The following is a 111,787-nucleotide window of genomic DNA, read 5'->3' as shown; positions in this document are numbered from 1 at the left end:
TGCCCGACGAAACCGATGACTGACGAGGACGCGACCAGCGAAGACGCGACTCCCGCGGGCGAGCCCGACCCGGCGACCATGGACGACGACCTCGAGCGGACGGTCGACGAGGTCCTCGAGCCGGCGGTGGCGGACGCGCCGCTCGCGGCGATCGTCGAGAAACAGCGCGCGGAGACGGCTATCGAATCGCTGCGCGCCGAGGGCGTCTACGACGATTCGCGTCGCGTACGCGAGGCGCGGGAGCGACGCGACGCGGACCCCTCGGACGATGCGACCGGCCCGGACGGGATCGCGCTGCCGGTCACGGAGCCGCCGACCGAGACCGCGGTACTCGAGGTCGTCAAGCAACTCGAGCCCGAGCCCCGACGCACCGATCTCGAGGATCTGCTGGCCGACCGCGGCTGGAGCAACGCGGCCCTCGAGTCGGTGCCGGGGTCGTGGGCAGTGATCGGGTCGGTGATCCTCGTGACGGTCCCCGAGGACTGTCCGGACGAAGCCGAGCTGGGCGCGGCCTTGCTCGACCTCCACGGCGAGGCCGACAGCGTGCTGGCCGACGAGGGGATCGCCAACGACGGCACGGCTGGGACCTTCCGCGAGCCCCGCACGCGGCTGATCGCGGGCGACGAGGACACGGAGACGATCCACACGGAACACGGAACGCGGTACGGGCTCGACCCCGCGACGGTGATGTTCTCGCCCGGGAATCAGGCCGAGCGCGCCCGCATGGGCGAGGTCGGAAGCGCCGACGAGCGCGTGTTCGACATGTTCGCCGGCATCGGGTACTTCACCCTCCCGATGGCCCGGGCCGGCGCGCGGGTGACGGCGACCGAGATCAACCCGACGGCCTTCCGCTACCTGCTCGAGAACGCCGTTCTCAACGACGTCGCCGATCGGGTCGACGCCTACATGACGGACTGTCGCGACCTCGCCGACGAACTCGAGGCCGATCGGGTCGTGATGGGGTACTACGGGAGCGCGGACGGGGCCGACGAGACCGCCGCGGGCGGCGCGGAGACGGCGCACGGAACGCGAACGGACGAAGCACACGACTTCCTCGACGACGCGCTCGCGGCGCTGTCCCCCGGCGGCGTCGTCCACTACCACGAGGCGACCCCCGAAGCGCGGCTGTGGGAGCGGCCCCGCGAGCGCCTTGAGGCGGCCGCCGACGCGGCGGACCGAACGCTCGAGATTCTCGATAAGCGGCGGGTGAAGAGCCACAGCGCGGGCGTCGCACACGTCGTCGTCGACGCGCGCTTCGAGTGAAGTCACAGCCTGCGATCGGGCGTGTCCGCCGCCGCTGGAGCGGCTCGAAACCGGCTCACGTCGGGCCGTTGGGGACGGCGACGCGAAGCGGTCGTGACATTGATACTCGCGGAGTGAATCCGTTCCGATATGAACCGGAGTCAACTCATCGCCCTCGCCTTCGCGCTCCTCATGATGACCTCGATGGTCGCCGGGAGCGCGATAGCGATGTTCTAACGCGACGCCGTGACGCGAGCGGCGGCTCGTCACGGATTTGGGCTAGGAAGACGTCCCGAGTCGCCGACCGCACTAGTTCTCCGTATCCCAGACGTCCGCCACCGGGCTCGATCGGGCGGACCCGCTCGACCGTCGCGATCGGGACGACGACCGGTCGCCGTGGCCGCCGTCTGAGTCCGTCCCGCCCGCTCGGCTCCGTCGTGTCGACCCGCGTTTCGAACGGGTGTTGGATCGACCGGCCGACTCGGCGTGCCGCCCGCCGAGCGCGGCCCGCGGGTCGAAGGCTGGGAGGTCGGGTCGTGATAGCCGATCGACCTGTGCTTCGAACCAGTCCGGCATGTCCGTCCGGGCGCGATCGAAACAGTCCAGCAGACTCGAGTCCGCCAAGTACGTCGCGCCGTAGTCGTCTGGCGCGCGGACGACGCGCCCGCAGGCTTGCATGACGGTTCGGAGCGTCGTCCGGTAATACCACGCCCACTGTCCCTCCTCGAGTCGGTGGGCCACCCGCGAGTCGCTCGTGTTGAGGAAGGGCGCTTTACAGATGACCTGCCAGCGACAGAGATCGCCTTTGAGGTCCAGCGCTTCCTCCATCTTCACGGAGAGGAACACGTCGGGGTCGTCGCTCGCCTTCCAGGCCTCGAGCGCGGCGTCGCGGCCGTCTCGGTCGTGCGTTCGCACCCGGTCACCGACGCCGAAGTCCGCGAGGAGATCGGCGAGTCGCTCCTGAATGTCGTAGGAGTGGGCGTGGATCAGGCCCTTCTCGTCGGGGTGGTGTTGCATCAGCCGGACGATCGTCCGGGCGATCTTCGGCGTGGTTTCGTCGCGCTCGTCGTAGGTCATCTTCCCCTGGGTGACGTCGTACAGCGGTCGGTTTTCGACGGGGAAGGTATGTTCGACGTCGACCAGGGCGACGTCGTCGGGGTCGAGCCCGACCTGCCGGCAGAACGCCGCCTTGTTGAGGATCGTCGCCGAGAGGAGTGCGAACTTGTTGCCCCGGTCCCAGACGGTGTGCTGGAGGTACTTCTCGGGGTTCATCGGCTTGATCGTCAGCGGCCCGCCCTGTGGTTCGTCGTCGGCTCCAGCGCTGCCGGCGTCGCGGGACTGGCGTTCGGACTGATCGATCAGCCACGTCGTCGGGCTCTGCGGGTCGCGGTAGTCGGAGACGAACCACTCGAGTTCGCCGATGAGTTCCTGCAAGCGGTCACGTTCGCGCACGTCGGCGGGCGAGAGCGAGTCCTGTGCGAGCAGGTCGTCCTTGCGGCGCGTACACGTCCCCGCGAGGCTCTCGGCGTAGCGCACGGCCCGCTCGACGTCGTCGACCTCGGGAACGCGCAACTCGTCCCAGAACGGGACGGTTCGCGGTCCCAGTTGGATGGTCGCGTACATCTCGGCCCACTCGGCGAGGCCGTGGGCTTCGTCGACGACGACGACATCGCGCTTGCGGAAGACCTCGCTGCCGGCAGTCTGCATGAAGTAGGCCAGCGTCATCGCCGCGATCTCGCGGTTCGACGCGATCGCACGGTCCGAGAAGTACGGACACCGGTGTTTGACGGAGCAGTCGTACCCCCGTTCGCGCACACACGGTGCCTGATTGACCGGCGTATCGCGTTCGTCCGGCAGGATGCAGGTATAGTTCGACTTCCCGCGGATGACGTTGAGGTCCGCCAGCAGATCGTCGGCGGCCACGTCGTCCAGTTGGGAGACCTGCGGTGTCGTGTAGTACGCACCCGTCGCGTCGCTGGGGGCCCCCTCACCCGCGCGGCGGGCACAGCCGGCGACGGCGCGGGCCAGCAGGGACTTGCCGCTCCCCGTCGGCGCGCGCACGAGCACGACATCGTTGCCGGCCGCGAAGGCATCGCGAACGTCCCGGAGGGCCTGCTCCTGGGTCCCGCGATAGCTCGGTGCGGGGAACGCCTCGAAGATCCGCTCGGTATTCACCGTTCGATCCAGGGCGCGGCCGCGTCCTAAAGGCTGCGGACCGTCGCGCTCGTTGTGAATCGGCCGAGCCGTGACGGCCGGCACCCGAAGTCGAAAGCGGCAGCTACCGACCGGTATCAACCACCTACGGATCGATGACGACCGGCGGGCCGGCGGGTAGCCGCCCGATTACAAAGACGACCGCCGCCGTCGGATCGACCTGCGGAAGGGTCGCTCAGCGGTAGAGCACCGCGGTGCCACCTGGTTCCGCGGCGGCATTTCGCCTCGTGGCGTTCGACTCCCACCCCTTCCGCTCGCGGCTGCGATCGGCCCGCGGTTGTGGTTGTGGACCGCGGTTGTGGTTGTGGACCGCGGTCGTGTGTGTTCGGCGAGGGCGGTACGCCAGTACCGTCACGTTCGCTTCCATTCCCCACTCCCCGCCATTTTCCGGATTCGACACACCAGTCACGACTCCCGCCAGGAGGTTACAGCGCGCCGAGCCGCGAGGTCTCATTATCGACCTGCTCTAGCCGTTCGATGTCCTCAGTAGTCGGATAGTCGGGAACGGCCTCGAGGCACGGGTAACACAGCAGATGGGAGGTCCCGTCCTCGAGTTCCAGGGTTATCGCGGTCCCGACGGTGCCGGCATCGGTGCCGAACGACCAGAGGTTGGCGATCCCGCCCGAAACGGTGACCGTTCGGCCGCAGCCGTCACAGGAAGCCTTCGACATACGCGACCGTGGGTTCCCGACGGGCAAAGACGTTCTCCCGGGCGACCGGCCGTCCGAGTCGCACCGTTCGGGTGGCGAGATCCCGCATAGCGGTTATGGGAGACAGCACCGTAGCGCCGCATATGGAGGTGAACTGTGCGGGCTGTGCCGGGTGCTGTCTGGACTGGCGACCGCTCCTCGAGAGCGATCCGGCGGCGGCCGCCGCTCGAGACGACGCCGAAGGTGGCACCGGGTCCGACGCCGACCGCGGACGAAAGCGACTGCACGTCCCGGTCGACCGGACCGACACCGAGCAGGGAGCCTCGCGAGAGCCCCTCGACGACGGTGCCACCGTCGTCCCGCTGACCCGCGACGAGGGGAGGGCGTTCCTCGAGTGCGGCATGGCCGCCGCCCTGCGGCCGCGGTTCTGGCGCGCCCGTAACGACGAGGACGGCGTCGAGATCGACGGCCACACCCTCGCAGCCGTCGCCGGCCGGCCGGTCTTCGTCATCGGGCTCCGACGGCCGCCGAAGCCGGTCGCCCCGTTCGGTCGCGAGGAGGCGACGTGGCTGCCGGCCTGCGTCTTTCTCGATCCGACGACGCTGCAGTGTCGCATCCACGAACGCGAACTCTATCCCGACGAATGCGGCGCGTATCCGAACCGCAACCTCGCGCTCGAGCAGGAGACCGAGTGCGAGCGCGTCGAAGCGACCTTCGGCGGCGAGCGTCTGCTCGAGGCGGCACACGACGATCCGGACGGCCTGCTGCTCGGGCCGCGGGCGATCGGCGCGAAGCTCTTCTGTCATCCCCGCCCGGGCGATCTCACTGGGCTCGTCGACCGGGCCGCGACGGGGGACCTCACCCGACGGGATCGCGCCGAACTCATCGCGGTCGCCGCCGCCTCGAGTCCTGGCACGCTGGCGATCTCCGACCACCACTACGAGTGGGCGAAAGCGCGGGTGCTCGAGGCGGCTGGCGACGGCTCGTGGGTCGGACCGGCGATCCGCGACTGGCACCGGCACCGCCGGGCGACCGGCGAGACGGAACCGTCGCCGGCGATCGCCGACGCCATCGAAGTCGACCGGGGGGCACCCGAGACGCCGGGCTGGGGAGCCCGCGAGTGACGTTAAGCCCCTGCAGTCCAAATGCGAGGTATGCGCGTGCTGGTAACGGGTGCGACCGGGTTCGTCGGGCAGCGGCTCGTCGCCGCGCTCCGTGCGGAGACGACACATGACGTGACGGTCCTCGTCAGGGACGCCGAGAGCTACGAGCCGCCCGACGGGATCACCGTCGTCGAAGGGGACGTCCTTGAGCCGGGCAGCTTCGAGGACGCGCTGTCGGATGTCGACGTCGCCTACTATCTGATCCACGCGATGGGAGCAAGCGGCGACTTCGCCGACCGGGACCGGCGGGGCGCACGGAACTTCGAACGGGCCGCGAGCGACGCGGGCACGGGGCGCGTGATCTATCTGAGCGGGCTCGGCAACGATGCCGACACCCTCTCGAGTCATCTCGCCTCCCGCCGGGAGGTCGAGTCGATACTCCGGGAAGGGACCGCCGACGTGACCGTCCTCAGGGCGGCGGTCATCATCGGCGACGGCAGCGCGAGCTTTCGATTAGTGCGCCAACTCGCGACGCGGCTCCCGGTGATGATAACGCCACGATGGGTCGATACCGACTGTCAACCGATCGCGATCGACGACGTGATCGCGTACTGTCTGGCGGTCCTCGAGCGCCCGGCGACGGCCGGCGAAACGTACGAAATCGGCGGGCCGGACGTGCTCACCTACCGCGAGATGCTGCTCGAGACCGCCGAGATCGAGACCGGTCGCCCCCCGCTTATCGTTCCCGTCCCGGTGTTGAGTCCGCGACTCTCGGCACACTGGGTCGGGCTCGTCACTGACGTTCCCCGGGAGGTCGCCTCCCCGTTGATCGAAGGCGTTCGCAACCGCGTCGTCGTCACGGACGACCGCCTCGAAGGACTCGTCGATTTCGAGCCGATCCCGTTCGATGTCGCGGTTCGACGAGCCGTCGGCCTCGCATCGGACGATCCCGACGCGGTCGACCGCGCCGGGGCGACGGTCCCGCCGAAGCGAGGCGAGAAATGACGCGGTCGCTCGAGTACGGCGAGACGTGGGTCTACGAGAGCCTCCTCGGGACGATTCCCGGCGTTCGCGTCTCGAGTCGGACGGCGATCGGGATACAGTTTCTCGGCTTCGAAGCGGCAATCGTCGCCGTCGCGGCGGCCTACAACCTCTGGGGGGCGGTGGTCCCCGGGACGGTCGCCGTCGTCGTCGCGACGATCGGGAGCTGGCTTATGCTCCGGTTCAGCCGGAGCGTCCGTGAACTGCCCACCCCGACGGCCTACCGGCGGTTGCTGTTCGGCTCGAGTATCGACGTCGTCCTCGGTGTGCTCGCGTTCGTGGCGCTCGTCACCTACCTGTTCGTCGTCGATCCGAGGGGGAGCAACGCGGCGTCGTCGCTGTTGACCGAGCTGTTCGGGGCCGAGCCGCCCGCGCTTGCCGTCGGACTTGCGTTGCTCGTCCTCTGGGACGTGGTGTATCGGATCGGGACCTGCTGGTGGGCGAGCGTCGTCGGGCTGTGGCGGGCGATTTCCTACGGGTTCGGACCGGAGCCGACACGAGCGTACCAGCGTATCGACGCGATCAACGTCGGCTTCGCGGCGGTGCAGTTGCTGTTAGTGCCACTCGTCGCGGGGCACACGGTGTTGCTCGTCGCGGTCGTGGGCCACGTCGTCGCGGTCCTGATCGTCGCGACGCTCTCGATCGTGGGGCAGGGACGGCGAAAAACGAGCCGGACGGGGCCTGTCGATCACCGCTAGTTCGACTTGATCTCCTCGAACGTATCGAGCAAGTCCTCGGCGGAGTCACCGGAATCGTATTCGACCTCGCCGTGGTAGATCGTCCGCTCGTCGTCGAAATCGGCGTCGACCCTCGAGGCCTGTTGTTCGCGGCGCTCGTGCTCGTCTTCGTCATAGGCACCCATTGACATGGCTAGTATAGACACAGTACGGCGCTGCCGATTATTAATGTAACGGTCCATCACACCAATTGGCCGTCTGAAACGTGTTCCGGCCCGTGTGGTGATTGATTCGGTCGTCGAGCGAGCGACTGTCCGCTGGTACAGCGAACGATATATGGCTCCCCGCGGCGTAGTATCGAACGTGGCACGGCCGCTTCGCTTTCGTTACTCGCCCCAGTCCTGGAGCGACGGGCGAGTCAAACGCGATATCCTCCAGCCGCTCCGTTCGAATATCGGCGCTCGGGAAGTCTCGCCGTGGTTCAAGTGCGGTGGCGACTGGCGGACACACCGCTTCGAGATGGAAAACGGCGACGTCGCGCTCTTCGCACGGAACGACGCTGACGCCTACTGGATGGGGAACACGGAGACGCCCTCCGCGCTCTGGAAAACCGATAAGTTCGGCTGGCGAAACGTCCCCTATCACGTCGCGCGGTGGACCCAACGGGAACTGCTCGCGACGCTGCACGAGGCTGACCCCTGGCTCGCCGACTACCCACACCTCTCGTGGTTCTTCCTGCCGGTGTTCATGTCGAAGGACGGTCGCGATTCGACCCGCTCGTTCTTCCGCGACCACGCCGGCGGCTTTCCCGACGCCGGCCGCCGGGAGACAACCTGCTTCTTCGAGGACGTCCTCCGGACCGGCGTCTTAGACGAGTATCGACACGTCATGTCGGGCAAACTCGGCACCAGTGACCACGTCGACCGCGTCCGAATGAGCGCCGCGATGGCCGAGTTCATCGCCGCGAAGATCCTCACCGACGCGGGCTACGACCTGGTCCCGGAGATCGAAGTGACGACCGGACACTCGCTGGACTTCCGAGCCGAGAACGCCGACACCACCGCCCTCGTGGAAGTCACGCGCCCGCAACCGCCGGGGAACCGCGCCGCCGCCGGCCCCGTTGCGGCCGTCCGCGACACCGCCGAGACCAAGACCAACGGCCAACTGGCCGAACACGGCGGCGGTGCCGTCCTCTTCGTCGACTGCTCGAGTTTCCGGGACGACGCCTGGGCTGCGGTTCGGGGCGAACAGCCTGACGTACGCCACCGCCCCGCCGTCGTCTACCGCGTCCGGCCCAGCGGTCACGTCGAGGGGTATCGGAAAGGTGCAGTTCCCCTCGAGTTAGGCGATGCGATGACGCTGCTGGACTGACCCGGGCGACGCAAAACGACCGTTCCGCACGCCGTCAGCCACTGCAACGAAGTGTATTCTATTTATAGTATGCGACAGATAGCCACATGCATGCGTGCAGCAGTCCTCGAGGAACACGGTGAACCGCTGTCGATCGAAGACGTCGACGCGCCCGACCCCACGCCGGAAGGCGCGATCGTCGAGGTCGAAGCCTGCGGCGTCTGCCGGAGCGACTGGCACGGCTGGCAGGGTGACTGGGGGTGGCTCGGCCTCGAGACCGAGCCCGGACAGATTCTAGGCCACGAACCCGCCGGACGCGTCGTCGCCGTCGGCGAGGACGTCGAGGGGATCGCCGAAGGCGACCACGTCGCAGTCCCGTTCAATCTCGGTGACGGGGTCTGCCCGCAGTGCCAGCGGGGCCACTCCAACACCTGCGAGAACGTCATGCCGCTTGGCTTTATCGAGGAGGCACAGGGCGCGTTCGCCGAACAGCTCCACGTCCCCGTCGCCGACCACAACCTCGTCACCCTCCCCGACGGTGTCTCCTCGGTCGACATGGCCGGCCTCGGCTGTCGCTTCATGACTTCGTTTCACGCACTCGCCCACCGGGCCGACATCGGCGCGGGCGACTGGGTGGCGATCCACGGCTGCGGCGGCGTCGGCCTCTCGGCGGTCCACATCGCCGACGCGCTGGGCGGCAACGTCGTCGCGGTCGACCTAAAAGACGAGAAACTCGAGAAGGCCCGCGAACTCGGGGCCGTCGAGACGATCAACGCCGAGGAGACGGAGAACGTCCCCGGCGAGGTGAAAGCGATCACCGACGGCGGGGCCGGCGTCGCGATGGATGCCCTCGGAATCGAGACGACCAGCCAGAACTCCGTCATGAGCCTCGAGACGCGCGGCCAGCACATCCAGGTCGGGCTCACGACCCAGGACGAACAGGGCATGGTTCACCTCCCGACCGACGCGATGGTCATGGGCGAAATCGAGTTCATCGGCTCGCTCGGGATGCCGCCGACTCGCTACGACGAGATCTTCCGGATGGTCGCGACGGGCAAACTCGAGCCCGAACGCGTGGTCTCCGAGACCATCGGACTCGAGGACGTCAGCGACAAACTCGACGCGATGACCGACTTCGAGACGGTCGGCATCCCGGTCATCGACGAGTTCTAAGAAGCGTTTCCCGCGGGGTTCGAGCGATCGAAACGCCCGTGGAAAGCGTTCGACTAGAAGGAAACCGCGTCGGGCGAGTACGGGCTACCGACTGGGGTCGGATCGCGGTCGCTGTAGCCGACGCGGCCGACGGCCTTGTCACTGACCGCTAAATAGACCGCAAAGCGCGCATCCTCCGAATTTTCGAAGGTTTCGGGCTCGAGGCGGGCGAGTACATCGCTGACCGTCTCGGTCCCGTTCGGGAGTTCGAGGGTCCGATCGCCGTACTCCTCGATCAGTTCCTCGGTTGTCGCTGGGTACTCGTGGTCGTCGATGACCTCGCCGGTGCCATTGAGCAGCATTACACGCTATCTCACGTGAACGATAATTATAAACATTGTCCATCCATGTTTCCTAGTAGCACTGGATACCTAATACACCTAGTAGGTCTCTAGAGATCGGGCCGATCGGGGCCGAGAGTGAAGAAATGCCTTTAGGAGCGGGGCCGTTCGGATACCGTATGCCATACGCGGATTTACACGTCCACACGACCCGCTCGGACGGCAGCCTCGCGCTCGAGGCGGTCCCCGAGGCCGCTCGCCGCGGCGGCGTCGAGGTCGTCGCGGTGACGGATCACGATCGGGTCCAGCCCTTCGACGGGCCGGTCGTCGAGCGCGACGGCGTGACGCTCGTCCACGGAATCGAGTTGCGGGTCGAGACGCCGGGGGGACAGCGGATCGACCTGCTGGGGTACGGGCTCGAGCCGAGCGCGGCGCTCGCGGCAATTCTCACCGACATTCAGGACAACCGGATCGAACGCGGGCGGGCGATCGTCGACTGCGTGGAGTCGCGACTGGGGATCGATCTCGACGTGACCGTTGACGGCGGGTTCGGGCGACCACACATCGCGCGAGCGATCGACGCTCACCCCGAAACCGAGTACGACTATCAGGGCGCGTTCGATCACCTCATCGGCTCCGACTGTCCGTGTTACGTGCCCCGAGAGGTCCCGTCGTTCGAGACGGGGCGGGACGCACTGGCCGAGTCGTGTCGGCTCGTCTCGCTTGCGCATCCGCTGCGATACCGGGACCCGGAACGCGCGCTCGCGCTGGCGGCCGACCTCGATGCCGTCGAACTCCAGTATCCCTACGGCCGGGACGTCGACCGCGAGCCGGTCGAGCGGGCCATCGATCGCCACGGCCTGCTCGCGACCGGCGGCAGCGACGCCCACGACGACCGCCTGGGAATCGACGGCCTCTCCCGGCGCGCGTACGACCGACTCGAGTTGGTAGACGACTAACCCAAATCCTGGCCGCTAGCGGAGGGTTCAATGTGACGTGGTCCCAACAGCGGGATATGAACTGCCACTACTGTGACCGCGAGGCTGCCTTTGCGGCTGAGTCCGACGGACTCAAAGTCGGCCTCTGCGAGGAACACTTCCGCGAGCGGTTACAGGAGCTCGCCGAAGCCGATGGGCTCGAGAGCCTGAAGGAGAAAGTCGACGTCGATCGCGCCGAATAAGCGTCGCCGCGTCGGTTCAGGCCGTTCGTCCGGCGTCGACGTCGATGGCGTCGACCGGACAGACGTCGACACAGAGCATACAATCGATACACTGTGCTTCGTTCGCCGGATCGGCTTTCTCTTCGCTCTCGGGGTGACCCGGCGTGTCGATCCACTCGAAGACGTCGACGGGACAGTCCTCGACGCAGGCACCGTCGGCGAGACAGATGTCGAAGTCGACGGCGACGTGTGTCCCGTGAATACCGAGTTCTTCGGGTTCATCGACGGGACCCCAGACCGAGTGTCCCTCGTGTTCGTCGACCTGGTCGCGGTTCTCGTGGAACTGTGGGTCTATGGCCATTGCTAGCAGCTTAAATGTGAGACGCGTACTTAAAAGTGCGTACTCGCTGCAACGCGCGTTGCGACGGGTCCGGCGGAACGCGACAGCGGCCGTCGTGGGCCGTGGGACGACCGAGTGGGTCGCCGAGCGACACCGCAGCCGGTCGGGATGGCGGCTCCGGACCGACAGCGACGAGGAGCGATCCGCGAGCGAGGCGCTTTTGCGACTCCTCTCGAAAACACGAATATGGATCTCACCCATCGCCCCCGGCGGCTCCGACAGGATCGCGTTCGCGACCTCGTCAGCGAGACGCGCCTCGAGCCCGCCGATCTCATCGCGCCGGTGTTCGTCGATGCGACGACCGACGAGCGCGTCCCCATCGAGTCGATGCCCGGCCATGATCGCGTGCCGATCGACGGGATCGTCGCCCGCGTCGAGGAGGTCCTCGAGACCGGCGTCGAGGCGATCATGCTCTTTGGTATCCCGGAATCGAAGGACCCCGAGGGGAGCCGCGCCTGGGCCGAGGACGGCGTCGTGCAGGAGGCGGTGCGACGGATCACCAGCGAGACGGACGCCTACGTCATTACCGACGTGTGCCTCTGTGAGTACACCGATCACGGTCACTGCGGCCCGCTCGAAGAGGAGCTACGCAGCGAGGACGGGGTCGCTGCGGACGGACCGGCCTGCGAACCGACGACGACCGTGGACAACGACGCGACGCTCGCGGCACTCGAGAAGATCAGTATCTCACACGCTCGTGCGGGCGCTGATATGGTCGCCCCGAGCGGGATGATGGACGGGATGGTCGGCACCATCCGGTCGGCGCTTGACGACGCGGGATTCGACCACGTCCCGATCATGAGCTACGCAGCCAAGTACGAGAGCGCGTTCTACGGCCCGTTCCGGGACGCCGCCGACGGCGCGCCCGCGTTCGGGAACCGCCGGCACTACCAGATGGATCCCGCGAATTCGCGAGAAGCCATGCGGGAGGTTCAACTGGACGCCGAACAGGGTGCGGACGTGATGCTGGTCAAACCCGCACTCCCGTATCTCGACATCATCAGCACTGTCCGCCGCGAGTTCGACCACCCCGTCGCCGCCTACAACGTCTCCGGCGAGTACGCCATGCTTCACGCCGCCGCCGAGAAGGGCTGGCTCGACCTCGAGGCAGTCGCCACGGAATCGCTGCTGTCGATCAAGCGGGCAGGTGCGGATGTAATCGTGACGTACTTCGCCGAAGACGTTGCACAGCAGCTGTAGGGACGGTATCGACCGCTGCTGATTCGCTCGTGTGAGTCACCGAAGCGAAACCGACCACTTTCTGCCGCTGGGAACGGCCGATTAGACGAACGTCAATATCATTCTCGGATCGCGTGACGGGGCGGCAATATCTGCCGCGCGCGAGCGCAGTCGCGTCGGGACGGCCCGTTCAGGCGACGATCCAGGGGAAGCCATTCGATTTCAAGCTGTTCGACACCCGGTCCCGGTTGACAAACTGGTAAAATATAACTGCCGCTCGAAAAAGTCGTGAGTTTCAATGCCCTTATACACATTAAACCTGCTTTAGCATTGGACGGACAAACCTATTACAGCAAATATTTCGCCCATTCATCAACGCTAATGCTTAAATAGAGTAGAGACAATCGACTTGAACGTGATTAAGAGGACGATCATGAACGGAGCTGCACTAAAAGAGAACGATCGTATGGTGAATGAGGGCAGCAGTGACCGGGAGAGAGGGGTGGGCGTCTGATGGAGCCGACGCTCCTGCAGACCGACGTGGACCCACAGGTTATCGCCGACGGAGTCAATCTCCTGTGGGTGCTGGTCGCGACCTTCCTGATCTTCTTCATGCACGCCGGCTTCGCCATGCTCGAGGCGGGGCAGGTGCGCTCGAAGAACGTCGCCAACCAGCTGACGAAGAACCTGTTGACCTGGAGCGTCGGGGTCGCCGTGTTCTTCCTGATCGGGGCGGCGATCTCCGGCGTCGTCGGCGGCGATGGGTTCTCGCTGACGTTGGCCGCCGAAAACCCGAACGCGTGGGTCGACTGGCTGTTCGGTGCCGTCTTCGCGATGACGGCGGCGACCATCGTGTCGGGAGCCGTCGCCGGCCGTGCGAAACTTCGCGCGTACGTCGGCTACACCTTCGTGCTGGCCGCGGTCATCTACCCGGTCGTCGCCGGGATGGGGTGGGGCACGGCAGGACCGCTCACTGCGGCTGGCGTGCTCGGTGACGTTATCGGAACCGGGTTCCACGACTTCGCCGGCGGGATGATCGTCCACGGGATGGGCGGCATCGCCGGTCTCACTGCTGCCTGGGTGCTCGGTCCGCGCATGGACCGGTACAACGACGACGGCAGTGCGAACGTCATTCCCGGCCACTCGCTGACCTTCGCCGTGCTCGGAACGCTCATCCTCGCGTTCGGCTGGTACGGCTTCAACGTCGGGACCGCAGCGACCGTCTTCGAGGTCACCGAGTCCGGAGACCTCGCGCTCGCTTCCTTCGCGACCGTCGGCCGCGTCGCCCTGACCACGACGCTCGCGATGGCGTGTGGTGCGATCGGAGCCGGCCTCGTCGCGTGGCTCAAGACCGGCAAGGTCGATACGCTCTACGTCGCGAACGGCCTGCTCGCCGGTCTGGTCGGCATCACCGCGATCCCCGACACCACTGCGTGGTGGGGCGCGTTCGTCGTCGGCGGCATCGCCGGCGCGCAGCTGCCGATCGTCTTCGAGTTCGTCGAGGACTCCCTGAAGATCGACGACGTCTGTGCGGTCTTCCCCGTCCACGGCTCTGCGGGTATCATCGGAACGCTCCTGTTCCCGTTCGTGGCGGCACCGGGCGTCGTCGATAGCGTCGGGGCCGCGTTCGCGGCGCAGCTCGCTGGCGTCGCCGTGATCACCGTCTGGACGGTCGCTGCGACCGCAATCGTCTTCGGCGCGTTCAAGATCGTCGGACAGGCCCGCGTCTCCGAGGAACACGAACGCGACGGCCTCGACGTCTCCGAACACGGCGTCGACACCTACCCCGAGTTCGGCCAGCCCGACATCGCCACCGATGGCGGCCACACGGAGGGGAGCATCCGTTCCGACGGCGGCGAGCCGAACGACGGGCGGATCAAGATGGTCACCGCGATCGTCCGTCCCGACCGCCTCGGCGCGATCAAGCAGTCACTGGCCGAAGCCGGCGCACCGTCGCTGACCGTCACCAACGTCTCCGGTCGCGGCTCCCAGCCCGCGAAGAAAGGCCAATGGCGCGGCGAGGAGTACACGGTCGATCTCCACCAGAAGGTCAAAATCGAATGCGTCGTCGCCGACATCCCCGCCCAGGAAGTCGTCGATGCCATCCGCGAGGGTGCCGAAACCGGCGAACCCGGCGACGGCAAGATCTTCGTCATGCCCGTCGAGGGCGCGACGCAGATCCGCACCGGCAAGACCGGACCCGACGCCGTCTGAATTCGGGCCGCGGCCGACCGTGCGGTCCCCGTCGATTCGATCGGGGACGCCGGAAATCGATGCGGTCCCGTCCGGTTCTCGCGGTTTCTCGAGCGACCACGAGCGGCGGGTGATCGGCCGCGGGAACGACCCCACGCGCACACGTTCGGCAGCTCCGCCGGCGGGTCGGCGTCGAACCTCGGTACTACTTTGCCCCACGACTGCGAAAGACCGCGCATGACCGAGGATAATTCACGCGAGCTGTACGACCGGGCGCTATCGGTGATGCCCGGCGGCGTCAACTCCGCGGTCCGCGCGGCGATCGAGCCCTATCCGTTCTTCGTCCGGAAGGGTGAAGGCGGTCACGTCATCGACGCCGACGGGAACCGCTACATCGACTGGGTGATGGGACTCGGCCCGCTGCTGTTGGGTCACGACCTCCCCGAGCCGGTCCAGGCCGCCATCCAGCAGAAGGCCAGCGAGGGACCGATGTACGGCACGCCCACGCCGGTCGAAGTCGACCTCGCGGAGTTCGTCGTCCGCCACGTCCCCAGCGTCGAGAAGATCCGGTTCGTCAACTCCGGGACCGAAGCCACCACCTCCGCCGTGCGACTCGCACGGGGGTACACCGGCCGGAACAAGATCGTCGTCATGCAGGGCGGCTACCACGGTGCCCAGGAGTCGACGCTAGTCGAGGGCGACGCCNCCTCCGCCGTGCGACTCGCACGGGGGTACACCGGCCGGAACAAGATCGTCGTCATGCAGGGCGGCTACCACGGTGCCCAGGAGTCGACGCTAGTCGAGGGCGACGCCGCCGATCCGAAACCGTCCTCCGCGGGGATTCCGCAGTCGTTCTCCGAGCACACCCTTCCCGTCCCGTTCAACGACGAGGACGCCATGCGCGAGGTCTTCGAAGAACACGGCGACGACATCGCGGCAGTCCTCACCGAACCCATTCTGGGTAACTACGGGATCGTCTACCCCGAATCGGGCTACCACGAGTTCCTCCGCGAGATCACCGACGACCACGGCTCCCTGCTGATTTTCGACGAGGTCATCACCGGCTTCCGCGTCGGCGGGCTGGGCTGTGCACAAAGCGAGTTCGGCGTCACGCCGGACCTGACGACGTTCGGCAAAATCATCGGCGGCGGCTTCCCCGTCGGCGCGATCGGCGGTCGCGCCGAAATCGTCGAGCAGTTCACGCCCTCCGGCAACGTCTTCCAGGCCGGCACCTTCTCGGGGCACCCCGTCACGATGGCCGCCGGCCTCGAGACGCTGAAGTTCGCCGCCGCGAACGACGTCTACGACCACGTCAACGGGCTCGGCGACCGACTCCGGCACGGGCTGACCGACATCGTAGCCGATCAGGCCCCCAGCTATACCGTCACCGGAACCGATAGCATGTTCAAGGTAATCTTCACGCGGGACGGGCCAGGTCCGGACTCGCTCGAGGAACAGTGCGAGGCCGGCTGTCGGCAAGACCCGACCTGTCCGCGCTACGATTTCTGTCCGAAAAACGCCGCGGACGTCAAAAACGCCGAGACGGAGCGCTGGCGGCGCATCTTCTGGGGCGAAATGAAAGACCGGGACGTCTTCCTCTCGCAGAACCAGTTCGAGTGTCAGTTCGTCAGTTACGGCCACACCGTCGCGGACGTCGAGGAGACACTCGAGGCGTACAAGGAAGCGCTCTGACCGCGTCCCGGTCGACTCCTCCTCGACGCGTTTCGCGGGCCTGCTGCCGACACCGGCCTCAATCCGACCCGTCGCGACAACGCGGCTCATGGGGCCGCTCGAGCGTCGAACGGCGACAACGGAACGGAAGCGACGACATCAGTCGTCGTCGCTGACCGGATCGGCCGGGCTGCGGTCGCCGAAGATTCGGTCGGCGATGACGTGACCGCTCGTCTCCTCGGCGGTCGCCTTCCGCTGGAAGAGGAGTTTCGCAACGACGTCCCAGGCGAACAGGATCGCTCCGAGGATCAACAGCGTATCACCGGGCATACGCAGCCAGAACAGCGTCTGGATGAGCCCGCCGTTGTAGAACTCGAGGCTCCGCGAGGCGGCATACCCCTGTGTGAACGCGGTCTCGAGTTGGAGGAGGCCGACGGGGAGCAACGACAGGACCAACATCACCGCGAGGCCGAGGTTGCACAGCCAAAACGACCAGCGTAGCCGGCGTTCGGACCAGTGGGTGTTACGGGTAGTCACCCGGAGGATGTAGACGGCCATCCCCATCGCGAGGAAGCCGAACGCGCCGAACATCGCGCCGTGGGCGTGGGCGACCGTCAGGTAGGTCCCGCTCTCGAAGTAGCTGATCACCGGCAGGTTGATGAAGAAGCCGATCACGCCGGCTCCGAAGAAGTTCCAGACGGACGAGGCGACGATGAAGTAGAAGGCCATCCGGTAGGGGAAGTCCGTTCCGGCGGAGTCCATCGCACGGTACTGTCCCAGCGCCTCGTAGAGGATAAAGAGCAGCGGGATGAACTCGAGAGTCGAGAAGACGCTCCCGATCGGCAGCCAGACCTCGGGGAGGCCGGCCCACCAGTAGTGGTGAGAGACGCCGATGATGCCGCTGCCCATGACCAGCGCGGCCTGGAAGATGACGGCCTTCTCGGCGGATTTCTTGGTGAGGAGGTTCATCGAGACCAGCGTCAGCGCGATCACGACGATGATGAAGAACTCGAAGACGCCTTCGACCCACATGTGGACGACCCACCAGCGCCAGAACTCCGTCATGACGAAGTTCGTCTCGGGCGTGTAGAGGAAGCCGGCCATGAACAGCAGGCCGATCGACCCGCCCGCGTAGACGATCATATGGGCCAGCCCGTAGTGGGGTTCGCGGTCGAGTAACGGTTTGAACCCGCGTGCGACGAGGGCGGTCCAACCGAGGAAGCCGACCAGCAGGCCAGCCTGCCAGATACGGCCGATCTCGACGTACTCAAGTCCCTCGTTGCCCAGGAGCCACCAGAGTTGCCCGTCGAAGACGTTGTTGATACCGAGCCAGATACCGGCCAGGCCGCCGACGGCGACGACGAGCAACGCACCGATCAGGCCCTTAACGTAGAGGGCCTGCTTGCGCGGTTCGTGGCCCGTCAACAGCGGCGCGAGGAACAGTCCGGCACCGAGCCACATCGTGGCGATCCAGAGCACGCCGAGGTCGACGTGCCAGGTCCGGGCGATCGACCACGGGAGCCACTGGAGGATATCGAACCCGATCAGTTCGCGGAGGCCGAAGAAGCCGTCGCGCTCGATGTAATAGTGGGCGAGCAGACCGCCGAGGAACGTCTGGAGAACGAACAGCACCGCCCCGATGAGGATGAATCTGGTACTCAGTAGCTGACTCGGGGTCAGATCGATCTCCTTTGGATGGGGGATCGAGACGCCCCCGGCCTCCGGCTCGGGGAGTTCGACGGCCTGGTAGAGCCAGATCGCGATCCCGGCACCGGCGACCAGCAACACCATCGCGATGACGCTCCAGGTCATCACGGCCCCGCCGGCGTCGTTACCCGCGGCCGGCGAGTACGGGAAGTCGTTCGTAAACGAGACGTCGGTTCCCGGACGGTCGGTGTGGGAAATCCAGGCGGTCCACAGCGCGAAGTCGGCGAACTGCTCGGCCTCTTCTTCGGTCGGAATCAGTCCCTCCTGAATCCCCCGTTCGCGGTCGCCCTCGTGGTACGTCTCGACGTAGTCCTGACGCACCTGCTCGTGGGCGTACGTCTCCGCCGCGGAGTACTCGACGTGCTCGCCGTGGGTACTCGACTGGAGTTCCTGGCGAACCGTCTCGTCGATCGCGGCCTGTTCGGGCGTCTCGAGGTCCTCGTAGGCCGTCTCGTACGTTTCTTGCGCGTAGTAGTCGCGCATGTAGTCGGTCTTCAACTCGAGGGTATCGGCCGTGTAGTCGACGTCGTAGTAACTACCGCGGCCCAGCATCGATCCCTGGTTCATCAAGCCGTTCTCCTGGAAGACCGCCTTCCCGGACTGAACGTCGTCGCTCGTCGCGACCGTTTCGCCGTCCGGACCGACGATCGTATGAGGGATCTCCGGTTCGTTCTCGTAGGAGAGCCACGCCCCGCCGCCCATGACGACGAGGTTCACGACGAAAATCGTCGCGAGAAACATGGCGAGTTGTTTTCTGGATATCTGCATGACAATCGTAGCTCGAACCTGAACCCCCCTCAAATAAGCCAGTAGTTCCTACAATATGGAAGAAGGTCCGAACACGTTCGCAGGCGCTATTAGGGGACGTGAGTTCGTAGCGATCCCCGCAACTGTCCGCCGATCGACGGCGGTCGAGGGCTCCGACCCGCTCCCGGAAGCGGGACGAACAGAACCAGTCAGTCCGCAGCCGTGACGATCGCGTTCTGATAGCTCGCGATTTCCTCGAGAACCGACTCGCGGTCGGCTTCGTCGACGTCGAAGTCGGCGAGCGCGTCGTCGAGGTGCGTCGCGATGGCCTGGAAGTCCGCCGGCGTGATGCCCATGTCCGCATGCACGGCTTCCATCTCGCCGCCGTCGTACTCGACCGGACCGCCGGTGACCGAACTGATGAACTGGGCCTGGTGTGCGCGCTGTTTCTGCATATCGACATCGTCGAAGTAGCCGGCGACCTGGTCGTCCGCCATGATGCGGTCGTAGAATTCGTCGACGACAGCCGTAATCGCGTCTTCACCGCCGAGTCGCTCGTAGAGGGTGTCTGCCATTCGGTCGAACCATCGGCCGTCAAATACTATAAATAGCACCCCGAACGTGTTTCGCGAAAATGCTGTGTGACAATCCCAACCAAGTGAGTTTGGAGCCAACGCAGCCGTTCCATCGCGCAACTCGATTCCGCGCCGGTGGAAATAGCGCGCGCGTTCCCGCGTCGGACAAGCGTACGCTTTTCATACTCGAGGCACCGACTGCACCCTATGAGAACGCGTGGGACATTGCGACTGGCGACGAGGGGGTCGACACTCGCCCGGCGACAGGCCACCCTGGTACAGGAGGCCCTCGAGGACCGGCGGTACGAGGTCGAACTCGTTACCGTGGAGACGACGGGGGACCAGATCAGAGACGAATTGATCCATCAACTCGGGAAGACCGGCGCGTTCGTCCGCGAACTGGACGAACGCGTCCTCGAAGGGGAACTCGACGCCGCGATCCACTCGATGAAGGACATGCCGACCGAGCAGCCCGCGGACCTCGTGACCGCCGCGGTCCCCGAACGGGGACGGCCCGGCGACGTCCTCGTCACGCCCGACGGGACGACGCTCGAGGAACTGTCATCGGGCGCGACCGTCGGGACCTCGAGTCTTCGCCGGCGCGCACAACTGCTCTCCGAGCGGCCGGACCTCGAGGTCGAGCCGCTGCGCGGGAACGTCGACACGCGCCTCGAGAAGTTGCTCGCGCCCGCGTTGCAAGCGGAACACCAGGAGCGCTCGGAGGCGGACAAAGAGCGCAAGGGCAACACTGGCAACGAGGACTTCGAGCCCGAGTACGACCGTACGGTCGACGAGTGGTTCGACGATCTCTCGGAACTCGAGAAGGGCGCGCTCGGCCGCGAGGTCGAGACCGAGTACGACGCCATCGTCCTCGCGGGCGCGGGCCTCGAGCGCAGCGGACTCGCCCACTACGTCGACTATCAGGAGTTATCGACGTCGACGTTCGTTCCCGCACCGGGACAGGGGGCGCTCGCGGTGACCGCGCCCGACGGGGAGACGGCTCGGGACATTCAGACGCACATCGATCACCCGCGAAGCCGCGTCGAGACGACCGTCGAGCGGACGATTCTGTCGGAACTCGGCGGCGGCTGTATCGCGCCGGTCGGCATCTACGCGATCGTGCAGGGCGAGTACGTCCACACGAACGTCAGCGTCTTCGACCGCGACGGCGAGGAGTCGGTGACCGCCAGCCGGGACCTGCCGGTCGAGACGCACGCCGACGCCGCACGCGAGTTCGCACGGGACCTCGCGGACCGCGGCGCGGCGGAACTGATCGAGCAGGCTCGCGAGGCGGCCGGCGGCGACGACGGGACCGCCTCCGAGGAAGATAAGCCCGCGGGGAAATAGCTAGCGAGTACCGAATGTCAGACAACGCTAGCGACGTCGACTCGGGCACCGTCTACCTCGTCGGCAGCGGCCCCGGTGATCCCGACCTCCTGACCGTCAAGGCGAAGCGGCTGCTCGAGGCCGCGGACGTCGTCCTCCACGACAAACTTCCCGGCCCCGAAATCATCGACATGCTCCCCGAGGACCGCCGCGAGGATGTCGGCAAGCGTGCCGGCGGCGAGCGGACGCCCCAGTCGGAGATCAACGAGCGGCTGGTCGAACTCGCCCGCGAAGGCAACGCCGTCGTCCGGCTCAAGGGTGGGGACTCCTTCGTCTTCGGTCGGGGCGGCGAGGAAGCGGAGTACCTCGCGGCCCACGACGTGCCGTTCGAGGTCGTCCCAGCGGTCACGTCGGCGATCGGCGCACCCGCGGTAGCCGGGATTCCAGTCACGCACCGCGATCACGCCTCCTCAGTTTCCTTCGTGACGGGCCACGAGGACCCCACGAAGGAAGAATCGGCAGTCGACTGGGACGCCCTGGCCGCGACCGGCGGCACCATCGTCGTCTTGATGGGCGTCGGCCGGCTGCCGGACTACACGAAAGCGCTGCTCGAGGCCGGCATGGCTCCCGAGACGCCGGTCGCACTGGTCGAACGGGGCACCTGGCCCGGCCAGCAAGTCGCGACGGGAACCCTCGAGACCATCGTCGACGCCCGTGACGAGGCGGGTATCTCCCCGCCCGCGATAACGGTGATCGGCGATGTCGCCGGCACGCGCGAGTCGATCGTCGACTGCTTACGAACCGACTACGGGACAGCCGAGGACGAGGCGTAACCGATGAGCACCTCACCCACAGTGGCCGTCTTCCGCCCCGACGACGAGCGCCTCGAGCGGGCCGCCGACGTGCTCGAGACCCTCGGAGCCGAGCCGGTTCCGGATCCGATGCTGTCCGTCGACGCCACCGATGCGACGCCGCGATCCGATGCCGACTACGTCGTCTTCACCAGCAAAACCGGCGCGGAACTCGTCTCCGAGGCGGGCTGGAAGCCCGGCGACGAAACCGTCTGTGCCATCGGCCCCGCAACGGCCGACGCGCTCCGCGAAGAAGGGTACGCGGTCGATCTCGTCCCCGACGAGTTCACCTCGAGCGGGCTCGTGACAGCGCTCGAGAGTCGGGTCGACGGCGCGCGCGTCGAGGTCGCGCGCAGCGACCACGGCAGTGCGGTGTTGCTCGAGGGCCTCGACGACGCGGGCGCGTACGTCCACGAAACGATCCTGTATCGGCTCGTTCGGCCCGCGGAAAGCGGCCGCTCGGCCGAACTGGCCGCCGAGGGCGGGCTCGAGGCCGCCTGTTTCACCTCGTCGCTGACCGTCGAGCACTTCCTCGACGCCGCCGCCGAACGAGGGATCCGCGAGGACGCACTCGAGGGACTCGCGGGCGCGACCGTCGGCGTGATCGGCGAGCCGACAGCCGAGACCGCCGCATCGCACGGAATCGATGTCGACGTGGTGCCCGAGGAAGCCACGTTCGATGCGCTCGCTCACGAGACGGTCGCAGCGATCCCGAGTCGGAGCGAGTGACCACCAGTCCCCCGGGGTTACCCGTCCCGGGGAAGAATCGGCGATCGGGACGATTTTATTTATCGCCGACAGATGCGGTGTTATTCGTGACCGGTCGTCGGACCGTCCTCGGAAGATCGCCATCGGTTTGAGCGGCGCAGCCGGGTGTCTCGGTACTACCGGCGGCGACGACGTCGAACGACTGGAACCCGAACGGGAGTTGTGGTCGTTCGAAGCCGACGGTCGACTCCCCACGACTCCAGCCGTGGCGAGCGGCCGTATCCACGTCGCCAGCCTCGATCGGAACGTCTACGCGCTCGATCCGGAGACGGGCGAGGCTCACTGGCGGTTCGAAACCGACAACGCCGTCATCGCCGCACCAGCCGTCACCGACGACGCTGCCTACGTCGCGAGCAACGACGGCCGCGTCTATGCCCTCGACGTAACCTGACACGAGGCGTCCCGTCGCGATGACCTGATCGTACGCGAGGGCGTCGGCGACCTCGTCGTCCGTTCGACGAGCGACGGCCGGAATCGGTACCGTCACGAACCGCTCGCGAATATCGCGACTCACGCCTCGAGCAGCCGGAACGCGAGCAGGGCGGGCAGTGCGAATCCGAACGCGTTGACGCTTCCATGCCAGCGGATCATCTCGGGAATCGTGACGAGCGACGGCGTCCCGGGAAGGGAGGAGTATGCGAACGCGAGCGCCAGCGCCATCGTCCAGCACAGCGACAGCGCGGCGACGGCGAGCAACAGTCCCGGGAGTCGCGCCACCGTGGGGACGACGTCACGGAGCGTTCGCAGGGCGAACCCCACGACGCCGGCGGTGAAGGCGACGACGGCGACGACCTCGACCAGCGGCGAGAACGTGATTCCGATCGCGATCAAGAGGATGCCGGCGACGACGACGACCGTCGTCGCGGCCGTCGCTCGACCCGTGATCGTCGCCGAGAATCGTCCGTCCGATCCCGCCAAATGCCGCCCCGTCAGGCCGACGACGAGCGGCAACGCGAATCCGGCGTAGTGGAAGTGCACTCCCGTCAGGAGGACGATAGTCGGGGCGAACCGGAGGCTGACGCCCGCGGCGTGCAGACAGAGGAACGTCGCGGCGACCGGCACGTACAGCAGGCCGGCGTCGACCGCGAGTTCGGGCAGCGGACCGCCGCCGCGGTCGAGGAGCCGGCCGACTCCACACAGCGCGATCGCGCCGGTGACGCCGAGCCACGGGATGGTGAGTGCGACCGCGGCGAGCGACCCCTGTGGCGCGACGAGGGCAGCGACGAGCGCCAGGGCGGCCGGAAACTGTCCGACGGCGGCACTCCGATAGGCTGCTCGCAGGGGAGTCGCGTCTCGAGGCGACTCGAGGACGCCGAGGCCGAGGGGAACGACGACGAGCGCGGCAAGCCCCACGTACAGCGCCGGCGAGGAAAGGGGGAGTACGTCGCCGACCGTGCCGGCGACGACTCCCAGCCAGACGACGCCGCCCGCTGCCGCGCTCAGATCGGTCACGCGCCGCCCGGCGACGCAGGGTGGGGAACTCGCCGGTTGGCCGCCGGCTCGAGGGATCGCCGGCTCGAGGTCGGTCACGCGGTCTCACCCGGCAGGTCGATACCGCCGAGAGACCGTCGCGGCGTCGCGTCGCCGTCGGACGGTCGAAGCTCGTTTTCGAACGCGCCGACGTACCCGAAGACCGTCCCGAGGTGCGGGTTCGTGATCGACGCCGCGACGCGGAAGCGGTCGGCCTCGTCGTCGTACCAGTCACGGAGACGGCCATCGACCGACAGCGGGGACGGGAGCGCGAGGTATCGACCCCCAACCCGAAGCCACTGGGTGCCGATCGAGAGCGCCAGCGCCCCGTCTTCGGCATCGACGTGAACGTCGGCGGCGACGCGTCCGCGGTGGCCAAGCAGGTCGGTGAGACACCCTCGAGCAGGGTTCCACCGCAGCGTGTCCACGAACGTCCGGGGCGGCGACGTCTCGAAGCGCCGGCGGAGGGTGAGCGCCTCGTTGCCGTCCTCGTCGAGGAACGGCTCCGTGACGATCGTAAACGGGACGTCGGTCCCGCCTTCGGGAAAGAGAACATCGTCGAACGTCCCGAGCCAGAGCGCCGGCACCGCGAGGGGGTGTCGAGCGAGGTCGGTCATCCGTCCGACACCCACCGCTTCGCGTCCCGCGCCGGCCGTGAGACCGTATCGCTCCCGGATGCGGGGGTGAAGCGTCCGCCACGCCGGTCCGACCTCGCGCTCGAATAGTCCGGTCATGGGTCAGTCCCCGTCTTTCGCCAGGGACGCCGACAGCGTTCGGAGCGACGCCGGATCAGCGCCAAACGCCGTGACGTCGTTGTTCGCCGTCGTGTTGTCCAACTCGAGGACGCGATACTGGTCGCGACCGAACGGGATCCAGGGGAGCGGATCGATCACCGCCGCGAGAAGGGCTGCCAGCGCCATCGGAATCGGAACGACGACGCCGCCGCCCCGTATCAGCGTGACCGTCTCCGCGAGCGTGAGCCGTTCGGGACCGCCGATCTCGTAGCAGTGCCCGACGTGGCGATCGTCCTCGAGTCCGTCCGCAAGCATCGGTGCGAGATCCTCGACCCAGATCGGCTGGAGTCGCATCCGGCCGCTCCCCGGGAGCGGCGTGAACAGCGGCGGTGCCATCCGTTCGACGAACGGAACGAATGCACAGCCGTCGCCGAACACGACCGACGGTCGGTAAATGACCCACTCGAGGTCGGCGTCGCGAACGACTCGCTCGGCCCGGCGTTTCGCCCGGAAGTAGGCCGTCTCGACGCCCGACTCGACGCCAAGACCGCTCAACTGGACGAATCGCTCGACCCCGGCCCGCTCGCTGGCCGCCACGAGGTGCCGGGTGCCGTCGACGTGAACCGCCTCGTGGCTCCGTCCTCGCGGCTGCACGTGCGAGGGAAGCGCCACGAGGTTCACGACCGCGTCGTGCCCGTCGACGATCGCCTCAAGATCGGGATCGGTCACGTCGGCAGCGACCGTCTCGACGGCCGCTGGGAGGCCGTCCGTGTCGGGGGTTCGGGACGCCGCGGTGACCCCGTGCCCGCGATCGATCAGGACGCGACACAGCGCCTGGCCGACGAACCCGGTGCCACCCGCGACCAGAAGCTCCATACTGAATCTCGCCGGCATGAGATCTTAATTGTACTGACCCGTCGACAAGTCACTCGATCAACCACACGCTGGAACGAAGGGCAGTTCGATTCCCGTCGAGCAAACAACGCGACCGCAGTGTCTCCTCGCGACCCACAGGACCGCACCTTTATCCCCGAAGCCGCCCCAGGATTCCTCGATGGCAGGGCCGGTTCCCGAACTCGAGGATCGCGCGGCAGCGTGCGCAGAGCGGCTGTGCGAGGCCGATCGCGTGTTGCTCGCTTCCCACATCGACGCCGACGGACTCACGAGCGCCGCGATCGCCGCGCAAGCGCTCGAACGAGCCGAGATTCCCTTCGAGACGGTCTTCGAGAAGCAACTGGACGAGGACGCGATCGCCGCGATCGCGGCGGCCGACTACGAGACCGTTCTCTTTACCGACTTCGGGAGCGGCCAGCTCGACAGCATCGGCGACCACGAGGATGCGGGCGAGTTCACACCCGTCATCGCCGACCACCACCAGCCCGCCGATCGGGACACCGAGTTCCACCTCAACCCGCTCCTGTTCGGCATCAACGGCGCGTCCGAACTCTCGGGTGCCGGCGCGAGTTACGTCCTCGCGCGGGCGCTGGCCGACGTGTCCGACGCCGATCCGGAGCCGTCGGTTGCGGCCGATGGAGGGGCCGCTACCGCGTCGGGGACCGCGAACGCCCACGCAGACAACCGCGACCTCGCCGCGCTCGCCGTCGTCGGTGCCGTCGGCGACATGCAGGCTGCCGGCGGCGAACTCCACGGCGCGAACGAGGGCATCGTCGAGGAGGGCGTCGCGGCCGGCGTCCTCGAGACGGGGAAGGACCTCGCACTGTACGGCAAACAGACTCGGCCGCTCCCGAAACTGCTCGAGTACGCCACCGACGTCCACATCCCCGGCATCTCGAACGATGAGAACGGCGCGCTTCGCTTTCTCGACGGACTCGACCTCGAGTTGAAACGCGACGGCGAGTGGCGGCGCTGGGCCGATCTTTCGAACGACGAGAAACGGACGGTCGCCAGCGCGCTCGTCCGGCGGGCCGTCTCGAGCGGCGTGCCCGCGACGAAGATCGACGGACTCGTTAGCACGGCCTACGTCCTGAGCGAGGAACCCGTCGGGACCGAACTCCGTGATGCAAGCGAGTTCTCGACCCTGTTGAACGCGACCGCCCGCTACGAGCGGGCCGATGTCGGGCTGGGCGTCTGTCTCGGCGACCGAGACGGCGCGCTCGAGCGGGCGCGTCAACTGCTGCGCGAGCACCGGCGAAACCTCTCGGCGGGTATTGATCTCGTCACGAGCGAGGGGGCGACCCAGGAGGAGCACGTCCAGTGGTTCCACGCGAGCGACGAGATCCGCGAGACCATCGTCGGTATCGTCGCCGGGATGGCGATGGGGAATGCAGGGATCAGCCGCTCGAAGCCAATCATCGCGTTCGCCGAGAAAAACGACGAGGAGGTCAAAGTCTCCTCGCGGGGGACCCACTCCCTCGTTCGGCAGGGGCTTGACCTTTCGGTCGTGATGGGCGAAGCTTCCCGGGCCGTCGGCGGCGATGGGGGTGGCCACGATGTCGCGGCGGGGGCCACGGTTCCGAAAGGGAAAGAAGACGCGTTCGTCGACCGCGCCGACGAACTCGTCGGCGAGCAACTCTCCTAATCCCGACAGGCGACCGTGTCTCGAACCGGCTCCGAGAACCAAGTCCTGCAAGGTGGCAGCCGACCCGAGACGCGACTCAGGTCGATCTGTCCATCGAGGCCGGGACCGTCGGCAAGAGCGGCGCGCGCGAGGTGAACATATAGGCCGTTTTCCGCACCGCACCCTTCCCGTACTGGACGGCGCTCTTGCGGATCGGCGTCCGTTTCCCGCGGATCTGGGTCCGCCCCTCGAGGATGGCCTCGACAAGATGGGCACCGTCGATGTCGGCTTTCGTCGGGGTCGCCGTGTCGGGTGTCACGACGACCTCGGTATAGGCTTTGCCGACGTTCGGCAGGTAGTGGGCGTCGCTGGCACCGATCTGTGGATAGTCGCGGCGCTCGGCGAACGTCCGGGCGCGGCGGTTGCGGTAGCCGGTAAAGACCATCGAGTTGTAGGTCTCGATCGCGTCGGCGTCCTCGATGGTACCTTTGCGGACACCGTGTCGGCTGCGCTGGAACGGATGGGGGACGATCGCAACCCCGCCGCGTTCGCGGACGGTTTCGACGGTCTCCATGAACGGTTGCCCGGGGTCGGGCCGCGTCTCGACGCCGATCGCCAGCAGATGGCCGTGTTGCGTCGAGACCTCGACACCGGGGATGCCGACCAGCCCGTAGTCGGGCGCGAGATCGGCGGCGCGCCGTGATTCCTCGATCTCGTCGTGGTCGGTGATAACGACACCGTCGAGTCCGATATCGGCGGCGTGCTCGAGGATGAGTTCGATCGGTTCGTGCCCGTCGTAGGAGTCGTCGGAGTGGACGTGAAAGTCGATCGCGAACGTGATCTGAGTTGTCATAGGGGCCAGCGGTGCAGCGGGAGCGCTACCATCAATAATTCGTTATCCCGCATAAACACTGTGCTGCCACCGGCAGTAACGACTCGGTCGAAATTCAATATAGCATTACTTGGTTTATGTCCCACATCGCCCGTCCCCAAGGTCGGACGCTCGAGGGCCCGAGACGGGGCCACGCGGTCGAAACCGATCGAACGACCGTCGTACCGGTACCGACGACGGGTCTCGGCCGAAAACCGGTTCGACGCCGCACTTCGATGGCGGCACGGGTTCGAGTGCCCATCGCAGTTCGATATTCGTCCGTCACACCCTGGGTTCGATGACCGTGGATGGCACGAGAGCGGCCCGCTCGAGAGCAGTTGCTTGCGGGTGAGTTCGAGCGTCTCGATAGAACCGTGGGACACCTCATCGGGGAACTCGTCGATCCGGGCCGGAGCGGAGCCGGCCCGATGTGGCCGACCCGCGTGCCGGCCGAAATCAGGGGGCAGTAGCCGGCCGCCGGTCACCCGAACCAACCGCGTCGCCGCCGACGGCTTCGGAGTCGCGTGATGATGACATCGGTCGCGCCGCTTCGCGAGGCGCTGGTGGTGTGGCCGCGTTCAAGGCGGTCCTGGGGGTTCGTTCGTCCGCACCGAAGCGACGATCGGTTAGCCGTGGGTTGGTTCGGTGGACGAACCGCTCGCGTCCGGTCGCATCACCGGCGACGCCGCGAGTAGTCCCAGAAGCCGTGCGGAACTCCGTCAGCGGCGCACGTGCTCGAATTCCGGAGCTGGAACGGCGGAGCGGATCAGCTTCTCACCCGGTAGTAAACTAAATGACGCTATATAGAATTGCGGCCAGCGTGCCAGGAGTCGTCGCGGGGAGGGATTAGGTAGACCTAAAATCCGATGGACTTATCATGGTTTAGGTTAGCCTAAAGAATGAACGAGCGGTCCCCGATGGTTACCGGTGGAGCACGATTGTGGCAAGGGCCACAATCCAGCTCTCGTCGGCGCGAGCGGTCGGGACGGCCGCGACGAAACCCGAATACGACTGGAGGAAACCCATGGTCGGAACGACACTTCGCGACATTCGAACCCACATCGAACGACTGGCCAGCGACGACGGGGAGTACTACGTCGTCTGTGCGCGCTCCGGCGAACGACCCGTCCCGGTCGCCGGGCAGCGGTTCGCGACTCGGGCCGACGCGGCCGACGCCGCGCAAGCGACCGAACAGTACCGCGCCGCGCTCCGGCGGTACGATCCGCAGTTGCCGTTTTACGATCCGGTCGTCTGTCAGGAACGGCCGGCGGCCACGGACACAGACGGGCGGGCGGCCGAAGCGCCCCAGGATACCACACAAGGGGTCGCAAACGACGAGACCCACACCACCCCGCCGTCGGTCGATCGGGACCCCTGGGACGACAGCCCGCTGATCAGTTTCTGCCACGACGTCTCGGGTGCCGTCTTCGAATCGCTCTCGGCCCGCGACCACGAGGCCGCCGAGCGGGCGATCATGGAGACGTATCTGGCCGCCGCCGAAGCGACGACCGACCGGAACACGCTCTGTCTGGTCTTGCTCGAGACCATGGCATCCGAGCTCGAAGCACACCTCGAGACGGCCGAACGGATGCAGGTGCTGCGGGCGGCGGCGACGAACCTCTCGCCGGTCGAACCGGCGGCCGATCCGGTGGCAGCGAGCCTCGCCTTTCTGGACTCGTTATCGCTGATCCGGGAGTACGGCGTGACACGGAATTCGACGAGCGGGACCGACGACGACATCTGGACCGTCTCCCTGCGGGGCTACGCGATCGAGTGTGGCGAGTCCCGGTTTCCGACGCTGCCGATCGGGATCGATATTCTGCGACGGTCGGGCACGCCGAGCGAACCGCTGGGCGTGACCGACGTCACCGCGCTCGGTGAGGGCGACTGGCAGTTCGTCCTGCGAAGCGATGCGACGGCGAGCGGCCTCGTCTGTACGTGGGGTGAGAGTCGATGACCGGATCGACCGCCGTGCATCGGGCACTCGACTGTGTCGACGAGGAACTGGCAGCCGTCGAGCAACGGGACGCAGCGTTCGAGGCGTTCGCACGGCGCGTACGAGAAATCCCGGCGGAGAGTCTCGCAACCGCCCGAACCCAGCAAGCGGTCGCAGCGACGCCGGCGATGGCGACGACGGTTCAGACCGGGCGATCGACCGCGACGGGCGAGCGCTGTGTCACCGTTCGGGAGACGTTCGCCGAAACCGTCCGTCCCTACAGTATCGCCGACTGCGAGACGGACGAGTCGCTCACCGAGACGATCGCCGCGGAACTGAGCGAAGACATCGCCGTCGCACTCGCATCGGAAACGGGCTGGACGCCGCCGCTCAAACGGGCCGTCCTCGAGAAGATCGAGACCAGGCGAACGGAAGCAGACGTCGTCCAGCAGACGCTCCGGAACGAGCGGGAGACGCTCGTGGACGCCCTCGACGAGATCGACGAAATCCTCGCGTGGCTCCAGTCGATGGCCGACGAGTCACTCCTCCAGTGTGACTTCGAGACGTTACGGGAGCACCACGATCGACTCGCGACCTATCGGGATCGACTCGAGACGCTCACGACGGACCGACAGGCGCAGTTTACCCGCTCGACGAACCGCTACGGACCGGGCGGGACCCGGTATCGAACGCTAGTCGAATCCGTCTACTCGGACTGTTCGGCCCGCTACCCGCTGCTCTCGAGCGCGACGCGGCTGTACGGGATCTGCGGTGACTGTCAGCGGACGGTTCGAGCGCACCTGTCGCGGCGCGTGTAAGCCACCGGGACGCGACCACAGACCTCGCGGCTACTTCGAGGACGCGGGCATCCCGCTCGGCACGAGAGCGGAGAGCGAGACGCTATGGAGGACCTCACGGACCGCGAACGGGTCGTCCGCCGTCGAGACCGTGTCGTGAATGCGGTGCATACACTCGAGCAGTCCGTCGATGGCGGCTCGCTGTGTCGAGACGCGGCCGATCGACTCCGAGACCGCGCGGTCGGCAAGGAAATACCGATAGCGAAGCTCCCAACACCGACAGAGACCGAGCCCCGGATGCGACCGGTCGGCAGTGGTGGCCTCCGCGATCAGTTCGATCGGGGGACGGCTGTGCCGATAGGTGAACCGTTCGTCACGGCAGTCGGCGAGTCCCCATCTCGGCGGAAGCGCTTCCGGCGGGATGGGGTCCTGTGTAGCAGCCATGTACGTTCGGTATCGCCCAGACTGGGGGTGTCCGTTCCGCTTGCAAACGCGTGGTCCTATATACCGTTCCGCTACTACGGCAGCAACCTGTCACGTTTTCGGGTCGGCACGGTCGGTCCGCGATGCGAACGTGATTCTGTGCGGCCGATCCGGACCGCGGCATGCCCGCGAGGCGAGGGGGATCGTCCGACTTTTGTCTCCGCCAGCGCTGGACTCGAGTATGGCCGACTTCGATCCCGAGAAGTTCGAGGACAAGTACGCCAACTACTTCCCCGAACTCCAGCAGGCGTACAAGAACGCGTTCAACCGGATGAACGACCGCTACGACTCCCAGCTCGTCCACGCGATCGACCAGGAGGTGTTAAACGAGAGCGAACCGTTCTACGAGGGCGACGGCGAGTTCCGCATCGAACTCCCCGACGAACCATACGAACGGCTCTCGGGCGTACTCGTGGAAGAGGAGCGATTCGACGACGTCTTGGAGACACACGTCGAGGAGATCGAGACCGAACTCCGGCGAGTATTCGGGTTCAACTAAGCGATTACCCGTCGCCGACGCCGGCAGGCGAACATGGAGGACGGAAGGTTTAGGGGGGCTGATACCCAAGGGATTTCCATGAGCACCGAGACCCAGAACGACGGGGACGACCTCGAGGACCGCGTGACGAACTTCCTGCGGCGGAACTTCCCGCAGATCCAGATGCACGGCGGCAGCGCAGCGATTCAGGACATCGACCGCGAGAGCGGCGAAGTCAGCATCGCCCTCGGTGGTGCCTGCAGCGGCTGTGGGATCTCGCCGATGACGATCCAGGCGATCAAGAGCCGGATGGTCAAGGAAATCCCCGAAATTGAGAAAGTCAACGCGTCCACCGGCATGGACGGCGACGACGAGGAGATGGGCGGCATGAGCCCCTCGTTCCCCGGCGAGACCGTCGACGACGACGGCGGCAACGCCGACGAAGGACCGGAAGCACCGTTCTAACTCGTCCTCGTCCAGCGACGGTCGAACGCCGGTTTGATTGGGTTTCTATCGTGACCACGGAGCTTCGGCTCCATGAGCCGTCGGCATAGTCGGGGATCCCCGAGAAGAGCGAGCGGGGACGGCTCATCGCACGTCGCGGCCGCGCTCCCAGGTCTGGACCAGTGTTGTGAGCAGCCGGTTCGTCGGCACCTCGAGTCCCAACTCGGCCGCTCGATCGACGACGTGGCCGTTGATCGCATCGATCTCGGTGCGGCGTTCGGCGAGAACGTCCTGGCGCATCGAGGACGTGTTCGTGGCCGTCGCTTCGGCGACGGCGTCCATCGCGGACCGCGCCTCGCGGTTCGAGAGGGGGACATCACAGGCACGGGCGACGCGGGCCGTCTCCCGGACGGCCGCCCGCGAGAGGCCATCGGCCGGGTCCTCGAGCACGGCTCCGTTTTCCGTCGCGGTCAGGGCTGTCACCGGGTTGATGCCGGCGTTGACCGCGAGTTTCTCCCACAGTCGTCGGGGCATATCCTCGGCGACGGTCGTCTCGAGACCGGCCGCCGCGAACGCCTCGCCGATGCGGACCGCAAGCGTCGACGGGCCGCCCGCTCGCGCACCGAGAACGACCTCGCCGACGCCGGTACAGTCGACGACGCCCGGCTCTCGCAGGACCGCCCCGTAGGTCGCCGTCCCGGCGAGGACCGGGCCCTCGAGTCGCGCCGCAAGCGTCGCTTCGTTTCCCATGCCGTTCTGGAGCGAGAGAACGCCGTCGAACGTTCCCATCGCGAGCCGTTCGGCGGCCGCTGCGGTATCGAACGACTTGACCGTCACGACGGCTAGATCCGCCTCGAGTCCGGTTCCGTCGGTCGTCGCCGACGGAAACACGCGATCAGGGGCATCCGCTACCGCCCCTTCGAGCCGCAGTCCCGAGTCGCCGACGGCGCGGGCATGGGCCTCGCGAGCGACGAGCGTGACGTCGTGCTCGCGGGCGAGCAGCCCGCCGACGAGACTGCCGAGACTTCCGGCACCGAAAACGACGATGTCCATGGCTCGAGGTGGTGCGAGCGCGATGATAACGGTTACTGTCGGCGGCCGTGTGCTCGAGACGCCAAAAGAGCCGCCCGTGGATATGACGGCGGAGCACAACCGACCGCGACCGTCCGTCGAGTCCGAACGGACTGTCCGAGCGAGTTGCGGGCAGTGCGCACAGCACCGACCGGGGCCGTTCACGTGTGGATGGACGGCTGCCGTGCGATCGACTGTGGAGCGACGATCAGTGGTGTCGATCGTCGCGACGAAGTGCCAGCACGGCTGCGAGCAGCGCGCCGATCGTCACGGTGATGCCAAAGCCTGGCATCCCGTCGTCGCTGCTGATCTCATTCGACGCTTCGTCACTGGTATCGCTGGGCGTATCGTCACCGCTCTCGGACATGTCGTCACTGCTCTCGTCGGACATGCCGTCACCGCTCTCATCGGACGTGTCCTCGTCGGTTTGCCCACTGCTCAAGCTCTCGTCGTCCGTCCCACCGGCAGCAACGTCTTCGGGTTCCTCGATGATCCGGATGTCCGCTTTATCCGTACTATCACCGTCGTTGGTTTCGATGGTATAGGTACCGGGTTCGATTCCCTCGGTGTCCAGTGTAACGTTCCACCGACCGTCAGCACCCCACTGTTCGGTCGACGCGAGATCGAACTGAGAGACCGACGGACCGTCAGTGACCTCGACCGTGATGGTGTTATCGTCGGGCTGGCGGTTCGTGGCGCCAGAGACGGTCATGGCTTCCCCGGCGACGACCGTGCCCTCCCCAGCGCTGGCGCTCGAGACGTTCTCGATCGTGGTCTGTGGGTCGGTGTATCGGAACTGGAACAAACGGGAGATGTCGTCGCTCCCCGAGTCTCGCGTCGTTTCGCTCGCGATTCGCTCCATGACCTGCTGTTGGGACGTGGCCCCGGCGTTGAGCTGCTTGTACATGCTCACGAACTGTTGTTCGACGGTACCGCCATCGACGCTGTCGACCGATCCGTCCCCGGGGATGTTGTCACGGCCCTTCGAGTAGACGCTCATATAGACCGTCCCCTGGCTGATGCTGGTATCAGTGCCAAGCTGTGGCCCGAGGTTATTTCCGACCTGAATGTCCTCTTCCTCGAACACGTACTCCGAGTCGGTCGAGATCGGTATCCGATCGTACGTCCCGCGCGGACCGTAGAAGGACACGTATACCGAATCCTGGCCGGGAGCGGTCCCGCGGATCGAAAGTGTCTCTCCGTCGGCGACTTGGCCGTCGATAATACTCACGTGGTCGACGGTTAACCCGCCCTTGACCACACGCAACGACGAAGTGGCACTGGTCCCCTGGTTGAACTCCGACGTGGAAATGGTGTTCTCGTCGTCCATCACCTCGTCAGCATCCGACTGGTCAATGACACCGAAGCGGTACGTGCCGGACAGACTGAGGCTGTCGGAACCGGCCCCGCCGTCCCTGGAGAGCACGTAGTCCTCCTTTTCGAATGTCCCGTCGGAGTCGACGGCGATCCCCTGCTCGACGAGTTTCCAGTCGGCAGTATCGCGGACGAAGACCGCGACTTCGTCGGACCCGTCCGCGGTACCGTTGATATCGATTTCGGACCCGATGATGTAGGAACTGTCGGGGTTCTCGATCGCGATATCGCCTTCCGAAACCTCGAGCGAGACGTCATCGGTGGAGTCTGCATCGTCATCGACATCGGCAGCATCGACGCCAGTATCGTAGACATCTACGTCAACGGAACTGTCGTCGAGGTACTGCGTTTCGATCTGGCCGACGGCCGTCGTGCCGGCGATCCCGACTTCGGCCCATACGAAGTCGACGTTCTCAGTGTCGGCGCTATCGGGATAGACGCCGACCGCTTCCGTATCGTCGACGTTCCGAAAGACACTCTCGGCATTGTCGGCAGTGACGCCCTCGCGGAATTCGGAGCGGTCGATCGCGACGAGATGGGTGTCGCCATCGCTCCCCCCGCTGACGGTGTACTCCACGTTGTCGCCACGAACGGCACTGTCGGTGCCGAGTTCGAGACCGAGATCGGCATCGGTCCGCAACTCGACCGTTGCGGTTTCGACCGCATCGCCGGCGTCGAGGTTCCCGGCACCCTGTGCGGTGACCGTGTATTCGCCGGCGTCCTCGGTGGAGAGGTCCAACCCGACGCTACCGCCGGTTTCCTCGATCGTAGTGTCATCGAGGACCTGGTTCGTGATGTCAGTACCGCTCTCGTCTTCGACGGAGATGTCGATGTATTCCACGTCGTCGAAGGTGTACTCCACGGCAACGTTCATGTTGTCGGCGTCTTCGGTCGAGATACTCGAGCCGTCGACGGCGTTGACGCTGCCGTCGTCGTACACGTTGTTGATCGTGAGACCCGTCACGCGCGGGGTAGTGACAGTCACGGTGTTCCCGTCACCGTCTCCGTACGTGCCGGTGAGCTGCGTATCCGGAACAGGGGGATTGAGTTGCTTACCCTCGGCACCGCCGTTTTCCACACCGGTCAGCGTGTCTCGAGCGAACTCATCGGAGAACTCGAAGTCGTCTTCGCCCTGGTAGACGATGTCTCCGGGGTAAACCGTCTGATGATCGTGATATCTCGCGTTCTGTGCAGCCGTTGCCCCGCCGACAAACGCCGCGGACATCGCAACGACGGAGAGCACCATCATCGCAGTGAGGAGCACTGCCCGACCCTTCTCGCGGACAGGTACCGCGTCAGTTTCGTTCATCGTTAGATTCCAGTGCTGGGTTTCCTGGCCGTACGTCGCCTCGTCTTGAATGGCCTCGAGCGGGGTCGTTGCGATCCGGACTCCCTGCCCTCGGCAAGCACGAACGTGCGCTCCCGATCGGTTTCACTCGGTGCCTCGGCAATAATTGCGTCTTTGATTGATAATAGTTCACTCATGGCGAACCGTTTCGCGGTGCGTAACGATTGTTAATAATACTATCGATTTACACAACCAATATTCATGAAGGAAATGCACGCGGACGATGCGCACTCGAGGAAACCGATCGTCCGGTCACTCGGTCAACGTCAGGTACTCTGTTCGAGTAATGATCACAAGCGGCAGAAGAGGACTCAATATCGTCCAATTGGTAACGGGCGTATTCGTCGCGTTGCTACTGGAGTTCCCGCCTCTCGACGGTGACCGACGGAACGACGACGCTCACTACTCACTCGAAACACGACTCGAGTCACTGAGGGGGAGAGTTCAGTGTCATCGGGAGAGTCCGGTCGCTGAAACGGGTCGGTTGTCCCTTAATCTTCAGTCCAGTAGTACAATTCCTCCCGGTCGGCACCGCAGGAGGGACACGCATCGGGGATGTCCTGATCGAGGCGGCCCAGTTCGCCACACTCCCAGCAGCGCCACATCAGTTCGGCCTCGCCGAACGCCTGCCCAGATCTGACGTGTTCGACGCTCATCCCTTCGATGCCGTCCCGGAGCGTGATGTAGAAGCCGTTCTCATCGATCCCCCGAACTCGCCCGATTGCCGTGCCGTCCTCGGCGTAGACCGTCGTTCCGAACGCCAGTCGCGGCTGTTCGTTACCCATGGGAACCACTGTCGTATATCTACGCCACGGGCAGGGATAAATCCCAACGTGCTATATAGAATTGTCCAATGTCGCCAGCGACCACTCGAGTGCTAGCATCGGGTCAGTCCTCGGTCCAGTACATCAGATCCTCCCGTTCGGTGTTGCAGTTCGGACACTCGTCGGGCAGTCCCTCGTCGATTTCGCCCATCTCGCCACACTCCATACATCGCCACATCAAGTACGCCTCACCGAACTCGTGGCCCGAACGGGCGTGTTCGACGCTCATCGCTTCGGCACCGTCGCGGGTCGTGACGAAGAATCCGCTCCGGTCGAACCCCCGAATGCGACCGAGTCGGTTGCCGTCCTCGTCGTAGACCGATTGCCCGAAATTGAGGTCCGCTATCTCCTCGACGGCCGCGTCGTCCCTTTCCGTCCCCGGCGTCTCGCCAGTGTTGACCATGACCGGGCTACATCCGCGACGGGGATAAAGTCACAGCGCGCATTATGCGGGTCGCTCGAGACCGTGTCCGTCCGTTGGGGCCCGAAAGCCGCAGTAGCACGGCACAAAGCTATGTTAGAAGCCAGTATGGTAATAGAAAGCAATATACCGTTCTGGAAGAGAGGTGCGTGATATGATACACAGACACATATATGGGTCTTCTACCAATGACTGTTCGCTCGAGGAACAAGTCATCGAGTTACGGGGGCCGAGAAAGCCCTCGTTCGATACCACCGGGGCGAAACACCGAACGGTGGGTCGATCGGGGGACCGGAATTGCTCATTGTGGCCACTAGACACGGCCATGAGGCGAAATCCGACTGCTAATACGGCCTCGGTCCGTCCCCTCTGTGACGTGATGCGATCATGAGCGGCACCGGTGTCGCCACCATCGGCGACTGTCGGATCGCCTACCGGCGTGCGGGAACGAGCGGGCCGCCGATCGTCCTCTGTCACGGCGCGGGGATCGACGACGCGACCGTCTCGTGGCGACACGCGATCGACGCACTCGCGGCCGACTACCGCGTCTACGCGCTCGATTGGCCCGGATACGGGAACAGTACGGGCGACATCGATCACACCGTCGAGACCTACGTCGACGTTCTCGAGGGCTTCCTCGAGACGCTTCCCTTCGAGCGCGTCTCGCTGGCTGGCATTTCGATGGGTGGCGGCGTCGCACTCGGCTACGCACTGGACAACCCCGACCGCGTCGAGCAGTTGGCGCTCGTCGACAGCTACGGTCTCGGGGGCAAACTGCCGAGTGCGCTCCAGTGGAAAGTGTTGTCACAGGTACCCGGCGCGACCGAGTTCGGAAAGATCGCAGCCGGCACCTCCACGCGGAGCGTTCGCATGGTCCTCGACAGCCTCGTCGCGGACGCCGGTTCGTTGCCCAACCGCTTCGTCGAGGACACGCGCGAAAAGCTGATGGAACCCGGTTCGATACAGGCGTTCCAGGAGTTCCAGAACAACGAACTCTCGTTCAGCGGCCGCGTCCGGACGAACTTCGTCGGCGACCTCGAGTCCCTGTCCGTCCCGACGCTGCTGATCCACGGCCGGGACGATCCGCTGGTTCCCGTCGAGTGGTCGAAGCGAGCAGCGACCCTGATCCCGGACGCCGAACTGACCCTCGTCGACGACTGCGGCCACTGGACGCCTCGAGAGCGCCCCGACCGATTCAATGCGTGCCTCCGGGAGTGGCTGCCGGACCCGCAGGCTGCACCGGAGCCGGAGTACACCAAAGCAGGGATTCCCGGCGTCACTCGAGCCACGAGCGATTAGGCCCGCGTCGCTCGTTCTTCGATGATTTGGCCGGGAGCGCGTGTTCGACGCAACTGCGGCGAACCGCACGACCCGGGGAAGGGCAAGCCGTTCCCAGGTATCGACCGCGAGCGAAGCCGTGCGCGGCGCGTAGCGCCGCGAACAGTCGAACGACCGTCGGCCGTGAGACGGGGTTGGCGAGCGGGCCGACGACTGATGTGAACTAGCATGGAGCGTCACGGAACGGAAGGACGAACGCTTTTGCTGGAGCGTTTGCCGAAGGACGCCACGACGACGTCCACCGTCGCGACAGCTCGCAGGGCAACCGGACCTACATGAAATCCTCGATCCCGCTCTGCTTGTTCTTGTCGTTCTCGAAGATACTCTCGAGCGATCGCTCCAAGACCTCTAAGCGTTGTTTCGTGTAGTCGCGGCAGTCGTACTCCTCGGCGACCTGGATGGCCGTCTGCATGTACTTGTTGACCGAGCCCTTGTGGACGGTGAGGTTGACGCGGCCGCCACACTCCCGACAGTCGCCGGTCAGGGGCATCCGCCGGAACTTCTCGCCGCAGTCGAGACAGCGCGTTTCCTGTCGGGAGAAGGCCCGCAGGTTCCCGATGAGGTCGGGCAGGAAATGGTACTCGATGACCCGCTCGGCCACGTCCGTCTCGTCGACGGCTTCGAGTTTGCGCGACAACTCGAGTTGGGCGTCCATCTTGTCCATCATCGAGCCCAGCGTCTTGTACGCCGAGAGGTCCGGCCCCATCGCGATGTTGGTAGTATCGTGGGTGTGGTCGAAGCCGGTGTACTCCAGGTCGGTACCGAGGTTCGCCTCGGCGATTTCGATGTCGACATCCTCGGGATCGGCCTGCTCGCGGGTCGCGAGGTAGAAGTCACGAGGATACTGCGTGACGACGTCCATGTTGTGGGCCTCGTCGTCGATCTCGGCGGGATCGATCCGGGAAGACATGACCAGCGGGGCGTCCATCTTCCCGCCACGCTGGTCGGGCAGGAAGGTCTTACTAAAGTTCAGAAGGCCGTCAAGAAGGAGCATGACGCAGTCTTCGTCACCATCGCAGTTCCGCCGCTTAGCGGCGTGAAAGTACGGATGCGCGTATCCGACGGCCGCGCTCGTGAATCCGATCACTCTCCCGACAGTTGCCGCGCTCGTGTGTGGTGCCATCCCGAAGACGAGTTCGCCGACTAGATCCTGGCGGTCCTCGAACTCGTAGAAGGGCTCGAGACCGTAATACTGCTCGAGCAGGTCGTCGATGAAGTCGGCGGTCCGCAGCATGTGTTCGGCCGCGCCGTCCGAGAGCACGATGTCCTGTACTTTGAGTTCGACCAGTTGGTCCTCGTGAGTCAGGGGGTCGCCGTGGATGTCTTCCTCGTAGCCGAGCGCCTGGAGTTGGCCGACATCGATGTCGAGTTCGCTGGCCCGAACCGACGTGACCGGGAGGTCGGTCATGTCGTATCGGACGGTCCCGTCCTTGAACGAAGAGACGTCGTGTTTGGCTCGCAGGATGCCCTTCTCGATCGGTTCGGGGACCTTGATTTGCGACGAGAGTCCCTTGACGCCTTTGAGGATCTCGAAGGCGTTCTCGCGTTCCCCGACCGACTCGAGCGCGCTCCGGAACTCCTCGTTGACGTCGATCTCGCGGGTCTCGACGCAGGTGCCCTCGCGCTCGCAGTGGTCGCACTCGACGCGGCCGGCCTCGTCGGGCTCGAGCCGCTGGTCGCAGTCCGGACAGCGATAGTCCGGCGTGGTGCGTTCGTCGCAGTCCGGACAGCGATTCTTGAACGTCTCGGTGCCGCAGCTGTCACAGCGCTGGCGACCGACCTCGAGTTCGACGACGCCGGGGGTGTCGGACATCGTCTCGGCGTGTTTGGCGGCGTCAGCGACGTTGCGCTGCGTGCCGCCGGCTTCGCCGATCGGGAACAGCGTGTGGACCGCCGGGCTCAGATCGCGGCTCTCGGATTTCTCCGGCCGGCCCATTCGGTTGCCGATTCGCGTGGGCGCGCGCTCGCGAACCCGGAACGGCGCGACCTCGTTGACCGCCTCGATGGCGTTGTCGCCCTCGGTCTCGTGGCCCCAGGTTCGGGCACGCTCGGAGAGGTCGTCGTCCGACCACGGACGCTCGAGTTCGATACCGGGCTGCTGGTCGGGCTCGAGCGCTGCGCCGTCGGCGACGGCCTGTCGAGGTTCGCAGCCGACCGAGCGGACGAACGGCCGCCAGTCGTCGATTTCGATGCGGTCCGCGTCGGGGCGCTGGCGGTGTTCGATGACGATCGTCTCGAGGGCGTCGGCGACGACGTCGTCGGACGCGAGGACGAGGATGCTGTCGTCCCCGTTGCCGTCGACGCTGCCGTCGCCGTCGCGCTCGATCCGCCCCTCGGCGACCGCCGCCGCGAGGTCGCAAAAGGCGTCGACGGAGATGTCGTGCCAGAGGTAGGTGTACTCGGGATGGAGGGGAGCGTCGTACTCCGTAGCCCACTCGACTGCCTCCTCGGGATCAGGAAACTCGAGATCGATCCGGGGATCGTCCTCGAGCGCCTGTACGTCGACGCCTGCGGCGGCGAGGTCCTGGACCCACCACTCGGAGGTATAGGAAGCGGGCGCGAGGGGATGGTTGTTCTCGACGAACTCGCCGTAGTTGACCAGGTACTCGCCGAGGTCTAAGATCTTCTCGACGCCGTTTCTGATCTCGAGGGCGTCTTCAGGGTCGTCGATCCGGCGGACGTCGCCGTTGGCCAGTTTGACCGTCGGCCCCTCGATGGAGTCGACGGGGACGACGCCGGCGGCCTTGCCGGGCCGTTCGGTCTTGATCTGGGTTCCCGTCGCGAGGAAGTCGTCGACCAGGTGCATCGCGGCGGGGTGGACGCCGGCGGTCGCGAAGCCGTGATTGCGTGCGCGGCCGTAGCGCAACCGGAACCCGCCCTCCGCGCAGGGATGGGAGAACACCGGTCGGCCGGCGATCAGATCCCGGAGGAACTTCTCGGAGGTGTCGACGCGAGGCGGTCCCTCGGGTTCGTCGGCGGTGTCGTCGTCACCATCGGCACTGTCGTCCATGTCCGCGGCGGCGGCATCCGACGCCGCGTCGTCGGTATCGTCATCGTCGGCAGCGTCGTCCTCGTCGCCGTCGTCGTAGTTGCCGTCGATGAGGTCCTGCAGCCACGGCCAGTCGATCTCGTCGAGGTTCCGGGTGTAGCGCTGGATCTTCGGGGCCTTCAGCGCGATTCCCTCCCCGAGGACGAGACACATCCCGCCGCGGGCGCTGTTGGTATCGACCCGCTCGAGGTCACGGAAGCCCGAAACCTCCTCGTCGCCGGTGGCCTCTCCGTCTAACATGATCGGGAGATGTTTCGCGATGAATTTGGCCTCCTTCGCCTTCGGGCAGTACTGGAGTCCCGTCTCCTTGTCGTAGAGGGCGATTTCCTCGGCGTAGCGTTCGACCTCCTCCTGGCGGGCGTTGAACTGCTCGATGCCGACGAGTGCGCGCGTGTAGTCGGCCACGAGCACAGATAGCGCCTGTGCGGTCCCCCCGGCGGAGCGGATCGGGCCAGCGTAGTAGACGTTGACGAACTCCGTCCCGTCGTCGTTCTCGAGGATTTCGACCTTGTCGATCCCCTCGATGGGTGCGGCGACGACACCCTCCGTCAGCAGGGCGACCGCGGTCCGGACCGCACCCTCGACCTTGCCCGCCCTCGTCTCGTAGTCACCGACGCGTCCCTCGGCGAAGTCCGCGGCGAGTTCGAGGGCCGCCTCCTCCCGTGACATCTGGCCCTCGAGTTCGCGGACCCGCTCGGCGACGCCGTCGATCCCGAGGATGTTCTCGACGCGGTCGGCCATGTCCTTGGCGACCGGAATCTCGACCGCCGGTTTCGGATCCCCGCCCCGCTCTTTGGCCCGTTCGGCGACATCGAAGGCGTCGTCGAGTTGGTCCTCGAGCCGTCGGAAGTACCGTTCGTCTTCCGGGCGCATGTTAGAGCCAGAGGTTGAGGTCGGTGGATTCGTCGTACTCGCGCTCGAGGGGGGCCTCGAAGGTGCGCAGGTAAACCTCGCCGGCCCAGACCGTCGCCTCGTTCAGGTGGCCCGCGTAGGCGGTCCCGTCGTCGTCCGAGAGGACGGCATGGGTGTGGGCGAACCGTTCGTCATCCAGCCACGAGACGTTCCCGACGCAACTGGCGACCTCGAGCGGGTCGTCGAACGCGACCGGCTCGTACTCGCAGGCGTCCTGATCGTAGAACCACAGTTCGGCGTCCTGGACCGCACCGAGCGCTGTAAACCAGGCGGCGTCGGCCTCGACCGCGTCGGCGAGCGACTCGATCTGGGCCCGCCAGTCGGCACCCGTCTCGAGGCGGGCGACGTACTCACCCGTGGTCTCGACGGCTCGATAGTTCATATCCAGCTACTGGATCGGCCGATAGAAAAAGCTCATCGTTTGTTTGGGCGGATGGATACGAACGCGACTGTGGTAGTAGCAAACATCGATGGCTATTAATAATGCGAACAACTTCCAACACAGATATGGGAGACCATCACCATCGAACATGCATGACGACTCGACAACTAGTCACGTTCCAGTATAGAACTTTCCGGCATATATCGCGTTAACACCAAAAATTATATATTCCATCTCATAGGAGTTGTCATTGGTATGTCAAACCACACGTCAGAACTGTCCCGACGGCGACTACTCGCTTCGGGCACTGCCGTCTCCGCGGCAGCGATCGCAGGGTGTATCGGTGGGAGCAGTAGCGACGGTGAAGCGTTCCATTTCACGCAGGAACAGTCTCGAGAGGATCAGTACGATCCGATCGTCTCGAACGACACCTACAGCTTTCAGGTAATCGAGCGGGTCTTCGACGGACTCTACGAGTACAACGAGGGACTCGAATTACAGCCCAGAATCGCGGCGGGCGAACCGACGGTCGAGCGCGACGGGACCCGGTATATCTTCGAGATCAAGGAGGCCGCAACGTTCCATAACGGTGACGACGTAACCGCCGAGGACGTGGCCCACTCGTTTACTGCGCCGGTCGAAGAGACAACGGAGAACGCCGCCGAATACAACATGATCGAGAGCACCGAGGTCATCGACGACTACCAGCTACAGGTCGACCTCGGTGACGATCCGTACGGCCCGTTCGAACTCACGACGATGGCCGTCCTAGTTGTCCCCAAGGATGTCCGGACCGATGATCGCGACGAGTTCAACAGGAACCCGATCGGTGCGGGGCCGTTCAAGTTCGCCGAACTCGGGGACACCTACGTCGAGGTCGAGCGGTGGGACGACTACTGGGGCGATCTGGAACCGAACGTCGAGCGAGTCCGCTTCGAAGCCCACGACGACAACGCAGGTCGCGTCTCCAGCATCCGCTCCGGTGACACCGACGTGATCTCAGAGGTTCCTAACAAGGACTGGGACGTTCTCGATAACGAAGAGAACATCAACCTCCATTCCTCGGAGAGTTCGACGTACATGTACATGGCCTTCAACTGTAACGAAGGACCGACGGCAAATCCCGAGGTACGGCGAGCGATCGCCCACTCGTTCTCGATGCAGAGCTTCATCGAGAGCAACGCCGGGAACGTGACGACGCCGATGTACAGTCCGATTCCGCCGGTCGTCAACGATATTTGGGAGTTCCCGGAAGAGGAGTACAAGAATATGCTGCCGGAGTACGACCCCGACCGAGCGAAGTCGTTGCTCGACGAACATGCACCGGACGACTTCGAGCCGACGATCCTCACGCCGTCGGGACTTCGGGCACAGCTCGCGGAACGAATCGCCACCCGACTCGACTCGATCGGCTACGGTGCCGACGTCCAACAACTCAACTTCGCGGCGCTGCTCGACAAGTACCACACGGGTAACGCCGACGATTACCAGATGTACCTGCTGGGCTGGTCCGGCGGTGGCGACCCGGACGACTACCTCTATGCACTGTTCCACGAGAGTCAGGCCGGTGCAACCGGCAACCAGGGCCACTACTACGAAGGGAGCGATTCCTTCCACGACGACCTCGTTCGGGCGCGGAACATGTCCGACCGAGATGAGCGCTACAAGATTTACGACCCAATTATTCGGGAAATTGTCGAGCAGCTTCCGGTCCTGTCGGCGTTCACGCTGGACAACACGATGGCGTCACGCGACTACGTGAAGGATCTCCAGGCCCATCCGGACTCCGCGACGAACCCGGTTTTCGTCTCCGATTATGCTAATGTCTCAATAGAATGATGGATGTGGTCGGACGAGGTTTGCCGGGAGTGTCAACGGTTTCCCGAGCATAGCGGGTTGAACGACCGCGAACGAAGATGACCGCGACGAATCAACAGACAGATTCACGGATTCATGAAATTACTCAAATACGCGACATACAGGCTCTTGCAGTCGATCCCCGTCCTCATCGGGATCTCCGTTATTACGTTTCTGCTTGCGAACCTGGGACCTGGCGACCCGGTCAGTCTCATGCTGCAAGGGCAGGAACAAAACGAGCAGTTAGTACGGGCGATCGAACAACGATACGGACTCAACCAACCGCTCCACGAGCGGTACCTCACGTACATGGGCGGCCTGCTAGAGGGAGACCTCGGGCAGAGCATCCATTATCGACGGCCGGTCGCCGATCTGATACTGGAACGGGTCGGCCCGACGCTTCTATTGGTCCTGTCGGCATATGCGTTCGCCCTCATCACGGCGATCCCGCTCGGAGTCGTCGCCGCCGACAAACGGAACGAACCGAGCGATCACGCTTCCCGGGTTGCCGCGCTCATCGGCGTCAGCACCCCATCGTTCTGGATCGGGATCGTGCTGATATTGATCTTTGCCGTCAAACTCGAGTGGCTCCCATCGAGCGGACTCGTCTATCCGTGGCGGCCTCCCAGTACCTATCGGTCGATAGACGGCCACCTCGAGTTGTACTATCAGTCGCTCAGACACTTGCTGTTGCCGATGATCGCACTGGGGACGCTGCAGATGGCGACGATCATGCGCGTCGAACGGACGCAGATGATCGAATCACTGCAAGGCGAGTACGTCAAACTCGCCCGCGCGTACGGCGTTCCCGAGCGGACGATCCTGCGAAAGCACGCGTTTCAGGTCGCCCAGTTACCGATCGTCACCATCGTCGGGGCCAACCTGTCGACGGCGATCGGCGGTGCCGTCATCGTCGAGACGGTGTTCAACATCAACGGCATGGGACAGCTATTCGTCGACGCGATCCAGCAAAACGACTATCAACTCATGATGGGGGTGACGATGATGCTCGGCGTGTTGTTCGTTCTCGGCGTCATCGTTACCGACATCTCGTATGCGTACATCGATCCACGGGTTACCTACGGTGAGAGTGAATAACTATGGCAGTCGGTGAATCACAACTCGACAGCGAGACGGAATCGGGAGCCGAAGACGAAGTCGAGGCACGCGTCGGGTGGCGGTACACCGTTGCACGGATCAAACAGGACACGACGGCCCGGTTGGGGTTGTACATCGTGTCGTTCACGTTGTTCGTCGCGATGTACACCTTGATCGACAGCAACCTGTCACGGCTCACGTTCGGACAGGTATCCGATTACACGTTCGCACAACTGCTGCCGTTCTTCGATCACCCCACGCACATTCCGCCGCCGGGTGAGGGAACCCAGCACATGCCGCCGTACTTCCCGCTGGCGGAGCAGTCGTGGAACCCACTGCCGGCGGGCGGCACGCTCGATCATCCGCTGGGAACCGACCACACCGGACGGGACTACTTCACCAGAGTCGTCTACGGCACGCAGGTGTCGGTGTTCGTCGGGCTCATCTCGACGTTCATCGGCCTCAGCGGTGGAACGATCATCGGTGCCGTCGCGGGCTACTACGGCGGAAAAGTCGACGACATCCTGATGCGGATCGTCGAGACGGTGTACGCCATCCCGCCGCTGATCCTCATCATCGTCTTCACCGTCTTCATCGGCGGAGCCAGCATCTGGTATGCGGTACTCGGCGTCGGGATCGCCTTTATTCCGATCTTCGCCCGCATCATCCGGAGTCAGGTCTTGAGCGTCCGCGAAATGGACTACATCGAAGCCGCACAGGCGGCCGGGGTGAAAGACCGCAACATCATCATGCGACACGTCGTCCCCAACAGCTTCGCCCCGATGCTCGTGTACGCGACGCTCCAGATCGGCGTGACCATCCTCATCGTTGCGGGACTCTCCTTCCTCGGGTACGGGGCGCAGCCACCGACCCCGGACTGGGGGCAGATGCTCAACATCGCACATCGCAACTACATGCATTCGAATATCTGGCTCTCGATCTGGCCCGGTATCGCGATCATGATCACCATCATGGGCTTCAACCTGTTCGGCGACGGCCTGCAGGACGCCCTCGACCCACAGATTGACGACTAATTATGAGCTCCGAACCACTACTTCGCGTCGAGAACCTCAAGACGCAGTTCTTCACCGAGGAAGGTACAGTACGCGCAGTCGACGGCATCTCGTTCGAGGTCCGCGAGGGCGAGATCGTCGGCCTCGTCGGCGAGAGCGGCGCCGGGAAATCGGTCGCCTCGATGAGCATCATGGGACTCGTCGAGAGTCCCGGCGAAATCGTCGGGGGCGAGATCACGTACAAAGGCGAGACCCTCTTCGGCCTCGAGGAGGGGCCGGACGGCGACCTCCAGGAGCGCGACGACATGCTCTCGAGCGAGGAGATTCGCACCCGAATCCGGGGCAACGAGATCGCGGTGATCTTCCAGGACCCGATGGAGTCGCTCAACCCCGTCTTCACCGTCGGCGGCCAACTGCGCGAGTTCATCGAACTTAACCGCGGGCTGTCGGAGGACGAGGCGCGAGCGGAAGCGATCGACATGCTCCGCGAAGTGGGCATTCCGGACCCCGAAGAGCGCTACGACGAGTACCCCCACCAGTTCTCCGGAGGGATGCGCCAGCGCGTCCTCATCGCGATGGCGCTGGCCTGTGAGCCCAGCCTCATTATCGCCGACGAGCCGACGACGGCCTTAGATGTCACTGTCGAGGGACAGATCCTCGATCTCGTCGACGACCTCCAGGAAAAGTACGGGACGAGTTTCATCTGGGTCACCCACGACTTGGGCGTCGTCGCGGAGATCTGCGACCGGGTGAACGTCATGTACCTCGGCGAGATCGTCGAGAAAGCGACGGTTGACGACCTGTTCTACGACACCAAACATCCCTACACGAACGCCCTATTGAATTCGATTCCCCGCCCCGACCGGACCGTCACGGAACTCGAGGCGATCGAGGGTGTGATGCCCGAAGCGATCAGCCCGCCGTCGGGCTGTCGGTTCCATCCGCGCTGTCCGGACGCGCGGGAGGTCTGTAAACGCGCCCATCCCGACGTGAAGGTGGTCGCCGACGGCGACGGGGAACCACATCAAGCGGCCTGTGTGAAACACGACGCGTTCGACGCGGGCTACGACCAGAGCCCGTCGCTCGAGGGAGTCGCGGTCGACGCCGGACCGGCGGCGGCCCAGGAGCCGGAGTCGGAGCTCACGGCAAATCCGGCCGGCGACGACAGCGGAGGTGAGAACCGTGAGTAGCGGCATTCGAATGGACGAGGACAGCGGCTACGACAGCGACGACGCCCTGCTCGAACTCGATGGCGTGACGAAGTACTTCGGGCAGGACTCGGGGCTGTTGGCCGGACTGGAGTTTGAGCCAGATCAGTTCCCGCCGGTCAACGTCAACCGAGAGACGGTGAAAGCGGTCGACGACGTCTCCCTCGAGATCCAGCCCGGCGAGACGCTCGGGCTCGTCGGCGAGTCCGGCTGTGGCAAGAGCACGCTCGGGCGGACGATCCTGCGGTTGCTCGAGCCGACCGACGGGGACATCTACTTCAAAGGGGAGAACCTCGCCGACCTCGGCGGGGAGGAACTCCGACGGATGCGCTCGGACATGCAGATGATCTTCCAGGATCCCCAGTCCTCGCTGGACCCGCGGATGAAGGTCGGCCAGATCATCGAGGAGCCGATGCGGGCCCACGACATGCTCGACGACGAGGGGCGACGAGCCCGGGCGAAAGAACTCCTCGAGAAGGTCGGCCTCGATCCGCGCCACTACAACCGGCATCCACACGCGTTCTCCGGCGGCCAGCGACAGCGGATCAACCTCGCACGGGCGCTGTCGGTCGACCCCGATTTCGTCGTCTGTGACGAGCCGGTCTCCGCACTGGACGTCTCGATTCAGGCGCAGGTGCTGAACACCATGGAGTCGCTCCAGGAGGAGTTCGGGCTCACGTACCTCTTTATCGCCCACGACCTCTCGGTCATTCGGCATATCAGCGACCGCGTGGCGGTGATGTACCTCGGACACATCGTCGAACTCGCCGAGAAGGAAGAACTGTTCGAGAATCCCCAACATCCCTACACGCGTGCCTTGCTCGATTCGATTCCCGTCCCCGACCCGCGAGAGAACGGCGTCCGGGGCGTACTCGAGGGAGAGGTGCCGAGCCCGGTCGATCCACCCTCCGGGTGTCGGTTCCGGACGCGGTGTCCGCGCCTGATCGCACCCGACGCGTACGACTGGTCCGAGGAGAAGTGGGCACAGACACGGGCGTTCATGCGGGCGGTCAAGCGACGCTCGTTCGAGCCGATGCCGGCCGCTCGGATCGAGGCCGAGTTCTTCGACGGCGACCGGCCCGGCGGCGAGGCAGGGTCGATCGTCGACGAGGCGATCGAACTCGTCGCCAGCGACGGCAGTGCCGGTGGGAACGATGACGACGAAACCGACCGGTGGGTAACCGCGACCGACCTGTTGCTCGAGTCCTTCGCCGAGCAGAGCATCTGTGCACACGAGCGGCCGGCGTACGACCTCGAGTCAGAACACGGCAACGGCGACCACTTCGCGGCCTGTCACCTGCACCGGTGACGGTTCCGGATCGGGCCTGCACCGGTCGCTGACCGGTGCCGTCGAGCACCGATCGGAAACCGAGAGACGCGACCGGCCGTGCGAACTGTTCACTGAGTCCCCGGTGAGCGATAGTTCAACACGGTCAATCATCGCAAAAACTCTTAAGCCGCTGCCAGAACTATTTACTCATATATGAGTGAAATACTCGCCATCCTGGCAGCGTACACGAAAACCGGTACGAAGATACAGCGAACGATCGACCACTCGCCGTCGTTTTCGGGCGTCCAGACGAGCGACGACGGCCAGCCCGAGACGCGCGTTTCGCCAGGCGGGTTCCTGACCGGATAAGTGGACAGTCGACCCGAGACGGTACCGAACCCTGATCGCTCGAGATCGGAAGCGGCACGACGGATTATCGACGGTAGAGGCCGCTCGGGATCCGATGAGTTTCGAGTCGTCACGGCCGACCACGCTGAAAGCGAGGAACTACTCGTGTCACTCGCAGGGAAGTGTGACAATCGAGCAGGGTTCGGATAAGTCCCTGTAGACGACGGTATTACTCGAGGAGAGGTCCTGGAACTGTACCGAGATCGGTTTTGCGTCCACGCAGAGAGTTCTCGTCTCACCGGTATTGACAGTCTGAGTGTTCGTCGTACCGCCGTTGCAGTTCGACGTGGTGTGATGGACCGTCACCGGCGACCCCTCCGTGACTTCGATTTCGAACTCCGTCGCGCCCTTGTACTCGTCCAGATCGTATTCAGCGTAATCGACGACGTTGAACGTGAAGTCGGTCGAGCCCCGCGGATCGAGGGTGAGCGTCCGATCAGTTCGACCATTGGGACTGAGCAGCCACCCCTGTCGTTCATTGGGGAACACTGTCGTCTCGAAATACCCCTCGGAACTGTCTCTCGATGAGTCGTAGCTCCCACACGGGTACACATATGAGGCGTCGAGTTCGTATCTCACGTCGATCGATTCCTCGGACGTATAGAGATCGAGTTCGTCCGCGGTAAACCACGGGTCGCACCCGTTCGCTGCTGCACCGGTAGTGGCGAGACCGGCCGTTGCGACAGTACCGACTGCGACGCCAGCGCCTTTCTTCAATATTGATCGTCGGTTGTATTTCATTGCTGCATCTACATCGCCCACGTTTACTAATATAAGTTTTAATTATGCAATTTTATATGTTCGTCGAAGTAACATTCCGGGTCGAGAGTGATTCCAGACCCGCATTTCGGTCGTGTCGACCGGCGTTGATTATCGGAGTTGGAGGGAAGACATGTTCCAGAATAGAGAATAGTTCAAACGCAGGAGGGGACGAATCGCGAACGGTATCAATACGAACGGGTGACGGTCCACTGAGTCCGAATCCGACTCGGTCCGGACGAGAGCCGGGAGTCGAGAACGGTATCAGAATACTGGGTAACGAATCCTAAGAGGGAATACAAATGGATTGATCGTTGTCGATCAGAGCGAGCGGTCGGCCAGCGCCGCCGGTGGGAGAGCCCCGGTGTCACTCGAGTCGGATCGTGATCACGTCCGCCGGCCGAGCCGTCCCCTCGGCGGTTGCGACGAACGCCCGAATCTCGTGTTCGCCGGCGTCAGGGACGACTGATTCGTGGCAGTCGCCGTCGGTCCGTTCGAGGCGGCCGTTCCAGGTCACCGAGACTCGTTTTCGCTCGCCGCCGCGAAAATCGAAGGTCGCGGGCCGCTCCGGTGTGTACCGGCGCTCGTCGCTGGCCTCGAGGTAGCCGTCGACGGTCCAGCCCCAGCGCCGTTGCCGGGGTGTCGGGAGTTCGACGGGCACCGGGAGCCGATTTTCGAACGTGACGGTGATCTCGACGGGGTCGTCACGCTCGTAGACATCTCGGTCGGTCGTGACTGACACGGTGATCACGCGCCGGGCGACCGCGCGGGGAACCAGCGACGCGAGGACAGTGACGGGGGAAAAGCGCGAGCCGTCGCGCTCGAGTCCGAGTTCGTCGCTCGAGTCCTGACTCGCCTCCCGTGGCGGCCGAGAGCGCTTCATAGACGCAGCGACCGGCGCGTCGTACTAAACGGTAGCGGTCGCCGACCCGTCACCGCGACCGGCTGGCTCGCGGTGAGTTCGGCAGCCGCCGTCCGAACGATGGCCGACTCGAACAGCTGTCGTGGCCGGCAACGACAATGCAGACACGGAACGACCCCCTCCTAATTATCGCCAGGCCGAAAGCGTCGGTGCGTCAGCTGCCTGCATCGACAGCCAGGCACCGTCCGCGGAGATGTCCGCGATGACGTACTCGTCGCTCGTAGCCGTCGAGTCGATCGAACCGACGATCGTCTCATCGGACGCCATGGCGTGGGGGTTCGTCGCCATGTGTGAGAGTGACAACCAGATACATATAAACTCATCGAATCGGACTGTCCGGCTGCGGGACCGATCGGAAGTCGAACCGATATCGGGTGTGAAACACTGGGTTTATACTCATTTTCGCCGTACCGTGGGGATATGAACGTAGCCGACGCGATGACGCCCCGCGAGGACGTGGTCACTGCCGACCTGCCGGGTACTCGTTCGGACGTACTCGAGTACCTGCAAGAACAGTCGTTCTCGTCCGTCCCGGTCGTCAAACCGACCGACAACGGGCCGGAGTACCGCGGTCTCATCTCCCGAGAGAGCCTCATCGAGCAGCCCGATGAGGACCAGCTCGTGATGCTGATGGAAGAGGACGTCCCGACGACGACCGCTGAGACGAACCTCGAGGACGTCGCGCGAACGATGGTCGAGGCGACCGCGCGCCGCGTTCCGGTCGTCGACGGCGAGTTTGAGGGGATCATCACTGTCACGGACATCATCCACGCGATCGCGACGGGCGATCAGGCGACCGAGGGCACCGTCGGGGCCTACGCGAGCGCGGACGTGAACACGACCTACGAGGGGACGCCCCTGCCCGTCGCCGAGCGGGAACTCTCCTACGCGAACGTCCCCTACGCCGTTGCACTCGACGACGACGGTCGCATGAGCGGCGTCCTCACGGAAGTCGACGTGCTCGAGGTCGCCCGGATCGTCGAAGGCGAAGAGGAGACGGGCGACAACTTCGGCGATCAGGACGACGATTGGTCCTGGGAGGGGATCAAGGCGGTCGGCAGTCGCTATCTCCCCACGCGGGACATCGAGCTACCGGCGGGGCTGGTTCGGGAGTTCATGACCGACGAAGTCGTGACGGTCTCGGCAGAGATGGCGGTCCAGGAGGCCGCCCAGCGGATGATCACCAACGATATCGAGCAGATTCCGATGGTCACGGGCGAGGACCTCGTCGGCGTCGTCCGTGACGTCGATCTACTGGAGGTACTCTATGAGTGAGCACGACCACGCGGCGGCGAACGCGGCCGAATCGACGAGCGAGAAACTGGTCGAACTGGCCAAACGGCGGGGCTACTTCTTCCAGTCCGCGGGGGCGTACGGCGGCGTCGGCGGCTTCTACACCTTCGGCCCCCAGGGCGCGGCGCTGAAGGGCAACGTCGAGGACGCCTGGCGGGATCGCTTCGCGGTCGCGGAAGGCAACATGGAGATCGACGCACCGACGATCATGCCCGAACCCGTCTTCGAGGCTTCGGGCCATCTCGACGGCTTCGACGACATGCTCGTCGAGTGTCCCGACTGCGGCGAGAGTCACCGCGCGGACCACGTCGTCGAGGACAACACCGACTACGAAGACGCGGAGAGCCTCCCCATTCCCGAGGTCGAGGAGGTCATCGCCGAGTACGAACTCGTCTGTCCCGCCTGCGGTGCAGGGCTCGCGGGACAGGCCGTCGACTCGTTCAACCTCATGTTCGCGACGAACATCGGTCCCGGCGACTCCGACCCCGGCTACATGCGCCCTGAGACCGCACAGGGTATCTTTGTCGAATTCCCGCGGCTCAAGGAGTACGCGCGCAACCAGCTCCCCTTCGGCGTGACCCAGATCGGCCGCGCTTACCGCAACGAGATCAGCCCCCGGCGCTCGATCATCCGCACCCGCGAATTCACGCAGGCGGAACTCGAGTACTTCATCGACCCCGAGGAGGACGAGCCGGACCTCGAGAGCGTCGAGGACGTCGAGGTGACGCTCTACCCCGCCAGCGAGCAGCACAGCGACGATGGGGAGGAGATACGGACGACGATCGGTGCGGCCGTCGACGACGGAACCATCGCCAGTCCGTGGGTCGCGTACTTCCTCGGCGTCGCGAAACCCTGGTACGAAGCTGTCGGCGTCGACATGGACCGGTTCCGGTTCCGACAGCATCTCCCGGGCGAACGCGCCCACTACGCGGCGGACTGCTGGGACGCGGAGAGCGAAATAGACGGCAACTGGATCGAGATGGCCGGCTTCGCCTACCGGAGCGATTACGATCTCTCGAAACACGCCGAACACTCCGGCGACCGCTTTACGATCTTCAAGCAGTACGACGAGCCCAAAACCGTCGAGCGCGCGACGGTTGATCCCGACATGAGCTACCTCGGGCCGGAGTTCGGCGGCGACGCACAGGCCGTCGTCGGGGAACTCGAGGCCCTCGCCGAACGGGACCGGTCGGCGTTCGACGGCGACACGGTCGAGATCGAACTCGAGGGCGAACGCCACGAGATCCCCGTTGAGAAGACCGGCTTCGCCGTCGAGGAACAAACGGAAGCGGGCGAACACATCATCCCGCATGTGATCGAACCCTCCTTCGGGGTCGACCGGCTGGTCTACACCGTCCTCCACCACGCCTACCGCGAGGACGAGGTCGCCGGCGAAGAACGGACCTTCCTCGAACTCGATCCGGAGGTCGCACCTACGTTCGTCGGCGTCTTCCCCCTGCAAAACGACGACGAACTCGAGGACGCGGCACGGGACATCGCCGCGGACCTCCGCGAGGCAGGCCTATCGGTCACGTACGACGACTCGGGGAATATCGGTCGGCGCTACCGCCGCCAGGACGAGGTCGGCACGCCGTTTTGCGTGACGGTGGATTACGAGAGTATCGAACAGGACGAAGGTGGCGTCACGGTCCGCGAACGCGACTCGACGAACCAGAAGCGACTCGCGATCGACGAGCTGCCCGAGACGCTGTCGGCGATTCGCGCCGGCGATCTCGCGTTCGACGATCTCGAGGAGTAAGCGACGGCACTCGCGTTGCGGAGAGAGCGTTTTGCGCGGGGTGTGAGCGATTTCGGTATCACGTTACGGACGAACGACACGCGACGGCGCACAGCGAAATCGGCGTCGGTCGCCGGCGCGCACTTAAACACTATATACCTCTCGGGAGAACTAACCGACGGACTGAAGGTCACCTCTCCCAACGCAGGACATGATGGCTGACGAACTGAAGCGGCGACTCGTCCACGCCAGCGGTTCGGGGCTGGTCGCCCTCTATCTGCTCGCCAACTATCTCGAACTCGGGCTGACGTGGCCCCGGTTTCGGATCCTCATGGTCGTCCTCGCGGCCGGCGCGCTCGTTCTCGAGTTCCTACGACTCCAGATCGGGCTCGACTGGCGGCTCTACGACGTCCTCACCCGCGAGTACGAACAGGACAACCCCGCGGCATACGCGCTCTACCTGATTAGCATGGCCGCCGTCGTGGTGGGCTTCGAACCGACGATCGCGCTGCCCGCGATGTTGATGCTCGCGCTCGGCGACCCGATCAGCGGGGCCGTCTCGGACAACAGCCTCCAGCGGGTCAAATCACCGAAGGTGCTGGGCACGATGTTCCTCGTTTCGACGCTCATCGCGCTCCCGTTCCTGCCGATCACGGCGGCGCTGCTCGCAGCGGCGGGCGCGACACTCGCCGACGGCGTGACGGTCGAGATCCGTACTTACATCATCGACGACAACCTGACGATCCCGATCTACGCCGCCTGTCTGGCGTATCTCGTCCTCGAGTTCACGCCGGTGTCGATGTAACCTCGAGCCGGGCCGCCATCCCGGTCGTTCGGCTGTGACACCGGGTCAGGCATTCAACCGCCAGAGCTCGAAATTGAGGACGGCCGCGAACGTCACCCACGCGAGATACGGGAGCAGCAACGCCGCAGCGCGCCGATCGACCCGCCGAACGGCGAGGATCGTTCCGACGACGAGTCCCCAGAGGACGACGATGATCCCTAGCGCGACCAGCGGGGCCTCGAGCGCGAAGAAGGCGGGCGTCCAGGCGACGTTGAACAGCAGTTGGAGGACGAAGGCACCGAGCGCGAGGCGACGCCCGTCGGCGTCGCTGCGCCAGACGAGCCATAGCGCGATGCCAAGGAGGGTAAAGAGGAGCGTCCAGACGACAGGGAACGCGATCGTTGGTGGGTAGAACCACGGTTTCTCGAGGGCGCGGAACCACGGCGTGTCGGGCGAAGAGAACACGCTGGGAGCCGCGCCGACGATGTTGACAAGCAGGATGAAGCCGATCGCGGTGAGGATCGAGCCGCCGTCCGGGAGGCGGTGGGTGATCGATCGGAACGCCATACGCATCCTACGTCACCGGCGGAATTATAATGGGATCACGTGCGGGATCGACTACGGACCCGGCCGATGGCGACGGGTGGGAACGAGCCTTACCGACGGAGGCTACGCGTTGTGGGGCACCCGATGGACGACCGCAGTCGCGCTCGGATCGTCGATCGTCATGGACAACCGAAAACCGTCAATTCGACGGTCACAGCGCGATCGTGTCTCCGATGCATTGTGTCAGACCGAGCGGGTCGAAGAGCTCTAGCCGAGTTGGGCGGACGACGACCGGCGATCGACCGCTCTCGAGCGGCAGTTGATGGGCACCAAACGGCGGGCAGGGGTGACAAGTACAGCGACTGGTCTGGAGTCCCGTATCGGTCGTGTCGACGACGGAATCGGACCGCCGATTCGAGGTCGACAGAGGCGGAGCCGTCTTCGTTTACTTTCACCACGGTACGGGAATCCTTATTCGCGGCGACGATGAACAGCCGGTAATGGCTACGACGGATGAGGACGTCGCCTCTATTGAGCATCCGCTCCTCGAGCCCGGCTTTTTAGAGCGGCGACTCTACCAGTTGAAACTCGCGGGGACGGCCGCGAACCACCACACGCTCGTCTGTCTCCCGACGGGGCTGGGGAAGACGACGGTGAGCCTGCTCGTCACCGCACGGCGACTCGAGGAGGTCGGCGGGAAGTCATTGATGCTCGCGCCGACGAAACCGCTCGTCCAACAGCACGCGGACTTCTACCGCGAAGCGCTGCAGCTCTCAGACGAGGAGATCGTCGTCTTCACCGGCGACGTGAGCCCGGACGACCGCGCCGCGACGTGGGAGTCGGCGACGGTCGTGATGGCGACGCCGCAGGTGATCGAGAACGACCTCGTCGGGAGCCGGATCTCGCTCGCCGACGTGACCCACGCCACCTTCGACGAGTGCCACCGGGCGACCGGCGACTACGCGTACAACTACATCGCCGAGCGCTACCACGCCGACGCCAAGCGGCCGCTCGTGACAGGGATGAGCGCCTCGCCCGGCGGCGACGAGGAGGCCATTCTCGAGGTCTGTGAAAACCTCGGCATCGACGAGGTCGAGGTGATGACCGAGGAGGACGCCGACGTCGACGAGTTCACCCACGACACCGAGGTCGAGTGGGAGCGCATCGACCTGCCCGACGCGGTCCTCGAGATCCGCGACGCCCTGAACGAGGTCATCAAAGAGCGCCTCGAGAAACTCAAGGAACTCGGAGTCGCGAGTTCGACCCAGCCCGATCAGTCCCAGAAGGACCTCAATCGGATGCGGGCTGAGTTGCAAACGTTGATCAACAACGACCAGTCGGAGGGGTTCGAAGGGATGTCGATCCACGCCGAAGTGATGAAGCTCCGGCAGGCCGTCACGCTGGTCGAGACCCAGAGCGTCGAGGCGCTCCGGCGGTACTTCGAGCGCCAGCGCAATCAGGCCCGGACCTCGGGCGCGTCGAAGGCCAGCCAGCGGATGGTCTCCGATCCGCGCGTGCGCGAGGCCATGCGGAAAGCCGAGCGCTTCGACGAGATCCATCCCAAATACAGCAAAGCGCGCATGTTGCTCGCGGAAACGCTGGGACTCGAGGGTGGCGAGCGGGTGATCGTTTTCACCGAGTCCCGCGACACGGCGGAGGCGCTGACTGACTTCCTCTCGGAAAGCTTCGACACGAAGCGGTTCGTCGGACAGGGCGACCGCGACGGCTCCGACGGGATGACCCAGACGCAACAACAGGCGGTCTTAGACGAGTTTCGTGCCGGCGAGTTCGAGGTGCTCGTCTCGACATCGGTCGCCGAGGAGGGGCTGGACGTGCCCGAGGTCGACCTCGTACTCTTCTACGAGCCCGTACCGACGGCGATCCGCTCGATCCAGCGGAAGGGGCGGACGGGTCGACAGACAGAGGGACGGGTCGTCGTCCTCATGGCGGAAGACACCCGCGACGAGGCCTACTTCTGGATCTCGCGGCGGCGCGAGAAGGAGATGGAGTCGGAACTGCGCGAACTGAAAGGACTGGCCCCCGAAATCGCCGAGGAACTCGACGACTCACAACAGTCACTGACCGATTTCGAGGGAGCAGGCGAGGGCGGAGTGAAAGGAGACGGGACCGACGGAAACACCGACGCCGTCGGCGATTCCGCCAGCGGAAGCGAGGGGGTTGCAGCGGGGCCGGGACTGCAGGAATTCGGAGACAACAACTCGGAAACACGTCGTAATCAGGAACCTGGAGACGGGGCGGACGGGATCGAGGGGGACGTCGAGACCCACGACCCACACGCCGACGGCGACACCGTCGCGGTCGTCGCCGACCAGCGGGAGATGGACGCGAACATCGCCCGCGACCTCTCGCGACGCGAGGCGTACGAGATCAGCCTCGAGACGCTCGAGGTCGGCGACTACGTCCTCTCCGATCGGGTCGTCGTCGAGCGCAAGTCCGTCGCGGACTTCGTCGACTCGCTGGTCGGCGGCGACCGCTCCGTCTTCGAACAGGTCGGCGCGATGGCCCGCCACTACTCGCGGCCGATCGTGATCGTCGAGGGCGAGGGGCTGTACGAACAGCGGGACGTCCACCCGAACGCAGTCCGGGGGGCGCTCTCGAGTCTCGCGGTCGACTTCGGGGCGAGCGTCCTGCGGACCGACGACGAGGACGACACGACCGAACTGCTCGCGGTGATCGCCGGCCGGGAACAGGAGACCGCCGACCGAGAAGTATCGGTCCACGGCGAAAAGGGGACCAAGACCCTAAGCGAACAACAGGAGTACGTGGTCTCCTCGATCGCCGAAATCGGCCCCGTCACGGCCAGGTCGCTACTCGAGGAGTTCGGCACCGTCGAGGCGGTGATGACCGCGACCGAAGACGAGTTACAGGAAGCGGACGGCGTGGGGACAGTGACCGCCGAGCGGATTCGGGAAGTCATCGGAAGCGACTACACGGGCTGAGCAGCCGCGCGATCCGGCGGCCGGGTGATGATCGGCCACGCGCAGTACTCGAGCGAGCGGGGAACGGCTCAGTCGTTCAGTTCGGTCGTGAGACCCGTCTCGCGGTCGTCCGACGCGGAAACGGGCTCACCCTCCGCGCGGGCGACGAGTCGCTCGGCGGTGAGGACACACCAGACACCGAGGACGACGCCCGCGATGACGTCGATCAACCAGTGAATCCCCAGATACATCGTCGAGAAGACGACGAGGGTGGCGACGACCGACGCGATCGGGAACCATCTGGGGTAGTCCCGACGCGACCGCCAGGCGAATATCGCGACGATAACCGCCAGCGACGTGTGGAGCGACGGAAAGACGTTCGTGTTCGCCGACACCTCCGCCGTGAGTTCCTGTGTCTGCGGGTAGAACTCGTACATGAGCCCGTTGACGGTCGACAGATGATTGCGCGGGCCGTAGGCGATAAACAGCGTATAGAAGATCGATCCAACCAGGGTGTTGAGGGCGTACGCGACGAGCAGTTGCTTGAAGCGCCGCTGGGTCGCCAACAGGAAGTAGAGGACGAGGGCGGACACCAGCAGGTACGGGAACCCGAACATGTACATCGCGGAGAAAAAGCCGATCAGCGTGTCGGGAACGATCGACTGCAGGCCGGCGACGAACGAGCCCTCCACGGCGTAGATCTCTGCGGTAATGTTCCAGTCGAGCGCATACGAGAGCTCCAGCCTGCGGTAATGCGTCCATCGCTTCACCAATAACACCAGCAGCGTGACGCCGAGATAGGGCGCGAGCTCCCGGGCCCGGTTCTCGAGTTCGGCAATCGTTCGCGGGAGCGCCGAAGAGCGGACACAGAGCGCGCAAGTGGCTGTAACGCCGATGCAGACGGTCGCTATTGTAATGAACGTAACGTAACCTAATGCCATCGGTGGCTCTCCTCCGTCTCAGGGGGCAAGCGATCGCGAGCCGCGAGCGGGCGAGTATCCGGCACGGGGGAGGGCGGCGAGTCGTACCGGACGACGACATTGGCGGCTTCGACGACGCACAGGTCGAAGCCGCCCGATCGACGGACACTCGGACCGTGACGGCTCAGCGCCACGTATTCCTATTGGGTGGTAACATTCTACTTAATTTAAATCTACTGGTGCCCAACGCGACCGAGCCCGGCGGAACACGGGACCGCGAGGAACCGGTGGATCCACCGTTGGGCGACGTGTGATGTCGTCACTCGACGGCGAGCAAACCGTGCGAACGTCGGTCGAGTGTAGCGTTCCGTCCGGTCGACGCCGGCGACGGTCGGCGTTGCCGCCGTCTCGAGGACGGTCAGCGCAGCGTTGCCAACGTCTCGCCGGCTTCGCGAGCCGCCTCGAGACAGTCCGCCGCGTAGCGGGGATCGTCCGTGGCGGCGGCCGCTTCGGCGAACTTCTCGAGCGACCGGACGAGCGCATCGCGGGCGGCATCGAGATCGCCGTCGGCCGAGGACGGACCGGTTGCGGGGAGCGGTCGGTTGCGATCGGAGTCGGACCGACGGTCGTCGGGGCGGGGAGTCGACGCGGAGCGGGCGGCCGACGCGGCGTCGGGACGGGACTGGGTGGGACTGTCGTCTCGAGCCGGCGACGACGGCTGCGGTTGCCGGTCCGAGGTCGGCGCACTCGTCTCCCGTCCGCGGTCGGCGTCGCGCGGGTCGGTCGCCGTCGGCTGGCCGGACTCGGAGGCCGCGTCGGCCGATGTCGTCGCGGCGTCGTCGGTCTCCGGTGCGGCCGCGTCAGCGTCAGGTCGATCAGCGGACCCACCGGCAGCAGTCCCGTCGCCCGCGCCCTCCGCGGCCGACTGGGCCTCAAGGTCGGTCCCCTGAACGGCGTCGGGGGTCCCGTGACAGCTGGGACAGAAGGTCGTCCCGTCATCCTGGAAGAGGGGGTCGCCGCAGGTCCCACAGTGGGCGTTGGTCATCGTCGCGCCCTTGAGAAGCAGGTCGCTCATTCGCTGGGTCGCCTTGCGTTCTTCTTTGTCCTGCTCGTACTTCTCTCGAAGCTTCTCGCGCTCGGCTTCCTTGTCGAAGTCGCTCATATTCGTCTAGAGGCGGCGGACCGTCGAAAAAGCTGCGAAGGGGCGAACGGCCCCATCGACGGACCCGCGCCCGACTCACCGTGGTCGCTCGAGCGCGGCCTCGGCGGCATCGACGGCCGCAGTGGGGGTGTCGGCGGTTTCGATATCGATCTCGAGGGCGGAGAGGTCATGGGTTCCGAGGCCAACGACGGGACGGTCGTAGATTCCGGCGAAGCCGATTTCCGAGAGCGTACCGACGCCGCCGGCCAGCGCGATGACCACGTCGCCGTTCAGCGGGACGAGCGCGTTCCGGGCGTGGCCGAGCCCGGTCGCGATGGGGATGTCGACATCGTCGTTGGCGGCCCCGCGGCGCTCGCCGGGGAGGATGCCGATCGTGGTTCCGTCCTCGGACGTCGCGCCGCGACAGACCGCCGCCATCGTCCCGTCACGACCGCCGCAGACGACGACGTGACCGCGAGCCGCGAGTTCGCGTCCGACCGCTTCCGCGCGGGCTGCCTGTTCGTCCGTGACCGTCCCGCCGCCGATGACGCTGGCGCGCATACGCGAGACGCCGTGGGCGGCGATCATGATCGGTTCGGTCTCGCGTCGCGGACGACTCGAGTAGAGGTGAGCGACGGATCGCAGGGGAACAGGGGGAATCGGCCGCTCGAGCGAGCGGACACCACCGCGGTCCGCGGAGCGCGGAACGGAATACGACAGTCGTCGAAACATTTATCGCCGAATCGGTTCGAAGTCAGAGGTTTCGACGGATTTAACGTGTGCGATGGGGAATCATTACGTGGTATGACGAAAGTGAGCGTGGTCGGCGCGGCCGGGACCGTCGGGGCCGCTGCGGGCTACAACATCGCGCTGCGGGACATTGCGGACGAGCTCGTGTTCGTTGACATTCCGGACAAGGAAGACGACACGATCGGACAGGCCGCTGACGCCAACCACGGCGTGGCCTACGACTCGAACACGACGATCCGACAGGGTGGCTACGAGGACACCGCGGGATCGGATGTCGTCGTCATCACGGCGGGCATCCCGCGTCAGCCGGGACAGACGCGGATCGATCTGGCGGGCGACAACGCTCCGATCATGGAAGACATCGGCTCCTCGATCGCCGAACACAACGACGACTTCATCACCGTCACCACGTCGAACCCGGTCGACCTGCTGAACCGCCACCTCTACGAGACGGGCGAACGCGCCCGCGAGAAGGTGATCGGCTTCGGCGGCCGGCTCGACTCCGCCCGGTTCCGCTACGTCATCTCCCAGCGCTTCGACGCGCCCGTCCAGAACGTCGACGCGACCATCCTCGGCGAGCACGGCGACGCCCAGGTCCCCGTCTTCTCCAAAGTGCGGGTCAACGGGCAGGACCCCGAGTTCGACGAGGACGAAAAAGAAGCGCTCCTTGAGGAACTCCAGACCTCGGCGATGAACGTCATCGAAAAGAAAGGCGCGACCCAGTGGGGGCCGGCGACCGGCGTCGGCCACATGGTCGAGGCGATCCTGCGTGACACCGGCGAAGTGCTCCCCGGAAGCGTGAAACTCGAGGGCGAGTTCGGTCACGAGGACACCGCCTTCGGCGTCCCCGTTAAACTGGGCTCCGACGGCGTCGAGGAGATCGTCGAGTGGGACTTGACCGAGTACGAGCGCAACCAGCTCGGCGAGGCCGCCGAGAAGCTCTCGGAACAGTACGACAAGATCAGCTAACGCGGTCCCCGCTTGCAGTCCGGTTTTCGTCTCGTTTCACGCCCGCCACCAGCGGTATGTCTCGACGGATCGAACGAGTTCGCCACCGTCCCCGACGCCGACGTGGTCGTGCGAACGGCCCTCGAGTCGTCCCTAGGGGATCACCTGCTCGCCGTCGTCGTCGTAAATCGTGATCGCATCGACCGGACAGGAGCGGGCGGCGAACTTCGCGTCCAGTTCCGCGTCGTCCGGGACCTCGCGGACGAAGAGCCCGTCCTCGACGTCCTCGCTGTCCGCGAGGATCGCCTTCCCCTTCGATTTGTCCTCCTCGAAGGCGTCCCACTCGGCGACGCATTGAAACATCCCGATACAGACATCCTCGTCGAATTCGACCTTCATACGAGGGCGTTGGGTCGATCGGCGTAAATCGATAGCGGTCCCCAGTAGCGCCACTCGTTACCAGAAACCACATGTCACTGTATCGTTATTACTCGGCAGGTCGTCGTTCCGAACATGCCACCGGATCGATCCGAACGGACCGACGCGGCGGATCCGCTGGGACGGGCGATGCTCGCACACTACCACGACGAGCCGGGACGGCTCGTCTATCGCGACGGAACGGACGTACAAGACGGGAACGTCGCCGAGTTCTACTTCTCGAGCCCGGAGTCGTGGGAGCCGGCAACGATCGAGTTCCTCGAGCGACTGGCCGATCACGAACCGGTCCTCGACGTGGGCTGTGGCGCGGGGAAGCACCTGTTGTGGTGGGCCGAGCGCGGCGTCGACGCAGTCGGCGTCGACGCGAGTCCGAACGCCGTGCGAACGGCCCGCGAGCGGTGCGAGAGCCGCGAGATCTTGAGGAAGAACGGCAACGCCACGGAGCGCGGCCTCGAGGATGTCCTCGTCGGCGACATGTTCGACTTGCCGATCGAACCGAGTACGTTCGGGGCCGTCCATACCGTCGGGACCCAGATCGGGCTTGGCCGCTCACTGGCCGGCATCCGCGAGGTACTCACCGGATTCGCTCGCGTTACGGACGACGCAGGGGTGGCTGTCGTGGACAACTACGACCCGACGCGACTGGACGAGGAGTTCTTCGGCTACCGTCCCGACCCGCGTGAGGGAATCGCACACCGGTGTTTCCACCTCGAGTTCGAACGCGAGACGGAAGACGGAAAGCAACGCCGCGACGTCGGGCGGACGCTACAGTTCCTGTTGTGTTCCCCTGCTCGCCTTCGCGAGGCGACGGCCGGAACGCCGTGGGAGCCGTGTCACGTCACTCGGAGCGACGGCACGGCACATTATAAAATGATGCTGAAACGGGAGTAACGGCCGAGTGCTGGAACGGAGGCGCGGCTGGGCTGTCCGCTCTCGGGTGGCACTCGAGGGAACGCTTTTCTAGTTAGTCCCCAAACGATTCAGGAAGACGAAATGGTCGCAGTGTCCTTTGTCGTTCTCATCGGGGCCGCTATCGTCACCTGTCTGTTCATGGCGTGGGTCCTCGGAGCGAACAGTAACTCGCCGCCCTTCGCGCCCGCGATCGGCGCGAACGCGATCTCGACGATGCGGGCGGCGTTCGTCATCGGGCTGCTCGCGGCTGCGGGCGCGCTCATGCAGGGCGGCAGCATCTCCGAGACCGTCGGCGCGGATCTGATCGATGGAGTGACGATCACGCCGCTTGCGGCCACCGCGGGGCTGCTGACCGCGGCGGGATTCATGGCGATCGGGATCTACACGCGGTATCCGATCCCCGCGGCGTTCGCGACGACGGGCGCGATGATCGGCGTCGGCCTCTCGCTGGGCGGCGATCCCGCGATGGCCACCTACCGCCGGCTCGGCATCTTCTGGCTGCTGGTGCCGATCATGTCCGGCGGACTGGCGTACACGACGGCGACGATTCTACGGCGGGACGACGTTCCCGAGACGGTCGGCGTCCCGCTGCTGGCCGGCATCGTCGGCGCGATCGTCGCCAACGTCCGTCTCGGCGTGATCCCCGATCCGGCCGCCGAGCAGGGCACCCTGGCCGGCTTCCTCTCCCGGCAGTTCGGCGGCGGGCCGGTGCTCGCCGCCGACATCGATCTCGGAACCGTCCTCGTGACCGTCGGGGTCGGCGTCCTCGCGTTCTACTGGAGCCGCGAGCGCGTCCGCGTCTCCGTCGAGGACGGTATCCGCTCGTTCCTGCTCGTCCTCGGCGGCATCGTCGCCTTCTCCTCGGGTGGTTCACAGGTCGGCCTCGCGACCGGCCCGCTCGAGAACCTCTTTCGCGTCGAACTCGGCCTGCCGGGCATCCTCCTGCTCGCGATCGGGGCGATCGGAATCCTCGTCGGTGCTTGGATGGGCGCGCCGCGGTTGCTGCAGGCGACGTCCCGGGAGTACGCCCAACTCGGCGTTCGCCGCTCGATCGCGGCGCTGGTGCCGGGATTTATTATCGCACAGTTGGCGATCGCACTCGGGATTCCCATCTCGCTGAACAACATCATCCTATCGGGGGTCATCGGCGGCGGGCTGGCCGGCGGCTCGGCGGGCGTCTCCCGGCGCAAGATCGGCATCACGATCACCTTCTGGCTGGTGACACTCTCGAGTTCAGTCGTCGTCAGTTACGGCCTGTATCGGCTGTTCGCGTCGGGTATCGGCGGCTAGCCTCGGATCGGTCGGACTCGGACCCGTCAGTCGAGCACCGTCACCGGCTGTGCGGTGCGGTCGACCACCGTGGCGGCGATGTCGCGACCGAGAAACCGCCTGAGGAATCCCGTCGAGCCCGTCCTGGAGCCGTACATGACGACGTGATCGATCCCCTCCTCAGCGGCGTACTGCGGGACGACGGTTCCGGGTCGTCCCTCAATCGTCTCGATCCGGACCCGGTCCGAGGCCCCATCGGCGACCGACTCGAGCAAGTCGGTTGCGCTGGCCTGCGCCTGCGCCTGCCGGTCCTCGCTTCGCTCGAGGATCCCGCCCTCGCTGAGCGGCGCGTCCAGCGGCATTATGACGGCAAGCAGTACGATATCGGCGGCGGGGAAGGTCTCGAGGGCGTAGGCAAGGGCCTCGTCTTCCCGCGGGCGGCCGAGCGTGGGGACGAGGACGCGGTCGGGAGCGGAGTCTACCATACGGGCCTGTTCGACGGCCGGTCGGATCGGTCTATCGGCGTCGAACCGGAAACCCCACCGGCGATTCGACCGCACGCGAACAGCCCGTGCTCGCCGTGAATCGAGGCGGCAAAAGACGATACTTTAAACCGCGGGACGCGCCAAGGGTGGATAATGAATATCGAGGAGCTGTCGGGGCTCCCGGCCGGTGCCGTCGACCACTTCCGGAGCGAGGGCATCGAGGAGCTCTACCCGCCACAGGCAGCGGCGGTCGAGGCCGGTGCGACCGAGGGTGAGAACCTCGTCGCCGCGGTCCCCACCGCCAGCGGGAAGACGATGATCGCCGCCCTATCGATGCTATCGGCGATCGAGCGCGGCGGGACGGCACTGTACATCGTTCCCCTGCGGGCACTCGCCAGCGAGAAGAAAGCCGAGTTCGAGGCCTACGAGCGCTTCGGCGTCACGGTCGGCGTGACGACGGGCAACTACGAGAGCACCAGCGACTGGCTCGCGACGAAGGACATCGTCGTCGCCACCAGCGAGAAGGTCGACTCGCTCGTCCGCAACGGGGCCGACTGGCTCTCGGAGTTGACCTGCGTCGTCTCGGACGAGGTACACCTCATCGACGACCGGAACCGGGGGCCGACGCTCGAGGTAACCCTCGCGAAACTTCGGAAGCTCAATCCACGCATGCAGCTGGTCGCGCTCTCGGCGACCGTCGGCAACGCGGACGAAATCGCCGACTGGCTCGACGCCGCGCTCGTGGACACTGACTGGCGGCCGATCGAGTTGCAGATGGGCGTCCACTACGGCAACGCTCTGAACTTCGACGATGGCTCGACCCGAGAGGTCCCGGTCCAGGGCAGCGAGAAGCAGGAGGCCGCGCTCGTCCGCGACATTTTACGGGAGGACGGCTCCTCGCTCGTGTTCGTCAACTCCCGGCGGAACGCCGAGGCCGCCGCGAGGCGGCTGGGCGACGTCTCGACGAACGAACTGACTCCCGAAGAACGGACCGAACTGGCCGAACTGGCCGACGAGATCCGGGACGACAGCGACACCGAGACGAGTACGGACCTCGCTGCGGCCGTCGAACACGGTGCCGCATTTCACCACGCCGGCCTCTCGAGCACGCAGCGGTCGATCGTCGAGGACGCCTTCCGAGACCGACTCCTGAAAGTGATTTCGGCGACGCCGACACTCGCCGCGGGGGTGAACACGCCTGCCCGCCGCGTGATCGTCCGCGACTGGCGGCGCTTCGATCCCAGCGCCGGCGGCATGGCTCCGCTGGACGTCCTCGAAGTCCACCAGATGATGGGGCGGGCCGGCCGACCCGGTCTCGACCCCTACGGCGAGGCCGTGTTGCTCGCCACGAGCCACGACGAAAGCGAGGAGCTGTTCGACCGCTATATCTGGGCCGAGCCCGAGCCGGTGCGCTCGAAACTGGCGGCCGAGCCCGCCCTGCGAACCCACGTCCTCGCGACCATCGCCTCCGGCTTCGCCCGGACGCGCGAGGGGTTGCTCGAGTTCCTCGAAGCCACGCTCTACGCCAGCCAGTCGAGCGAGCCGGGTCGGCTCGAAACGGTGACCGACACGGTCCTCCAGTACCTCGAGTCGAACGACTTCATAGAGCGTGACAGTGCTGAAGCGGACGATGGCGCAGACGGCGCGTTCACCTCGGCCGCCGACCTCGCCGACGACGGGGGCCGCGACGAGGAACTCGAGGCGACGAGCCTCGGTCACACCGTCTCGCGGCTCTACCTGGATCCGATGAGCGCCGCCGAAATCGTCCATGGGATCGCAGACGCCGACGAGCGCCCGACCGCGCTGGGGCTCTACCAGCTCGTCTCGCGGACCCCGGACATGTACGAACTCTACCTGCGCTCGGGCGAGGACGAGCAGTTCGGCGAACTCTTCTACGAGCGCGAGGCCGAACTGCTGGGCGATGCCCCCAGCGAGTTCGAGGAGGAGCGCTTCGAGGACTGGCTCTCGGCGCTCAAGACGGGCAAACTACTCGAGGATTGGGCGACCGAGACCGACGAGGAGCAGTTGACCGACCGCTACGAGATCGGACCCGGCGACCTCCGCGGAAAGGTCGACACCGCCGAGTGGCTGCTCGGGGCGGCTGAGTCCCTGGCTGCGGAGATCGACAGCGAGTGGACCGTCGCCGTCCGGGAGGCCCGCGCCCGCGTCGAACACGGCGTGGGTGAGGAACTCCTCGAACTCGTCGGGGTCGGCGGGGTGGGCCGCAAGCGCGCTCGCCGGCTCTACGACGCGGGGATCGAGGAGCCCGCCGACTTACGGACTGCGGACAAGGGCGTCATCCTCGCGGCTCTCAAGGGGCAGAAGACGGCCGAGAACATCCTCGAGAACGCGGGCCGCGAGGACCCCTCGATGGATGGCGTCGAGCCGAGATCGGACGGGGCAAGCGACGGGGACGGGAACGCGGCGGCAAACGCGAGCGGAGACCGCACAGCAGCGGGCGCGACCGAAACGACGGACACGGATAATAGTCAAGCGAGCCTGGGTGATTTCTGATGGAGCTACTCGAAGGCCGACTCGAGATCGACGATATAGACGCGTTCGTGGCCACCCTCGGTGAGATCGGGACCCGCCACGGCGTGACGGTTCAGGCGTTCGATTCGCGGTACGTCGCCGACCGTCGCCACATCGCGCGGGCCGTCGAGTTCGCCGACCGGGCCATCGAACGGGGCGAGAACGTCGCTCGGGATCGTGCCGTCGAGATCCTCCTGTACGCCGCCGGCCGGCGACAGATCGACCGCGCCCTCGAGATGGGCGTCGGCGAGGGCGAGCACCGAGCAGTCGTGCTCGTCGACGGTGCTCACGACGGGAACGAGTCGGCCGCGCTCGAGGAACTGACGGCGCTGGACGCGGTCGTCGGGGAGGACTCGACGCTCGAGACGCAAGCCCCCGAGACGCTGTGTGACTTCTTCGACATCACCGATGCCGAGCGGGCGGCCACGGACGCGCCGCTGTCGGCGCTGGTTCACGAACGGGTTGCACTACTCGAAGTCGAAAAGTAGTCCCGCGGTGTCGAGACCACCCGCGAGGGACGCGCTGGCTAGCAAATACGGTGGCCCGCGGTCAGTCGTTGGCCGCCCCCTCGAGACGACGTTCTCTGGCCTCCCGAAGGCCGTCGCAGAGCCACCCTGGCTCGACATATAGACCTCGCCGACGTGATTGCGGACCTGACCGACGACGAGGGGGCCAAGCAGGTCGTCGACTTCGTCGGCCGCGACGAGACGACCGCGCTCGCACCCGACATCGTCGCCGCCGGGGGCAGTCACCACATCGTCGGCTACGGCGGGCACGTTCACGAACCCAGTCAGGCGCTGGTCAACGGCGAGTTCTCGTTCCGCGGCACGCTCGTCGGCAAGTACGCCGAGTTACAGGCGCTCGTCGCGCTCGTCGAGCGGGGCGATGTCGAACTGCGCACCGAACGCCACGACCGCGGCGAGATCAACACGGTCGCGGAACGGCTCGAGCACAACGAAATCGAGGGCCGCGCGGTGATCCAGCCGCCCTGACGCGGCCGTGACGGTGCGACTCGATATCGCGCAAGGTGTGAGTCGCAACACGCGAGTCGGCGCTACGCTCTTGTGCGCCCACCTGATACGCCCTGCATGGCCACCCTCGAGGCCCCCATCGAGATCGGCGGCCTGACGGTCCCGAACCGGCTCTACCGCGCGCCGCTGCTCGAGTGTGCGGGCAACGGCCCCGACGCGGTCGACGCGCTGATCGGCGACCTCGAGCCCGCAGCCGAGTCGGGCGTTGGCCTCATCTGTCAGGGTGCGACGATCGTCCGCGGCGAGGGCGGCTGCGCCGCACCGGGGATGACCAGGGTCCACGACCCCGACTTCGTCGCCCAGCTCTCGCGGCTGACCGACCGGGTTCACGACCACGGGAGCCGGATCGTCGTGCAACTCGAGCACGGCGGCCTTCGGAGCATGGAGACCTGGCACGCCGAGTACCGACGCGAGAATCCGGCCCTCGAGCAACTCGCCGTCTCGGAGCCGCCGTGGCAATTGCGCGCCCTCGATCGGCTCGGGTTTCTCGAGTACGACCCCCACGTGCTGACGACCGCCGAGGTGTACGAACTCGCGGCGGATTTCGGCCGCGCTGCGGCCCGCGCCATCGAGGCCGGTTACGACGGCATTCACCTCGCCGGCGCGAACATGGGGATCATCCAGCAGTTCCTGTCGCCGTTCTATAACCGGCGGACCGACGAGTTCGGTGGGAGTCCGGAAGCGCGACTCGAGTTCCTCGCACTGGTTCACGACGAGATCCGCGAGCGGGCCGGCGACGTGCCACTGCTAACCAAGGTGCCGGCCGAAACGCCCGCCCCGCCCGCACCGGTCGTCCGCCGCAAGCTCTCGCTCGCGGACGGTGTCGAAATCGCTCGTCGACTCGAGCGGATCGGCTACGACGCGGTGGTGCCGGTCCGGACTTCGGTCGTCTGGGACATGAGTATCGTCCGCGGGGAGTACCCCGAGCGGGCGTGGGACACCGAAGCCCTGCACGAGCAGTACGACGCGGCCTTTGGCGGCGCGACGCGACGACGGCTCGTCGCTCTGGCGAATCGGATCCAGTCGCTGCAGTACGACTTCGAACCCGCGTGGAACGAGGCCTTCTGTCGGCGCGTGCGCGAACAGGTGTCCATCCCCGTCCTCGCGGAAGGTGGGATTCGAAGGCGAAGAGAGATGGATCGGCTGCTCGGCTCAAGCGGCGGGTCCGGCGGCGGTGACAGTCGCGAGGACCCCGCCTGCGACATGGTCGGCATGGCCCGGCCCTTCTACGCCGAGCCGCGGCTGGGCGCGCGGCTGCTCGAGACAGAGTCCGGAGCCGAACCCCCGCGCGTGCTCTGTGAGAGTTGCAACAACTGTACGGTGCCGCAGGTGACGGGTGCGCCGGGGGTCTGTCGGACGCCGGACGTGCTCCGAAAGCGGGGGGTACTCGAACGGGAGGGCGCGTACGGGCAGCCCGAGAGCGAGTGAATCAGGCCGTGAGAGTGTTGCTCGTCAGTTCCTCGAGCGATCCCTCGACCGTGTAATCGGGTGCCGTAACTCTGAACCGAGAGTCAGTCGAGCCCGCATAGTGGAGCTGCAGCGTGTACGAACCGTCGTCGGCAATCGGTGCCGCTTCGGCGCGGTCCGCATCGAGTTGCGTGAGCATGACCATCTCGCCGGCGTCCGTGGCGTCGGCCTGTCCACGAATTTCGTATGTCGTCCGCTTCTCCGAGACTTTCGCGCCCTCGAGCGGATAGCCGCGATCTACCCAGGCGTTGAATCCCTCGTCGAGCGCGTAGACGTTCTCGTAGCCGTTGTCGATCAGTTTCCCGGCGCGCAATCCAGAGAGGTGGTGTGGACAGCCACAGTAGGTCACGATCCGTTGGTCTTTGGACCAGTCCGCAACCGGATCATCGTTCGGAGTGTACGGCGGGGCAGTACTCAGCGCCGCACCGGCGATGTGGGCCTTTTCGTACTGATCAGCGCCGCGGGCATCGGCGACTCTGGCCTCTTGCCGTTGATACCAGTAGTAGACGTCATCGATGGGTGCCAGCGGCACCTCGACACCATCGAACGTCTGTGTGTCATACGAACTGGTGTCGATCGATCGCTCTTCGGGGTCCGACTCCGAGGTGGGGGCGTACCCATCACTCTCGGTACCGCCGTCGCCGCCGAGGCAACCCACGACGGCCGTCACGGACGCCGTCGATCCCGCTGCGAGAAACTGCCGTCGGTTCATAGGCTGACTGTATGCGAGTCACCCAAATATGGGTTCTGGTAACGGCGACACCGCTCGCCTAACCCCTTCGTTTCAACTGGAAACCGGGGGACGGGGCCGGTGAAGTGCTCGAGTCGAAACGACGTAGAAGTAGTCCATCCTGGATTCGAACCAGGGTCGAAGCCCCCAGAAGGCTTCAGGATTGGCCACTACCCCAATGGACTGACACGGTCCGTCGGTATCGCTTCCGACGTACTACACCATAGTTGGGTTCCGTATTAGAGTGTTACGAACTCGGTCGCGATTCGCAACCGGAACCAAGTTCCAGTATCAGATCCCGGAGACGCCCCACGTAGGGGAGAACTGAATCACAGTGGGCGTTTCGAATGCCGCTGTCGATCGACGGACAGTTCGTCCCAGGACGTGGCGCTCGAGCGCGAACCGATATCCCTTTTCCCCTTACCCGCGCACCCCCGAGTATGTACGTCGGACGATTCGTCGTCGTCGGCCCGGAAGTCGGAGCGTACCGCGTCTCCTCACGATCGTTCCCGAACCGGGAACTCACCGCTCGAGACGAGGCGCTCACCGTGGGACCCACCGAGGATGCCCCGGAAACGGACAACCCCTACGTCTCCTACAACTGCCTGCGGGTCGTCGAGACGCCGACCGGAGAGACGGCCGCTTTCGGCAACGGCTCGCACGTCGATCCGATCGCGGAGAAACTCGAGTTGGGCTACCCCGCACGCGACGCGCTGGCCGAGAGCCTGCTGGCGCTGGATTACGAGAAAGACGACTACGACACGCCCCGGATCGCGGCGACGATCGGCGACGGCGGCGAGGCCCTGATCGGCACCGTTCGCAAGGACGCCCTGCTGGTCGAGACCGTCGACGAGCCGACGCTGGTGGCGACCTACGAGACGGACGCGCCCGAACCGTTCGATCTCGAGGCCGAAAGCGCCACCGAAGCCGCCAGCGAGGTCTACGACCACGAGTTCGAACACGCGGTCTGTGCGGCCGGCGTCGCCCGGACCGACGACGGGTTCGAGACGGCGATCGAGAACGGCGACTGAGAACGACGACCGAGACCGCGGCGTCCCAGTCGTCAGAGCGAGGTTCGCGGACCGCACGCGGGTACTGTCGGTTCGGGCAACCTACAAACCCCTCGCGACTGTTACTGTCGTGCATGAAGGTTGGACTCGTTTCGGACATTCACGGCAACCGGGTCGCGCTCGAGGCCGTCCTCGCGGACATGCCACGGGTCGACGAACTGTACTGTGCGGGCGATGTCGTCGGCTACAACCCGTGGCCCGGCGACTGTGTCGACGAGTTGCGCGAGCGGGACGTGCCGACGGTGATGGGAAACCACGACGCCGCCGTCGTCGGGGAGACACCTGTCCGGTTCAACGGAATGGCCAAGGCGGGCATCGATCACGCCGACCGACGGCTGTCCGAAGCGCAACGCGAGTGGCTCGCCGGCCTCCCGACGGAGCGCCACGAGTGCGACGGCCGCGTCAAGCTCGTCCACGGACATCCCGACGATCCCGACCGGTACACCCGATACACGTACCCCGATGAGTTCTCGCCGCGACTGCTGGGCGACGAGGACGTGTTGGTGCTCGGCCACACCCACACGCAGGGCACGCGGCAGTTCGCGGCGGGGATCGTCGTCAATCCCGGGAGCGTCGGGCAACCGCGAGACGGGGACCCGCGGGCGGGCTATGCGGTCCTCGATCTCGACGCGATGACGGTCGACACCCACCGCGTCGAATACGATATCGACGCCGTTCAGGCGGCGGTCGAGGACGCGAGTCTCCCGAAGCGAATCGGAACACGACTCTCCCGCGGGCAGTGACGGCGATTTCGGAAACGAATCTTTTTACACTCACCCCGCTGCTACGTTCGGGCATGTTATCCACCGGTCCTACCGCGTGTACCGCCCGAAACTATCCTCGGCACGCCGTGGGTCGGTGTTGTCGCTCGGCGCGTCGACCGTCGACGCGAAACCGGCGTCGCTCCGCAACCGCTCCCGAGAGGACCACGACGGAGAGCGATGTTCGGACGCATGCGTGAGGATATCCGGGCGATGCACGAGCGCGACCCCGCCGCGACAGGGTGGCTCGAGGTCCTGCTGTGCTACCCCGGGTTACACGCGATCTGGGCGCATCGGCTCGCCCATCGCTGCTGGTCTCACGGGAGCGGTTGCCGGCTGCTCGCACGGCTGTGTTCCCACCTCGTCCGCTGGCTGACCGGGATCGAGATCCACCCGGCCGCCGAGATCGGCCGCCGGGTGACGATCGACCACGGGATGGGCGTCGTTATCGGCGAGACGGCCGAGATCGGCGACGATGTCCACATGTACCACGGCGTTACGCTCGGCGGCGATACGAACGAACCGGTCAAGCGGCATCCGACGGTCGAGACGGGGGCACAGCTCGGGGCGAACGCCACGCTGCTGGGAGACATCACGATCGGCGCGGACGCGGCCGTCGGTGCCGGCTCGGTCGTCACGAGCGACGTCGAACCCGGCGCGACTGTCGTCGGGGTTCCGGCCGAGCGAGTCGATTGACCGAGGAATCGGACCAACTCATCGGGCAGCGCTCGATGGCCGCGGCGAAAGACACGTGCAAGACGGATCACTGCAACTGATCGTTCGGTCCGGAACGGCGCGTACTGTCGCCCGGCCGAGCGAAAGCGAGGGCGGGCGATGACACTGCGCGAGGGATGAGCGAGTGACGGAACGGAACGAGCGAATCGGCTGGGGAGGGCGTGGCCGCTTCGTGTTGCCGCGATCGCGGGACCCCACCGCCGTCGCTCCGCGTCACCCCTGATTTCGGGCCTAAAACGCCACCGATCGATGCTTAGACGAGCGGTGTGACCAGTTCCCGACCCGCCTCGAGCAACTCTTCCACCCGCTCCTCGTCCTCGGCTTCGGCGTAGACCCGCAGTACCGGCTCGGTGCCGCTCGGGCGAACCAGCAGCCACGAGCCGTCGGCCAGCAGTAGTTTGAACCCGTCTGCGGTGTTGACATCCTCGATCTCGGTCCCCGCGACGGTGTCGGGAATCGCGTCCTCGAGCGCCGCCAGGACCCGCGCTTTCTCGTCGTCGGGGCAGTCGACGCTGCGCTTGTCCTGGACGACGGTGCCGTGTTCGGCGAGCAGTCGGTCGACCCGGTCGTCAAGCGGCGCTTCGGCGTGCATCAGCGCTGCCAGCAAGGCCATCAGGACCCCGTCCTTCTCCCGAACGTGGCCCTGAACGGTGAAGCCGCCCGATTCCTCGCCGCCGACCAGCGCGTCGCCCTCGGCCATCGCCTCGGCGACCCACTTGAAGCCGACCGGGACCTCGCGGACGGTCTCGCCGTGGGCCTCGGCCACCCGATCGATCAGATACGTCGTGGAGACGGTCCGGACGGCCGCGCCCGACGCGTCCTCGAGCAGGAAATCGTACAGCGCGGCGAAAAACAGGTTCTCGTCGAGGTATCCCCGTTCCGGCGTGACGATCGCGATGCGGTCGGCGTCGCCATCGTTGGCAATACCGAGGTCGACGCCGCCGTCATCGTCGGTGACGGTCGCGATCAGGCGGTCGAGGTTCTCGGCGGCCGGCTCGGGCGAGCCGCCGCCGAACTCGGGGTCCCGTTCGCAGCGATAGCGCTCGATGGAAGCACCCGCGCGCTCCAGCACGGCATCGGTCGTGTCGCGGCCGCTCCCGTGCATGGCATCGTAGGCGACGCTGAGTTCGGACAGGTCGGTCCCGCCGGTGATCGACTCGGCGAGGTCGAGGACGGCGTCGGCGTGGGGTGTGGCGAAGTCGACGTCACGAACCGTTCCGTGTTCGCTCTCGGGACGCGGCTCGGGATCGGCGAGGCGATCCGCGATGGCGTCGGTGACGGCCGGCAGGGCCGGCGCACCGTCCGCGGGGATGAATTTCACGCCGTTGTACTCCGGCGGATTGTGCGAGGCGGTGATCACTAGCCCGCCCGCGAGGTCGCGGTCGGCGATCGCATGGGCCACCAGCGGCGTCGGCCGATCACGGTCGGAAAGCAATACGTCGAACCCGTTCGCACACAGCACTCGCGCCAGTTCCTCGGCGAATCCACGCGAACTCTCGCGGGCGTCGTACCCCACCGCGACCGGTCCTTCGAGTCCGGTGTCCGTGAGGTACGTCGCGACCGCCTGCCCCACCATTCGAACGCGAGGAGCGGTGAACTCCTCGAGCGTCGCCCGCCAGCCATCGGTACCGAAGCTGATCGTCTCCATACCCCGTGGTCATCGCCGGCCGCGAAAAAAGCGACGCTGGCGGACGGGAACCGCGAGCGCCGGATCGCCAACGGAGTCAGGCGTCGACGTCAGTGAGACGCTGTTCGAAGAGCCGTTCGCCGGTCTCCTCGCAGGTGACGGCGACGACCTCGTGGGAGGTACAGCAGGATTCGACGACCTCCTCGCCCATCCGGACGTCACCGCCGGACGGACACGTCTCGAGGAACATCCGGAGACCGTTGAGCACCTCGCCTTTCGTTTCGGGGTCGAAGGCGTCCCAGTCGTCGGTCCACGTCTCGAGGGCCCGGCTCGCGGCGATGTCCGCGATCAGGGCGGCTCGAGAGGGCCAGCGGCCGGCACCGCCGGCACTGGACAGCAGGGCGCGACTCTCACCGCGCGTCTCGAGTTCGAACTCGTCGGGGTCGGCGTCGAACCCGAACGCGTCGACGGCCGCATCGACATCGACGCCGGAGTCGGTGAGCGGGTCGATCTCGTCGAACCAGGCGGTCTCGAACTCGTCGGTGAGACAGAGGTCGTCCCGATCCGCGCAGGGCTCGAGGACATCGTGGTCGAGGAAGAACGTCTCGAGGTCGGCGACGGCGGGTTCGTCGGCGTCGGCGGTCGACTCATCGCTGACAGCGTCGGTGTCGGTCGACGCGACGGCATCGGCTTCGTCGAAGGTGGTCTCGCGACCGGCTGCCGGGCGATCGGTCGAGTCGACGGTGCCGAGGCCGCTGGCCACCGCCGGATCGGGTTCCTTGCCGAACCAGCGCAGCACTGCCGGCGGGAGGTACCGCTTGGTCAGCGTCGGCGTCCCGGGGACGAGATACCCACGGAGATAGATCAGCGCGATCGACACCCCCACGGCGAGTACCCCGCCGAGACGGGACTTCCGCGCGATGACCGAGCCGACCACCGCCGCGATGACGAGATTCAACACGGTACAGGGCTCACACCGGTTCGCACCGGTATACTCGGGCTGTTTCAGGTCGTCGACGACATCGAGTTGCATCTCGAATATACTATCACACCCACTATGTATCTATTTTTCGGAGTGAGAGTGTGAGATAATGGTCGACGCAGCGGAGTGGGGCGTCGAGCGGGACTCACTCGAGGCCGACCAATCGTTCCTTCGCGGTGCGACTCAGTTGTTTGATCTCGTACTCGCGTGACATGGCGGCCGATTTCGAGTCGAACGTCTCGCGATAACGGAGTTTGACCGGTGTCCGTCCGCGCGTGTATTTCGCTCCCTCGCCGGCGTCGTGTTCGGCGACGCGTCGCTCGAGGTCGGTCGTGTAGCCGGTGTACAGCGAGCCGTCGGCACACTCGAGGACGTAGACGACGTGATCGGCCATCGGTCGTGGCCAGGTGTGGGAACGTAAAAAGCGTCTCGTCGTGGGGGCGCGTGGTTGTTGATCCGTGTCACTCCGAAGTCAGGTACCGCGAGCGCGCTCTTTCGCAGCTTCAGCGATTCCGGCGTTGGCCGAACAACTGACACACGCATGGATTTCGCCGTGTTCGTCGGCGAAAACGCGTGCAAACCGTTCGGAGACGTGCGCGCCGCAGTGATCACACTTAGGCATTGGTCACACCGGCCGGAGCCGGTACTACCGACTAGTGGGCGAACAAATAAATAGCCTTCTCCATACACTGTTTGGCTTTTCCGTTGTAGAAAGTATTTTTCCGAAAAGGTGCACGCCACCCGATCACATGCCAGATCGATCGATCGGACGATCAGCGCCGACTCCCCTGAGCTCGGCTTCAGCCCGTGCCGGCGACAGCGAACCGTCGGCGACGGTCTCGAGGGGTTCGCGGGTACTCGGTCTCGAGGTCGACACACTCGACTCCGTCGACCCGGTCGGCCGAGACGAGATGGAGACTCAGTGACTCGGTATCGCTGAACGCACGTACGAGCCCTGGAGGCCCGCGCGCGAGCCGAATGCCGGGCTCGAAGAGCCGCGAAATTCCGGGCGGCCGCTCATCAAACATATACTTTCCGGTGGTGACGGGGATCGAAACGGGCGAATGAACCGCTGCAACCCCCGTATTTCTACGACTAACCAAAACCGTTATATGAGGTAACGCGAAACGAGTAGATCGTATGGCAGATCTTATCGTCAAAGCCGCCGTCAAGGAAGCGCTCGATGACAAAAACGTTGCTTCGGACTTCTACGACGCGCTCGACGAGGAAGTCGACGAACTCCTCGAGGACGCCGCCCGGCGTGCAGAGGCTAACGACCGGAAGACGGTCCAGCCCCGCGACCTGTAAGGTACGATTGCACCGCGATTTTTTCGACCGCTACGTCGATAGCGGCCAGTATCGCCGGCCGGAAGGTGAGCGTCCGTCCCACCCCGAGACGGACCGAACGAACGCACCTAGCGGCGGCGCTGGTCGATGTACTCGTTCGTTCGTCCGAGCACGACGTATTCCGTGTCCCGTAATTCCGAAAGCGACGCCGAACCGGTGACGAACATCGCCGTCCGTAGTTCCAACCTGAGCGTCTCGATCAGGTCGACGACCTCGTCGACACCCTGCCCGGCCGGTCCGAGAAACGGTTTCGCGAGCCCGCCGGCACGGGCCCCAAGCGCGATCGCCTTGGCGATATCCAGCCCGGAGCGAACGCCGCCGCTTGCGATCACACAATCGTGGACTGTCGCCGCCTCGAGCGTGCTCACCGCGGTCGGGACACCCCACGCGCGAAACAGGCGGCCGATCGCTTCCTGTCGCTGGGCACCGACCGCGGCCGCTCGGTGGGACTCGATTCCCGACCACGTCGTTCCGCCCTGACCGGCGACATCGACAGCATCGACGCCGGCGTCGGCGAGTCGGGTCGCCGTTTCTCGTGACATCCCGTTGCCCGTTTCTTTGACGATCACCGGCACCGAAAGTTCGTCGGCGACTCGCTCGATCGCTGCGAGACACCCACGAGCGTCGACATCGCCCTCGGGCTGGACGGCCTCCTGCAGGAAGTTCAGGTGAATCGCCATCGCGTCGGCGTCGATCATCGCCACGGCTTCCTCGACATCGTCCACGCCGTACTCGAGCAACTGGGCCGCGCCGACGTTTCCGTAGAGGAAGGCGTTCGGGGCGGCGTCTCGGACGACCGTATACGACTCGAGAACCGCTTCGTCGTCGAGTTCGAGGCCGGCACGCTGGCTGCCGACGCCCATGGCGACGTTCGTTCGTTCGGCGGCTTCCGCGAGCGTCCGATTTAGTTTCGTGGTGTTCGGGTGCCCCCCGGTCATGCTCTCGATAACGATCGGGGCTGCGAGTTCGTGGCCGAACAGGTCCGCGGTCGTCTCGATTTCGTCGCGGTGTACCTCCGGAAGCGCCTCGTGGACGAGGTCGATATCGGCGAAGCCTGCACCGGTCGTCTCGACGTCTTCTTCCTCGATAATACGGATGTGGTCGTCTTTTCGATCGGATGTCTCGGGCATTGAACCGTCTCCTCCGAAAAGTCGCGTGTCGGTGTTGAAAAGCTGTCTATTCCGCGTTTTGATCGACACCACGACCGCCAATCTGCCGGCCGCCGGCTCGAGGTTTTTGCCCCGCGCCGTGGGAGACGTGACACATGTTGCGCGAACTCTTAATCGGCTTCGGGGTCGTCGAGATCCTCAAACCGGAGCCGATCATCCGGCTGTGCGAACGGATCGGGCTGCGAAATCCCGGCGCGGCCGAGCGACGACCGTTGGCACTGACGGGGGCGCGGCTCGAGGGGCTCGTCTTCGTCTGGGTGCTCGTCCATGGTCGCCAGGGATCGACGCTCGTCTCCGCGCTGCTCGGGGTCGCGGGCCTGACGCTCGTCCTCGTTCCCCGACCGATCATCGAGCTCAGCCAGCACCTGGTCTACGCCGATACGGACCGGCTCGAGGTACAGCCGTGGGTAGTCCCCGCAGCGCGGCTGCTGGGTGTGCTCTATCTGACCGTGACCCTGCTCTCGCGGCGGACGGGGACGGAACCGACCGACGAGGACCGCAACGACGCGGATCGGTGCTCGCGCTGTCGACGGCTTTGCTCGGGATGACGGACGTGCGGCGAGCGACTCAGTACCGACGGACGTCGACGCCGTCGTCGGTGCCGACGTAGGTCGCGTCGGCCACCCCGACGAACAGGCCGTGTTCGACGACACCCGGGAGCCCTGAGAGCCGCGTCGCCAGTCCGTCAGGGTCGTCGATCGGTCCGAACTCGCAGTCCAGCACCAGATTGCCGTTGTCGGTCACGACCGGCCCGTCCTTTTGCTCGGCCGCTCTGAGGGTCGCCTCGCCGCCCAGTTCGGCGAGGCGATCCGCGACGACGGTGTGTGCGTCGGGGAGCACTTCGACGGGAACCGAGCGCTCGAGTCGGTCGGTCAGCTTCGAGGGGTCGGCGACGACGACGAACCGGTCCGCGGCCGTATCGACGAGTTTCTCGCGCGCATGGGCCGCGCCGCCGCCCTTGATGAGCGCGCCGTGAGCGGTGGCGTCGGGCGCGTCGACGACCCGATCGGCACCGTCGATCGCGAGGTCGATGCCGTCGACGGTGTCGAGACTGGTCAGGGGGATCCCGACTGCCAGCGCCAGTTGCCGGGCCTGAAACGAGGTCGGGATCCCTCGGATGTCGAGGCCGTCGTCGATCGCCCGCCCGATCGCTCGGATGGCGTGGGCGGTCGTCGACCCGGTGCCGAGTCCGACCACGAATCCGTTCTCGATCTCCTCGGCCGCCCGTTCACCGGCACGCCGTTTCGCCGCGTCGGAACCGCCGTCCGTCTTCATGGGTGTGCAAGCGAGCGGCGGCGAGAAAAACGTTACACCTCCACCCCGGCCCGTAGTGCCACCGGATGACAGCTACGGCCGCCCGTATCAGAGGTCGACGCGGTCGAACCGCCAGAGGCCGAGCCCGATCGGGATGGCGGCCCAGATCGCGAGGATAACGAATCCGAACCAGGGCTCGGCGACGAGCGGTACCGTCGAGATGTCGTATGCACTGGCCACCGTGGGACCGGTTCGGTTCAGGACGGCACCGATCGCGGAGCCGTAGGCGGCGTCCGGTGTCACCGCGTTGTAGACGAGGTACCAATCAGGCGGTGACTCCACCAAGGACATCCCCTCGATCACAGAGAGGAGGATCATGCCGACGATCCCCCAGACGACTTTAAACAGTATCACGACGCTGAGCGCACCGACCGCCGCTCTGGTCGTCGACCGCGTCATCGCGGAGAACCCGACACCGATGGCGACGTAGACGAGTCCGAACAGTATCGTCACGGCGGTGAACGCGACGTAATCGGTGAGCGAAACCGATCCGACGAACGCGAAGAGGCCGAGCAGGCCGATGGTAAAGCCCACGAAGATCGAAACGGCCACGACACCGGTCCGGCCGAGCACCTTCCCGAGAAGGATATCGCGACGGCGGTGTGGGAGCCCGAGCAGGAACTTCAGGCTGCCGCTCTCTCGCTCGCCGGCGATCGCGCCGTACCCGACGATCAGGGCGATGATAGGGACGAGAAACCCGGCGGGTGCCTGGAGAGTGAGGACCAGTTCGATCGTCGACTGGGCACTGGCGTCGTCGAACAGTCCCGAAACCCACGATGCGAGGGCCGCGCCGCCGACGGTAAACAGGGCGAACAGGACGGTCAACCCGATCAGCACGCGTGATCGAATCGCATCCCGGAAGTCCTTCTTCGCGACGGTGATCGCACTCATTGTATCACCCCCGCACTGCCGGCCGAGTCCGACGTGTAGGCCACGAACAGGTCCTCGAGCGAGGATTCGTCGGTTTCGAAGTCCTCGACTGAGACGCCGTAGTCCTCGATCCGCCGCAGTACGGTCGTCTTCGCGCGGTCCTCGCAGGCGACGACGAGGGTCCGGCCCTCGGGCTCGACAGACGACACGCCGTCGATGGAGTCGATCGCCTCGAGCGCGCTCGCGGAATCGTCGGGGATGCGGTCGAGCGTCACGCGAAGTCGGGTCTGGGTCGGCATCGAGTCACGGAGGCCGTCGATGGTGTCCTCGGCGATCAGGTGGCCATCACGGAGAATGCCGACGCGGTCACAGACTGCCTCGACCTGTCCGAGGACGTGCGAGGAAAAGAAGATGGTCGCACCGCGGGCGTTCTCCTCACGGATGATTTCCCGCATCTCGCGGGCCCCGTTGGGGTCGAGGCCGGTCGAGGGCTCGTCGAGGATCAACAGATCGGGCTCGCCGACGAGGGCCGTCGCGAGCATGAGCCGTTGGGCCATCCCTTTCGAGTAGCCGCCGGCTTTCTTCGCGGCGGCGTCGGCGATTCCGACCCGCTCGAGGAGTTCGTCGGGATCGTCGTCGGCCGCTTTCGATTCGATGGCGAACTCGACGTGCTGGCGACCGGTCAGGCGGTCGTACAGCGTGGCCCCCTCCGGAAGGATGCCAGTCCGGTTGCGGATCTCGAGGCTATCCGATCGCACGTCCAGATCGAAGACGCGGACGTCGCCGCGAGTCGGACGGATGAAATCGAGCACGAGGTTGATCGTCGTGGACTTGCCCGCGCCGTTGGGGCCGAGAAAGCCGTATATCTCTCCGCTCTCGACGGTGAGGTCTAGTCCGTCGAGTGCCAGTTCGGTGCCGTATCGTTTCGTCACGCCGGAGATATCGATCGCGCTCACGTTAATTATCTAAGTTATTGAGATTTAGATATAAATCCTTTGCTTGTGACGATATATCACGTTTCTGAGGACGGTATAGCAATCGATTGCCGAGTGGACGAGCGAACCGGCGGTAGCGCTGTCCGTCGGCGGTCGTTGAACGGAGAGACGGGTGTCGGTATCGGCCGGGTAGCGTCGCCGTTTCGTGCCGCTCTAAATATATCACTGACAGAAAATCCGGGAAAGGAATATATGACCTATTCGAGTATCATCGCTTGTATATGAGAGCACTCACGTCGTATACGACTGATCGGAGCGGTATCGATCGGCACGGGAACTCCGACGGTCGATCGATGAGCGGATCGAGCGAGGTGGTGTGATGTTGCGACTCGCCCTCCTTCCGCTGCAGGTCGGCGGCGAAGCCGCCAACGTCGATTCAACGGCGGTCCTCGTCGGGATGATACTCGGGGTCATCCTCACCGTGCTGATCGCGGGCAGTGCCGGCTACTGGGTGTACAAAGACGCCTCGAAGCGCGAGAACAACGAACTCCAGTGGGGAATCGGCGTCGCGGCGACGCTGTTCTTCCTGTTTCCGATCGGCATCCTCGTCCTGGTCGCGTATGTCATTGTCCGGGGCGACGAGACGGGAACGGAACCGATGCAGGAAGGAGGAGCCGCCGGGGGCGACTGGTAGCCGCCGATCGGACCGACGACCGGACGACCGCGGACCCGCGTCGTTTGCGGACCACGCTGTTGCGCCGAACTTTTTTTGAACCGTCCGTGGACGATCCTGCATGGCACGGGAGACGGCAGTAGCCCTCGAGAACGTCCGCAAGACCTATCGGATCGGCGAACCCGTTCACGCGCTCGACGGCGTCTCTCTCGCGGTGCCGCGGGGATCGTACACCGCGATCATGGGACCGAGCGGTTCCGGCAAGTCGACCCTGATGAACCTCGTGGGCTGTCTTGATACGCCGACAGCGGGCGAGGTCGTTGTCGGCGGCCGGCCGGTCGGCGCGCTCGGGGACCGCGAACGGACGCGGCTCCGGGGGACGGAGGTGGGGTTCGTCTTCCAGACGTTCAACCTGATGCCGCGGCTGAACGCCCTCGAGAACGTGGCCCTGCCGCAGTTGTTCCAGGGCATCGATCGGGCCGAACGCCGGGAGCGGGCGCGGGACCTGCTCGAGCGGGTGGGTCTCGGCGACCGCGCGGATCACCTGCCGAACGAACTATCAGGGGGCCAACGACAGCGGGTCGCGCTCGCGCGAGCACTGGTCAACGACCCGGCGATCGTGCTGGCCGACGAACCGTCGGGGAACCTCGATACCGACACCGAAGCGGACATTCTGGATCTCTTCGACGAGTTTCACGCGGCCGGGACGACGATGCTCGTCGTCACCCACGAGCGACACGTCGCCGACCGCGCCGACCGCATCGTCCACCTCCTCGATGGGAAAATCGAGCGGATCGAGGACCTCGAGGGCGACGATGCGAGTGGGTCAGCAGCGGACCCGGGACGCGGGACGGAGCCGGCATCCGACGCGGACGCGGATTCCGAGACTGGGTCGCCGTCGAGACATCGAGAGGCCGATTCCGAATGAACCCGCTCGAGAGCCTGCGCCTGTCCTGGCGCTCCATTCGCGGCCACAAACTCCGGTCGGCGCTGACGACGCTGGGGATCGTGATCGGCATCGCGGCGGTGATCGCGTTCGTCACGCTGGGTGCCAGCCTCCAGGCGGGCATTATCGGCGACATCAGCCCGGACGACCGGCGCAACGTCTACGGCTGGGCCGCCGATCCCGACATCGAGGGCGGCCCCTTGGCGGGAGCCCAACCCGTATTCACCCCGGACGACCTCGAGTCGGTCGCGGCGCAACCGGACGTGGCGGCGGCCTACGGCTACGCGACGATTCAAACGCAGGCGATCTCGAACGGCAACGAGACGGTCGCACAGGGGAACGGATTGATCGCCACGGGGCCGTCGTATATCCGCGAGAGCAGGCTAGCCGAGGGCAGGCAATTCGAGCGAGGGGAACGCGAGGCGGTGGTCAACCCCGCGGCGGCGAACCAGTTCGAGGAGAACGTCACTCTCGGCGACGAACTCACGGTGACGATCCTCGGCGGCGAGCGCACGACTCTCGAGGTGGTCGGCATCACCGACACCAGCGAGGGACAGAGTCCGTTCGAGGGCTTCGAATCCTCGCCGCGGATCTACGTGCCGACGGACCCCTACTACGCGGCGCAGGCGGCCGGACTGGGAATCGGCGGTGGGAGCGGTGGCGAGAACGAGACCGGAACCGGTGACGAAAACGGGACCGGCATCGGAGACGCCCGCTTCCTCGCGATCATTATCGAAGCCGACTCGGCCGCCCAATCCGATATCGACGCCGCTCGTGAGAGCGCGAGCGCCTACCTCGAGAGCGACCGATCCGATGCAAGCGAGTTGCTGGGCGACGATCTCGAGGTCACGTTCCGGACGAGTACGGAACTGCTCCAGCAACTCCAGGACGTGTTGGCCCTGCTTCGGAACTTCATCGTCGGCATCGCGGCCATCTCCCTGCTGGTCGGCTCGATCGGCATCGCGAACATCATGCTCGTCAGTGTCACCGAGCGAACCCGGGAGATCGGCATCATGAAAGCCGTCGGCGCGCAGAACCGCGACGTGCTCGGGCTCTTTCTCACCGAGGCGGTGATCCTCGGCGTCATCGGCGCGATCCTGGGAACGGGGCTGGGGCTGCTCGGCGGCTATCTCGGTGCGCAGTACATCGACCTGCCGCTGGTCTACCCCCTCGAGTACGTAGCGCTGGCGGTCGGCGTCGGGATTCTCGTCGGGATTCTCGCCGGCCTGTATCCGGCCTGGCGGGCCGCGCGAACGGACCCGATCGATGCGCTCAGATACGAGTGACACGGCTACCAGAACGGCCGGCGTCGCTTACGGTCGCGATCAGCGATCCGGCTCTCGATTTCGGTTACGGTCCGGATCGCGCTCCCCGTCGGGCCCGTCCGACGGTTCTCGACCCGACCGCCCGTCCCGGTCCAACCCACGCATCGTCTCGGGATCGCGGTCTCGAGTCGACATCGAATCGGCGTCTCGGTCCGAGGGCGGCGGGATGTCGGCAGTGCGCGACGGGTGCTCCGATGCCGTCGAGAAGCCGATGGTGTCCTGCGTCCGTCGTCGTTTATCGGGATATTCGCGTGCGAGGTAGGCCCCGAGATACCCGCCGAGAGCGGAGAGCCCGACGGTGTAGGCGAGAACGATCAGGAGGGCGATGATGACGACAATCGAGAGGACGGCGATGCCGCCGCCCGGAGCGCCGCCGAGCAGTCCCAGTCCGAGGAACCCGAAGACGAGGGCTCCTCCGGTCGCGATCGGGAGGAACATGACGACCCCGGCGAGTACACCCGCGATCGTCCCCGCTCGTTCGTCGGGTCCCTCGAGAAAGCCCGCGACGGCTCCGCCGAGGATGGTCGAGCCGAGGATAAACGAGAGCGCGACGCCGACGACGGCACCGATGACCGCGTTGATGACCGTACGGGTGCTGACCATGCCGAACGGACGACGGGACCGGTGAAAATTGTAGCGGAGAACGGCGGCAATGGACAGAGGAAACGGCTGGTCCCGAAGGGGATGCCCGTCGGTCAGCGGCAGATTCAGTCCGCTACCCTTCAATATTACCACAAAAAATATGTTTCGGTAGGATAAACATAAGGATGAGATACAAGACATGATTCAGCCCCACTTAGAGGGAAAACTCGGGCGGGCGATAGCGGTCTCAGCGAGCAGTGACCGATCACCGCGGAACCAACAACGATGACAGAACCATCCATGCTCGGACGGCTGAACGGGGTATTGAAAGAAAACTATCTCCGTCACACAGTCATCGCGATGCTCGTCGTTTTCGCTATCAAAATCGGGTTCGACATCTACAACGGAGAAGACCCATCGCTCATCGAAGCGATCGGTTCCGGTGTGTTCATGGGGGTAATATACTACGGCGGAATGAAATACGGCAGCTCATAGTCGCCCCCGGGGAATGGCACGACACGATCGGACTCTCGTCCACGGACTGTGGATCGGGTATGTCGACGTGGTGCGGGACTGGCGGACACTCAAGCGAGACCGCGTCCGACTCGCGTTACTCGCCGGTGCTGGTCTCTTCGGAACGCTCTATTTCGGGATGCTGGCGCTGGTCGTCCAGAGCAAAACGGCCGCACTCGCTGCTCGAGCCGATCCGTCGTTACCGCCGGTGATCGGACTGCTCGTGACGCTGCTCTGGTTGTCGACTACCGCCGTGTTCGGCCAGCGAGCGGCGGTCCGAACGATCGATATCGACGCCCCGTCGCTGGTACTGACGAGCGTCCGGCCGAGGGCAGTGACGATCGGCGTGCTCTCCGCGGAGTTCCTGCGTGGGCTCGCGTTCGTCGTCCTCCCGGTCGGGATCCTTGGCGTCGGATTCGCCACCGGGGCCGGTACGTCCGTTCCGATCCTGACGGTGCCACTCGTCACCGTCCTCTTTCTGACGAGCAGCGTCTGCGCCGGCTCCGCGGTCGGTGCCGCGGTCGCCGTCTGGAGTCGCCGCGCCCGCTCGAAGACGGGGTACGTGGCCGGTGGGCTGGCCCTCCTCGGCGCGCTCATCGTCGCCAGCGTGATGGCACGACTGAGCACGACCCCGGAACTCGCCTCGGGGTTGCCGACGAGTTGGTACGGCGATCTCTTCGTCGTCGGGACGCCGATCGCGGCGAGCCAGACACGGGCTTTCGGTGCGGTGCTCGGGACGGTCGCGATCGGCTATGCGGGCGGGTCGGTGACCGAGCGGTTCGCGACGCAACGCTGGCTCGACGAGATGGGAGCGAACGGGAACGATCAAGGAGCGGCGGCCGTAGGCGAGCGATCGCGGCCGTTCCCCCGCCTGCGAGGACGGATCGACCGCCCGACACGGTACGTCGCGTGGCGATCGCTCCGGCGAGTGAAACGCGACCCGACGCGCCTCTCACACCTCGGCCTCCCGCTGCTCGTCGGCGCGTGGTTGCTGGTCGATCTGGCACGATCGACGGCCGGGCGGTCCCTGCTTCCGATCGCCGTCGGCCTCCTCGGGTCGTGGTTCGTCGGCGGCTGCCTGACGCTGAATCCGCTCGGTGACGACGGAGCGGCGTTACCGGCGACGGTGACGTCACCGGTCGACGGGAGCCAGTTCGTGCGGGGAACCGCACTGATGAGCGCGATCGTCGGCGTTCCGCTGCTCGTCGCGACGGGAAGTGCGGTCAGCATCGCGACATCGGCGCTTCCGCTCGCGCTCGGACTGGGCCTCTGGATCGGCGTTCACGGAGCGGCCGCTATCGGAATCGCACTCGCCGTCGGCATGCGCTTTCCCCGGTTCGGCGCGATACGAGTCAGCCGTCGGCGGACCGTGGTCCCGCCCAGTTTGTCGGCGATCGTGATTTACTCGATGACCGTACTGTCGCTCGGGCTGGTCGGAGTCGGCGCTCTCATCGGCCCACGGCTACTTCTGCACGACGGCACGGCAGCGACGATCGCGCAGGGCGCGTCGGTACTGGTGTGGCTCTCCCTGGACGGTGGAATCGGATACGGCTGTTATCGGACGGCAGTACGGCGATTCGATCGGTACACGCTCGAGTGAGCGATGGCTACAGTCCTCGACGGAGCGTACCAGCGAGATCGAAGTAGAACGAGAGAACGGTACAGCCGAGCAGGACGACGATCGAACCGAGGTAGAGTTCGAGTCCGAGCGTCTCGAGCATCCAGTCCGGATCGAGAAAGCCGGTTGCGATCACCAGCGCACAGACGGCTGCGATACCAGTGACGAGGACCGCGACCGGGTACGATGTCTGTCGATTCATATTAGACCATCCATTCTCAACAGGCATTAATTTAAGCGCCACATCCCCTACCCGGGGCAATTTACACCTCGAGAGGTCGTCCAATACGATCTCGAGATACTGACGGACGCTACCGAGGCCAGCATCGTCATCGGTCGCAATCCCGATACCGGTGAGATCGAAGTCGCCACTCTCGATTACGACTACGAAACCGACGACGGTGTCCTCGACGAAGTGCACCGGTTCGAGCCCACGAACGCGTCCGAAACCGACGGCGTGCGGTCCGCAGCCATGTCCGACGGAGCGACGGTCATTTCCGTCGATACGGACGCGATCCGAGAAGCGCAAAACAGCGAGATCGACCTGGACGAGAGCAGTTCCTCGGGAACCGCACCGACCCCGGCAGATATCGATATCACGGGCTGTATCGCCTGTAAATACGCCGCAGGGAAGGTCTGTACCAGCGGCTGTAGCGCGGCCGATGGATTCACCTGCGGGCTCCTCGGTATCACCATTCCGGTTGCGGGGCTCAGCTGTCTGGGCTTCGTCGAAATCGTCTGTACCGTCGCCGACGAGTACAGCGGTTGCGGTGACGCGGTCGCCAAAGAGGCCTGTAATCGAGTGGGCCTCTGTTAGACGGCTCGCTGTGACGAGTTCGAAACGGCCGCAGAGAACTCTCCGTTCCGGAACGAACGACGTGATGCGGACGGCTGTCCGGGAGCGGGACGGCTCGATCACCGCCGCTCCCGGTCAGTCGTCGGCGGCCTGCGATGTCGATTCCTCAAGCGTCGTCTCGGTATCGGCAGCCGCGTCTGGCGGCTCCTGGTCGTCGGCCTCGACGAGGTCGGTAAACGTCGCGTCACCGTTGACTTCGTCGGCGAGCAGGTCGACGGCTTCGACGAAGATCGCGACAATCAGCGGGCCGACGACGATGCCGATCGGACCGAGCGTGAAGAGCCCGCCAGTAAAGCCGACGAAGTAGAGGCTGCCGGGCAGGCCGGCGGACCGGCGGGAGAGCCGCGGTCGGACGGCGATATCGGGCAGCCAGGCCACGAATACGAGCCCCAAAACCCCGACCAGAGTCGCCGCGACGAGGTCGCCGATCGCGACGTGGTAGAGCGTGATGGGGGCGATGAGCATGCTCGGACCGATGATGGGAACGAACTGTAAGACGGCAGCCATGATCGAAAGCGTCAGCGCGGCCTCGTAGCCGAGGAGTCGGAACAGTGGGTACGCGATGACGAGCGTCGCGATCGAGGTCGCGACCTGCAGGACGTAAATCGCGTACAGCGTCTCGCGGGCCCGTTTGGTGAGCGCGTAGACGACATCACGATAGTCGTAGGGAATCGGTGCAACGGCTGCTCGACCCGCTTCGTCACCCTTGAGCAGGAGGCCGAACATGAGAACGATAAACAGCGCGAACTTGATCCCGAGCACCGGCAGCGCCAGCGCGAACGAGGTCGCGGCAGCGCTGAGATAGTCGACCGCAAGCGCCTGTACCTCCCCGGCTTCGACGGTGTACGTCGCCTCGAGCACCGTCACGGAGAGTTCCCGAGGGAGGGCCTCGACGGCGTCGAGCACCTGCTCGATGCGAAAATACAGCGCGACGACGATAGGTGCGAAGACCGCGAGAGCGGCGACGAAGCCGACGACGGTCGCTGCGAGCGCGCCGGTCCACTCGGAAAGACCGCGCCTGACGAGCCAGCCCTGAACGGGCATGAGGACGTAGGCGACGGTGAGCGCAAAGAGGATCGTCCCGAGAACGTCGAGCAGGATGCCGCCCGTGAGGACGCCGAGGGCGACGACGATGCCAGCGAGGACGTATCGTCGCCGGCCGTTCGCACTCGTCGTTCCGCTCGAGGGTCCTGTCACAGCGGTGTGTCTCACCCGAAAGATAAAGGTTTTCGGCTCTGATGGCGGCGCTGGAACGAAACGACGCCGATCACGGGTCTTAAGACTACCTAGTGCAACCACCCGGTAATGAGACGACGAACGTTCGTTGGCGCAGTCGGTGGGAGTGCGGCCGCCGGCGTCGCGGGCTGTCTGACACGCGACAGTACTCCGGGAGGCAGCGATGGCGATACGCTTCGCATCGCGACCTACCCCTCGATGGTCGAAGAAGGGGATCCCGCCGGCGTGTGGCTCAAGGAAGCGTTCGAATCGGCGTATCCCGAAGCCGAGATTTCCTGGACGGTGCCCGAAAACGGCATCAACACCTACATCCAACGGGCGCGACAGGACACCGTCGGCGCGGACATCTACTTCGGTCTCAACGTCGACGAACTCGTCCGTATCGACGACAGTCTCGACGAGCAACTGTTCCGATCGCTCGAGCGGGACCGAATCGAGGGCGTCGATCGGCTCCGGGACGATCTCACGTTCGGCGATCCGAACGACCGCGTGCTCCCGTACGATACGGGCTACATCAGTCTCGTGTACGACGAGAGCGTCCTCGCCCCGCCGGCGTCGCTCGATGCGTTGCTCAGTGCCGAGTACGAGGACACGCTGATCACCCAGAACGCCCAGTCGTCCGATCCGGGGCTGGCGTTCCTGCTCTGGACCATCGCGGAGTACGGTGCCGACGGCTATCTCGAGTACTGGCGAGCGCTCCGGGACAACGGCGTCCAAATCCTCAACGGATGGAGCGAGTCGTACTTCGGATCGTACATGGAGGAGGAGCGGCCGATGATCGTCTCCTACTCGACCGATCAGGTGTTCCACGCGACGGGCGACGATCCCGACCTCACTAGACATCAGATCGCGTTTCCGAACGAGCAAGGGTACGAGAACCCCGAGGGAATGGCCATCTTCGCCGACAGTGACAAGGCGGATCTCGCCGCCGATTTCATGGCGTTCGTGCTCTCGAGCGAGGCACAGGCGGAGATCGCACGACGGAACGTCCAGTTCCCCGCCGTCGCCGACGACGACGTCGAACTCGACGAGAGCTTCAGTCAGTACGCCCACGCACCCCCGGAGCCGGTCGCGTTTACCTACGACGATCTTCGGGGCAACCTCGACGGCTGGGTCGAGGACTGGGCGCGCGAGTTCGCCAGCCAATAGGCCCATGTCACGACCGAACCGGTCCGATCGGGGAGCCCGGCTGCGGCGGCGATCCGCCGGCGTTCGCCGCTGGCTCGAGCGCCGCGCGCTCGTTCTGACGACGCTCGTAACGGCCGGGGTCCTCGCCGTCATGCTCTATCTGCCAGTCGGCGTCGTCTTCGTGGAGGCGGTGATCGACGACGGGACGGCGACGCTCGCGTTCTTCCGCGCGGTCCTCACCGATCCGTTCTACGTCGGTGTCCTCGCGGACGTCTTCGCTGAGCCGCTGGCAGTGAGAGCGCACCTCGAGTCGCTGGTCGGCTGGCTCGGCGCGATTTCGGTGTCCGTGTCGATCGAGTCCCCGCTTCCCGGCGTTTCGCTGCCGATCCCGTGGCTCGCTCTCGAGGTGCCGCCGATCCGCAAGGGGCTGTTCGGCTTTACCGCGTATCAGGCCGCGCTGTCGACGATCGCGAGCGTTGCGCTTGGACTGCCCGCCGCCTACGTCCTCGCGAACTACGAGTTCCGGGGCCGGCGAACGCTGCGGTCACTGACGATCCTCCCCTTCGTGCTGCCGGGGATCATGGTCGCCGTGGGTTTCTATGCGATGTTCGGCCGAGCGGGAACGCTCAACCAGGGACTCGGGATGCTCGGACTGGGGCCGATCCCGTTCATGGAGTGGAACCCGCTCGCCATCGTGATCGTCGCCCACGCGTTCTACAACGCGCCGCTGGTCGCTCGCGTGACCGTCGCCGCCTGGGAATCCGTCGACGCCCGAAGCGTCGAAACCGCACGCAGTCTCGGGGCGAGTCCCCGACGCGCGTTCCGCGACGTGGTCGTTCCGCAGCTCCTACCGGCGATCCTGACAGGTGCGTTGCTGACGTTTATTTTCACTTTCATGACCTTCCCCATCGTGCTCGCGCTGGGCGGACTCCAGCTCGCGACCGTCGAAGTCTGGATCTACGATCGGGTCCGCCGGCTCGCGTACTCCGAGGCCGCGACGCTGGCCGTCCTCGAGACGCTCCTCTCGCTTGCCCTGACCTACGCCTACCTGCGGTACGAGTCCGCCCAATCCGGCCTGGCTCGAGCGGCTACCGCGCCATCCCGAACACCGCTGTTCCCGGATCTCCGGACGGCGCTGTCGCCGCGCCGGCTGGCGATCATCGGCTACGGGCTCGTCGCCCTCGTCGTCTTCGTCGGCCCGCTGGCGAGTCTCGTCGTCGGGAGCGTGACCGACGGGAACGGGGTCACGCTGGCCCACTACGCGTTCCTGCTCGAGCGCCAGCTCGAGGGGGCATCGTACCAGACGTTACCGTGGGTTGCGATCCGGAACTCGCTGCTGTTCGGCGTCGCGACGCTGGCCGTCGCGGTCCCGATGGGCGTCGTCGTTTCGGTCGTGACGGTCCGGGCCGGTCGCGGCGGCACGATCGTCGATACGTTGGCGATGCTCCCGCTGGCGGTCAGCGGCGTCGTGTTCGGGATCGGACTGTTGCAGGGATTGGTCTTCGGCGTTTCGCTGCCCGGCGGGTGGCGGTTTCAGGTGACGGGTGGGGTCGCGATCGTCGCCGCCCACGCGGTCGCGGCGTACCCCTTCGTCACGCGCAACGTCTCGCCGCTCCTGTCGACGCTCGATCCGGCACTGGTCGAGTCCGCGCGTGCGCTCGGGGCCTCCCGGTACCGCGCCCTCCGGGACGTGGAGTTGCCGCTGGTGGCCAGCGGGATCGTCGCCGGCGCGGCCTTCGCCTTCGCCATCTCGATCGGCGAGTTCTCTTCGACGGTGATATTGGCCAGCGGGAGCCAGACGTACACCATGCCCGTCGCCGTCGAGCGCTATCTCGGCCGCCGCTCCGGGCCCGCGATCGCCATGGGAACCGTGCTGTTGGTCGTCACGGCCGCGAGTTTCGTCGTCGTCGACCGCGTCGGCGGGAGGTTCGAGCGATGACTGACCTCCGTCTCGAGGACGTCTCGAAAGTCTACGGGGCCGACGGAACCGGGACCAGCGCGCTCGAGGACGTCGACATCACCGTTCGCGACGGCGAGTTTTTCACCCTGGTCGGCCCCTCCGGCTGCGGAAAGACGACGACGCTGCGAACGATCGCCGGCTTCGAAGCACCGACCGACGGGGCCATCCGATTCGACGGGCGGGAGATGGCCGGCGTCCCACCCGAACGGCGGGATGTCGGCGTCGTCTTCCAGAGCTACGCCCTGTTTCCCCACATGAACGTCGCCGAGAACGTCGGCTACGGCCTCCGGTTTCGGGAACCACCGGACGGCGAGACGGTCGACAAACGCGTCGCCGACCTGCTCAAGCTGGTCGATCTCGAGGGGATGGGCGACCGCGAACCGGACCAGCTGTCTGGGGGGCAGCGACAGCGAGTGGCGCTGGCTCGCGCGCTCGCGCCGGCACCGGACCTGCTCTTGCTCGACGAGCCGATGAGCGCGCTCGACGCGCAGCTCCGGGAGTCGCTGCGGCGGCAAGTCACGCGGATTCAGTCCGAGCTCGGGATCACGACCGTCTACGTCACCCACGATCAGGCCGAAGCGCTCGCGATTTCGGATCGGCTCGCGGTCATGCACGACGGCCGGGTTGAGCAGGTCGGACGACCGCAGGAGATCTATCGGGAGCCCGCGACGCGGTTCGTCGCCGAGTTCGTCGGCGACAACAACGTCTTCGAGGGCGACGTACGGGGCCGGAACGGGGAGTACTCCCAGGTAGCTATCGACGGCGAGACGATCTCGCTACCGGCGCTCCCCGACGGGGCCGATCGCGCTGCGTTCTGTGTGCGGCCGGGAGCGCTCTCGCAGGCTGCCGATCACAACCGGCTGCCGGTGACCGTCGAAACCAGCGAGTTCCTCGGGGAGACCGTCCGGGTCAACGGCCGGTGGAACGGTCGCAGGATCGTCCTCCAGCTTTCGGACGTTCCCGAGAGCGACGAACTCACGGTCGGGTTCGCACCCGCGGACGCACACATCATCGACCAGGACTGATTCGGACCCCGCCTACCGGAGCCGCTCGACATCCCGGAACACGCAGGTGATTTCTTTTCCGGACAGCACTGGTAGCATCCCACATGCCGATCACTCGACAGCTCCGGATCGACGTCGGGACCGAAATGACCGTCCGGGTCCGCGACGACCGGCGACAACCCGTCGAGGGAGCCGTCGTCTCGACGGAGACGAAATCGACACGAACCGACGACCACGGGCTGTGTACACTGCAGTTCGGGGTCCCGGGGTTCTGGAAACTCACCGCCGCGAAGTCCCCGACCAACCGCGTGGCGTACACGCCCGCGTCGACGCTCGTTCGGGTCGTCCCGAACGCGGCCGCGCTCCGGCCGTATCGCCCGATCGGTCCCGGTAACGCCACGTGATGGCATGGGACAGGTTTCTGGCCGCCGCCGTGTGTCACCCCATGGCAGACACCAAAGCGAGTCGGGACGAGCAGGCCGACGACGCAACCCGCGCCAGCGCGAGCGTGAACTCGAGGAGGCATTCGAGTGTGACGGCAGGCGCGGGATAGCGTCGCTACAGCCCCCAGAAGAACTCGATACCGAGGACGGTCACGACGGAGAGCAGTAATTGGAGCGGTGCGCCGACTCGGACGAAGTCCGTGAACTTGTAGCCGCCGGGGCCGTAGACGAACAGGTTCGTCTGATAGCCGACGGGCGTGAGGAACGCGGTCGAGGCCGCGAACGTCACCGCGAGCACGAACGCGAAGGGGTTCGCGCCGATCTGGTCGGCGGTCTGGACGGCGACCGGGAGCATCAACACGACGCTGGCGTTGTTCGAGATGACGCCCGTGATGAGCCCAGTCGCGAGGTAGAACACCCAGAGCACACCGATCGCCGGCAGATAGGTGCCGGTCGTGGCGACGAGGCTCCCGAGCAGGTCCGCGCCGCCGGTCTGTTCCAAGGCGATTCCCAACGGGATGATGCCGGCCAGCAGGAAGATCACGTCCCACTCGACGGCGTCGTAGATTTCCGTCGGCTTGAGCACGCCCGTCGCGACCATCGCGACGACGCCGGCCAGCGCGGTGACCATGATCGGGAGGGACAGTGCCGACATGGACTCGAGCGCGGCGACGCCCGTCAGCCCGGCGAGGGTTGTGCCGATCGGCCCCCACGGGACGGCGACGAAGCCGACGACGCCCGCCATGATCGCCGCTGCGTGGGGGATCTTCTCCGTGCGGTAATCGGGCTCGTCGGGTTCGTGAGCCACGATGAAGTCGTCGTTCTGCGAGAGGCGGTCGATGCTGTCGGGTGCCGCCTGAACCAACAGCGTGTCACCGACCCGAATCCGGCGCTCCTCCATGTGATCGCGGACCGTCTCCCCGCGGCTGCGAAACGCCAGCACGGTCGCGTCGTAGCGCTGGCGGAACGTCGATGTCTCGAGCGACTCGCCGACGAGGAACGAGCCCCGCGGGACGACGATCTCGACCAGGGTTCGATCGGCCACCTCGTCGGGCTCTAACTCCGCGGCCGTCTGTGGGTTGCCCGCGAGCGTAAGCGTCCCCCGGTCGACGAACTGCTGGACGGTGTCGCGGTCGGCGCGCAGCCGCAACAGGTCCCCCTCGCGAATCGTCTTCTGTGCGATCGGTTCGATGAACTCCTCGTCGTCGCGAACGACCTGTAGGATGTCGGCGTCGAACTCGACGTGGTCGATCGCGTCCGCGACGGTCGTGCCGACGATCGGCGAGTCCTCGTCGACGACGACCTCGGTCAGATACTCCTCGATCGCGTACTCCTGGACGTAGTCCTCCTCGACGGGGACGCGCTCGGGCAGCAGCCGGTGGCCGACGGTCATGAGATAGAGGCTCCCGACGATCAGGACGACGATCCCGAGCTTGGTGAACTCGAACATCGAGAACTGGTGGAGTTCGGGATACTGGGTGCCGAGACGGGCGCTGACATCGCTCGCCAGGATGTTCGTCGACGTGCCGATCAGGGTGAGCATCCCGCCGAACATCGAGGCGTAGGACAGCGGGATCAGGAGCTTCGAGGGCGAGGTCTTCCCCTTGTGGGCGATATCCGAGATGACGGGAACGAGGATGGCGACGACCGGCGTATTGTTGATAAAGCCGGAAATCGGGCCGCTGACGCCGATCGTCGCCAGGAGCTGTTTGTCGAGGTCATCGCCGGCGAACGCGGACATCTTGCGGCCGAGTATCTGGACGACCCCCGTTTGACTGATCCCTGAACTGAGAATCAGCATCGCCAGCACGGTGATAGTCGCCGAACTGGAAAAGCCCGACGTCCCCTCGGTCGTCGAAATCTCGGTGGCGTTTACCACGCCGTCGGCCCCGAACACCAGCAACAACACCATAATCAGGATGGCAGTCACGTCGATCGGCAGCCACTCGGTGATGAACAGCACCAAGGCGATGGCGATGATCCCGAACACGACCAGCATCTGCGGAGTCACGGCAAACGTACCTGACTCGGCAGCCAGCGGCATGGCCCCGATATCCGGGAGGGGATATCCAGACACAGTTGACAGTACGGCTATTCGGACCGTCCCGCTTGAAGGCCCCGATTCGAGACGAGTCCCCGACTCGAGACCATCGTCGGCGGAGTTCCGTTGACGCGGGAACCGGACCGGACACTCAAGTGACTGCTCTGCACACGCACACATACGACGGCGTCCGCTGCTCGACTCGGACGCGGCGAGCGGTCGACGCCGACCCGGAGACGATCATGAACGCTTACGCGCTCGTCATCGCGATCGCGAACACGACGACGGTGCTGGCCGGAGGCGCAATCGCACTGCTAGCCTACCGCGCGTTCCGACGAACCGGTGTCACGGCGCTGCGGACGGTCGCAATCGGCGTCGGCGTCATCGTCGGCGGATCGATACTGGGCGGCAGCATACACCTCGTCGGCGATGCGGTGGGGCTCGGGATCGCCCTCCAGAGCGCGGTCACTGCGGTCGGGTTCGTTATCTTGCTGTACTCGCTCTACGCCGAAACGAGCGAGCTGAGCGTAACGACCGAACTATCACTATGACCGATGGATCGGCGGAACGGCCGACGCGCGTCGTCGCACAGGGGACCTTCGATCTCCTCCATCCGGGGCACGTCCACTACCTCGCGGAAGCCGCCGCTGTGGGCGGGCAACTCCACGTCATCGTCGCCCGCGCCGAGAGCGTCGCCCACAAGCCCACGCCTGTCCTCCCGGACGAGCAGCGCTGCGACACCGTCGCGGCCCTCGAAGCGGTCGATCGGGCTCGGCTCGGACATCCCGCGGATTTCTCGGTCCCGATCCGCGAGATCGATCCCGACGTGCTCGTCCTCGGCCACGACCAACACCACGACGACGAGGCGGTCGGAGAGTTGCTCGCGTCGTGGGGGATCGACTGTCGCGTCGAGCGGGCCAGCGGGCTCGAGTCGACTGGCGATGAACTGTACGGGAGCAGCGACATCGTCGAACGGGTGGTCGCCGACCGGGGACTGGATGGACCGCGATCGCCAGTCGAGTTGGAAGCCGACGCCGACGACTGAGGCTCCCGTCGCCGTTACTGCGAGGACAGCCGCGGTCGGAACCGCTCAAGGCCGACGTCGAGCATGTCCGGGCTCACCGTCTGGAACTCGCCGTCGTCGGGAAGGTACGACCGAACGGAATCCCAACTCTCGCGGGCGTAGCGCTCGTCGAGCAGGACGCGAACGCCGACGTCGTCGGGACTGCGGATGACGCGGCCGATCGCCTGCCGGGCTTTCCGGACTGCGGGAATAGTCAGTGCGTAGGTGAAGCCGTCGCCGAACGCGTCGTCGTAGGCCCGACGCACGGCCGTGGTTCGCGGACTCGAGGTGTTGACGATCGGGACCCCACAGACGACGGCAGCGGCGAGGCGATCACCGCTGTAGTCGACACCCTCGGTCAGCGTGCCCCGGAGGCTCGTGACGAGTACCTTCCCCGCGCCCGCGAAGAACTCGTCTTTGAGCGACTGCGTGGTCTCGTCGTCGCTCGCGGCGTCGAGCAGGATCGGCTTCTCGACTCGCTCCTCGAGCGTCCCGGCGGCCCACTCGGCTTCGGCGTAACTGGGCATCCCGACGAGGACGTTGCCGTGGAGTTGCGCGACTTTCGCGATCGCATTCGCGTACGAGCGCCGCGTCGGATTGTCTTCCCCCGGACTGCCGCGGTTGTCGTAGGTGTACTTCGGCGCGGCGACCGCGAAGCTCTCGCGGTTCTCCGCGGGGAAGTGCAGGCCGTACCGGCGCTCGACGACCGGCCTGTCGTCCTCCCGGGCGAGATACTGAAGCCCCGTGACCTCGGTGAAGGCGTCCATCGGCTCGAGGGTCGCGCTCATCAAGATGCCGCCACCGAAGTGTCCGAGTCGGTCGCCGATGGCGTCGCTTGGCACGCAGTTGTGCAGGGCGAGTCGGGCGTTGTAGGCCCGCCGCCACGACTCCGGTGGCTCGGTGTCGTCCCACGTCCGCTCGAGTTCGATCTCCCGGAAGTAGTCGGTGTGGCCGCGGCGATACCACTCGCCGAGCACACGGCCGACGGCGGGCGCGGCGCGGGTTCGGTCCTCGTCTTCGGCTTCGTTCAGGACTCGTTCGACGATCGCGCCGACGGCCTCGGCGCGGACCCAGTCGGCGTCGCCGTAGCCCGCCTCCCTGGCCCACTCCGAGAGTTCGTCCTCGGCGGGCTCGCCCGGGTCGCGGAGCGGGATTTCCGCGTCGTGAAGGTCGTTCAGGTTCGACTGCCAGCCCCGATGGTTGCGGTCGAGATAGCTGGTCACGCGCCGATCGAGTTCGGCCCGGAGGTCCTGAACGAACTCGAGCGTTCGATTGAGTTCCTCGAACGAGACGTCGCTATCGTTCAGTTCGCCGCGGACGAGGTCGGCGTCGGCGGTCTTGGAACCGCCTTCGGCCTGTCGCCCCTCGCGTTCGAATGTGATCGGCTGGATGACCCGCGAGAGTTCGGTTTCGGCGTCACGGAGGGTGCGGTCGGCGATCCCTTCGCTGACGAGATCGCGGACCCGGGGCTCTAACATGTGGGCCTCGTCGCAGACGACGAACGTCGACTCGTCGAGGAGCGCGCCGGTGAAGGAGCCGACCGTTCGGGGATCGAACGCGTGGTAGTAGTTCCCGATCACGACTTCGACCTCGCCGAGGGCGGCCCCCATCACGGAGTGGGGGCACGTACCGTGTTTCACCGAGCGAGCGACGAGGTCTTCGGGCGTGACCATTCCGGCGTCGGTGAAATCATAGGGAACCGCTTCGGCGGCCGAGCCGTCCTCATCCTCGGGCAGATCAGCCAGATATTGCGCGTAGAACGGACAGTACTCCGTCTCGGCCCCGACCGGCCCACCCTCGCCGTACTCCGGTAGTTCGGGCGGGTAGGGAGTCGGTTCGCCGGCGGTCTCGAGGAAAGTGTTTTGAGACCCCGTCCCGCTGTCGGTCAGCCCGATCTGTTGGCTCCGTGCGCGGGCGGCCAGGTTCTGCGCGGTCGTGTCGCCACCCTCACCGGTGAGGTCGCGGGTGCGATCCCGCAGCGTTTCACAGCGGTCGTAGACGGTGCCGTCGTCGAACCCCGCCGTCGTCTCGCGGTTGTACGGGCAGACATCGGCCTTCCCGACGAGCGTGAGTCCCGAAACCGGGTCCCAGTCGGCGGGCAGGTTCTCGTTGATCGTCTCGAGGTCCGCTTCGAACTGGCGCAGTTGCTGTTTGACGCTCGTCAGGACGAGCACGCGCTCGTAGTCGGTGTCCGGATCGCGCACCAAGTCGATCCCCGCAGTGAGCGCGATCATCGTCTTCCCGGTGCCACAGGCCCCTTCGATGACCGTATACCCGCCTTCCCGCCCGGTGTCGATAGCCGTCTCGATGCCATCGACCTGCGGGTCGTAGGGCTGGGCGTGGCCGAACACCGTCCGCCAGTTCGTCATTCTTCCCGTACTCGTCGTTGGTCGGCCATAGCGTTGACGGACTGGAGTGGCCGCGCTACCGATCACCATCAGTTGCTGGCAGCGTGACCCTTTACTTAGCTGAGTTCCTACGGCACCATGTGAAGGTTCCTCACTCTCTCGAGAACGTCGAACAGGACGTGGCCATCCGCACGTTCGAGTACGGCGACGGCAGCGTCATCGCGGTCGACTTCGGCAGTTCGGCCGCCGACATCGCGGTCGATATCGTCGGCTCGACCGCGATCATCGTGGCGGACGGCGAGCAGTTCGAGTTCGAACTCCCGCCCGAGGCGAGCGCCGTCTCCGCACGCAACGGCGTGCTCACGATCGAAGAGTAACGTCCCGACCAGCTCCGAACGGCTTCGACGAGGACGAGACCACCGTGTTGACGGGACCGTCCGGATTCCGAGCGACGGGCGTTTCGAAACGGGACCGAAGCGCAACGCCTTCCCCGATCCGTCGACTACGCCGACTATGAGCGATTCGATCGACGTCGACCGCTGGCGCACGGCTCTCGAGTCGAAACGCGCCGAGAAAGACGAGTTCTTCGCGGAGCATCCTCAGTCGCCGATCCCGCCCGACGAGCGGGACGGCTTCGCGGGGCTCGAGTACTTCGATCCCGACCCGACCTACCGCGTGACCGCGACGGCGACGACCCACGACGATCCCGAGGTCGTCCTGCTGGACACCACCGCGGGCAGAGAGATGCGCTACCTCCGCGTCGCCACGCTCGAGTTCGACCTCGACCGTGAGGACGAGGGCCTGGACGACGGCACCGTCGCGCTCGCAGCCTACCGCCAGGAGAGTCCGAACGAACAGCCGCTGTTCGTCCCGTTCCGGGACAAGACGACGGGCCAGCAGACCTACCAGGGCGGTCGCTACATGGAACTCGAACCGGATCGGGAACTCGAGGACGGCGACGAGATCGTCGTGGACTTCAACCTCGCGTACTCCCCATTCTGTGCCTACAGCGACACGTTCGACTGTCCGCTTCCGCCCGAGGAAAACTGGCTCGAGGTGGCGATCCCGGCCGGCGAGCGCTACGAGTAGTCGGTCACCCCCGGAGAGGTACGTTTCGACTCGAGGTATCGGCGTCCGCACGTCCTGTCCCGTGTGTTTCTCGGTCTCGAGTGGAAACCGGGGGGTTTTCGCTGACAGGTCCGCCGACAAGGGACGACGCCGGTGTGTCAGTGAGCGACGCCGACGGTGAGCAGCGTCCCGAGTTCGCGGTAGCGTTCGACCATGTCCTCGCGGGCGTCCCAGTCCTCCGTGGGGAACTCGGCCGCGTCGGGAATCGTGATCTCGCGGTCGGGAATGGTATCCTGTTCGGCGACGGAGAGCCCCGCATCGCGGAAGGCATCGCGGTACTGGTCGCGGTCCCAGCGGGTCATCTCGATGGCGATGAACTCCTGCCACTCGTGGGAGTGGACGTTCTCCTCGTAGTAGTTAACCGCACAGTAGAAGGTGCCGCCGGGGCGGAGGACGCGAGCGATCTCCGCGAGCGTGTGGTCGGGATCGGCCGCGTAATAGAACGCTTCCATGCTCCAGACGTGATCGATGGAGTCGTCGGCGAAGGGGAGCTCGTCGAAGTCACCGACGAGATAGCCGACGACCGGATCGTCGGTGTACCCCGCGGCGTTGCGCGCCATCTCGGGGGAGCCGTCGAGTCCGTAGACGCGGCCGGCGCCTTTGGTATCGCGCAGCGCGCGTCCGGCGTAGCCGCTTCCACAGCCGAGATCGAGAACGGTATCGCCGGGTTCGACCGGCATCCGCGCCAGCGCGTGCTTTGCAGTGTGCCAGTGGCGCTCTTCCATGCCTTTGTCCCGGCCGCTCGAGGCCCAGTCGTCGAACTCCTCGCGAACGCTCATATACAAACCCGTGAACGCCGGGCCCTAAACGCGTTCGCATCGACACGAACCCCGTCGGAACCGGGCCGGATCGACACGCGAGTCGTTCGGGCGGATCCCCATGGCCGAACCGGGCGACCGTTCTCACTGCGATGAGAACCACCGATAGATTCTTTAGGCTAGCCTAAAACATATGGAGTGAAGGGTCGGTGATCGAAATCCGTGGGCATCCGGATTTCGATTCGACGCTCGGTGAGTCACGCTGTCCCACCCCTCGCCAGTTTTTCAGACCCTTCCTCCGTTTCCGACGCTACCTTCCCCCGAGAGACACATCCGCACGCTTAAGGGAGTTCCCAAAGTTGTTCACGGCACTATGGATTACACACTTGCAATAGACGGGACACCGGAAACGGTGCCCGGCGGAACCGGGATGCTCCTCTTACACCCGAGCACCGGCGAAACCGACCGTATCGACACGGACTTTCTCAAAACCGACACCGACAATTTCCTCGTCGTCTCCACGCGAACCACCGCTCGCGAGGTCAGACAGAAACTCGAGTACTACGACGTCGACGAGGAGCGCGCCGAAATCCTGGACACGCTCAGCATCGAACGCGGCTACTCGCGGCGTTCCTCCGAGACCGTCCACTACGTCGCCGCACCCGACGACGTCGACGGTATCGTCGAGCACATCGACGGCTTCCTCGACGAGCACGACGGCAAACTCCGCATCAGCTTCGACTCCGTCACCGAACTCGCCTATTACGCCGGCGACGATCACGCCCTCGAGGCGGTCGAGCGGATCCTCGAACTGCTCGACAAACACGACGCAGTCGGCCTCTTTCACCTCTCCGAGGAGCCCCACGACGAGGCGGTCGTCGACGAGTTCCGCGCCCTGTTCGACGGCATCATCGATCTCGACGAGGACGGCAGCGTCGACGCCGACTTCTAACCGGCACCCGGCAGTCGCGTGTCGGGTCACCGAGAGCAATCGGAGACCGGCATCAACGGCGATGGCCCGTACTGGACACCGGTGGGCCGCGCACGGCGCGAGTGCGTGGAGGGTTATTCCTCGAGCGAGTCGAACGTTTTCTCGGCCCACCGAATCGCGTACGCCGGGCCGTGGTCCAGATACGCCTCGGTATCGAGCGCGGCAAAGGGTGCCGGTAACTCGATCGCGTGTTTGAGCGCGGCACACGCCAACTCCGTCGCATCACCGAACTCGGTCTCGCCACGTGCGACCGCACGCGGGAGTCCGGCGACCCGGTCCTCGAGTCGGGTCCCGGCGTCCTGCCAAGCGGCGGCGAGTTCCGGATGGTCGTCGTGCCAGTTTGCAAAGACCTCGCGCGTCTGGAGCCCGACCCAGCCGTCGAACAGTGCCGCGGCGATCTGGTACGTCTCGGTCGGATCGAGCGCGACCGCCCGATCGAGATCGGGATAGGCCGCCTCGAAGAAGCCGATGAAGTGTTCGGGCACCTCGAGATCGACCTGGACGAGCGCCTCAGCGAGCAGGAAATCAACGAACGAGTCGGGCGATCCCTCGACGCGGGGTTTGACGAGGACGACCGGCGGGTCGGTCTGGCGGGTCCAGACGACGCTCCCGTCGCCCGGCATCCCGACGGTGAGATCCGAACTCGCATAGCGAGCGAGCAGGGTCGGCGCGTCCTCCGGAAGCCAAGCCGCGGGGTAGCTCGCGGGCTCGAGCGCGTCGACGATCAGGCCGAGGTCCTCGGCGACTGCCGGGTTCAGCGTCTCGAAGTCGCGCTCACAGTCGAGAACCTGAACGTCGGGTGCGTGGGCCTGACGGACGGCCTCGACCCGGTCCGGGAGCGCACGGGCCTCGAACATCAGGCGAACGCGTTCTGGAAGACGAGCAGGATCGACAGCAGCGCCGATACGGCGACCGTGGTGAGAACGACCTTGGTTGCGGTGCTCATGTCCGGTGGGTTGTCTCCGCGTCGCTTAAATCCATCTGTCTCGGTTGCACTTCCCACTCTGCCCTCCGTCAGCGCCCGTTTCGGCCCCCGCGAGTTCGCGCGGTTCGTCGGTCCGTCGCGATCGTATTCTCGCAACGATCACCCCCTCCGATGCGTCTCCATCGAGACGGTCGGTTCGCGTGGACGGACGATGGTTAGAGAGCGTCGAGGACGAACGGGTACGGGAGACGGTCTCGAGAACTGGGCTCCTGCGGTCGAACCGATGCCGTGCTGGGGGGCAACCCATGCTGTGCTGGGAGGCAAATCAAGTCGGCCAGCGGCAGGTCAGTCGTCCTCGTCGCCGTCGTGCCACGAATCCGGGACGTCGATGACGTATCGGCCGTCCTCTTGCAGGGAGATGATGTACTCGTCCCGATTGTAGAGCTCCATCAGGTTGAGTTCGTACTGTCCCGGCCGGACGATCTTGATGCTCTCGAACTGTTCGTTGAGCTCCGCCCGAAGGTCCTCGATCGACGGGCGCTGCCCGCTCGGCTCGCTGACGACGCGCCCGTGTTCCGGGGGATGGTCGGCGTCGTCGGACTCGACCCCAGCCCCGGTTTTGGCTTCACTATGCGGGCCGGCGACACTGCCTGCATCGGCGTCGGATTCCGCATCGCCCTTCTCGGAGCGCTCGGAGTGTGCAGGGAGATCGTCCGAGGGCACGACTTCGCTCCGGGCGTCGGCCTGTGCCGAGTTCTCGTCGTCCGCCATGGTCGCGGTCGGACCGTTCGATGGTCGGTTCGACGGGGTCTGGGAATGGGACTGCTCGTCGGACTCCGTGCCGGTCGATTCGGGGGCTGCCGCGGCCGGCGATCCGGACCGATCCTCGGGTCGCCGGGCCGTCTCGGGCCACTCCTCGAACTCGCCGTCCGACGGCGACTCCGAATCGCTACTGTCAGCATCGTCGCTTGCGGGCCAGGACCGGTCCGACTCCGCGGCTGCCGTCGAGCCGGCCGATGGCGGCTGTTCGGTGGCGTCCGGGCCTGAATCGTCGGCGGAGTCGGCCGACACCCAGTCGCGAACGGTCTCCGCGGCGCGCGTCGCGACGTTGTCCGGTTCGGACGAGGACGCGTCCGCGGAGCCGCTTGCGGTCTCGGCCGCTTCGGAACCGTCAGTCCCCGCTCCGTCGGCCGATTCGGCTGCGGCCGTCGTGGTCGGCGCGAACTGGAACTTGTTCCCGCCGCAGTCCGGACACCCCGACAGCATCTCCTTGGAACCGTCGGCGAACGTCCGGCCGCAGTTCGTACACTGATGTGGCATTAGTTACGGGACACGAGCGCGCTGATGAGCGTTTCGTCCTTGTGGAGCGTCTCGATCTGGTTCGCCGGCCCGATCACCGTCAGCTTCGCTTCCGTCTCGTCACTCCCCATAATACGACCGAGCAGCGACGAGTCACGGGTCTCCGACTTGGGGTAGGTCTCGATCTCGATCCCGTTGAACTCGTCGGGACTGATTTCGGCCATCGTCACTTCGATGAGGCGACTCTCCTCGTCGGGTGTCAGCCCCTCCTCCAAGATGACGATGTTGCCATCGTGGACGCCGTCTAAGATCATCCTGATCTTCTCCATCGTCGCCATGCCGGCCATTCGCTCGCCGCTGATCAGGTCGATCTGTACGCCGTCGGGTGCGTCCGAGTCGTCCGCGTTAGTTGCTTTTGGCATCGGTAATCACCCGAAGTACTCGGCGATGTTGTCGTACACTTCGTCCATGTTGTCGCCTTCCTTCGCGGACAGGGGAATGGTCTTGTGCTGTGGGAAGGCGTCCTCGATCCGCTTGACGCTCGATTCCTCGAGGTCGGTCTTGTTCGCGAAGATCAAAACGGGGAGATCGCGCGATTCGACGATCCCGATGAGCATCGTGTTGACCTGCGTGATCGGGTCCTCCGCGCTATCCAGAACGTAGATGACGCCGTCGACGTCCTCCCGTAGCCAGTGCATCGCTTCGGCGACGCCTTCGGTCGCCTCGCGGGAGCGGCGAATCGCGTCCTCTTCGTCCATCTCGTCGGTGAACTCCTCGTAGTCGACCTTCGTCGTCACGCCCGGCGTATCGACGATGTCGATGGTCACCGTCTTGCCGTCCCGTTCGATCTCGACGTTTTCTTTCCTGCGTGCGCGGCGTGTCTCGTGGGGGACGTGGCTCTCCGCACCGACCGCGTCACCAGTCCAGTCACGCGCGATACGGTTCGCGAGCGTCGTCTTGCCGGCATTCGGCGGCCCGTAAATACCGATTCGTTTGGGCTCCTGTTCCGAAAACAGGCGGTCCGTAGCCCGGGAAATACTATCTTTGAGTTCTGTGAACAGTCCCATCTGTAGAGGCCTCCAGCACCGCGGGGTGCATCTGCGCGTACTACAAACTGAACTCACTTAAGCCTACGTCAGACGTGTAGACAATTCGACGAAAGGGAGTTATTGCGATCTGAGACTGTATGCAGGGCGGACATGGACTCGGGGTGGACATGGACTCAGGGCGGACATGGATTTAGAATTCGTCCTCAAGCGAGTGATCAGGGGTCCGGCTCACGGAGCGAGGACAGGAGAAGATAGGATAGGAGGTGCAGTGACGGAAGACAGCGACCGGAGTGCCCGGTCGCCAGCAGAGTGTGAGATTATACCACATACTGATATTCGAGAACGAATCGAAGGGGGAAGTGGATCCCCCCACCCCTTCGTTTCGAGTGGAGATCCGCGAGACCGTCGGTCGGAATACGAGGCGGACGGTCGATATCGGAGGGAATATTGGCCCGCTTTTCGGCTCGAGGCGGGTCTCAGGCCTGTTCCGATGGAGTATTCGTCAATAAGGACAGTTCTAGTAATCTAGAAGGCAATCTAGTAATACAGACACCTCTGAGAACCGATTCTAGTAGGGTCTAGTAAGCCAAATTCTAGGTCTAGTAAGAACGTCTTATTTGCTAGTGCTACGGATACTGTTTCTAGCCGATCCAAATAAACCTTCTCGTTATAAATCCCGTCGAACCCCCACCCACCCTCGTGGCGGGTTCCACCTGAAACGAAGGGGTGGGGGGTTGGCATCTCGAAGCTCCCGCTATTCGGTAGCTGTTGTCATAACCCACGCCATACTGGTCGGGAGGATCGTAACCGAATTCACGAACCCCCACACCGAAACACCGCCCACACCCAAACACTGGTCCACGACAACGCACCGTTCCACGGAAGTCACCACGCCAAAGCGGTGACAGCGATACAGCAAAAAGAGACACAGCGAACATACCGAGCAACCGATAGCCCGTTAGTCACGACTCGCGAGAACGACGGTCAGCACACTTCGTCTCCGGTCGATTCGAGTCTCTCGATCTGTCCCGCGATTCCGAACCCCGTTTACTGTCTGCCAGCGTATTCGCCAGAACGAATCGGCTCGAGTCGACTCAAGTCGACTCGAGTCCCCCTCAACTGCTCAACTGCTCAACTGTTCAACTTCCCAACCCCTTTTCACCGACTCGAAACGCAGTCGCGACGGGTCAACTGGGCCCGCAACGGCCGCCCGTTTCGATCGGAAACGAGGGGGGAAGGGAAGACTTTATTACCATGGTTTTCCTCTGTTTCGTTTGCATCAACTGGACCCGGAACGGGTATCTGGAACGGTGAATTCGGCCATGGAGGCCATCATACCGCTATATTCCCGCTCCCTGGTTCGGCGTTCCACCCGAAATAAGGGGGTGCTGCACGACGGATGTCAGACGACAACTCAGAGATCACTGGCTCGGACGAGGTCGACGGAACGAGCGGTTTCTCGACGGACTTCGAGAGCGCCGACCTCGGCGACGACGAGTCGAATCAGGGATTGTTCGACGACCTGCTCAGCGGCGAGCCCATCTTCGAGAACAAGGAAGTCCTCCGTCCCTCTTACACCCCACACGAACTCCCCCACCGGAGCGATCAGATCAACAAGATGGCGACGATTCTCGTCGCCGCGCTCCGCGGTGAAACGCCGTCGAACATCCTCATCTACGGTAAGACCGGCACTGGTAAAACCGCGAGCGCCAAGTTCGTCAGCAAGGAACTCGAGAGCACATCACAGAAGTACTCGGTTCCGTGCGACGTCGAGTACATCAACTGCGAGGTTACCGACACTCAGTACCGCGTGCTCGCACAGCTCGCGAACAAGTTCATCGAGAAGAACGAAGCGCGGATCGACGACCGCGTCGCGACACTCGAGTCGCTGCTCGACGATGTCGACGAGTACGACGCCGACGCGGCGCGCCGCAGTGCCGACGCGACCGCACCGGGCGAGGACCCGGACGACCGGACGGCGTCGGACCCCTTCGATTTCGTGTCGAGCGCTGACGCGGAGCCGGACGTCGACGGTTCGGGTGGAGACGAGACCGGCGCTCAGTCCGGTGGTTCTGCAGTCGAAACAGAGGGGTCTCAAGAGGGGGCGACGGATGCCGCAGACTCCTCGTCGGCCGCGTCGGAGACCGGACTAGAGGACATCGGTGGTCCCGGTCACGACGAGGCCCCGACCGATTCGTCCGCGCTCCCGCCGGACCATCCACTCGAGTCGACGGCGTTCGAGACCCGCGCCGAGGTCGAGGACCGCATCGCCGAACTCGAGGACGACAAGGAGTCGTTCGAGGAGGTGCCGATGACCGGCTGGCCGACCGACCGTGTCTACAGCGTTTTTTTCGATGCCGTCGATTACGACGAGCGAGTCGTCGTCATCATGTTAGACGAGATCGACAAACTCGTCGAGAAAAGCGGCGACGACACCCTCTATAACCTCTCGCGGATGAACTCCGAACTCGAGAACTCGCGGGTCTCGATCATCGGCATCTCGAACGATCTGAAGTTTACCGACTTCCTCGATCCGCGGGTCAAGTCCTCCCTGGGAGAAGAGGAGATCGTCTTCCCGCCGTACGACGCGAACCAGCTTCGGGACATCCTCAAACACCGGTCCGAAGTCGCGTTCAAGGGGAACGCGCTCTCCGAGGACGTGATCCCGCTGTGTGCGGCCTTCGCCGCACAGGAACACGGCGATGCGCGACGCGCGCTGGATCTCCTGCGGACCGCGGGCGAACTGGCCGAACGGTCCCAGGCCGAGACGATCGTCGAGGAACACGTCCGGCAGGCCCAGGATAAGATCGAACTCGATCGCGTCGTCGAAGTCGTCCGGACGCTCCCCACCCAGAGCAAACTCGTCCTCTTCGCGATCATCCTCCTCGAGAAAAACGGCGTCCACAGCATCAACACGGGCGAGGTGTTCAACATCTACAAGCGTCTGTGCGAGGAGATCGACGCGGATGTCCTGACCCAGCGTCGGGTCACCGACCTCATCAGCGAACTCGACATGCTCGGGATCGTCAACGCCGTCGTCGTCTCGAAGGGTCGGTACGGCCGGACCAAGGAGATCAGCCTCTCCGTGCCACTCGAAGAGACGGAGGCCGTCTTGCTGTCCGACTCCCGACTGAGCAACATCGACGACGTCCAGCCGTTCGTTCAGGCGCGGTTCGAAAACTGATCGCGGTTGTGTCCGCGATCCCGTCACCCCGTCGCGTTCGCTGCACGCGCTGCAGCATCGTGGTTCACATCTCAGCGCTTTTCATATCCCAGCGTCGATCCCGGCCGTGATTCGACCGGCCGGTATTCCAGCGTCTCGTTCTGTGCCCCTTCGTTTCGACTCGAGTTCGCACGAACTGCGACAAAGCCACGAGTCGTGACACAGCCACGTCGCGGGGGACGCGGATTCCGGGTGGAGACGGTCGGCGGTCGGTTCAGTTTCGATGCCGGCCGATCGCAACCGCGGCTCCGGCTCCGGTACTGGCGATGGCAGCGACCCCGGCGAGGTTCCCGCCCGGTCCGAAGCCGGTGGCACTCGGACCGGCGGGCGTCGGTGCCGGTCTCGGTCCCTGGAGTGTACTCGAGGGCGGTGTCGAAGCGCCCGTTCCACCGAGGAGTTTGTCGAAGGTCAGGCGGACGTGGCCGAGCCACGGGATCCGGAATATCGCCTTGCCGGTGACCCATTCGGGCTTGACGATGTCGCTGATACCGTTCCCATACTGGTCGTAGCCGTCGTTGTGGTCCCCTTTCGTCACGAAGCCGGCGTGCTCGGCAGGACAGGTGGTGACTTCCGCACAGGTTGCGTCGCCAACGATATCCTCGCTGGCCTTGGTATCGACCCAGTGTTCCCCCTCTTCGACCCAGAAGCGGGCGCGGTGGATCACTGGAACCTCCGATGGATCACCGTTCGGTTGATAGACGATCACGTCTCCAGGGTTGCCGAATTTATCGTAGCCGCTCTCTTGACCGTTTTCAAGGGTGACGACACCGGTTCCGGCGGCGGCAGCGTCACCGGCGAATCGGCCCTCGTCTGCGACGAAGATGAGATCGCCCCTGTACATGTTCGGCTCCATGCTGCCGCTTTCGACGGCGACGAGCGGGGGCCAGATGCCGCTGACGCCGAACAGGAGGAGGCCGACGACGGCGACGATGGCGACGCTGCTCAGGATATCCCGCGTCACCATGACGGTCTCGTCGTCGGTGTTGAGGAACCAGCGCAGGAGCCCGTCGTCTTCGATCGTCACGCCGTCGTCGGCGTTGGCGGTGTTTCCGGGCGGCTCCTCGGGTGCAGGCGGCGTTTGCGAACTGCCGGCGCTTCGATCCCGCTCGCGATCGTCGTCGCCGGAATCGTCCGGAGGTGACCCGGCACTAGAACCGCTCATCGTCACTCGTTTTGCCGGGCCGTCAAATCAACTTTCCGTTCGCGGGGATCGGTCCCCGATCGTCTCAGTGACTGCTATCCCCGGCAGCCATCCCGAACAGGACGAGCGCGATCGTGCCCGTCACGACGAAGGTGCCCGTCGGTCCCAACCCGGTCACTGCGCCTGCCGAGTCGACCGCCAGCCGAAGCTCTCCGACCCACGGCACCCGAACCATTCCTTTCCCAGTGATCCAATCGGGGCTGACGACCGTCGTCTCCGCGCCCGAACGCGGCAGTTGATCGTAGCCGGGATTGGCGTCGCCTTTCGTGACGAACCCGTCGTGCGGTGCCGGACACGTGGCGATCTCGTCGCAAGTCGCACCGTTCAACGATCCGGGATCGGCTTTCGTCTCGACCCATCGCTCGCCTCGTTCAACCCAGAAGTGGGCGCGGTGAATCGTCGGCGTCTTCGTCGGATCGCCGTTCGGGATAAAGACGATGACGTCGCCGGCATTGGCGAACTTCTCGTGACCGGTCTCCCGGCCGCTCTCGAGGGTGACGATGCCGGTGTCGTCGATGGCGTTCTCGCCGGCGAACCGCTCGTTGTCGACGACGAAAACGAGATCCCCCTCCCGAACGTTCGGTTCCATGCTCCCGCTCTCGACGGCGACGAACGGCGGCCAGGTTCCGCCGACCGCGAACAGGAGGAGACCGATAGTCGCGATGACCGCGAGACTCGCTGCGATGTCCCGACACATCGTGACTCGCCAGTCGTCGGTCGCGAGCAGCCAGCGACCGATCCCGTCCTCGATCGCGACGCCGTCGTTGTGCGTCGGGTTCCCGTGATCGTCGTCGGTCGCTCGATCTCGTCGGTCGGGATCACGCTTGGTCGGCGTGGCCGCGCGGTCACCGGGATCGGCTCGGCGAGCCGAGTCCGGTCTCGAGCGCCCGTCGCGGGGTCCGGTCGGATCGGCGTCCCGCGTATCGCCGTCAGGCCCATCCATTGGGAATCGGTTTCTCCGAGCCGGGTATCAACCTTCCGGCAATCGTCGCGATCACGACGGATGGTATTGTTCCGTCGACTCGAACACCCGTGAAACCGGCCGCCACGAGCGGGGCATTCGCTACCCTTTTGCCCTCGCTCCCGAATGCGGGAGGTGTGCCACTCGAGGCCCCCGCTCGGATCGTCGGTGAACTCACGAGCCGCGGGTACAACGCCGAACGCGAGGCGGTGACGCGGCTCGCCGCGGCCGAGAACCCGACCGCGGCGCTCGAGCGCGTCCTCGAGGAGATTCCGGACGATGCACTGGTCGTCCGGACCGACCACGTGGAGACGGCTCTCTCGACGGGCGCAGCCGGGGCGGTCGAGACCGAGACCGTTGCCGGGACCGAACCGTCGCCGGCCGATTCGACCCCCTCCGTTTCGACTGGAACTGCCCCGCCCGAGAACCTGTCTCTTATACACATCTCTGAT

General features: G+C 65.3%; 109 protein-coding genes, 2 tRNA genes and 3 pseudogenes (1 of these 114 cut by a window edge). 64 read left to right on the top strand and 50 right to left on the bottom strand.

What is annotated here, in order from left to right:
• On the top strand, positions 1–23 hold the 3' end of the coding sequence (locus C486_RS11665; RefSeq protein WP_008456321.1) for a 60S ribosomal export protein NMD3. The gene continues 1,102 nt to the left of window position 1, outside the view; only the last 23 of its 1,125 coding nucleotides appear in the window; its start codon lies beyond the left edge, outside the window; the stop codon is at positions 21–23.
• Positions 16–1,263: a class I SAM-dependent methyltransferase gene (locus C486_RS11660; protein ID WP_008456319.1), complete on the top strand. Its 1,248-nt coding sequence runs from the start codon at positions 16–18 to the stop codon at positions 1,261–1,263. Before C486_RS11665 ends, C486_RS11660 begins: the two co-directional genes overlap by 8 nt.
• A 288-nt stretch (positions 1,264–1,551) precedes the next feature.
• On the opposite strand, the gene C486_RS11655 is transcribed toward C486_RS11660, so the two are convergent.
• Positions 1,552–3,417 (bottom strand): helicase C-terminal domain-containing protein, encoded by a 1,866-nt coding sequence (locus C486_RS11655; protein ID WP_008456318.1) that lies wholly within the window; start codon positions 3,415–3,417, stop codon positions 1,552–1,554.
• A 203-nt stretch (positions 3,418–3,620) separates the two neighbouring features.
• Here C486_RS11655 and C486_RS11650 point away from each other — a divergent pair.
• Positions 3,621–3,709: transfer RNA gene (locus C486_RS11650), tRNA-Gly, on the top strand.
• Positions 3,710–3,881: 172 nt separating this feature from the next.
• Here C486_RS11650 and C486_RS11645 read toward each other — a convergent pair.
• On the bottom strand, positions 3,882–4,127 hold the full coding sequence (locus C486_RS11645) for a DUF7561 family protein (protein WP_008456315.1): 246 nt from the start codon (positions 4,125–4,127) through the stop codon (positions 3,882–3,884).
• A gap of 122 nt (positions 4,128–4,249) precedes the next feature.
• Here C486_RS11645 and C486_RS11640 point away from each other — a divergent pair, with 122 nt between their 5' ends.
• The 3 genes from C486_RS11640 to C486_RS11630 are packed head-to-tail and all read left to right on the top strand — an operon-like array spanning position 4,250 to position 6,948.
• On the top strand, positions 4,250–5,230 hold the full coding sequence (locus C486_RS11640; RefSeq protein ID WP_008456313.1) for a YkgJ family cysteine cluster protein: 981 nt from the start codon (positions 4,250–4,252) through the stop codon (positions 5,228–5,230).
• A gap of 30 nt (positions 5,231–5,260) precedes the next feature.
• The gene (locus C486_RS11635; protein WP_008456311.1) at positions 5,261–6,214 is read left to right on the top strand and encodes an NAD(P)H-binding protein; all 954 of its coding nucleotides are present in this window, start codon (positions 5,261–5,263) and stop codon (positions 6,212–6,214) included.
• Positions 6,211–6,948 carry a DUF7530 family protein gene (locus tag C486_RS11630; RefSeq protein ID WP_008456309.1) on the top strand — a complete coding sequence of 246 codons (738 nt, stop codon included), beginning with the start codon at positions 6,211–6,213 and terminating at the stop codon, positions 6,946–6,948. Before C486_RS11635 ends, C486_RS11630 begins: the two co-directional genes overlap by 4 nt.
• Here C486_RS11630 and C486_RS21335 read toward each other — a convergent pair.
• Positions 6,945–7,118, bottom strand: coding sequence for a DUF5786 family protein (locus C486_RS21335; protein WP_006184906.1), 174 nt, complete (start codon positions 7,116–7,118; stop codon positions 6,945–6,947). The genes C486_RS11630 and C486_RS21335 overlap by 4 nt on opposite strands.
• Positions 7,119–7,290: 172 nt before the next feature.
• On the opposite strand from C486_RS21335, the gene C486_RS11625 reads away from it, so the two are divergent.
• Positions 7,291–8,298, top strand: a complete 1,008-nt coding sequence (locus C486_RS11625; RefSeq protein ID WP_008456307.1) for a DUF5784 family protein — start codon at positions 7,291–7,293, stop codon at positions 8,296–8,298.
• Positions 8,299–8,388: 90 nt separating this feature from the next.
• Complete coding sequence (locus C486_RS11620) at positions 8,389–9,450, top strand: zinc-dependent alcohol dehydrogenase family protein (RefSeq protein ID WP_008456305.1); 1,062 nt, start codon at positions 8,389–8,391, stop codon at positions 9,448–9,450.
• Positions 9,451–9,503: 53 nt separating this feature from the next.
• Here C486_RS11620 and C486_RS11615 read toward each other — a convergent pair whose 3' ends face one another.
• On the bottom strand, positions 9,504–9,791 hold the full coding sequence (locus C486_RS11615) for a DUF5789 family protein (RefSeq protein ID WP_008456303.1): 288 nt from the start codon (positions 9,789–9,791) through the stop codon (positions 9,504–9,506).
• 158 nt (positions 9,792–9,949) lie between these two features.
• On the opposite strand from C486_RS11615, the gene C486_RS11610 reads away from it, so the two are divergent.
• A complete protein-coding gene (locus C486_RS11610; protein ID WP_008456301.1) occupies positions 9,950–10,729 on the top strand; it encodes a PHP domain-containing protein in 780 nt (259 codons plus the stop codon).
• Positions 10,730–10,785: 56 nt separating this feature from the next.
• Positions 10,786–10,950 carry a DUF6757 family protein gene (locus tag C486_RS21015; RefSeq protein ID WP_006183007.1) on the top strand — a complete coding sequence of 55 codons (165 nt, stop codon included), beginning with the start codon at positions 10,786–10,788 and terminating at the stop codon, positions 10,948–10,950.
• A gap of 16 nt (positions 10,951–10,966) precedes the next feature.
• Here the strand turns inward: C486_RS21015 and C486_RS11605 are convergent, their stop codons facing one another.
• On the bottom strand, positions 10,967–11,290 hold the full coding sequence (locus tag C486_RS11605) for a 4Fe-4S dicluster domain-containing protein (RefSeq protein ID WP_006184912.1): 324 nt from the start codon (positions 11,288–11,290) through the stop codon (positions 10,967–10,969).
• Between the two features lie 225 nt (positions 11,291–11,515).
• On the opposite strand from C486_RS11605, the gene hemB reads away from it, so the two are divergent.
• From hemB to hemL, 3 genes are all read left to right on the top strand, one after another.
• The gene (gene hemB, locus C486_RS11600) at positions 11,516–12,529 is read left to right on the top strand and encodes a porphobilinogen synthase (protein ID WP_008456300.1); all 1,014 of its coding nucleotides are present in this window, start codon (positions 11,516–11,518) and stop codon (positions 12,527–12,529) included.
• Between the two features lie 492 nt (positions 12,530–13,021).
• Positions 13,022–14,722 carry an ammonium transporter gene (locus C486_RS11595; protein ID WP_008456299.1) on the top strand — a complete coding sequence of 567 codons (1,701 nt, stop codon included), beginning with the start codon at positions 13,022–13,024 and terminating at the stop codon, positions 14,720–14,722.
• 216 nt (positions 14,723–14,938) lie between these two features.
• Entirely contained in the window at positions 14,939–16,393 is a 1,455-nt protein-coding gene (hemL, locus tag C486_RS11590) for a glutamate-1-semialdehyde 2,1-aminomutase (protein ID WP_008456297.1), read from the top strand.
• 138 nt (positions 16,394–16,531) lie between these two features.
• On the opposite strand, the gene C486_RS11585 is transcribed toward hemL, so the two are convergent.
• Together C486_RS11585 and C486_RS11580 are read right to left on the bottom strand one after the other, a co-directional pair.
• Entirely contained in the window at positions 16,532–18,847 is a 2,316-nt protein-coding gene (locus C486_RS11585) for a nitric-oxide reductase large subunit (RefSeq protein ID WP_008456294.1), read from the bottom strand.
• A gap of 188 nt (positions 18,848–19,035) precedes the next feature.
• Positions 19,036–19,401: a group I truncated hemoglobin gene (locus C486_RS11580; RefSeq protein WP_008456291.1), complete on the bottom strand. Its 366-nt coding sequence runs from the start codon at positions 19,399–19,401 to the stop codon at positions 19,036–19,038.
• A gap of 207 nt (positions 19,402–19,608) precedes the next feature.
• Between C486_RS11580 and hemC the strand changes: the two genes are divergently transcribed.
• The 4 genes from hemC (at position 19,609) to C486_RS21930 (ending at position 22,737) form a co-directional block, all read left to right on the top strand.
• Positions 19,609–20,748 carry a hydroxymethylbilane synthase gene (gene hemC / locus C486_RS11575; RefSeq protein WP_008456290.1) on the top strand — a complete coding sequence of 380 codons (1,140 nt, stop codon included), beginning with the start codon at positions 19,609–19,611 and terminating at the stop codon, positions 20,746–20,748.
• 14 nt (positions 20,749–20,762) lie between these two features.
• On the top strand, positions 20,763–21,560 hold the full coding sequence (gene cobA, locus C486_RS11570; protein ID WP_008456287.1) for a uroporphyrinogen-III C-methyltransferase: 798 nt from the start codon (positions 20,763–20,765) through the stop codon (positions 21,558–21,560).
• Between the two features lie 3 nt (positions 21,561–21,563).
• On the top strand, positions 21,564–22,307 hold the full coding sequence (locus tag C486_RS11565) for a uroporphyrinogen-III synthase (RefSeq protein ID WP_049910468.1): 744 nt from the start codon (positions 21,564–21,566) through the stop codon (positions 22,305–22,307).
• 127 nt (positions 22,308–22,434) lie between these two features.
• Positions 22,435–22,737: an outer membrane protein assembly factor BamB family protein gene (locus C486_RS21930; RefSeq protein ID WP_193787473.1), complete on the top strand. Its 303-nt coding sequence runs from the start codon at positions 22,435–22,437 to the stop codon at positions 22,735–22,737.
• Positions 22,738–22,856: 119 nt separating this feature from the next.
• Here C486_RS21930 and C486_RS11555 read toward each other — a convergent pair whose 3' ends face one another.
• Genes C486_RS11555 through C486_RS11545 form a run of 3 tightly spaced genes read right to left on the bottom strand, consistent with a single transcriptional unit; the run spans position 22,857 to position 25,426 of the window.
• Positions 22,857–23,876, bottom strand: coding sequence for a YndJ family transporter (locus C486_RS11555; protein ID WP_008456282.1), 1,020 nt, complete (start codon positions 23,874–23,876; stop codon positions 22,857–22,859).
• Complete coding sequence (locus C486_RS11550; protein ID WP_008456281.1) at positions 23,873–24,550, bottom strand: DUF4166 domain-containing protein; 678 nt, start codon at positions 24,548–24,550, stop codon at positions 23,873–23,875. Before C486_RS11550 ends, C486_RS11555 begins: the two co-directional genes overlap by 4 nt.
• Positions 24,551–24,553: 3 nt before the next feature.
• Positions 24,554–25,426: a complex I NDUFA9 subunit family protein gene (locus C486_RS11545; RefSeq protein WP_008456278.1), complete on the bottom strand. Its 873-nt coding sequence runs from the start codon at positions 25,424–25,426 to the stop codon at positions 24,554–24,556.
• Positions 25,427–25,604: 178 nt separating this feature from the next.
• Here C486_RS11545 and C486_RS11540 point away from each other — a divergent pair, with 178 nt between their 5' ends.
• Complete coding sequence (locus C486_RS11540) at positions 25,605–27,089, top strand: DHH family phosphoesterase (protein WP_008456276.1); 1,485 nt, start codon at positions 25,605–25,607, stop codon at positions 27,087–27,089.
• A gap of 76 nt (positions 27,090–27,165) precedes the next feature.
• Here C486_RS11540 and C486_RS11535 read toward each other — a convergent pair whose 3' ends face one another.
• Complete coding sequence (locus C486_RS11535) at positions 27,166–27,921, bottom strand: CehA/McbA family metallohydrolase (RefSeq protein WP_008456274.1); 756 nt, start codon at positions 27,919–27,921, stop codon at positions 27,166–27,168.
• A 326-nt stretch (positions 27,922–28,247) separates the two neighbouring features.
• Between C486_RS11535 and C486_RS21330 the strand changes: the two genes are divergently transcribed.
• The 3 genes from C486_RS21330 (at position 28,248) to C486_RS11525 (ending at position 30,693) form a co-directional block, all read left to right on the top strand.
• Positions 28,248–28,409 (top strand): hypothetical protein, encoded by a 162-nt coding sequence (locus tag C486_RS21330; RefSeq protein ID WP_160164296.1) that lies wholly within the window; start codon positions 28,248–28,250, stop codon positions 28,407–28,409.
• Between the two features lie 554 nt (positions 28,410–28,963).
• Positions 28,964–29,896 (top strand): DUF7551 domain-containing protein, encoded by a 933-nt coding sequence (locus C486_RS11530; protein WP_008456272.1) that lies wholly within the window; start codon positions 28,964–28,966, stop codon positions 29,894–29,896.
• On the top strand, positions 29,893–30,693 hold the full coding sequence (locus C486_RS11525) for a DUF7260 family protein (protein ID WP_008456270.1): 801 nt from the start codon (positions 29,893–29,895) through the stop codon (positions 30,691–30,693). The genes C486_RS11530 and C486_RS11525 overlap by 4 nt, the downstream gene beginning before the upstream one ends.
• A gap of 30 nt (positions 30,694–30,723) precedes the next feature.
• On the opposite strand, the gene C486_RS11520 is transcribed toward C486_RS11525, so the two are convergent.
• The gene (locus C486_RS11520) at positions 30,724–31,116 is read right to left on the bottom strand and encodes a hypothetical protein (RefSeq protein ID WP_008456268.1); all 393 of its coding nucleotides are present in this window, start codon (positions 31,114–31,116) and stop codon (positions 30,724–30,726) included.
• 220 nt (positions 31,117–31,336) lie between these two features.
• Between C486_RS11520 and C486_RS11515 the strand changes: the two genes are divergently transcribed.
• Positions 31,337–31,654, top strand: coding sequence for a DUF5783 family protein (locus C486_RS11515; RefSeq protein ID WP_008456266.1), 318 nt, complete (start codon positions 31,337–31,339; stop codon positions 31,652–31,654).
• A gap of 78 nt (positions 31,655–31,732) precedes the next feature.
• Positions 31,733–32,098, top strand: a complete 366-nt coding sequence (locus C486_RS11510) for a NifU family protein (protein WP_008456264.1) — start codon at positions 31,733–31,735, stop codon at positions 32,096–32,098.
• 123 nt (positions 32,099–32,221) lie between these two features.
• On the opposite strand, the gene C486_RS11505 is transcribed toward C486_RS11510, so the two are convergent.
• From C486_RS11505 to C486_RS11490, 4 genes are all read right to left on the bottom strand, one after another.
• Positions 32,222–33,130, bottom strand: coding sequence for a ketopantoate reductase family protein (locus tag C486_RS11505; protein WP_008456263.1), 909 nt, complete (start codon positions 33,128–33,130; stop codon positions 32,222–32,224).
• A 226-nt stretch (positions 33,131–33,356) separates the two neighbouring features.
• A complete protein-coding gene (gene csg / locus C486_RS11500) occupies positions 33,357–35,831 on the bottom strand; it encodes an HVO_2072 family ArtA-dependent S-layer glycoprotein (RefSeq protein WP_049910464.1) in 2,475 nt (824 codons plus the stop codon).
• 530 nt (positions 35,832–36,361) lie between these two features.
• Entirely contained in the window at positions 36,362–36,655 is a 294-nt protein-coding gene (locus tag C486_RS11495; RefSeq protein ID WP_008456259.1) for a DUF7130 family rubredoxin-like protein, read from the bottom strand.
• Positions 36,656–36,758: 103 nt separating this feature from the next.
• Complete coding sequence (locus C486_RS11490; RefSeq protein ID WP_008456257.1) at positions 36,759–37,097, bottom strand: DUF7130 family rubredoxin-like protein; 339 nt, start codon at positions 37,095–37,097, stop codon at positions 36,759–36,761.
• Between the two features lie 405 nt (positions 37,098–37,502).
• Between C486_RS11490 and C486_RS11485 the strand changes: the two genes are divergently transcribed.
• Entirely contained in the window at positions 37,503–38,414 is a 912-nt protein-coding gene (locus C486_RS11485) for an alpha/beta fold hydrolase (RefSeq protein WP_008456256.1), read from the top strand.
• A gap of 310 nt (positions 38,415–38,724) precedes the next feature.
• Here C486_RS11485 and C486_RS11480 read toward each other — a convergent pair whose 3' ends face one another.
• Both C486_RS11480 and C486_RS11475 read right to left on the bottom strand, forming a co-directional pair.
• A complete protein-coding gene (locus C486_RS11480; RefSeq protein ID WP_008456253.1) occupies positions 38,725–42,375 on the bottom strand; it encodes a DNA polymerase II large subunit in 3,651 nt (1,216 codons plus the stop codon).
• A 1-nt stretch (position 42,376) separates the two neighbouring features.
• Positions 42,377–42,796, bottom strand: coding sequence for a PPC domain-containing DNA-binding protein (locus tag C486_RS11475; RefSeq protein WP_008456252.1), 420 nt, complete (start codon positions 42,794–42,796; stop codon positions 42,377–42,379).
• Between the two features lie 255 nt (positions 42,797–43,051).
• On the opposite strand from C486_RS11475, the gene C486_RS11470 reads away from it, so the two are divergent.
• From C486_RS11470 to C486_RS21695, 6 genes are all read left to right on the top strand, one after another.
• Complete coding sequence (locus tag C486_RS11470; RefSeq protein WP_008456250.1) at positions 43,052–44,635, top strand: ABC transporter substrate-binding protein; 1,584 nt, start codon at positions 43,052–43,054, stop codon at positions 44,633–44,635.
• A 114-nt stretch (positions 44,636–44,749) separates the two neighbouring features.
• Positions 44,750–45,751 carry an ABC transporter permease gene (locus C486_RS11465; protein WP_008456248.1) on the top strand — a complete coding sequence of 334 codons (1,002 nt, stop codon included), beginning with the start codon at positions 44,750–44,752 and terminating at the stop codon, positions 45,749–45,751.
• A 2-nt stretch (positions 45,752–45,753) separates the two neighbouring features.
• Complete coding sequence (locus tag C486_RS11460) at positions 45,754–46,785, top strand: ABC transporter permease (protein WP_008456247.1); 1,032 nt, start codon at positions 45,754–45,756, stop codon at positions 46,783–46,785.
• 2 nt (positions 46,786–46,787) lie between these two features.
• Complete coding sequence (locus tag C486_RS11455; protein WP_008456246.1) at positions 46,788–47,954, top strand: ABC transporter ATP-binding protein; 1,167 nt, start codon at positions 46,788–46,790, stop codon at positions 47,952–47,954.
• Positions 47,955–47,964: 10 nt separating this feature from the next.
• A complete protein-coding gene (locus tag C486_RS11450; protein WP_008456245.1) occupies positions 47,965–49,281 on the top strand; it encodes an ABC transporter ATP-binding protein in 1,317 nt (438 codons plus the stop codon).
• A gap of 174 nt (positions 49,282–49,455) precedes the next feature.
• Entirely contained in the window at positions 49,456–49,611 is a 156-nt protein-coding gene (locus C486_RS21695) for a hypothetical protein (RefSeq protein WP_008456244.1), read from the top strand.
• Positions 49,612–49,758: 147 nt separating this feature from the next.
• On the opposite strand, the gene C486_RS11445 is transcribed toward C486_RS21695, so the two are convergent.
• The 3 genes from C486_RS11445 to C486_RS21690 form a co-directional block, all read right to left on the bottom strand.
• Positions 49,759–50,391, bottom strand: a complete 633-nt coding sequence (locus C486_RS11445) for a hypothetical protein (RefSeq protein WP_241432500.1) — start codon at positions 50,389–50,391, stop codon at positions 49,759–49,761.
• A gap of 385 nt (positions 50,392–50,776) precedes the next feature.
• On the bottom strand, positions 50,777–51,292 hold the full coding sequence (locus C486_RS11440; RefSeq protein WP_008456242.1) for a hypothetical protein: 516 nt from the start codon (positions 51,290–51,292) through the stop codon (positions 50,777–50,779).
• A gap of 165 nt (positions 51,293–51,457) precedes the next feature.
• The gene (locus tag C486_RS21690) at positions 51,458–51,619 is read right to left on the bottom strand and encodes a DUF7556 family protein (protein WP_169316578.1); all 162 of its coding nucleotides are present in this window, start codon (positions 51,617–51,619) and stop codon (positions 51,458–51,460) included.
• A 132-nt stretch (positions 51,620–51,751) separates the two neighbouring features.
• On the opposite strand from C486_RS21690, the gene C486_RS11435 reads away from it, so the two are divergent.
• The 3 genes from C486_RS11435 (at position 51,752) to C486_RS11425 (ending at position 55,167) form a co-directional block, all read left to right on the top strand.
• On the top strand, positions 51,752–52,606 hold the full coding sequence (locus tag C486_RS11435; protein WP_008456240.1) for a CBS domain-containing protein: 855 nt from the start codon (positions 51,752–51,754) through the stop codon (positions 52,604–52,606).
• The gene (gene glyS / locus C486_RS11430) at positions 52,599–54,383 is read left to right on the top strand and encodes a glycine--tRNA ligase (RefSeq protein WP_008456239.1); all 1,785 of its coding nucleotides are present in this window, start codon (positions 52,599–52,601) and stop codon (positions 54,381–54,383) included. The genes C486_RS11435 and glyS overlap by 8 nt, the downstream gene beginning before the upstream one ends.
• Positions 54,384–54,576: 193 nt before the next feature.
• The gene (locus C486_RS11425) at positions 54,577–55,167 is read left to right on the top strand and encodes a dolichol kinase-like protein (protein WP_008456238.1); all 591 of its coding nucleotides are present in this window, start codon (positions 54,577–54,579) and stop codon (positions 55,165–55,167) included.
• Between the two features lie 45 nt (positions 55,168–55,212).
• Here C486_RS11425 and C486_RS11420 read toward each other — a convergent pair whose 3' ends face one another.
• Positions 55,213–55,713: a TspO/MBR family protein gene (locus C486_RS11420; protein WP_008456236.1), complete on the bottom strand. Its 501-nt coding sequence runs from the start codon at positions 55,711–55,713 to the stop codon at positions 55,213–55,215.
• Positions 55,714–56,192: 479 nt separating this feature from the next.
• On the opposite strand from C486_RS11420, the gene C486_RS11415 reads away from it, so the two are divergent.
• Entirely contained in the window at positions 56,193–58,652 is a 2,460-nt protein-coding gene (locus tag C486_RS11415; protein WP_008456234.1) for a DEAD/DEAH box helicase, read from the top strand.
• 68 nt (positions 58,653–58,720) lie between these two features.
• Here C486_RS11415 and C486_RS11410 read toward each other — a convergent pair whose 3' ends face one another.
• From C486_RS11410 to C486_RS11395, 3 genes are all read right to left on the bottom strand, one after another.
• Positions 58,721–59,572 (bottom strand): phosphatase PAP2 family protein, encoded by an 852-nt coding sequence (locus C486_RS11410; RefSeq protein WP_008456233.1) that lies wholly within the window; start codon positions 59,570–59,572, stop codon positions 58,721–58,723.
• Between the two features lie 397 nt (positions 59,573–59,969).
• On the bottom strand, positions 59,970–60,713 hold the full coding sequence (locus C486_RS11400; RefSeq protein ID WP_008456231.1) for an Sjogren's syndrome/scleroderma autoantigen 1 family protein: 744 nt from the start codon (positions 60,711–60,713) through the stop codon (positions 59,970–59,972).
• A 75-nt stretch (positions 60,714–60,788) separates the two neighbouring features.
• Positions 60,789–61,253, bottom strand: a complete 465-nt coding sequence (locus C486_RS11395; RefSeq protein WP_049888467.1) for a TIGR00725 family protein — start codon at positions 61,251–61,253, stop codon at positions 60,789–60,791.
• Between the two features lie 243 nt (positions 61,254–61,496).
• On the opposite strand from C486_RS11395, the gene mdh reads away from it, so the two are divergent.
• Positions 61,497–62,411 carry a malate dehydrogenase gene (gene mdh / locus C486_RS11390; RefSeq protein ID WP_008456227.1) on the top strand — a complete coding sequence of 305 codons (915 nt, stop codon included), beginning with the start codon at positions 61,497–61,499 and terminating at the stop codon, positions 62,409–62,411.
• A gap of 132 nt (positions 62,412–62,543) precedes the next feature.
• Here the strand turns inward: mdh and C486_RS11385 are convergent, their stop codons facing one another.
• Positions 62,544–62,789 (bottom strand): ferredoxin, encoded by a 246-nt coding sequence (locus C486_RS11385; RefSeq protein ID WP_008456225.1) that lies wholly within the window; start codon positions 62,787–62,789, stop codon positions 62,544–62,546.
• A 114-nt stretch (positions 62,790–62,903) separates the two neighbouring features.
• Between C486_RS11385 and C486_RS11380 the strand changes: the two genes are divergently transcribed.
• On the top strand, positions 62,904–63,719 hold the full coding sequence (locus C486_RS11380; RefSeq protein ID WP_008456223.1) for a class I SAM-dependent methyltransferase: 816 nt from the start codon (positions 62,904–62,906) through the stop codon (positions 63,717–63,719).
• 102 nt (positions 63,720–63,821) lie between these two features.
• Positions 63,822–65,030, top strand: coding sequence for an inorganic phosphate transporter (locus C486_RS11375; RefSeq protein WP_008456222.1), 1,209 nt, complete (start codon positions 63,822–63,824; stop codon positions 65,028–65,030).
• 26 nt (positions 65,031–65,056) lie between these two features.
• On the opposite strand, the gene C486_RS11370 is transcribed toward C486_RS11375, so the two are convergent.
• Complete coding sequence (locus C486_RS11370) at positions 65,057–65,494, bottom strand: universal stress protein (protein WP_008456220.1); 438 nt, start codon at positions 65,492–65,494, stop codon at positions 65,057–65,059.
• A 153-nt stretch (positions 65,495–65,647) separates the two neighbouring features.
• Here C486_RS11370 and C486_RS11365 point away from each other — a divergent pair, with 153 nt between their 5' ends.
• The 4 genes and pseudogenes from C486_RS11365 to C486_RS11350 all read left to right on the top strand — a co-directional run bounded on the left by C486_RS11365 (position 65,648) and on the right by C486_RS11350 (position 70,485).
• Positions 65,648–68,008 carry an ATP-dependent DNA helicase gene (locus tag C486_RS11365; RefSeq protein WP_008456219.1) on the top strand — a complete coding sequence of 787 codons (2,361 nt, stop codon included), beginning with the start codon at positions 65,648–65,650 and terminating at the stop codon, positions 68,006–68,008.
• Positions 68,008–68,514, top strand: a complete 507-nt coding sequence (gene cgi121, locus C486_RS11360) for a KEOPS complex subunit Cgi121 (protein ID WP_008456218.1) — start codon at positions 68,008–68,010, stop codon at positions 68,512–68,514. The genes C486_RS11365 and cgi121 overlap by 1 nt, the downstream gene beginning before the upstream one ends.
• A 141-nt stretch (positions 68,515–68,655) precedes the next feature.
• Positions 68,656–69,018 (top strand): annotated as a pseudogene (locus C486_RS11355) (zinc-binding dehydrogenase); the annotation flags it as partial.
• A 96-nt stretch (positions 69,019–69,114) separates the two neighbouring features.
• Positions 69,115–70,485, top strand: coding sequence for an oxidoreductase (locus C486_RS11350; protein WP_008456215.1), 1,371 nt, complete (start codon positions 69,115–69,117; stop codon positions 70,483–70,485).
• A gap of 1 nt (position 70,486) precedes the next feature.
• On the opposite strand, the gene C486_RS11345 is transcribed toward C486_RS11350, so the two are convergent.
• Both C486_RS11345 and C486_RS11340 read right to left on the bottom strand, forming a co-directional pair.
• Entirely contained in the window at positions 70,487–71,236 is a 750-nt protein-coding gene (locus tag C486_RS11345) for a rhodanese-like domain-containing protein (RefSeq protein ID WP_008456212.1), read from the bottom strand.
• Between the two features lie 130 nt (positions 71,237–71,366).
• Positions 71,367–71,439: transfer RNA gene (locus C486_RS11340), tRNA-Gln, on the bottom strand.
• A gap of 255 nt (positions 71,440–71,694) precedes the next feature.
• Here C486_RS11340 and C486_RS11335 point away from each other — a divergent pair.
• From C486_RS11335 to cysE, 3 genes are all read left to right on the top strand, one after another.
• Entirely contained in the window at positions 71,695–72,285 is a 591-nt protein-coding gene (locus C486_RS11335) for an IMP cyclohydrolase (protein ID WP_008456210.1), read from the top strand.
• 113 nt (positions 72,286–72,398) lie between these two features.
• The gene (locus C486_RS11330; RefSeq protein ID WP_008456208.1) at positions 72,399–73,067 is read left to right on the top strand and encodes a metallophosphoesterase family protein; all 669 of its coding nucleotides are present in this window, start codon (positions 72,399–72,401) and stop codon (positions 73,065–73,067) included.
• A gap of 198 nt (positions 73,068–73,265) precedes the next feature.
• Positions 73,266–73,781, top strand: coding sequence for a serine O-acetyltransferase (gene cysE / locus C486_RS11325; RefSeq protein WP_008456207.1), 516 nt, complete (start codon positions 73,266–73,268; stop codon positions 73,779–73,781).
• A gap of 292 nt (positions 73,782–74,073) precedes the next feature.
• Here cysE and C486_RS11320 read toward each other — a convergent pair whose 3' ends face one another.
• The 4 genes from C486_RS11320 to C486_RS22940 form a co-directional block, all read right to left on the bottom strand.
• Entirely contained in the window at positions 74,074–75,468 is a 1,395-nt protein-coding gene (locus tag C486_RS11320) for a phosphoglucomutase (RefSeq protein ID WP_008456205.1), read from the bottom strand.
• Between the two features lie 76 nt (positions 75,469–75,544).
• The gene (locus C486_RS11315) at positions 75,545–76,480 is read right to left on the bottom strand and encodes a hypothetical protein (RefSeq protein ID WP_008456203.1); all 936 of its coding nucleotides are present in this window, start codon (positions 76,478–76,480) and stop codon (positions 75,545–75,547) included.
• Positions 76,481–76,574: 94 nt separating this feature from the next.
• Positions 76,575–76,823 carry a GIY-YIG nuclease family protein gene (locus C486_RS11310; protein WP_008456202.1) on the bottom strand — a complete coding sequence of 83 codons (249 nt, stop codon included), beginning with the start codon at positions 76,821–76,823 and terminating at the stop codon, positions 76,575–76,577.
• A 78-nt stretch (positions 76,824–76,901) separates the two neighbouring features.
• Positions 76,902–77,051, bottom strand: coding sequence for a DUF7563 family protein (locus C486_RS22940; protein WP_006184973.1), 150 nt, complete (start codon positions 77,049–77,051; stop codon positions 76,902–76,904).
• 518 nt (positions 77,052–77,569) lie between these two features.
• Here C486_RS22940 and C486_RS11300 point away from each other — a divergent pair.
• Entirely contained in the window at positions 77,570–77,737 is a 168-nt protein-coding gene (locus tag C486_RS11300) for a DUF1931 family protein (RefSeq protein WP_004267503.1), read from the top strand.
• 107 nt (positions 77,738–77,844) lie between these two features.
• Here the strand turns inward: C486_RS11300 and fni are convergent, their stop codons facing one another.
• Positions 77,845–78,906 carry a type 2 isopentenyl-diphosphate Delta-isomerase gene (fni, locus tag C486_RS11295; RefSeq protein ID WP_008456200.1) on the bottom strand — a complete coding sequence of 354 codons (1,062 nt, stop codon included), beginning with the start codon at positions 78,904–78,906 and terminating at the stop codon, positions 77,845–77,847.
• A gap of 134 nt (positions 78,907–79,040) precedes the next feature.
• Between fni and C486_RS11290 the strand changes: the two genes are divergently transcribed.
• Positions 79,041–79,493 (top strand): hypothetical protein, encoded by a 453-nt coding sequence (locus C486_RS11290; RefSeq protein WP_008456199.1) that lies wholly within the window; start codon positions 79,041–79,043, stop codon positions 79,491–79,493.
• A gap of 19 nt (positions 79,494–79,512) precedes the next feature.
• Here the strand turns inward: C486_RS11290 and rpiA are convergent, their stop codons facing one another.
• The 3 genes from rpiA to C486_RS11275 form a co-directional block, all read right to left on the bottom strand.
• The gene (gene rpiA, locus C486_RS11285) at positions 79,513–80,220 is read right to left on the bottom strand and encodes a ribose-5-phosphate isomerase RpiA (protein ID WP_008456198.1); all 708 of its coding nucleotides are present in this window, start codon (positions 80,218–80,220) and stop codon (positions 79,513–79,515) included.
• Between the two features lie 87 nt (positions 80,221–80,307).
• Positions 80,308–81,150, bottom strand: a complete 843-nt coding sequence (locus C486_RS11280) for an ABC transporter permease (protein WP_008456197.1) — start codon at positions 81,148–81,150, stop codon at positions 80,308–80,310.
• Positions 81,147–82,085 (bottom strand): ABC transporter ATP-binding protein, encoded by a 939-nt coding sequence (locus C486_RS11275; protein WP_008456196.1) that lies wholly within the window; start codon positions 82,083–82,085, stop codon positions 81,147–81,149. Before C486_RS11275 ends, C486_RS11280 begins: the two co-directional genes overlap by 4 nt.
• Positions 82,086–82,443: 358 nt before the next feature.
• Here C486_RS11275 and C486_RS11270 point away from each other — a divergent pair, with 358 nt between their 5' ends.
• The 3 genes from C486_RS11270 (at position 82,444) to C486_RS11260 (ending at position 84,969) form a co-directional block, all read left to right on the top strand.
• Positions 82,444–82,758 (top strand): hypothetical protein, encoded by a 315-nt coding sequence (locus C486_RS11270; protein ID WP_008456195.1) that lies wholly within the window; start codon positions 82,444–82,446, stop codon positions 82,756–82,758.
• Between the two features lie 100 nt (positions 82,759–82,858).
• Positions 82,859–83,665, top strand: a complete 807-nt coding sequence (locus C486_RS11265) for an ABC transporter ATP-binding protein (protein WP_008456194.1) — start codon at positions 82,859–82,861, stop codon at positions 83,663–83,665.
• A complete protein-coding gene (locus C486_RS11260) occupies positions 83,662–84,969 on the top strand; it encodes an ABC transporter permease (protein WP_008456193.1) in 1,308 nt (435 codons plus the stop codon). The genes C486_RS11265 and C486_RS11260 overlap by 4 nt, the downstream gene beginning before the upstream one ends.
• 39 nt (positions 84,970–85,008) lie before the next feature.
• On the opposite strand, the gene C486_RS11255 is transcribed toward C486_RS11260, so the two are convergent.
• Positions 85,009–85,611 carry a DUF5518 domain-containing protein gene (locus C486_RS11255; RefSeq protein ID WP_008456191.1) on the bottom strand — a complete coding sequence of 201 codons (603 nt, stop codon included), beginning with the start codon at positions 85,609–85,611 and terminating at the stop codon, positions 85,009–85,011.
• A gap of 264 nt (positions 85,612–85,875) precedes the next feature.
• Between C486_RS11255 and C486_RS11250 the strand changes: the two genes are divergently transcribed.
• Both C486_RS11250 and C486_RS11245 read left to right on the top strand, forming a co-directional pair.
• A complete protein-coding gene (locus C486_RS11250) occupies positions 85,876–86,085 on the top strand; it encodes a hypothetical protein (RefSeq protein WP_241432499.1) in 210 nt (69 codons plus the stop codon).
• A gap of 13 nt (positions 86,086–86,098) precedes the next feature.
• The gene (locus C486_RS11245) at positions 86,099–87,703 is read left to right on the top strand and encodes a hypothetical protein (protein ID WP_008456185.1); all 1,605 of its coding nucleotides are present in this window, start codon (positions 86,099–86,101) and stop codon (positions 87,701–87,703) included.
• Between the two features lie 7 nt (positions 87,704–87,710).
• Here the strand turns inward: C486_RS11245 and C486_RS22325 are convergent, their stop codons facing one another.
• On the bottom strand, positions 87,711–87,923 hold the full coding sequence (locus C486_RS22325; RefSeq protein WP_049888469.1) for a hypothetical protein: 213 nt from the start codon (positions 87,921–87,923) through the stop codon (positions 87,711–87,713).
• 42 nt (positions 87,924–87,965) lie between these two features.
• Between C486_RS22325 and C486_RS22825 the strand changes: the two are divergent.
• A pseudogene (locus C486_RS22825) lies at positions 87,966–88,094 on the top strand (halocin C8-like domain-containing protein); the annotation flags it as partial.
• Between the two features lie 99 nt (positions 88,095–88,193).
• Complete coding sequence (locus C486_RS11235; protein ID WP_241432498.1) at positions 88,194–88,538, top strand: halocin C8-like domain-containing protein; 345 nt, start codon at positions 88,194–88,196, stop codon at positions 88,536–88,538.
• A gap of 114 nt (positions 88,539–88,652) precedes the next feature.
• On the opposite strand, the gene C486_RS11230 is transcribed toward C486_RS11235, so the two are convergent.
• A complete protein-coding gene (locus C486_RS11230; RefSeq protein ID WP_008456180.1) occupies positions 88,653–89,774 on the bottom strand; it encodes an AI-2E family transporter in 1,122 nt (373 codons plus the stop codon).
• Between the two features lie 108 nt (positions 89,775–89,882).
• Here C486_RS11230 and C486_RS11225 point away from each other — a divergent pair, with 108 nt between their 5' ends.
• From C486_RS11225 to C486_RS11210, 4 genes are all read left to right on the top strand, one after another.
• Entirely contained in the window at positions 89,883–90,962 is a 1,080-nt protein-coding gene (locus C486_RS11225) for a thiamine ABC transporter substrate-binding protein (RefSeq protein ID WP_008456178.1), read from the top strand.
• A 4-nt stretch (positions 90,963–90,966) separates the two neighbouring features.
• Positions 90,967–92,880, top strand: coding sequence for an ABC transporter permease subunit (locus C486_RS11220; RefSeq protein WP_008456176.1), 1,914 nt, complete (start codon positions 90,967–90,969; stop codon positions 92,878–92,880).
• On the top strand, positions 92,877–93,926 hold the full coding sequence (locus C486_RS11215; protein WP_008456175.1) for an ABC transporter ATP-binding protein: 1,050 nt from the start codon (positions 92,877–92,879) through the stop codon (positions 93,924–93,926). Before C486_RS11220 ends, C486_RS11215 begins: the two co-directional genes overlap by 4 nt.
• 83 nt (positions 93,927–94,009) lie before the next feature.
• Positions 94,010–94,309 carry a hypothetical protein gene (locus tag C486_RS11210; RefSeq protein WP_008456173.1) on the top strand — a complete coding sequence of 100 codons (300 nt, stop codon included), beginning with the start codon at positions 94,010–94,012 and terminating at the stop codon, positions 94,307–94,309.
• A 154-nt stretch (positions 94,310–94,463) separates the two neighbouring features.
• Here the strand turns inward: C486_RS11210 and C486_RS11205 are convergent, their stop codons facing one another.
• A complete protein-coding gene (locus C486_RS11205; protein WP_014862879.1) occupies positions 94,464–96,392 on the bottom strand; it encodes an SLC13 family permease in 1,929 nt (642 codons plus the stop codon).
• Positions 96,393–96,544: 152 nt separating this feature from the next.
• Between C486_RS11205 and C486_RS11200 the strand changes: the two genes are divergently transcribed.
• Together C486_RS11200 and C486_RS11195 are read left to right on the top strand one after the other, a co-directional pair.
• Positions 96,545–96,940 (top strand): DUF7521 family protein, encoded by a 396-nt coding sequence (locus tag C486_RS11200; RefSeq protein WP_008456168.1) that lies wholly within the window; start codon positions 96,545–96,547, stop codon positions 96,938–96,940.
• Positions 96,937–97,434 (top strand): adenylyltransferase/cytidyltransferase family protein, encoded by a 498-nt coding sequence (locus C486_RS11195; RefSeq protein ID WP_008456167.1) that lies wholly within the window; start codon positions 96,937–96,939, stop codon positions 97,432–97,434. Before C486_RS11200 ends, C486_RS11195 begins: the two co-directional genes overlap by 4 nt.
• Positions 97,435–97,448: 14 nt before the next feature.
• On the opposite strand, the gene C486_RS11190 is transcribed toward C486_RS11195, so the two are convergent.
• Positions 97,449–99,821, bottom strand: coding sequence for an ATP-dependent DNA helicase (locus C486_RS11190; protein ID WP_008456165.1), 2,373 nt, complete (start codon positions 99,819–99,821; stop codon positions 97,449–97,451).
• A 119-nt stretch (positions 99,822–99,940) separates the two neighbouring features.
• Between C486_RS11190 and C486_RS11185 the strand changes: the two genes are divergently transcribed.
• Both C486_RS11185 and C486_RS11180 read left to right on the top strand, forming a co-directional pair.
• Entirely contained in the window at positions 99,941–100,177 is a 237-nt protein-coding gene (locus C486_RS11185; RefSeq protein ID WP_008456163.1) for a DUF7127 family protein, read from the top strand.
• 136 nt (positions 100,178–100,313) lie between these two features.
• Positions 100,314–100,889, top strand: a complete 576-nt coding sequence (locus C486_RS11180; RefSeq protein ID WP_008456162.1) for a DUF1684 domain-containing protein — start codon at positions 100,314–100,316, stop codon at positions 100,887–100,889.
• Between the two features lie 137 nt (positions 100,890–101,026).
• On the opposite strand, the gene C486_RS11175 is transcribed toward C486_RS11180, so the two are convergent.
• Positions 101,027–101,707: a class I SAM-dependent methyltransferase gene (locus C486_RS11175; protein WP_008456161.1), complete on the bottom strand. Its 681-nt coding sequence runs from the start codon at positions 101,705–101,707 to the stop codon at positions 101,027–101,029.
• A 352-nt stretch (positions 101,708–102,059) separates the two neighbouring features.
• Between C486_RS11175 and C486_RS11170 the strand changes: the two genes are divergently transcribed.
• On the top strand, positions 102,060–102,638 hold the full coding sequence (locus C486_RS11170; RefSeq protein WP_008456160.1) for a DUF7090 family protein: 579 nt from the start codon (positions 102,060–102,062) through the stop codon (positions 102,636–102,638).
• Between the two features lie 113 nt (positions 102,639–102,751).
• Here the strand turns inward: C486_RS11170 and C486_RS11165 are convergent, their stop codons facing one another.
• From C486_RS11165 to C486_RS11150, 5 genes are all read right to left on the bottom strand, one after another.
• A complete protein-coding gene (locus tag C486_RS11165) occupies positions 102,752–103,534 on the bottom strand; it encodes a DUF7089 family protein (protein ID WP_008456159.1) in 783 nt (260 codons plus the stop codon).
• The gene (locus C486_RS22935) at positions 103,534–103,623 is read right to left on the bottom strand and encodes a hypothetical protein (RefSeq protein ID WP_006185006.1); all 90 of its coding nucleotides are present in this window, start codon (positions 103,621–103,623) and stop codon (positions 103,534–103,536) included. The genes C486_RS11165 and C486_RS22935 overlap by 1 nt, the downstream gene beginning before the upstream one ends.
• A gap of 324 nt (positions 103,624–103,947) precedes the next feature.
• Complete coding sequence (locus C486_RS11160) at positions 103,948–104,922, bottom strand: OapC/ArvC family zinc-ribbon domain-containing protein (RefSeq protein WP_008456158.1); 975 nt, start codon at positions 104,920–104,922, stop codon at positions 103,948–103,950.
• Positions 104,922–105,323 (bottom strand): DUF2073 domain-containing protein, encoded by a 402-nt coding sequence (locus C486_RS11155; RefSeq protein WP_008456157.1) that lies wholly within the window; start codon positions 105,321–105,323, stop codon positions 104,922–104,924. Before C486_RS11155 ends, C486_RS11160 begins: the two co-directional genes overlap by 1 nt.
• 6 nt (positions 105,324–105,329) lie before the next feature.
• Complete coding sequence (locus tag C486_RS11150) at positions 105,330–105,968, bottom strand: Era-like GTP-binding protein (protein ID WP_007110040.1); 639 nt, start codon at positions 105,966–105,968, stop codon at positions 105,330–105,332.
• Between the two features lie 1,381 nt (positions 105,969–107,349).
• Between C486_RS11150 and C486_RS11145 the strand changes: the two genes are divergently transcribed.
• Positions 107,350–109,134 carry a Cdc6/Cdc18 family protein gene (locus C486_RS11145; RefSeq protein ID WP_008456155.1) on the top strand — a complete coding sequence of 595 codons (1,785 nt, stop codon included), beginning with the start codon at positions 107,350–107,352 and terminating at the stop codon, positions 109,132–109,134.
• A 253-nt stretch (positions 109,135–109,387) separates the two neighbouring features.
• Here C486_RS11145 and C486_RS11140 read toward each other — a convergent pair whose 3' ends face one another.
• Entirely contained in the window at positions 109,388–110,335 is a 948-nt protein-coding gene (locus C486_RS11140) for a S26 family signal peptidase (protein WP_008456152.1), read from the bottom strand.
• Between the two features lie 64 nt (positions 110,336–110,399).
• Positions 110,400–111,317, bottom strand: a complete 918-nt coding sequence (locus C486_RS11135) for a S26 family signal peptidase (RefSeq protein WP_008456150.1) — start codon at positions 111,315–111,317, stop codon at positions 110,400–110,402.
• Positions 111,318–111,472: 155 nt separating this feature from the next.
• Here C486_RS11135 and C486_RS21925 point away from each other — a divergent pair.
• Positions 111,473–111,787: pseudogene (locus C486_RS21925) on the top strand (DNA-directed DNA polymerase II small subunit); the annotation flags it as partial.

Source organism: Natrinema gari JCM 14663, from assembly GCF_000337175.1.
In the GTDB taxonomy this organism is placed as follows: Archaea; Halobacteriota; Halobacteria; order Halobacteriales; family Natrialbaceae; genus Natrinema; species Natrinema gari.
The sequence above is the reverse complement of the archived record's forward strand: the minus strand, read 5'-3'. Positions and strand labels throughout refer to the sequence as shown.

What these genes read in the sequence shown, in the direction of transcription:
- glyS (WP_008456239.1), top strand. Translation starts at nt 52,599, where the DNA reads ATGAGTGAGCACGACCACGCGGCGGCGAACGCGGCCGAATCGACGAGC.
- C486_RS11380 (WP_008456223.1), top strand. Translation starts at nt 62,904, where the DNA reads ATGCCACCGGATCGATCCGAACGGACCGACGCGGCGGATCCGCTGGGA.
- C486_RS11255 (WP_008456191.1), bottom strand. Translation starts at nt 85,611, where the DNA reads ATGGTCAGCACCCGTACGGTCATCAACGCGGTCATCGGTGCCGTCGTC.
- C486_RS11410 (WP_008456233.1), bottom strand. Translation starts at nt 59,572, where the DNA reads ATGGCATTAGGTTACGTTACGTTCATTACAATAGCGACCGTCTGCATC.
- C486_RS11440 (WP_008456242.1), bottom strand. Translation starts at nt 51,292, where the DNA reads ATGAAGCGCTCTCGGCCGCCACGGGAGGCGAGTCAGGACTCGAGCGAC.
- rpiA (WP_008456198.1), bottom strand. Translation starts at nt 80,220, where the DNA reads ATGAAGACGGACGGCGGTTCCGACGCGGCGAAACGGCGTGCCGGTGAA.
- C486_RS11335 (WP_008456210.1), top strand. Translation starts at nt 71,695, where the DNA reads ATGTACGTCGGACGATTCGTCGTCGTCGGCCCGGAAGTCGGAGCGTAC.
- C486_RS11395 (WP_049888467.1), bottom strand. Translation starts at nt 61,253, where the DNA reads ATGCGCGCCAGCGTCATCGGCGGCGGGACGGTCACGGACGAACAGGCA.
- C486_RS11140 (WP_008456152.1), bottom strand. Translation starts at nt 110,335, where the DNA reads ATGAGCGGTTCTAGTGCCGGGTCACCTCCGGACGATTCCGGCGACGAC.
- C486_RS11660 (WP_008456319.1), top strand. Translation starts at nt 16, where the DNA reads ATGACTGACGAGGACGCGACCAGCGAAGACGCGACTCCCGCGGGCGAG.
- C486_RS11545 (WP_008456278.1), bottom strand. Translation starts at nt 25,426, where the DNA reads ATGGAGCTTCTGGTCGCGGGTGGCACCGGGTTCGTCGGCCAGGCGCTG.
- C486_RS11435 (WP_008456240.1), top strand. Translation starts at nt 51,752, where the DNA reads ATGAACGTAGCCGACGCGATGACGCCCCGCGAGGACGTGGTCACTGCC.
- C486_RS21695 (WP_008456244.1), top strand. Translation starts at nt 49,456, where the DNA reads ATGAGTGAAATACTCGCCATCCTGGCAGCGTACACGAAAACCGGTACG.
- C486_RS11455 (WP_008456246.1), top strand. Translation starts at nt 46,788, where the DNA reads ATGAGCTCCGAACCACTACTTCGCGTCGAGAACCTCAAGACGCAGTTC.
- C486_RS11485 (WP_008456256.1), top strand. Translation starts at nt 37,503, where the DNA reads ATGAGCGGCACCGGTGTCGCCACCATCGGCGACTGTCGGATCGCCTAC.
- C486_RS11270 (WP_008456195.1), top strand. Translation starts at nt 82,444, where the DNA reads ATGTTGCGACTCGCCCTCCTTCCGCTGCAGGTCGGCGGCGAAGCCGCC.
- C486_RS11490 (WP_008456257.1), bottom strand. Translation starts at nt 37,097, where the DNA reads ATGGTCAACACTGGCGAGACGCCGGGGACGGAAAGGGACGACGCGGCC.
- C486_RS11290 (WP_008456199.1), top strand. Translation starts at nt 79,041, where the DNA reads ATGTTGCGCGAACTCTTAATCGGCTTCGGGGTCGTCGAGATCCTCAAA.
- C486_RS11495 (WP_008456259.1), bottom strand. Translation starts at nt 36,655, where the DNA reads ATGGGTAACGAACAGCCGCGACTGGCGTTCGGAACGACGGTCTACGCC.
- C486_RS11645 (WP_008456315.1), bottom strand. Translation starts at nt 4,127, where the DNA reads ATGTCGAAGGCTTCCTGTGACGGCTGCGGCCGAACGGTCACCGTTTCG.
- fni (WP_008456200.1), bottom strand. Translation starts at nt 78,906, where the DNA reads ATGCCCGAGACATCCGATCGAAAAGACGACCACATCCGTATTATCGAG.
- csg (WP_049910464.1), bottom strand. Translation starts at nt 35,831, where the DNA reads ATGAACGAAACTGACGCGGTACCTGTCCGCGAGAAGGGTCGGGCAGTG.
- C486_RS21335 (WP_006184906.1), bottom strand. Translation starts at nt 7,118, where the DNA reads ATGTCAATGGGTGCCTATGACGAAGACGAGCACGAGCGCCGCGAACAA.
- C486_RS22940 (WP_006184973.1), bottom strand. Translation starts at nt 77,051, where the DNA reads ATGCCTAAGTGTGATCACTGCGGCGCGCACGTCTCCGAACGGTTTGCA.
- C486_RS11150 (WP_007110040.1), bottom strand. Translation starts at nt 105,968, where the DNA reads ATGGGACTGTTCACAGAACTCAAAGATAGTATTTCCCGGGCTACGGAC.
- hemC (WP_008456290.1), top strand. Translation starts at nt 19,609, where the DNA reads ATGAGAACGCGTGGGACATTGCGACTGGCGACGAGGGGGTCGACACTC.
- C486_RS11350 (WP_008456215.1), top strand. Translation starts at nt 69,115, where the DNA reads ATGGCCACCCTCGAGGCCCCCATCGAGATCGGCGGCCTGACGGTCCCG.
- C486_RS11280 (WP_008456197.1), bottom strand. Translation starts at nt 81,150, where the DNA reads ATGAGTGCGATCACCGTCGCGAAGAAGGACTTCCGGGATGCGATTCGA.
- C486_RS11415 (WP_008456234.1), top strand. Translation starts at nt 56,193, where the DNA reads ATGGCTACGACGGATGAGGACGTCGCCTCTATTGAGCATCCGCTCCTC.
- C486_RS11175 (WP_008456161.1), bottom strand. Translation starts at nt 101,707, where the DNA reads ATGAGCGTTCGCGAGGAGTTCGACGACTGGGCCTCGAGCGGCCGGGAC.
- C486_RS11470 (WP_008456250.1), top strand. Translation starts at nt 43,052, where the DNA reads ATGTCAAACCACACGTCAGAACTGTCCCGACGGCGACTACTCGCTTCG.
- C486_RS11475 (WP_008456252.1), bottom strand. Translation starts at nt 42,796, where the DNA reads ATGAACTATCGAGCCGTCGAGACCACGGGTGAGTACGTCGCCCGCCTC.
- C486_RS11445 (WP_241432500.1), bottom strand. Translation starts at nt 50,391, where the DNA reads ATGAAATACAACCGACGATCAATATTGAAGAAAGGCGCTGGCGTCGCA.
- mdh (WP_008456227.1), top strand. Translation starts at nt 61,497, where the DNA reads ATGACGAAAGTGAGCGTGGTCGGCGCGGCCGGGACCGTCGGGGCCGCT.
- C486_RS11180 (WP_008456162.1), top strand. Translation starts at nt 100,314, where the DNA reads ATGAGCGATTCGATCGACGTCGACCGCTGGCGCACGGCTCTCGAGTCG.
- C486_RS11245 (WP_008456185.1), top strand. Translation starts at nt 86,099, where the DNA reads ATGGCACGACACGATCGGACTCTCGTCCACGGACTGTGGATCGGGTAT.
- C486_RS11550 (WP_008456281.1), bottom strand. Translation starts at nt 24,550, where the DNA reads ATGACCGGACTATTCGAGCGCGAGGTCGGACCGGCGTGGCGGACGCTT.
- C486_RS11480 (WP_008456253.1), bottom strand. Translation starts at nt 42,375, where the DNA reads ATGCGCCCGGAAGACGAACGGTACTTCCGACGGCTCGAGGACCAACTC.
- C486_RS21330 (WP_160164296.1), top strand. Translation starts at nt 28,248, where the DNA reads ATGGCACGAGAGCGGCCCGCTCGAGAGCAGTTGCTTGCGGGTGAGTTC.
- C486_RS11640 (WP_008456313.1), top strand. Translation starts at nt 4,250, where the DNA reads ATGGAGGTGAACTGTGCGGGCTGTGCCGGGTGCTGTCTGGACTGGCGA.
- C486_RS21015 (WP_006183007.1), top strand. Translation starts at nt 10,786, where the DNA reads ATGAACTGCCACTACTGTGACCGCGAGGCTGCCTTTGCGGCTGAGTCC.
- C486_RS11635 (WP_008456311.1), top strand. Translation starts at nt 5,261, where the DNA reads ATGCGCGTGCTGGTAACGGGTGCGACCGGGTTCGTCGGGCAGCGGCTC.
- hemB (WP_008456300.1), top strand. Translation starts at nt 11,516, where the DNA reads ATGGATCTCACCCATCGCCCCCGGCGGCTCCGACAGGATCGCGTTCGC.
- C486_RS11265 (WP_008456194.1), top strand. Translation starts at nt 82,859, where the DNA reads ATGGCACGGGAGACGGCAGTAGCCCTCGAGAACGTCCGCAAGACCTAT.
- C486_RS11210 (WP_008456173.1), top strand. Translation starts at nt 94,010, where the DNA reads ATGCCGATCACTCGACAGCTCCGGATCGACGTCGGGACCGAAATGACC.
- C486_RS11320 (WP_008456205.1), bottom strand. Translation starts at nt 75,468, where the DNA reads ATGGAGACGATCAGCTTCGGTACCGATGGCTGGCGGGCGACGCTCGAG.
- C486_RS11525 (WP_008456270.1), top strand. Translation starts at nt 29,893, where the DNA reads ATGACCGGATCGACCGCCGTGCATCGGGCACTCGACTGTGTCGACGAG.
- C486_RS11250 (WP_241432499.1), top strand. Translation starts at nt 85,876, where the DNA reads ATGACAGAACCATCCATGCTCGGACGGCTGAACGGGGTATTGAAAGAA.
- C486_RS11460 (WP_008456247.1), top strand. Translation starts at nt 45,754, where the DNA reads ATGGCAGTCGGTGAATCACAACTCGACAGCGAGACGGAATCGGGAGCC.
- C486_RS11540 (WP_008456276.1), top strand. Translation starts at nt 25,605, where the DNA reads ATGGCAGGGCCGGTTCCCGAACTCGAGGATCGCGCGGCAGCGTGCGCA.
- C486_RS11400 (WP_008456231.1), bottom strand. Translation starts at nt 60,713, where the DNA reads ATGAGCGACTTCGACAAGGAAGCCGAGCGCGAGAAGCTTCGAGAGAAG.
- C486_RS11145 (WP_008456155.1), top strand. Translation starts at nt 107,350, where the DNA reads ATGTCAGACGACAACTCAGAGATCACTGGCTCGGACGAGGTCGACGGA.
- C486_RS11155 (WP_008456157.1), bottom strand. Translation starts at nt 105,323, where the DNA reads ATGCCAAAAGCAACTAACGCGGACGACTCGGACGCACCCGACGGCGTA.
- C486_RS11345 (WP_008456212.1), bottom strand. Translation starts at nt 71,236, where the DNA reads ATGAACCGACGGCAGTTTCTCGCAGCGGGATCGACGGCGTCCGTGACG.
- C486_RS22935 (WP_006185006.1), bottom strand. Translation starts at nt 103,623, where the DNA reads ATGAGCACCGCAACCAAGGTCGTTCTCACCACGGTCGCCGTATCGGCG.
- C486_RS11425 (WP_008456238.1), top strand. Translation starts at nt 54,577, where the DNA reads ATGGCTGACGAACTGAAGCGGCGACTCGTCCACGCCAGCGGTTCGGGG.
- C486_RS11630 (WP_008456309.1), top strand. Translation starts at nt 6,211, where the DNA reads ATGACGCGGTCGCTCGAGTACGGCGAGACGTGGGTCTACGAGAGCCTC.
- C486_RS11620 (WP_008456305.1), top strand. Translation starts at nt 8,389, where the DNA reads ATGCGTGCAGCAGTCCTCGAGGAACACGGTGAACCGCTGTCGATCGAA.
- C486_RS11535 (WP_008456274.1), bottom strand. Translation starts at nt 27,921, where the DNA reads ATGACAACTCAGATCACGTTCGCGATCGACTTTCACGTCCACTCCGAC.
- C486_RS11315 (WP_008456203.1), bottom strand. Translation starts at nt 76,480, where the DNA reads ATGCAACTCGATGTCGTCGACGACCTGAAACAGCCCGAGTATACCGGT.
- C486_RS11160 (WP_008456158.1), bottom strand. Translation starts at nt 104,922, where the DNA reads ATGCCACATCAGTGTACGAACTGCGGCCGGACGTTCGCCGACGGTTCC.
- C486_RS11205 (WP_014862879.1), bottom strand. Translation starts at nt 96,392, where the DNA reads ATGCCGCTGGCTGCCGAGTCAGGTACGTTTGCCGTGACTCCGCAGATG.
- C486_RS11565 (WP_049910468.1), top strand. Translation starts at nt 21,564, where the DNA reads ATGAGCACCTCACCCACAGTGGCCGTCTTCCGCCCCGACGACGAGCGC.
- C486_RS11510 (WP_008456264.1), top strand. Translation starts at nt 31,733, where the DNA reads ATGAGCACCGAGACCCAGAACGACGGGGACGACCTCGAGGACCGCGTG.
- cysE (WP_008456207.1), top strand. Translation starts at nt 73,266, where the DNA reads ATGTTCGGACGCATGCGTGAGGATATCCGGGCGATGCACGAGCGCGAC.
- C486_RS11520 (WP_008456268.1), bottom strand. Translation starts at nt 31,116, where the DNA reads ATGGCTGCTACACAGGACCCCATCCCGCCGGAAGCGCTTCCGCCGAGA.
- C486_RS11220 (WP_008456176.1), top strand. Translation starts at nt 90,967, where the DNA reads ATGTCACGACCGAACCGGTCCGATCGGGGAGCCCGGCTGCGGCGGCGA.
- C486_RS11235 (WP_241432498.1), top strand. Translation starts at nt 88,194, where the DNA reads ATGTCCGACGGAGCGACGGTCATTTCCGTCGATACGGACGCGATCCGA.
- C486_RS11330 (WP_008456208.1), top strand. Translation starts at nt 72,399, where the DNA reads ATGAAGGTTGGACTCGTTTCGGACATTCACGGCAACCGGGTCGCGCTC.
- C486_RS22325 (WP_049888469.1), bottom strand. Translation starts at nt 87,923, where the DNA reads ATGAATCGACAGACATCGTACCCGGTCGCGGTCCTCGTCACTGGTATC.
- C486_RS11260 (WP_008456193.1), top strand. Translation starts at nt 83,662, where the DNA reads ATGAACCCGCTCGAGAGCCTGCGCCTGTCCTGGCGCTCCATTCGCGGC.
- cgi121 (WP_008456218.1), top strand. Translation starts at nt 68,008, where the DNA reads ATGGAGCTACTCGAAGGCCGACTCGAGATCGACGATATAGACGCGTTC.
- C486_RS11605 (WP_006184912.1), bottom strand. Translation starts at nt 11,290, where the DNA reads ATGGCCATAGACCCACAGTTCCACGAGAACCGCGACCAGGTCGACGAA.
- C486_RS11505 (WP_008456263.1), bottom strand. Translation starts at nt 33,130, where the DNA reads ATGGACATCGTCGTTTTCGGTGCCGGAAGTCTCGGCAGTCTCGTCGGC.
- C486_RS11365 (WP_008456219.1), top strand. Translation starts at nt 65,648, where the DNA reads ATGAATATCGAGGAGCTGTCGGGGCTCCCGGCCGGTGCCGTCGACCAC.
- C486_RS11450 (WP_008456245.1), top strand. Translation starts at nt 47,965, where the DNA reads ATGGACGAGGACAGCGGCTACGACAGCGACGACGCCCTGCTCGAACTC.
- C486_RS11300 (WP_004267503.1), top strand. Translation starts at nt 77,570, where the DNA reads ATGGCAGATCTTATCGTCAAAGCCGCCGTCAAGGAAGCGCTCGATGAC.
- C486_RS11195 (WP_008456167.1), top strand. Translation starts at nt 96,937, where the DNA reads ATGACCGATGGATCGGCGGAACGGCCGACGCGCGTCGTCGCACAGGGG.
- C486_RS11135 (WP_008456150.1), bottom strand. Translation starts at nt 111,317, where the DNA reads ATGGATGGGCCTGACGGCGATACGCGGGACGCCGATCCGACCGGACCC.
- C486_RS11420 (WP_008456236.1), bottom strand. Translation starts at nt 55,713, where the DNA reads ATGGCGTTCCGATCGATCACCCACCGCCTCCCGGACGGCGGCTCGATC.
- C486_RS11530 (WP_008456272.1), top strand. Translation starts at nt 28,964, where the DNA reads ATGGTCGGAACGACACTTCGCGACATTCGAACCCACATCGAACGACTG.
- cobA (WP_008456287.1), top strand. Translation starts at nt 20,763, where the DNA reads ATGTCAGACAACGCTAGCGACGTCGACTCGGGCACCGTCTACCTCGTC.
- C486_RS11585 (WP_008456294.1), bottom strand. Translation starts at nt 18,847, where the DNA reads ATGCAGATATCCAGAAAACAACTCGCCATGTTTCTCGCGACGATTTTC.
- C486_RS11370 (WP_008456220.1), bottom strand. Translation starts at nt 65,494, where the DNA reads ATGGTAGACTCCGCTCCCGACCGCGTCCTCGTCCCCACGCTCGGCCGC.
- C486_RS11215 (WP_008456175.1), top strand. Translation starts at nt 92,877, where the DNA reads ATGACTGACCTCCGTCTCGAGGACGTCTCGAAAGTCTACGGGGCCGAC.
- C486_RS11190 (WP_008456165.1), bottom strand. Translation starts at nt 99,821, where the DNA reads ATGACGAACTGGCGGACGGTGTTCGGCCACGCCCAGCCCTACGACCCG.
- C486_RS11465 (WP_008456248.1), top strand. Translation starts at nt 44,750, where the DNA reads ATGAAATTACTCAAATACGCGACATACAGGCTCTTGCAGTCGATCCCC.
- C486_RS11515 (WP_008456266.1), top strand. Translation starts at nt 31,337, where the DNA reads ATGGCCGACTTCGATCCCGAGAAGTTCGAGGACAAGTACGCCAACTAC.
- C486_RS11310 (WP_008456202.1), bottom strand. Translation starts at nt 76,823, where the DNA reads ATGGCCGATCACGTCGTCTACGTCCTCGAGTGTGCCGACGGCTCGCTG.
- C486_RS11595 (WP_008456299.1), top strand. Translation starts at nt 13,022, where the DNA reads ATGGAGCCGACGCTCCTGCAGACCGACGTGGACCCACAGGTTATCGCC.
- C486_RS11385 (WP_008456225.1), bottom strand. Translation starts at nt 62,789, where the DNA reads ATGAAGGTCGAATTCGACGAGGATGTCTGTATCGGGATGTTTCAATGC.
- C486_RS11615 (WP_008456303.1), bottom strand. Translation starts at nt 9,791, where the DNA reads ATGCTGCTCAATGGCACCGGCGAGGTCATCGACGACCACGAGTACCCA.
- C486_RS11225 (WP_008456178.1), top strand. Translation starts at nt 89,883, where the DNA reads ATGAGACGACGAACGTTCGTTGGCGCAGTCGGTGGGAGTGCGGCCGCC.
- C486_RS11610 (WP_008456301.1), top strand. Translation starts at nt 9,950, where the DNA reads ATGCCATACGCGGATTTACACGTCCACACGACCCGCTCGGACGGCAGC.
- C486_RS11165 (WP_008456159.1), bottom strand. Translation starts at nt 103,534, where the DNA reads ATGTTCGAGGCCCGTGCGCTCCCGGACCGGGTCGAGGCCGTCCGTCAG.
- C486_RS11580 (WP_008456291.1), bottom strand. Translation starts at nt 19,401, where the DNA reads ATGGCAGACACCCTCTACGAGCGACTCGGCGGTGAAGACGCGATTACG.
- C486_RS11375 (WP_008456222.1), top strand. Translation starts at nt 63,822, where the DNA reads ATGGTCGCAGTGTCCTTTGTCGTTCTCATCGGGGCCGCTATCGTCACC.
- C486_RS11170 (WP_008456160.1), top strand. Translation starts at nt 102,060, where the DNA reads ATGGATTACACACTTGCAATAGACGGGACACCGGAAACGGTGCCCGGC.
- C486_RS21690 (WP_169316578.1), bottom strand. Translation starts at nt 51,619, where the DNA reads ATGGCGACGAACCCCCACGCCATGGCGTCCGATGAGACGATCGTCGGT.